115 protein-coding genes and 3 pseudogenes (2 of these 118 cut by a window edge) are annotated in these 112,707 nt (G+C 55.8%); 66 read left to right on the plus strand and 52 right to left on the minus strand.

What is annotated here, in order from left to right; genetic code table 11:
• The 4 genes from ED661_RS08520 to ED661_RS08535 all read left to right on the plus strand — a co-directional run.
• Positions 1-334, plus strand: the 3' portion of a protein-coding gene (locus ED661_RS08520; protein WP_122073503.1) for a glutathione S-transferase family protein. 287 nt of this gene lie to the left of the window's left edge; only the last 334 of its 621 coding nucleotides appear in the window; the start codon falls outside the window, past its left edge; it ends in the stop codon at positions 332-334.
• Between the two features lie 558 nt (positions 335-892).
• Entirely contained in the window at positions 893-2,713 is a 1,821-nt protein-coding gene (locus tag ED661_RS08525) for an ATP-binding protein (RefSeq protein WP_122073504.1), read from the plus strand.
• Positions 2,714-2,825: 112 nt separating this feature from the next.
• Positions 2,826-3,428 carry an acyl-homoserine-lactone synthase gene (locus ED661_RS08530; protein ID WP_122073505.1) on the plus strand — a complete coding sequence of 201 codons (603 nt, stop codon included), beginning with the start codon at positions 2,826-2,828 and terminating at the stop codon, positions 3,426-3,428.
• Positions 3,429-3,452: 24 nt separating this feature from the next.
• On the plus strand, positions 3,453-3,740 hold the full coding sequence (locus ED661_RS08535; protein WP_122073506.1) for a transposase: 288 nt from the start codon (positions 3,453-3,455) through the stop codon (positions 3,738-3,740).
• Positions 3,741-4,051: 311 nt separating this feature from the next.
• On the opposite strand, the gene ED661_RS08540 is transcribed toward ED661_RS08535, so the two are convergent.
• Positions 4,052-4,654, minus strand: coding sequence for a UbiX family flavin prenyltransferase (locus ED661_RS08540; protein WP_122073507.1), 603 nt, complete (start codon positions 4,652-4,654; stop codon positions 4,052-4,054).
• Positions 4,651-6,159: a UbiD family decarboxylase gene (locus tag ED661_RS08545; RefSeq protein ID WP_122073508.1), complete on the minus strand. Its 1,509-nt coding sequence runs from the start codon at positions 6,157-6,159 to the stop codon at positions 4,651-4,653. Before ED661_RS08545 ends, ED661_RS08540 begins: the two co-directional genes overlap by 4 nt.
• Before the next feature lie 141 nt (positions 6,160-6,300).
• On the opposite strand from ED661_RS08545, the gene ED661_RS08550 reads away from it, so the two are divergent.
• From ED661_RS08550 to ED661_RS08570, 5 genes are read left to right on the plus strand one after another with little or no spacing between them, the layout of a single operon-like run.
• Complete coding sequence (locus tag ED661_RS08550) at positions 6,301-6,843, plus strand: SCP2 domain-containing protein (protein WP_254054799.1); 543 nt, start codon at positions 6,301-6,303, stop codon at positions 6,841-6,843.
• Positions 6,843-7,820 carry a peptidase U32 family protein gene (locus ED661_RS08555; RefSeq protein ID WP_122073510.1) on the plus strand — a complete coding sequence of 326 codons (978 nt, stop codon included), beginning with the start codon at positions 6,843-6,845 and terminating at the stop codon, positions 7,818-7,820. The genes ED661_RS08550 and ED661_RS08555 overlap by 1 nt, the downstream gene beginning before the upstream one ends.
• Positions 7,821-7,824: 4 nt before the next feature.
• Complete coding sequence (locus tag ED661_RS08560) at positions 7,825-8,742, plus strand: U32 family peptidase (protein ID WP_122073511.1); 918 nt, start codon at positions 7,825-7,827, stop codon at positions 8,740-8,742.
• A 3-nt stretch (positions 8,743-8,745) separates the two neighbouring features.
• Entirely contained in the window at positions 8,746-9,987 is a 1,242-nt protein-coding gene (locus ED661_RS08565) for an NnrS family protein (RefSeq protein ID WP_122073512.1), read from the plus strand.
• Positions 9,988-10,500, plus strand: a complete 513-nt coding sequence (locus ED661_RS08570; RefSeq protein ID WP_122073513.1) for a DUF2478 domain-containing protein — start codon at positions 9,988-9,990, stop codon at positions 10,498-10,500.
• Positions 10,501-10,586: 86 nt separating this feature from the next.
• Here the strand turns inward: ED661_RS08570 and ED661_RS08575 are convergent, their stop codons facing one another.
• Together ED661_RS08575 and ED661_RS08580 are read right to left on the minus strand one after the other, a co-directional pair.
• A complete protein-coding gene (locus tag ED661_RS08575; RefSeq protein WP_122073514.1) occupies positions 10,587-11,738 on the minus strand; it encodes an alkane 1-monooxygenase in 1,152 nt (383 codons plus the stop codon).
• A complete protein-coding gene (locus ED661_RS08580; protein ID WP_254054800.1) occupies positions 11,735-13,156 on the minus strand; it encodes a cytochrome P450 in 1,422 nt (473 codons plus the stop codon). The genes ED661_RS08575 and ED661_RS08580 overlap by 4 nt, the downstream gene beginning before the upstream one ends.
• Before the next feature lie 124 nt (positions 13,157-13,280).
• Here ED661_RS08580 and ED661_RS08585 point away from each other — a divergent pair, with 124 nt between their 5' ends.
• Positions 13,281-14,084, plus strand: coding sequence for a Crp/Fnr family transcriptional regulator (locus ED661_RS08585; RefSeq protein ID WP_254054801.1), 804 nt, complete (start codon positions 13,281-13,283; stop codon positions 14,082-14,084).
• 119 nt (positions 14,085-14,203) lie between these two features.
• Here ED661_RS08585 and ED661_RS08590 read toward each other — a convergent pair.
• From ED661_RS08590 to ED661_RS08610, 5 genes and pseudogenes are all read right to left on the minus strand, one after another.
• Positions 14,204-14,599 (minus strand): annotated as a pseudogene (locus tag ED661_RS08590) (transposase); the annotation flags it as partial.
• Between the two features lie 182 nt (positions 14,600-14,781).
• Positions 14,782-15,747, minus strand: a complete 966-nt coding sequence (locus ED661_RS08595) for a methylenetetrahydrofolate reductase (protein WP_122073516.1) — start codon at positions 15,745-15,747, stop codon at positions 14,782-14,784.
• Positions 15,744-16,352: a methylenetetrahydrofolate reductase C-terminal domain-containing protein gene (locus tag ED661_RS08600; protein ID WP_122073517.1), complete on the minus strand. Its 609-nt coding sequence runs from the start codon at positions 16,350-16,352 to the stop codon at positions 15,744-15,746. The genes ED661_RS08595 and ED661_RS08600 overlap by 4 nt, the downstream gene beginning before the upstream one ends.
• A 378-nt stretch (positions 16,353-16,730) precedes the next feature.
• A complete protein-coding gene (locus ED661_RS08605) occupies positions 16,731-17,357 on the minus strand; it encodes an FMN-dependent NADH-azoreductase (protein WP_122073518.1) in 627 nt (208 codons plus the stop codon).
• 140 nt (positions 17,358-17,497) lie between these two features.
• Positions 17,498-18,334: a radical SAM protein gene (locus ED661_RS08610; RefSeq protein ID WP_371412435.1), complete on the minus strand. Its 837-nt coding sequence runs from the start codon at positions 18,332-18,334 to the stop codon at positions 17,498-17,500.
• A gap of 46 nt (positions 18,335-18,380) precedes the next feature.
• On the opposite strand from ED661_RS08610, the gene ED661_RS08615 reads away from it, so the two are divergent.
• Positions 18,381-18,857, plus strand: a complete 477-nt coding sequence (locus ED661_RS08615; RefSeq protein WP_216822442.1) for a hypothetical protein — start codon at positions 18,381-18,383, stop codon at positions 18,855-18,857.
• A gap of 616 nt (positions 18,858-19,473) precedes the next feature.
• Positions 19,474-20,694 carry an elongation factor Tu gene (locus tag ED661_RS08620; RefSeq protein ID WP_371412421.1) on the plus strand — a complete coding sequence of 407 codons (1,221 nt, stop codon included), beginning with the start codon at positions 19,474-19,476 and terminating at the stop codon, positions 20,692-20,694.
• Between the two features lie 627 nt (positions 20,695-21,321).
• Here ED661_RS08620 and ED661_RS08625 read toward each other — a convergent pair.
• Positions 21,322-21,804: a MarR family winged helix-turn-helix transcriptional regulator gene (locus ED661_RS08625; protein ID WP_122073522.1), complete on the minus strand. Its 483-nt coding sequence runs from the start codon at positions 21,802-21,804 to the stop codon at positions 21,322-21,324.
• A gap of 218 nt (positions 21,805-22,022) precedes the next feature.
• Between ED661_RS08625 and ectA the strand changes: the two genes are divergently transcribed.
• The 3 genes and pseudogenes from ectA to ED661_RS08640 all read left to right on the plus strand — a co-directional run.
• On the plus strand, positions 22,023-22,553 hold the full coding sequence (gene ectA / locus ED661_RS08630) for a diaminobutyrate acetyltransferase (RefSeq protein ID WP_122073523.1): 531 nt from the start codon (positions 22,023-22,025) through the stop codon (positions 22,551-22,553).
• A gap of 66 nt (positions 22,554-22,619) precedes the next feature.
• Entirely contained in the window at positions 22,620-23,906 is a 1,287-nt protein-coding gene (gene ectB / locus ED661_RS08635) for a diaminobutyrate--2-oxoglutarate transaminase (RefSeq protein ID WP_122073524.1), read from the plus strand.
• Positions 23,907-23,910: 4 nt separating this feature from the next.
• Positions 23,911-24,042 (plus strand): annotated as a pseudogene (locus tag ED661_RS08640) (ectoine synthase); the annotation flags it as partial.
• 273 nt (positions 24,043-24,315) lie between these two features.
• Here the strand turns inward: ED661_RS08640 and ED661_RS08645 are convergent.
• The 3 genes from ED661_RS08645 to ED661_RS08655 form a co-directional block, all read right to left on the minus strand.
• Complete coding sequence (locus ED661_RS08645) at positions 24,316-24,801, minus strand: YHS domain-containing (seleno)protein (RefSeq protein WP_122073525.1); 486 nt, start codon at positions 24,799-24,801, stop codon at positions 24,316-24,318.
• Between the two features lie 267 nt (positions 24,802-25,068).
• Positions 25,069-25,431: a hypothetical protein gene (locus ED661_RS08650; RefSeq protein ID WP_122073526.1), complete on the minus strand. Its 363-nt coding sequence runs from the start codon at positions 25,429-25,431 to the stop codon at positions 25,069-25,071.
• 114 nt (positions 25,432-25,545) lie between these two features.
• The gene (locus ED661_RS08655) at positions 25,546-26,496 is read right to left on the minus strand and encodes an AraC family transcriptional regulator (protein WP_122074075.1); all 951 of its coding nucleotides are present in this window, start codon (positions 26,494-26,496) and stop codon (positions 25,546-25,548) included.
• A 196-nt stretch (positions 26,497-26,692) separates the two neighbouring features.
• Between ED661_RS08655 and ED661_RS08660 the strand changes: the two are divergent.
• A pseudogene (locus ED661_RS08660) lies at positions 26,693-26,992 on the plus strand (transposase); the annotation flags it as partial.
• A gap of 603 nt (positions 26,993-27,595) precedes the next feature.
• Here the strand turns inward: ED661_RS08660 and ED661_RS08665 are convergent.
• Positions 27,596-28,516 (minus strand): LysR family transcriptional regulator, encoded by a 921-nt coding sequence (locus tag ED661_RS08665; protein WP_122073527.1) that lies wholly within the window; start codon positions 28,514-28,516, stop codon positions 27,596-27,598.
• Between the two features lie 85 nt (positions 28,517-28,601).
• Between ED661_RS08665 and ED661_RS08670 the strand changes: the two genes are divergently transcribed.
• Both ED661_RS08670 and ED661_RS08675 read left to right on the plus strand, forming a co-directional pair.
• A complete protein-coding gene (locus ED661_RS08670) occupies positions 28,602-29,249 on the plus strand; it encodes a bifunctional 2-polyprenyl-6-hydroxyphenol methylase/3-demethylubiquinol 3-O-methyltransferase UbiG (protein WP_122073528.1) in 648 nt (215 codons plus the stop codon).
• Between the two features lie 302 nt (positions 29,250-29,551).
• Positions 29,552-30,133, plus strand: a complete 582-nt coding sequence (locus ED661_RS08675; protein ID WP_216822443.1) for a TetR/AcrR family transcriptional regulator — start codon at positions 29,552-29,554, stop codon at positions 30,131-30,133.
• A gap of 7 nt (positions 30,134-30,140) precedes the next feature.
• Here the strand turns inward: ED661_RS08675 and ED661_RS08680 are convergent, their stop codons facing one another.
• Positions 30,141-30,815, minus strand: a complete 675-nt coding sequence (locus ED661_RS08680; RefSeq protein WP_122073530.1) for a glutathione S-transferase family protein — start codon at positions 30,813-30,815, stop codon at positions 30,141-30,143.
• A 50-nt stretch (positions 30,816-30,865) separates the two neighbouring features.
• Positions 30,866-31,750, minus strand: a complete 885-nt coding sequence (locus ED661_RS08685) for a DMT family transporter (RefSeq protein ID WP_122073531.1) — start codon at positions 31,748-31,750, stop codon at positions 30,866-30,868.
• 484 nt (positions 31,751-32,234) lie between these two features.
• Here ED661_RS08685 and ED661_RS08690 point away from each other — a divergent pair, with 484 nt between their 5' ends.
• Positions 32,235-33,242: a GAF domain-containing protein gene (locus ED661_RS08690; RefSeq protein ID WP_162930089.1), complete on the plus strand. Its 1,008-nt coding sequence runs from the start codon at positions 32,235-32,237 to the stop codon at positions 33,240-33,242.
• Positions 33,243-33,267: 25 nt separating this feature from the next.
• Here ED661_RS08690 and ED661_RS08695 read toward each other — a convergent pair whose 3' ends face one another.
• Positions 33,268-33,597, minus strand: a complete 330-nt coding sequence (locus ED661_RS08695) for an arsenate reductase family protein (RefSeq protein WP_122073533.1) — start codon at positions 33,595-33,597, stop codon at positions 33,268-33,270.
• Between the two features lie 107 nt (positions 33,598-33,704).
• On the opposite strand from ED661_RS08695, the gene ED661_RS21905 reads away from it, so the two are divergent.
• The 4 genes from ED661_RS21905 (at position 33,705) to ED661_RS08710 (ending at position 35,901) form a co-directional block, all read left to right on the plus strand.
• Positions 33,705-33,884, plus strand: a complete 180-nt coding sequence (locus ED661_RS21905; protein ID WP_162930090.1) for a hypothetical protein — start codon at positions 33,705-33,707, stop codon at positions 33,882-33,884.
• A 139-nt stretch (positions 33,885-34,023) separates the two neighbouring features.
• Positions 34,024-34,431: a hypothetical protein gene (locus ED661_RS08700; RefSeq protein ID WP_122073534.1), complete on the plus strand. Its 408-nt coding sequence runs from the start codon at positions 34,024-34,026 to the stop codon at positions 34,429-34,431.
• Positions 34,432-34,885: 454 nt separating this feature from the next.
• Positions 34,886-35,353, plus strand: a complete 468-nt coding sequence (locus ED661_RS08705; RefSeq protein WP_162930091.1) for a hypothetical protein — start codon at positions 34,886-34,888, stop codon at positions 35,351-35,353.
• A 50-nt stretch (positions 35,354-35,403) separates the two neighbouring features.
• Positions 35,404-35,901: a hypothetical protein gene (locus ED661_RS08710; RefSeq protein WP_162930092.1), complete on the plus strand. Its 498-nt coding sequence runs from the start codon at positions 35,404-35,406 to the stop codon at positions 35,899-35,901.
• 61 nt (positions 35,902-35,962) lie between these two features.
• Here ED661_RS08710 and ED661_RS08715 read toward each other — a convergent pair whose 3' ends face one another.
• The 6 genes from ED661_RS08715 to ED661_RS08740 all read right to left on the minus strand — a co-directional run bounded on the left by ED661_RS08715 (position 35,963) and on the right by ED661_RS08740 (position 39,766).
• Positions 35,963-36,457 carry a DUF6538 domain-containing protein gene (locus ED661_RS08715; protein ID WP_162930093.1) on the minus strand — a complete coding sequence of 165 codons (495 nt, stop codon included), beginning with the start codon at positions 36,455-36,457 and terminating at the stop codon, positions 35,963-35,965.
• 276 nt (positions 36,458-36,733) lie between these two features.
• Positions 36,734-37,507, minus strand: a complete 774-nt coding sequence (locus ED661_RS08720) for a DUF3800 domain-containing protein (RefSeq protein WP_122073538.1) — start codon at positions 37,505-37,507, stop codon at positions 36,734-36,736.
• Positions 37,508-37,759: 252 nt separating this feature from the next.
• A complete protein-coding gene (locus ED661_RS08725; protein WP_122073539.1) occupies positions 37,760-38,644 on the minus strand; it encodes a hypothetical protein in 885 nt (294 codons plus the stop codon).
• A complete protein-coding gene (locus tag ED661_RS08730) occupies positions 38,644-39,186 on the minus strand; it encodes a ribonuclease H (RefSeq protein ID WP_122073540.1) in 543 nt (180 codons plus the stop codon). Before ED661_RS08730 ends, ED661_RS08725 begins: the two co-directional genes overlap by 1 nt.
• A gap of 125 nt (positions 39,187-39,311) precedes the next feature.
• A complete protein-coding gene (locus ED661_RS22195) occupies positions 39,312-39,410 on the minus strand; it encodes a helix-turn-helix domain-containing protein (protein WP_122073541.1) in 99 nt (32 codons plus the stop codon).
• 59 nt (positions 39,411-39,469) lie between these two features.
• Positions 39,470-39,766 carry a recombinase family protein gene (locus tag ED661_RS08740; RefSeq protein WP_122073542.1) on the minus strand — a complete coding sequence of 99 codons (297 nt, stop codon included), beginning with the start codon at positions 39,764-39,766 and terminating at the stop codon, positions 39,470-39,472.
• A gap of 2 nt (positions 39,767-39,768) precedes the next feature.
• On the opposite strand from ED661_RS08740, the gene ED661_RS08745 reads away from it, so the two are divergent.
• Positions 39,769-40,895 (plus strand): IS3 family transposase gene (locus tag ED661_RS08745; RefSeq protein ID WP_122072972.1). Its coding sequence is split into 2 segments (ribosomal slippage): positions 39,769-40,033 and positions 40,033-40,895, totalling 1,128 coding nucleotides; the frame shifts between segments, so codons are not numbered across the junction.
• A 259-nt stretch (positions 40,896-41,154) separates the two neighbouring features.
• Positions 41,155-41,691: a hypothetical protein gene (locus ED661_RS08750; RefSeq protein WP_162930094.1), complete on the plus strand. Its 537-nt coding sequence runs from the start codon at positions 41,155-41,157 to the stop codon at positions 41,689-41,691.
• Between the two features lie 352 nt (positions 41,692-42,043).
• Here ED661_RS08750 and ssb read toward each other — a convergent pair whose 3' ends face one another.
• On the minus strand, positions 42,044-42,565 hold the full coding sequence (ssb, locus tag ED661_RS08755) for a single-stranded DNA-binding protein (protein ID WP_122073544.1): 522 nt from the start codon (positions 42,563-42,565) through the stop codon (positions 42,044-42,046).
• A 322-nt stretch (positions 42,566-42,887) separates the two neighbouring features.
• Between ssb and ED661_RS08760 the strand changes: the two genes are divergently transcribed.
• The 3 genes from ED661_RS08760 to ED661_RS08770 all read left to right on the plus strand — a co-directional run bounded on the left by ED661_RS08760 (position 42,888) and on the right by ED661_RS08770 (position 45,409).
• Entirely contained in the window at positions 42,888-43,481 is a 594-nt protein-coding gene (locus ED661_RS08760; RefSeq protein ID WP_122073545.1) for a lytic transglycosylase domain-containing protein, read from the plus strand.
• A gap of 234 nt (positions 43,482-43,715) precedes the next feature.
• Positions 43,716-44,093 (plus strand): hypothetical protein, encoded by a 378-nt coding sequence (locus tag ED661_RS08765; RefSeq protein ID WP_122073546.1) that lies wholly within the window; start codon positions 43,716-43,718, stop codon positions 44,091-44,093.
• A gap of 149 nt (positions 44,094-44,242) precedes the next feature.
• Positions 44,243-45,409, plus strand: coding sequence for a cytochrome-c peroxidase (locus ED661_RS08770; RefSeq protein WP_122074076.1), 1,167 nt, complete (start codon positions 44,243-44,245; stop codon positions 45,407-45,409).
• Positions 45,410-45,455: 46 nt separating this feature from the next.
• Here ED661_RS08770 and ED661_RS08775 read toward each other — a convergent pair whose 3' ends face one another.
• From ED661_RS08775 to miaA, 6 genes are all read right to left on the minus strand, one after another.
• Positions 45,456-47,543, minus strand: coding sequence for an ABC transporter ATP-binding protein (locus ED661_RS08775; RefSeq protein WP_122073547.1), 2,088 nt, complete (start codon positions 47,541-47,543; stop codon positions 45,456-45,458).
• A 99-nt stretch (positions 47,544-47,642) separates the two neighbouring features.
• On the minus strand, positions 47,643-49,085 hold the full coding sequence (locus ED661_RS08780) for an ABC transporter permease (RefSeq protein WP_122073548.1): 1,443 nt from the start codon (positions 49,083-49,085) through the stop codon (positions 47,643-47,645).
• 15 nt (positions 49,086-49,100) lie between these two features.
• Positions 49,101-50,147 carry an ABC transporter permease gene (locus tag ED661_RS08785; RefSeq protein ID WP_122073549.1) on the minus strand — a complete coding sequence of 349 codons (1,047 nt, stop codon included), beginning with the start codon at positions 50,145-50,147 and terminating at the stop codon, positions 49,101-49,103.
• A gap of 167 nt (positions 50,148-50,314) precedes the next feature.
• Positions 50,315-51,985: an ABC transporter substrate-binding protein gene (locus ED661_RS08790; RefSeq protein WP_122073550.1), complete on the minus strand. Its 1,671-nt coding sequence runs from the start codon at positions 51,983-51,985 to the stop codon at positions 50,315-50,317.
• A gap of 435 nt (positions 51,986-52,420) precedes the next feature.
• Positions 52,421-53,233 (minus strand): helix-turn-helix domain-containing protein, encoded by an 813-nt coding sequence (locus ED661_RS08795; protein WP_122073551.1) that lies wholly within the window; start codon positions 53,231-53,233, stop codon positions 52,421-52,423.
• A gap of 215 nt (positions 53,234-53,448) precedes the next feature.
• Positions 53,449-54,315 (minus strand): tRNA (adenosine(37)-N6)-dimethylallyltransferase MiaA, encoded by an 867-nt coding sequence (gene miaA / locus ED661_RS08800; protein ID WP_122073552.1) that lies wholly within the window; start codon positions 54,313-54,315, stop codon positions 53,449-53,451.
• Between the two features lie 142 nt (positions 54,316-54,457).
• Here miaA and pyrH point away from each other — a divergent pair, with 142 nt between their 5' ends.
• From pyrH to lpxB, 13 genes are all read left to right on the plus strand, one after another.
• Entirely contained in the window at positions 54,458-55,204 is a 747-nt protein-coding gene (gene pyrH / locus ED661_RS08805; RefSeq protein ID WP_122074077.1) for a UMP kinase, read from the plus strand.
• Between the two features lie 349 nt (positions 55,205-55,553).
• Positions 55,554-56,117, plus strand: a complete 564-nt coding sequence (gene frr, locus ED661_RS08810; RefSeq protein ID WP_122073553.1) for a ribosome recycling factor — start codon at positions 55,554-55,556, stop codon at positions 56,115-56,117.
• 8 nt (positions 56,118-56,125) lie between these two features.
• Positions 56,126-56,884, plus strand: coding sequence for an isoprenyl transferase (locus tag ED661_RS08815; protein WP_122073554.1), 759 nt, complete (start codon positions 56,126-56,128; stop codon positions 56,882-56,884).
• Entirely contained in the window at positions 56,881-57,681 is an 801-nt protein-coding gene (locus ED661_RS08820) for a phosphatidate cytidylyltransferase (protein WP_122073555.1), read from the plus strand. The genes ED661_RS08815 and ED661_RS08820 overlap by 4 nt, the downstream gene beginning before the upstream one ends.
• Positions 57,682-57,696: 15 nt before the next feature.
• The gene (dxr, locus tag ED661_RS08825; protein ID WP_122073556.1) at positions 57,697-58,869 is read left to right on the plus strand and encodes a 1-deoxy-D-xylulose-5-phosphate reductoisomerase; all 1,173 of its coding nucleotides are present in this window, start codon (positions 57,697-57,699) and stop codon (positions 58,867-58,869) included.
• 4 nt (positions 58,870-58,873) lie between these two features.
• Positions 58,874-60,223 (plus strand): RIP metalloprotease RseP, encoded by a 1,350-nt coding sequence (gene rseP, locus ED661_RS08830; RefSeq protein WP_122073557.1) that lies wholly within the window; start codon positions 58,874-58,876, stop codon positions 60,221-60,223.
• A gap of 247 nt (positions 60,224-60,470) precedes the next feature.
• Positions 60,471-60,608 (plus strand): hypothetical protein, encoded by a 138-nt coding sequence (locus tag ED661_RS21910; RefSeq protein ID WP_162930095.1) that lies wholly within the window; start codon positions 60,471-60,473, stop codon positions 60,606-60,608.
• 136 nt (positions 60,609-60,744) lie between these two features.
• Complete coding sequence (gene bamA, locus ED661_RS08835) at positions 60,745-63,180, plus strand: outer membrane protein assembly factor BamA (RefSeq protein ID WP_122073558.1); 2,436 nt, start codon at positions 60,745-60,747, stop codon at positions 63,178-63,180.
• A gap of 79 nt (positions 63,181-63,259) precedes the next feature.
• Positions 63,260-63,829 (plus strand): OmpH family outer membrane protein, encoded by a 570-nt coding sequence (locus tag ED661_RS08840; protein ID WP_122073559.1) that lies wholly within the window; start codon positions 63,260-63,262, stop codon positions 63,827-63,829.
• Between the two features lie 74 nt (positions 63,830-63,903).
• Positions 63,904-64,368 carry a 3-hydroxyacyl-ACP dehydratase FabZ gene (fabZ, locus tag ED661_RS08845; protein WP_122073560.1) on the plus strand — a complete coding sequence of 155 codons (465 nt, stop codon included), beginning with the start codon at positions 63,904-63,906 and terminating at the stop codon, positions 64,366-64,368.
• A 5-nt stretch (positions 64,369-64,373) separates the two neighbouring features.
• Positions 64,374-65,159, plus strand: a complete 786-nt coding sequence (gene lpxA, locus ED661_RS08850; protein ID WP_122073561.1) for an acyl-ACP--UDP-N-acetylglucosamine O-acyltransferase — start codon at positions 64,374-64,376, stop codon at positions 65,157-65,159.
• 5 nt (positions 65,160-65,164) lie between these two features.
• Positions 65,165-65,953 carry an LpxI family protein gene (locus ED661_RS08855; RefSeq protein ID WP_122073562.1) on the plus strand — a complete coding sequence of 263 codons (789 nt, stop codon included), beginning with the start codon at positions 65,165-65,167 and terminating at the stop codon, positions 65,951-65,953.
• Entirely contained in the window at positions 65,950-67,107 is a 1,158-nt protein-coding gene (gene lpxB, locus ED661_RS08860; RefSeq protein WP_122073563.1) for a lipid-A-disaccharide synthase, read from the plus strand. Before ED661_RS08855 ends, lpxB begins: the two co-directional genes overlap by 4 nt.
• 28 nt (positions 67,108-67,135) lie before the next feature.
• Here lpxB and mnmA read toward each other — a convergent pair whose 3' ends face one another.
• A complete protein-coding gene (mnmA, locus tag ED661_RS08865; RefSeq protein ID WP_122073564.1) occupies positions 67,136-68,281 on the minus strand; it encodes a tRNA 2-thiouridine(34) synthase MnmA in 1,146 nt (381 codons plus the stop codon).
• 149 nt (positions 68,282-68,430) lie between these two features.
• On the opposite strand from mnmA, the gene ED661_RS08870 reads away from it, so the two are divergent.
• The 5 genes from ED661_RS08870 to ED661_RS22330 all read left to right on the plus strand — a co-directional run bounded on the left by ED661_RS08870 (position 68,431) and on the right by ED661_RS22330 (position 74,460).
• A complete protein-coding gene (locus ED661_RS08870) occupies positions 68,431-68,709 on the plus strand; it encodes a DUF1153 domain-containing protein (protein WP_122073565.1) in 279 nt (92 codons plus the stop codon).
• Between the two features lie 124 nt (positions 68,710-68,833).
• On the plus strand, positions 68,834-69,553 hold the full coding sequence (gene ctrA / locus ED661_RS08875) for a response regulator transcription factor CtrA (protein WP_122073566.1): 720 nt from the start codon (positions 68,834-68,836) through the stop codon (positions 69,551-69,553).
• 268 nt (positions 69,554-69,821) lie between these two features.
• Positions 69,822-72,080 (plus strand): NAD-dependent DNA ligase LigA, encoded by a 2,259-nt coding sequence (gene ligA, locus ED661_RS08880; RefSeq protein ID WP_122073567.1) that lies wholly within the window; start codon positions 69,822-69,824, stop codon positions 72,078-72,080.
• On the plus strand, positions 72,077-74,167 hold the full coding sequence (gene recG / locus ED661_RS08885) for an ATP-dependent DNA helicase RecG (protein WP_122073568.1): 2,091 nt from the start codon (positions 72,077-72,079) through the stop codon (positions 74,165-74,167). Before ligA ends, recG begins: the two co-directional genes overlap by 4 nt.
• A 170-nt stretch (positions 74,168-74,337) precedes the next feature.
• A complete protein-coding gene (locus ED661_RS22330) occupies positions 74,338-74,460 on the plus strand; it encodes a hypothetical protein (protein ID WP_256385554.1) in 123 nt (40 codons plus the stop codon).
• 255 nt (positions 74,461-74,715) lie between these two features.
• Here the strand turns inward: ED661_RS22330 and ED661_RS08890 are convergent, their stop codons facing one another.
• Together ED661_RS08890 and ED661_RS08895 are read right to left on the minus strand one after the other, a co-directional pair.
• A complete protein-coding gene (locus tag ED661_RS08890) occupies positions 74,716-76,170 on the minus strand; it encodes a methyl-accepting chemotaxis protein (protein WP_122073569.1) in 1,455 nt (484 codons plus the stop codon).
• A gap of 58 nt (positions 76,171-76,228) precedes the next feature.
• Positions 76,229-76,681: an iron-sulfur cluster assembly scaffold protein gene (locus tag ED661_RS08895; RefSeq protein ID WP_122073570.1), complete on the minus strand. Its 453-nt coding sequence runs from the start codon at positions 76,679-76,681 to the stop codon at positions 76,229-76,231.
• A gap of 59 nt (positions 76,682-76,740) precedes the next feature.
• On the opposite strand from ED661_RS08895, the gene hisI reads away from it, so the two are divergent.
• Positions 76,741-77,118, plus strand: a complete 378-nt coding sequence (gene hisI, locus ED661_RS08900) for a phosphoribosyl-AMP cyclohydrolase (RefSeq protein ID WP_122073571.1) — start codon at positions 76,741-76,743, stop codon at positions 77,116-77,118.
• A gap of 110 nt (positions 77,119-77,228) precedes the next feature.
• On the opposite strand, the gene gluQRS is transcribed toward hisI, so the two are convergent.
• The 3 genes from gluQRS to ED661_RS08915 all read right to left on the minus strand — a co-directional run bounded on the left by gluQRS (position 77,229) and on the right by ED661_RS08915 (position 80,774).
• Positions 77,229-78,149 (minus strand): tRNA glutamyl-Q(34) synthetase GluQRS, encoded by a 921-nt coding sequence (gene gluQRS / locus ED661_RS08905; RefSeq protein ID WP_122073572.1) that lies wholly within the window; start codon positions 78,147-78,149, stop codon positions 77,229-77,231.
• A 23-nt stretch (positions 78,150-78,172) separates the two neighbouring features.
• On the minus strand, positions 78,173-79,516 hold the full coding sequence (gene trmFO, locus ED661_RS08910) for a methylenetetrahydrofolate--tRNA-(uracil(54)-C(5))-methyltransferase (FADH(2)-oxidizing) TrmFO (protein ID WP_122073573.1): 1,344 nt from the start codon (positions 79,514-79,516) through the stop codon (positions 78,173-78,175).
• A 475-nt stretch (positions 79,517-79,991) separates the two neighbouring features.
• Positions 79,992-80,774 (minus strand): enoyl-CoA hydratase, encoded by a 783-nt coding sequence (locus ED661_RS08915; protein ID WP_122073574.1) that lies wholly within the window; start codon positions 80,772-80,774, stop codon positions 79,992-79,994.
• A 58-nt stretch (positions 80,775-80,832) separates the two neighbouring features.
• On the opposite strand from ED661_RS08915, the gene ED661_RS08920 reads away from it, so the two are divergent.
• Positions 80,833-81,255, plus strand: a complete 423-nt coding sequence (locus tag ED661_RS08920) for a PaaI family thioesterase (RefSeq protein WP_122073575.1) — start codon at positions 80,833-80,835, stop codon at positions 81,253-81,255.
• On the opposite strand, the gene asd is transcribed toward ED661_RS08920, so the two are convergent.
• On the minus strand, positions 81,252-82,145 hold the full coding sequence (gene asd, locus ED661_RS08925) for an archaetidylserine decarboxylase (protein ID WP_122073576.1): 894 nt from the start codon (positions 82,143-82,145) through the stop codon (positions 81,252-81,254). The genes ED661_RS08920 and asd overlap by 4 nt on opposite strands.
• Before the next feature lie 259 nt (positions 82,146-82,404).
• Here asd and ED661_RS08930 point away from each other — a divergent pair, with 259 nt between their 5' ends.
• From ED661_RS08930 to ED661_RS08945, 4 genes are all read left to right on the plus strand, one after another.
• Complete coding sequence (locus ED661_RS08930) at positions 82,405-83,187, plus strand: transporter substrate-binding domain-containing protein (RefSeq protein WP_122073577.1); 783 nt, start codon at positions 82,405-82,407, stop codon at positions 83,185-83,187.
• A 126-nt stretch (positions 83,188-83,313) separates the two neighbouring features.
• A complete protein-coding gene (locus ED661_RS08935; protein ID WP_122073578.1) occupies positions 83,314-83,961 on the plus strand; it encodes an amino acid ABC transporter permease in 648 nt (215 codons plus the stop codon).
• Positions 83,962-83,979: 18 nt separating this feature from the next.
• Complete coding sequence (locus ED661_RS08940) at positions 83,980-84,636, plus strand: amino acid ABC transporter permease (RefSeq protein WP_122073579.1); 657 nt, start codon at positions 83,980-83,982, stop codon at positions 84,634-84,636.
• A gap of 17 nt (positions 84,637-84,653) precedes the next feature.
• Positions 84,654-85,427: an amino acid ABC transporter ATP-binding protein gene (locus ED661_RS08945; RefSeq protein ID WP_122074078.1), complete on the plus strand. Its 774-nt coding sequence runs from the start codon at positions 84,654-84,656 to the stop codon at positions 85,425-85,427.
• Positions 85,428-85,432: 5 nt separating this feature from the next.
• On the opposite strand, the gene ED661_RS08950 is transcribed toward ED661_RS08945, so the two are convergent.
• A complete protein-coding gene (locus tag ED661_RS08950; RefSeq protein WP_122073580.1) occupies positions 85,433-86,401 on the minus strand; it encodes a LysR family transcriptional regulator in 969 nt (322 codons plus the stop codon).
• Between the two features lie 167 nt (positions 86,402-86,568).
• Here ED661_RS08950 and ED661_RS08955 point away from each other — a divergent pair, with 167 nt between their 5' ends.
• From ED661_RS08955 to alr, 5 genes are read left to right on the plus strand one after another with little or no spacing between them, the layout of a single operon-like run.
• The gene (locus ED661_RS08955; RefSeq protein WP_122073581.1) at positions 86,569-87,906 is read left to right on the plus strand and encodes an aspartate aminotransferase family protein; all 1,338 of its coding nucleotides are present in this window, start codon (positions 86,569-86,571) and stop codon (positions 87,904-87,906) included.
• Between the two features lie 3 nt (positions 87,907-87,909).
• Positions 87,910-88,836 (plus strand): 3-keto-5-aminohexanoate cleavage protein, encoded by a 927-nt coding sequence (locus tag ED661_RS08960; RefSeq protein ID WP_122073582.1) that lies wholly within the window; start codon positions 87,910-87,912, stop codon positions 88,834-88,836.
• A gap of 22 nt (positions 88,837-88,858) precedes the next feature.
• A complete protein-coding gene (locus tag ED661_RS08965; protein WP_122073583.1) occupies positions 88,859-89,884 on the plus strand; it encodes a histone deacetylase family protein in 1,026 nt (341 codons plus the stop codon).
• Between the two features lie 39 nt (positions 89,885-89,923).
• Positions 89,924-91,135 (plus strand): amidohydrolase, encoded by a 1,212-nt coding sequence (locus ED661_RS08970; RefSeq protein WP_122073584.1) that lies wholly within the window; start codon positions 89,924-89,926, stop codon positions 91,133-91,135.
• Positions 91,128-92,285 carry an alanine racemase gene (gene alr, locus ED661_RS08975; protein ID WP_122073585.1) on the plus strand — a complete coding sequence of 386 codons (1,158 nt, stop codon included), beginning with the start codon at positions 91,128-91,130 and terminating at the stop codon, positions 92,283-92,285. The genes ED661_RS08970 and alr overlap by 8 nt, the downstream gene beginning before the upstream one ends.
• On the opposite strand, the gene speD is transcribed toward alr, so the two are convergent.
• Both speD and ED661_RS22335 read right to left on the minus strand, forming a co-directional pair.
• A complete protein-coding gene (gene speD, locus ED661_RS08980) occupies positions 92,282-92,728 on the minus strand; it encodes an adenosylmethionine decarboxylase (RefSeq protein WP_371412436.1) in 447 nt (148 codons plus the stop codon). The genes alr and speD overlap by 4 nt on opposite strands.
• A 343-nt stretch (positions 92,729-93,071) precedes the next feature.
• Positions 93,072-93,305, minus strand: a complete 234-nt coding sequence (locus ED661_RS22335; protein ID WP_122073586.1) for a DUF1127 domain-containing protein — start codon at positions 93,303-93,305, stop codon at positions 93,072-93,074.
• Between the two features lie 94 nt (positions 93,306-93,399).
• Between ED661_RS22335 and ED661_RS08990 the strand changes: the two genes are divergently transcribed.
• Positions 93,400-94,803, plus strand: coding sequence for a PLP-dependent aminotransferase family protein (locus tag ED661_RS08990; RefSeq protein ID WP_122073587.1), 1,404 nt, complete (start codon positions 93,400-93,402; stop codon positions 94,801-94,803).
• 1 nt (position 94,804) lies between these two features.
• On the opposite strand, the gene ED661_RS08995 is transcribed toward ED661_RS08990, so the two are convergent.
• Entirely contained in the window at positions 94,805-95,551 is a 747-nt protein-coding gene (locus ED661_RS08995) for a carboxypeptidase (RefSeq protein WP_122073588.1), read from the minus strand.
• A gap of 263 nt (positions 95,552-95,814) precedes the next feature.
• Here ED661_RS08995 and rplM point away from each other — a divergent pair, with 263 nt between their 5' ends.
• Both rplM and rpsI read left to right on the plus strand, forming a co-directional pair.
• On the plus strand, positions 95,815-96,273 hold the full coding sequence (rplM, locus tag ED661_RS09000; protein ID WP_122073589.1) for a 50S ribosomal protein L13: 459 nt from the start codon (positions 95,815-95,817) through the stop codon (positions 96,271-96,273).
• Between the two features lie 5 nt (positions 96,274-96,278).
• A complete protein-coding gene (gene rpsI / locus ED661_RS09005) occupies positions 96,279-96,764 on the plus strand; it encodes a 30S ribosomal protein S9 (protein ID WP_122073590.1) in 486 nt (161 codons plus the stop codon).
• Between the two features lie 103 nt (positions 96,765-96,867).
• Here rpsI and ED661_RS09010 read toward each other — a convergent pair whose 3' ends face one another.
• From ED661_RS09010 to guaA, 7 genes are all read right to left on the minus strand, one after another.
• Positions 96,868-97,482: a TetR/AcrR family transcriptional regulator gene (locus tag ED661_RS09010; protein WP_122073591.1), complete on the minus strand. Its 615-nt coding sequence runs from the start codon at positions 97,480-97,482 to the stop codon at positions 96,868-96,870.
• Entirely contained in the window at positions 97,475-98,344 is an 870-nt protein-coding gene (gene ppk2, locus ED661_RS09015) for a polyphosphate kinase 2 (RefSeq protein WP_122073592.1), read from the minus strand. Before ppk2 ends, ED661_RS09010 begins: the two co-directional genes overlap by 8 nt.
• Positions 98,345-98,494: 150 nt before the next feature.
• Entirely contained in the window at positions 98,495-99,433 is a 939-nt protein-coding gene (gene metA, locus ED661_RS09020; protein WP_122073593.1) for a homoserine O-succinyltransferase, read from the minus strand.
• 59 nt (positions 99,434-99,492) lie between these two features.
• Positions 99,493-100,350: an ATPase gene (locus ED661_RS09025; RefSeq protein WP_122073594.1), complete on the minus strand. Its 858-nt coding sequence runs from the start codon at positions 100,348-100,350 to the stop codon at positions 99,493-99,495.
• Between the two features lie 183 nt (positions 100,351-100,533).
• On the minus strand, positions 100,534-101,658 hold the full coding sequence (locus ED661_RS09030) for an outer membrane protein transport protein (RefSeq protein WP_122073595.1): 1,125 nt from the start codon (positions 101,656-101,658) through the stop codon (positions 100,534-100,536).
• Between the two features lie 104 nt (positions 101,659-101,762).
• Positions 101,763-102,644 (minus strand): DMT family transporter, encoded by an 882-nt coding sequence (locus ED661_RS09035; RefSeq protein WP_122073596.1) that lies wholly within the window; start codon positions 102,642-102,644, stop codon positions 101,763-101,765.
• A 144-nt stretch (positions 102,645-102,788) separates the two neighbouring features.
• The gene (guaA, locus tag ED661_RS09040) at positions 102,789-104,357 is read right to left on the minus strand and encodes a glutamine-hydrolyzing GMP synthase (RefSeq protein ID WP_122073597.1); all 1,569 of its coding nucleotides are present in this window, start codon (positions 104,355-104,357) and stop codon (positions 102,789-102,791) included.
• A 253-nt stretch (positions 104,358-104,610) separates the two neighbouring features.
• Here guaA and ED661_RS09045 point away from each other — a divergent pair, with 253 nt between their 5' ends.
• Positions 104,611-106,155, plus strand: coding sequence for a trimethylamine methyltransferase family protein (locus ED661_RS09045; protein WP_122073598.1), 1,545 nt, complete (start codon positions 104,611-104,613; stop codon positions 106,153-106,155).
• An 82-nt stretch (positions 106,156-106,237) separates the two neighbouring features.
• Here the strand turns inward: ED661_RS09045 and ED661_RS09050 are convergent, their stop codons facing one another.
• Positions 106,238-106,576 (minus strand): DUF6477 family protein, encoded by a 339-nt coding sequence (locus tag ED661_RS09050; protein WP_122073599.1) that lies wholly within the window; start codon positions 106,574-106,576, stop codon positions 106,238-106,240.
• Positions 106,577-106,814: 238 nt separating this feature from the next.
• Between ED661_RS09050 and ED661_RS09055 the strand changes: the two genes are divergently transcribed.
• Positions 106,815-107,885, plus strand: coding sequence for a DUF6456 domain-containing protein (locus ED661_RS09055; protein ID WP_122073600.1), 1,071 nt, complete (start codon positions 106,815-106,817; stop codon positions 107,883-107,885).
• 85 nt (positions 107,886-107,970) lie between these two features.
• Positions 107,971-108,927 carry a hydrogen peroxide-inducible genes activator gene (locus tag ED661_RS09060; protein WP_122073601.1) on the plus strand — a complete coding sequence of 319 codons (957 nt, stop codon included), beginning with the start codon at positions 107,971-107,973 and terminating at the stop codon, positions 108,925-108,927.
• A gap of 24 nt (positions 108,928-108,951) precedes the next feature.
• Here the strand turns inward: ED661_RS09060 and ED661_RS09065 are convergent, their stop codons facing one another.
• Positions 108,952-109,500 (minus strand): peroxiredoxin, encoded by a 549-nt coding sequence (locus tag ED661_RS09065; RefSeq protein ID WP_122073602.1) that lies wholly within the window; start codon positions 109,498-109,500, stop codon positions 108,952-108,954.
• A 318-nt stretch (positions 109,501-109,818) separates the two neighbouring features.
• On the opposite strand from ED661_RS09065, the gene lipA reads away from it, so the two are divergent.
• Complete coding sequence (gene lipA, locus ED661_RS09070) at positions 109,819-110,772, plus strand: lipoyl synthase (protein WP_122073603.1); 954 nt, start codon at positions 109,819-109,821, stop codon at positions 110,770-110,772.
• 68 nt (positions 110,773-110,840) lie between these two features.
• Here the strand turns inward: lipA and ED661_RS09075 are convergent, their stop codons facing one another.
• Entirely contained in the window at positions 110,841-111,221 is a 381-nt protein-coding gene (locus tag ED661_RS09075; RefSeq protein ID WP_122073604.1) for a GFA family protein, read from the minus strand.
• 41 nt (positions 111,222-111,262) lie between these two features.
• Positions 111,263-111,808, minus strand: a complete 546-nt coding sequence (gene hpt, locus ED661_RS09080; protein WP_122073605.1) for a hypoxanthine phosphoribosyltransferase — start codon at positions 111,806-111,808, stop codon at positions 111,263-111,265.
• 76 nt (positions 111,809-111,884) lie between these two features.
• Here hpt and ED661_RS09085 point away from each other — a divergent pair, with 76 nt between their 5' ends.
• Together ED661_RS09085 and ED661_RS09090 are read left to right on the plus strand one after the other, a co-directional pair.
• A complete protein-coding gene (locus tag ED661_RS09085) occupies positions 111,885-112,331 on the plus strand; it encodes a type II toxin-antitoxin system RatA family toxin (RefSeq protein WP_122074080.1) in 447 nt (148 codons plus the stop codon).
• A gap of 28 nt (positions 112,332-112,359) precedes the next feature.
• Positions 112,360-112,707 carry the 5' portion of an MmgE/PrpD family protein gene (locus tag ED661_RS09090; RefSeq protein ID WP_122073606.1) on the plus strand. The gene runs 945 nt beyond the window's last position, so the window shows 348 of its 1,293 coding nt (coding positions 1-348); the start codon lies at positions 112,360-112,362; the stop codon falls past the right edge of the window.

Genomic DNA, 112,707 nt, shown 5'->3' on the forward strand with positions numbered 1-112,707 from the left:
GATGCATTTTGCCGAGGGCTCTGCCATGACGCCGATCCTGCTGCAGCTCTATGTTGGTAAACTGGGCGCAGCTGGCGCGCCCCTGGCCCCGCGCATTACTCAGCAACTGGAAAGCCACTTTGCCTATATGGAGGGGCTGCTGCGCCCCTCCGGTCATTTTGTTCAGGATGACCTGTCAGCTGCGGATATCATGCTGAGCTTTCCCGCCGAAATCGCCATCGCTCAGGGCAAGGCCGAAATGCTACCAAAGCTGGCGGGGTTTGTAGCCAATATTCAGGCGCGACCAGCCTACCGGCGGGCACTTGAAAAGGGCGGCGACTACACCTTTGCCTAGGTTCAAAACTCGTTAGCCCTGCAGCGAAATTTGAACCCAGACCAAACATCCTCCCTGCCAGTGATCCAGACTGAATGGGGCCTTGACCTCTCGCTGCTACATTTCGCCGCGCGCTGGTCCCATGGAAGATCTGACCGTTGGCGAAGCAGAACGCCGAGACCATATTGTGGCCTCGCACCACATCGACCAGCAGGTCGATGTGGTGCGAGTTCTGTCTTGCAGGTTGGCGTCTCATGACCTTGTTACATCGACTGTCGTAACAGTTTTAGGGGTAAAATCCTTGATTTCGCCGTGAACCGAGGGCTTGGTAGTCATTGATAGGCTTGAACAGCAGGCTCCCAATGGGCAACACTTGCAACAGGACAAGAACGGGATCCATTTTTTCGGTTCTGTGTCTCTACTTCAAAACCGTTGGAGGTTAAGAGAGCACACATCTTTAGGCCGTAAACTCAGCGGAAAAGGAGAATCCGTTCCTGTTCAATAGTTGCAAACTGTTGCTCTCGGCCTTTGTTTGGCCAAACAAGGAACAAGGCGAAGGCCACCGCAAGGACTATGCGAATGTTGAAATTATCACCAGACCTTCAAGCGTCGGTGTCAGCTCAGAACCAACTGGTCCGCAACGACCTGCCCTCCCGCTTTGCTTCCATTACAGTCGTCGCACTTCTGTCTCTTTACTACCTGCCCTTTCAAACTGTCAGTTTCATCTATCTGGGCATCGCCCTGATCGAGCTAGTCGGGATCTATGTCTACAACAAGCTGAAGCGTAAGGTTACTTTCGCTGGAATTGCGTTGTTCACTGGTTCTGCCTTCATAGGCATCCTGTTTTTCAACTCGATCCCGATGCTGCTCTTTTTCCAACCTGAAGCCTTTCCAAAGCTTGCCGGGACGATGCTCTTGGTGATAGCCCTCAATCACAGCGTGGTTGCCAGGTCCGAATGGATGTTCTTTGGCCTGCTGACAGCAGTGCCAATCATTTGTGCGGTCGGCTTTATGATTGTCAGCTTTCTCCACAGCTTTGCCAGCCCGGTTGAGATTGGCATCGCAGTGGTCATTCTGGTGCTCGGAGCCGGGTATATTGCTCATAGCATGCGCTCTCTCAATCAAATGACCGACAAGCTGCGCCATGCGCTGAGCGACGCCGAGGCCGGAAGCCGCGCCAAGAGCAGCTTTCTGGCTGCAATGAGCCATGAAATTCGCACCCCGCTCAATGCCATTTGCGGCATGGCCGAGCTCATCGATGAGGAAGATACCGACCCTGAGACACAGCAGGAGCGCACCCTTTTGTTGCGAAAATCTGCCCAGGCACTCACTGGTATTTTGAACGATGTCCTTGACCATGCCAAAGTGGAATCCGGCCATATTGAGGTTAACCTGACCGCCGCTTCGCCACGGGTTGAGATCGCTAATGCAGTGGAAGTGTTTCGGGCGCCCGCCGAGGCAAAAGGTCTGCACTTTGATCTCAGTTTTGTAGAAGACATTCCAAGCTACGCCCAGTTTGATGCCCAGCGATTGAGACAAGTGATTGGTAACCTGGTCTCGAATGCGGTCAAATTCACAGAGGCCGGGCACATCACGGTCAATGTGACGGCGCAGCAGGTCGAGGATCAGTCTATTCTCACCATCCAGGTTTTGGATACAGGGCGCGGTATCGCCTCCAACCAGATCCCGCATCTGTTTACCGAGTTCTATCGCGCTGTGGACAAGAACGCGCCAACGGTTCCCGGAACCGGTCTTGGGCTTGCGATTGCGCGCCGGTTTGCACGGATGATGGGGGGAGATATTTCAATCAGCTCGGTTCCAAAACAGGGAAGCTGTTTCACCTTCACCTGTCAGATCAAAGTTCTGGAGGAGCCCAAAGCCAGCCAAGATCATTCCAATGTCCAAAGCATCACGAAAGCTACTCAGCGGACGGATCAGGGGGCTGATCAGGATCTTGGCCTGCACACCATTCTGCTGGTTGATGACACCCAGTCCAACCGAATGGTTGTCCGCTCTTTCCTGAAAAAGAGCAATGTCGAGATTATCGAGGCCGAGGATGGCTCCAAGGCCATGAAGTGCCTGGAGCAGCGCCCGGTGGATCTGGTTTTGCTGGACATGAAAATGCCAGTCATGGATGGCGAAGAAACTCTAACGGAGATGACCCGTCGAGGCGGCCGGATTGCCGAAACGCCGGTTGTCATGCTCACAGCAAATGCCGCACCAGAAGATCGCCAGCGGTTTCTCGCGCTTGGCGCTCTGGGCTATATCGCCAAGCCCGTAAAAAAATCGGTATTGCTGTCCGAAATTCGCCGAATTGCCGCGCTCACCCATGAAACAAAGACTGCTGCGCAGCAGGCTGCTCCGACCGCTGCCCCCTGCCCTCATACTGCGCTTAAGTAAACCCGTCAAAATTAATGTAAAATTTACGATTGCCTGTAAAAGTTGATTCAAACTTCAGAAAATCCCTCGACACCGTGTCTTGCGTGATTCAAACAAATGGGTAGGCACCCAAATGCAATCGACAGAAATCTCCTTCGATAACTTGGGGGAAACCGGAACACTGTTCACCGCGCTCTTGCGCGCCAGGTATCACCATTTCATCGAAACGCGCGGCTGGAAACTCCCCAACACCCGCGGGCTGGAATTTGACCAATATGATACTCCGGAAAGCATCTACTGCGCCATTCACGATGGGTTGACTGTCTATGGCGGCCTGCGGGTAACACCCACAACCGCCCATAATATCAACGCCAGTTACATGCTGCGCGATGCCCAGCTTGGTCTGCTACCGGATATGCCGAAGAACCTTCTCGACGATCCCGCCCCCCAGGACCCCAACACATGGGAGGTCAGCAGGGTTTTTGTGACCGACACCCTGAGCAGCCGGGATCGAATGAGGGTTAGAGGTGAAATCGGACTGACCCTGGCCAGACTGGCAAAGGCTTGGAACTTCAGCTCCTATATTTGCCTCACCTCCGTGTCCGCCGGGCTACTCATGCGCCGCACGGGTCTGACAATTTCTCCCGCAGGGCCCCGCCTCGAAGTTGGCGGCGAAACCTGTCAAGCCTATCACCTTAAGGTTGATGCCAAAAACGTTCGCAGCCATGCCGCCTGATGGGGGGTATCCCAGGCCTGTTTCATTGCCCCCTTCGAGCGGCAGGTCTGGAGCGCGGTCATCCCCTTTCTCGATTTTACCCTCGAGGTCCGCAGGCTGATTTACACTACCAATCCCATAGAGACCTTGAACTCGGCAATTTGCCGCGCCATTCGAATCCGTGGTCACGTCCCCAGTGATCAACCCGCCGCCAAGTTGATCTACCTGACACTCCAGGCAACCTCTAAAGAATGGACGCGGTATGCCAGCAATTGGCCAGCTGTGAACAGCCAATTTGCATTCGTGTTCGAAGATCGCTTCCCGATAAGGTAAGAAATCACGGCCAGGTACAGTTTCTGCACAGTCTGCGCAGTTGCAATCCTCCTGCCGCCCTTCAAGCGTTTTGCGGGCGATGCCCAGCGCGCAAAACAAGGTATCGTTCAAGCATTCACCTCTCAGCTTGCCTTTGCGCTTTCTCCAAAGCCGTTCTGCTGAGGTTTGCCCGGTGCGTTGCCGTGCCAATCGATACCAGTACCTTGCCCCCGATTCAGGTTCGCCATGCTGGTGAACTCGGTGCCATTGCCTGAATCGCTCGTTAGCATGAGAGCGTTGGACAAATGCGCAAGGGTGGTCCTGGCGGGGCCCTAATTCTGGTTTATGACAGAATGGTTTTCTTCAGCCGGCTCAGCCCATTGTCTTGCGACGGGCGTTGTGATTGCTAAGAGGTCAATCGCGCGCGCAGCAATTTGGTCGACGATATCTGAAATGCTGTTGGGCTTTAGGTAGAAGGCCGGTACTGGCGGCAGGATGAATGCTCCGAGCTCGGTTGCCGCTGTCATATTTCGAAGATGCGCCAAAGTCAGAGGTGCCTCGCGGGTCAATAACACCAGTCGACGGCGTTCCTTGAGCTGCACACCCGCGGCGCGGGTCAGAAGATTGTCGTCTAGGCCCTGCGCAATCGCGGCCAGAGATCGCATCGAACAAGGGGCTACGATCATACCAGAGACCGGGACTGAACCCGAGGCGATACTGGCCCCCATATTGGACAGAGGGTGACAACGGGTTGCCAGTGTTTGCAGGGTGTTCAGCGCCTCCGGCCCGCATTCCTCAGCCAGTGTCCGTTCTGCGGCAGCGCTGATGACAAGATCAATTTCCGCACCCAAAGCCACCAGCTGCCGGGCAACTGAGAGCCCCAGCGCGGCGCCAGAGGCCCCCGCCACACCCTGCACTACGCGCGGCGCCGTCATGTTGTCACCTCCGGCATCATGCGTGCGACCAGATCGCTGGCAAAATCCGCGTCTTCCTGTGACGTCTTCATGACCTCTCCCCAGTCTCGAGTGGTTTCGCTGTCGATTTTTGTTGTGGCATCAATGCCCATTTTCCCTGCCAGCCCGGGGCGTGGGGAGGCAAAATCAAGGTAGTCCATCGGAGTATCCTCCAGCTGTATCACATCCCGGGACGGGTCCATCCGGGTGGCCAGCGCCCAGGCGATGTCATCCCAGTTTTTGACATCAATGTCGGGGTCTACGATGATGAGCATCTTGGTATAACTGAACTGCGGCAGCATTCCCCAAAGCGCCATCATCACCCGGCGGGCCTGACCGGGATAGCGCTTGTCGATACTTGCAACAGCCATACGGTAGGAACAGGCAGCGGGCGGCAGCCAGAGGTCGCGGATCTCGGGGATTTGCCCCCGAATGGTCGGCAAGGCGAGGCGGTTGAACACCTCGCCAATGATTGCGGGCTCATCCGGTGGGCGACCCGTGTAGGTCGACAAATAGAGCGGCTTGTTTCGATGGGTCACTGCCGTGATCTGCATTACGGGAAAAGGCTCGGCTTTGTTGTAATACCCTGTGTGATCTCCAAAGGGCCCTTCAGGGGCAGTCTCAGAGGGGGAAACCCAGCCTTCAAGAATGATTTCGGCCTCAGCAGGAACCATCAAGGGCACCGTTTTGGCGGCGACCAGTCGTGGGCGCAGCCCGTTGATGGCGCCTGCAAATGTCAGCTCCGACACGGTTTCAGGCAAGGGCAGTGCAGCCGAGAGCAAGGTTGCAGGATCGGCCCCCAGGGCGATGGCGACGGGTGTCTTTTCGCCCTGCTGCGCCCAGGTTCGGTGATGCGCAGCGCCGCCCCGATGCGGCAACCAGCGCATGATTACTTTATCACGCCCGATTACCTGCGCCCGGTAAACCCCTGCATTATAGGCTGCGACGTCCTCCTGTTTCGAGCCAAACGGCCGGGTGATGACCACCGGCCAAGTGATCAGCGGCCCCGCATCCCCCGGCCAATGTGTCTGAACGGGAATGGCTGCCAGATCTACCTCAGCCCCTTCCAGAACGGTTTGCTGGGCAGGCGCCGATTTGATGATCTTTGGCCGCGTTGCCAGGGCCGCTTTCAGCATTGGCCAGCGAGACAGGGTATCGCGCAACCCATCTGGCGGCGTCGGAGCTCTGAGAGCTGCGAGGAAAGCCCCCAAGTCATCGACTTCGTTCAGGGTTTTTCCCAGTCCGGCGGCAACGCGCTCGGTGGTCCCAAACAGGTTGACCACAACTGGTATGTCTGCGGCAGTGCCAGCCTCCAGAACCGGTTGGTCAAACCGCAAAACAGGCCCCTTGCGTTCCAGAATGTTGCGATGAACGGCTGTCATCTTGTGTCGGATCGGTACTGCTTCTGAGACGGGGTAAAGCTGCTCTATTTCAGCGCACCAACTCAGAAAGCTGCGCAGGCTGGGGAACGGTGGCAAGGTTCGCACGGGCGTATCCTGTCAATGAGAGTCCGGGCTGCATATCAGCACAAAAGCGCTGCGAAATTGACGATCGTCAATTTACCGAAACACGCAAACGACTACCAAGGCCGCAGATGATCATTGTTCGCCACTCAGAAGGAATTCTGCTTGCCCCAGTCCCCCGTTCAGATTCCTAGTTTTCCGCAGGCTTTGACCTACCCGTTACGTTTCATGCCCCTGGTTCCGTTGTCCGCATCCTTGACCGCCTATTCGCGCAAGATTGCCAAAAACCATCCTGAGCTGTTTCGACGGCTCGGCGCGCATGATCACACCCGGTTTGTGCTTGATCCCACTGATTTGCCCTTTGTCCTGCTCCTGGATCCAAACGGTGGCACCCCCCGGGTGACCGTGATGCGGGGCCCCGGCGAAGGAGCCGCGCGCATCGCGGGGCCGCTTGCTGCACTATTGGGGCTGGTGCACGGGGCCTATGACGGGGATGCCTTGTTTTTCTCGCGGGATCTGGTGATCGAAGGGGAAACCGCCGCCACGCTTGCCCTGCGCAATGCGGTGGATGATGCCGAACTGGACCTGTCACAAGAGATTTTAAACCTGTCTGGCCCGCTGGCAAATCCCTTGCAGCGCTTGTTGGCCTTTTTGGAACGCCGTACCGGCGTCTGTCTGACGCGTCCGGATGAGGTTGAGATATGGTAATGGAAATCGTCTGCCCCGCAGGCACACCTGCGGCCCTGCGCGCCGCTGTGAAGGCGGGAGCGCATACCATTTACTGCGGTTTTGCGGATGAGACCAATGCCCGCAATTTTCCGGGGCTGAATTTTGATCGAAGTGAAATGCGTGACGGAGTGGCCTTTGCCCATGCACACGGGGCCAAGGTTCTGGTGGCGATCAACACCTTCCCCCGGGCCGGCGATGAGGTCATCTGGCATCGGGCCATTGATGATGCCGCGGCAAGCAGCGCAGATGCTGTGATCCTGGCGGATCTGGGCCTGCTGAACTATGCCGCGCAAAACCACCCGGACCTGCGGCGCCACCTTTCTGTCCAGGCGGCAGCGGCGAATGCCGATGTCATCAATTTTTATGCCGAAGCATTCGGAGTAAAACGTGTTGTTTTGCCACGCGTCCTGTCGGTGCCGGAAATCGCCGCGATCAATGCCGAAACGGAAGTGGAAACAGAGGTCTTTGTTTTTGGCGGGCTTTGCGTTATGGCGGAGGGGCGCTGCTCGCTGTCATCATATGCAACCGGGTTATCGCCCAATATGAACGGGGTCTGCTCTCCGGCCAGCCACGTGGAATACAGCGAGGATCAGGGTGTTCTGGATGCACGCCTTGGGGGCTACACGATTCACCGGGTCGGCAAGGACGAGTCCGCCCCCTACCCGACCCTGTGCAAAGGCTGCTTTAACGCTGGTGGCAAATCCGGGCACCTGTTTGAAGACCCTGTCAGCCTGAACGCTGAACGGCTCATCCCGCAGCTGCAAAAGGCAGGTGTAACGGCTCTTAAAATTGAAGGGCGTCAACGGTCGCGTTCTTACGTGGCGCAGGTGGTCCGCAATTTCCGCGCTGCCGTGGATGCTTTGGAAGCAGGTCATCCCTTGCCCGAGGGCATGCTGGCGCGCCTCTCCGAGGGGCAAGCCATGACAACCGGCGCATATAAGAAAACCTGGAGGTGACGAGATGGAGCTGACTGTTGGACCAAATCAGTTCTTTTGGTCAGCGGACCGCTGGGCCGCGCTATACGAATATCTGGCGGATGCGCCAGTGGACCGGGTTGTTCTGGGGGAGCTTGTCTGTTCAAAACGCCTGCCCTTTTATCAAGATCGCATACCTGATGCCGTCTCAACCTTGCTGGACGCAGGGAAATCCGTCGCCTTGACAAGTCTTGCGCTGGTCACGCTAAAGCGAGAACGCAAGCTGACGACTGAGCTGGCCGAGATGGGGGGTGAGGTCGAGATAAATGACCTGACGGCTTTGCCACATCTCCCCCAGGGAGCGAAGTTTTCGGTCGGTCCATTGGTGAATGTCTACAATGAGGGCACGCTGGCCTGGCTTGCCGCGCGGGGCGCTCAGCGCATTTGCCTGCCACCTGAATTGCCGCTGTCTTCCGTTGAAGTTCTCGCTGCAGCGGCGGCAGACTTGGGCGTCACTATCGAGGTCTGGGGGCACGGTCGGCTGCCCCTCGGGATCTCTGGCCGCTGTAATCATGCCCGTTTGCACGGTCGAACCAAGGACAACTGCCAGTTTGCCTGCGAGGATGATGCAGACGGTCTGGAGGTTCGCACGCTGGATGATCAGCCCTTTCTGGCCATGAACGGGGTGCAAACCCTGTCAGACTCCTACGCCAGCGCAGCCCATCACATTGATGCCTTGGCCAAAGCAGGCGTTTCGGCCTTGCGGCTTTCGCCGCAATCCACCGGTTTCACTGCCCTATGTGTCTTATATCGCGGCTTGCTCGATGGACGATGTAATGGCGATCAGACCGTTGAAGCCATCCGAAAGATCAACAGCAGTGCCCGCCTGTCCAATGGTTTTCTGACCGGTGACTTTGGTGCTGACTGGTCCGGCGGTGCAGCCCAGGCATCAGGCAGGACCTAAACGGTGGCGAACAGGGATGGCATCTTTCATCACTTTTGGGATGCCCCATACAGGCCATTGTTCCTTGCCTCCTACCTATGGGCCTTTGTCGTTGTGGCTGTGTGGCCGCTGGGTGAGACCTGGGGCTTGCCTATGCCTCGGCTGGAGCCAGTGGTGTTTTGGCATATTCATGAGCTCATTTTTGGTTTCACAGCGGCTGCAATTGGCGGCTATCTACTGACCGCGCTGCCAAATTGGGCAAAAACCCCACCAGTGCATGGCCCCGTTTTGAAGATCTTGTTGATGTTCTGGATCGTGGCTCGGGTCAGTATCGCAAGTGCAGATCTGTTGCCATTTCTTTTGTTGGCCATGCTGAATGCGCCATTTTTTCTTGCTCTCGCCGCTCTTATCCTCTCGCAAACCCTCCGGGCAGGCGCCTGGGCCAAAGCGCCCTTTGGCCTGATCGTATTGTGCATCGGGGCAAGTGATATCGCATTCTTGATAGCGCTGAAGAACGGTCATTATCAGGTTGTTTTGGACATTTCCCATCTGGCGCTGGCTCTTGTGTCGTTGCTGGTGTTGACCGTCGGTTCACGCCTTATCCCGGCTTTCACCGACAACTGGCTCAAGCAGAGGGCCGACAATGGTCCCTGCGTTCAGGTCGCGCCGTTTTCACGCGGCCTGGCCATTTGTTTGTTGGTTCTATTCGTTGGCGCCACCCTGACTGGATATCCAGGTGTCGCTGGCGCATTTGTGGCGCTCTCAGGGCTGGTCACCCTCTGGAACATGCGGGGATGGAGGAGCTTCTCCATCCTGCGATCCCGCTTGCTGGCGGGGTTGCATTTTGCCTATTTCTGGCTGCCTATTGGGTTGATTTCCCTTGGCATCGTTTTGATTTTCGAGACGGGTTATCCAGTTTCCGGGTTGCTACATATTTTGACCATCGGGGCCTTGTCTGGTCTGATCATTTCGGTCTCCGGTCGCGCCGCATCGCACAACGGTAAGGGCGGCATGCAGGCCAGTCGTTTTCTCGTTTTGGGAATGGGGTTGATCTGGTTTTCGACCCCGGTTCGCGTCGCCGCTCCAATGTTTCCGGATCAGACAACAAATCTGGAGTTGATATCCGCGCTCATCTGGTGCGCCGGCTGGGCGCATTGCCTGATCGGGTTCAGGCCCGCTTTGATCGGCGAAGCGCGACGCCCGGTGTTGAGCGGCACCAAGCACCAAACCACAGCACTGAAACCTTCAAACCTGAAAGGCACATAAATGAAAATCGCAATTGTTAGCTCATCAGAGCGCGGCAAAACGGATCAATTGCTCTCTGCCGTCGCTGAGGCCCTGGAGGTACAGGGCAAAACGCTGACCGGTATTGTCAGGGTGTCAGATTATGAAAGTCGCTATGCAAATGGCTGCGATATGGCGGTGCGCGTTCTACCCGGCGGTTCTGAAATAAAAATCACCCAAAACCTGGGCGATGGTTCAGACGCTTGCCGCCTTGACCCCGGTGCGATTGCCACTGCAGTTGCTGCAGTAGAAGCCACCCCAAACAATGACGCCGATCTGTTTATCCTCAACAAATTTGGTCCCGAAGAAGCCTCTGGACGGGGGTTTATCTTTGCTATTGGCAAGGCCCTGGAAGCTGGAATTCCAGTTCTCGTGGGCGTAGGCCCTGCCAATCAAACTGCATTTTCCAAGTTCTCTGAGGGGGTTGCTGAAACTCTGCCCGATGACTTGGAGGCAATTCTGAAATGGTGCGACAGCGCAATGCTGGCAGGGTGAAACACGCAACGCCATGATCAGGCGCCCCATGACATTGAAGCCGCATCTTGCCTCCTTTACACATGGGGTAACCCTGAAACCTGTGATCATCCTGCTCCCTTCGGAGAGGGATGGGACATCGTCTTATAGGGGCCCCAATCTGTGATATCGGGGTAGAATTGTTTGCGCCAGGCGCGGACCCGCGGGTTGAAGACACGTCGCCACAGAGGTGGGATCATCGCCATGGCTGTCATCGGGGGGTAGCCTGTGGGCAGCATGGGAACCTTGGCCTCATCATAGACCTGCAGCAGCGGGAAACGCCGCATTGGATGGACGTGGTGGTCCGCATGGCGTTGCAGATTGATCAGCAACAGCCCCGACACCCGATGGGCGGAATCCCAAGAATGATGCGGTTTGACAGGCTCATACTTTCCATCGCCCAAATGCTGGCGGGTAAGGCCATAGTGTTCAACGTAATTGGTCAGCTCCAATTGCCAGATTGCGGCAAAGGCCTGAAACACAAAGAGACCAATCCCCAACCAACCAGCAACTGCATAGGCGAGGCCAAGGAAGGCTGCTTGCAGAGCAAGGTATTTCCAGATCGGGTTGGAGAGGTGAAAGGGCGATCGGCCCCGGCGGGCCAGCATCGCCTTTTCGGCCCGCCAGGCCGACCCAAAGCCGGTAAAGAGCGTGCGGGAAAAGGCCCGGTGAAAGCCTTCGTTGTAGCGCGCCGTGACGGTGTCACGCGGTGTTCCAACATGAGGGTGATGCACCAAAAGATGCTCGGTGCGGAAATGACCATAAAGCACCAAAGCCAGCAGCAGATCGCCCAGATTGCGCTCAAGCCGATTGGGTTTGTGCATCAGTTCATGGGCGTAGACGATGCCCACGGTCCCGGTCGTCACGCCGATGCCAAACATGATCCCGAGTGTCTCTAGCGTGGAATGCTGCCCGATATGAGACAGGTAATAGAGCGTGCCATAGACCAGCAGAAACTGGATGGGAAACCAGATGCAGGTGAGCAGGCGGAACCAGAACAATTCCGTATCTGGTGTCTCAGGATCAGGGTTGCGCAGGTCCTTGCCCAACACCGTATCCAGCAGTGGCATCAACACCCAACCAAAGGCGGGGATCAGCAGGATCGTCCAGCCGCCATAGAGCACCGCGAGAATGACCAGCGGCACAAAGCCAATGGTGATCCAATAGGGCCAGGCCTTGAGGCGCGCGTTGTCATGCGTGGTGGAGGATTTGAGCGTCATGGGGTTGGGTCCTGTTTTTCTGTGCCAAGGCGCGGGGTAATCCGCAGGCGTATGCCATCTTTGGACCGCACAGTGAGATGAGCGACCGGCACCGGGCGATCCCCCTCCACGGCTTCAAATCGATAGGCCCGCACCAGAATCGACAGCAAGAGCGGCCCCTCGGCCATGGCAAAGGCAGACCCTGGGCAAACTCTTGGACCTGCCGAAAACGGAATATAGGCGGATCTGAGGCATTCCTTGCCATTGGCCGTTTCAAATCGGTTGGGATCAAAGGTATCCGGGTTCTCCCAGAGGCGTTCGTGCCGATGCAGATGCCAGGGGCTCAGGATGACCTGCGAGCCGGGTTTGATTTTGCGGTCTCGGAAGGTCTCCGGGCAAGCGGCCTCTCGCACATACATCGGCACCGGCGGATACAGCCGCATGGCCTCTCGAAAAACGGCGCGGGACTGGCGCAGTTTGGACAGGGCGGAAAAGTAGATCTTATCCGGCTCCAGGGCGAGATGGGCTTCTGCTGCCAGTTTCTCCTGCCATTCGGGATGGGTTGCCAAAAGATAGAGCGCCCAAGCCAGGGCCGCCGCCGAAGTCTCGTGCCCAGCCAGAAAGAAGATGGCGACCTGGTCAATCATTTCCTCGGTTTCAAACACCTGGCCGGTTTCCGGGTCCGGCGTTGTCATGATCTTGGTCGACAGATCGTCCGGCGCAGTCCCAGCTGCGATGGCTTGAGCGCGCTGCGCCGTGAGTTTTCTGATCAGCCCCCGTATGGTGCGGGCTGTCTTTAGAGTTTTGCGGGAATGAAACCGAGGGAACCACTTTGGCATAGGCAGGACTGCCGAAATGGTGGCCACAGGTTGGGCAGCCTGATGCTGACAAAACGCCTCATAAGCGGCCTGCGCGATCTCATGCTCAATCGGGACGGAAAACAGGGTGCGAAAAATCACATCCATGGCGACATGGCTGGTTTGGGGCTCTATGTTGACAGGTGATCCATCCGCAAGAGGTCTCAGGCGCTCAACCGCAGCCACACCGCTGTCCCACATCGCTGGAAACACGCTCCGCAGACGGCCCCCTTCAAAGGCCGGGTCAATGATCCGCCGCTGATGGGCCCAGGTTTCTCCGTTTGAGATAAAGATCGACTCCCCAAGCAAGGGCTTCAACCCAACCCGAATGCGTTCGGATTTTGGGAAATCCGAGGCACGTTTCTTGAGGACAAGATCAACGAGTTCCGGATCATTGCACATGTAAGAACGGAAAAACGGCGTCCGCATTTCGGCCATCCAGGCACGATACAGGCGCGCAGGCTGCGCTGACAGAATGTCCTGTCTGAACAGCCGAAAATAGGCCCAGAGCGAGACCTTTCCCTGGCGTGCAGCGGGTTTTGGTGGCAATTCGGATGTCAAATTGCGGGGGTCATCAAACAAATGGGGGCTCCGTTGGCTGCACCTGATCATCATTTATCTGGATAATTTGCGCGCACCATCTTCGCTGTCATTGACGAACGTCAATATTCCCCGGCAGCACTCCTCTATGGTGAGGGGGCCAGTGATGCCAAATGCAGCAGTCGACATGGGGGAACCCTCCAGGGTCGCCTGCTGCGGTATCTTGCGGCATCCCTTGGGCAAAACCACAGAGGCCTTGATGACAAATACCCATGACACGCCACATCCCTGTGGCAAATGTGCCTTCTATGCAGGCAGCATTTGGCAGCCGATCAGTTCTGGGTCGATCTCTGTTCTTACCCAGGGGTTTTCGCGCAAAGAGCTGGATGCCGGGCAGGTTTTGTATGCGCAAGGCACTGAAAATCGCGGTGTCTTTTGTGTTTCTAAAGGCTTGATTGCACTTCGGGCGCTCCATCCCGATGGCAAGTCGACTCTTTTGAAACTGGCCTACCCTGGAGATATCGTGGGGTATCGTTCATTTCTGGAGAATGACTGCCACAAGACCGAAGCCCGCGCCTTGCAGCCGTCAAGGGTTTGCACCGTCGCGCAGCGGGATGCAAATCGGGTTATGCAGGGCAATCCATTGGTTTTGACCAAGCTGACAGGGCGCTGCGTTTCCGAAATCAACAACAGCCGGGAACGGATAATCTCAGCGGCAACACTGCCAAATAGGAAAAGACTCTCTGCCCTTTTGCACCGATTGATGGAAACTCACGGCGTGCGAACCGGAGACATCCTGCGGATGCAACTGCCTCTGTCCCGATCTGACCTCGCTGATCTCATCGGCGTACAGCCAGAAACCATGTCACGCTTGTTCAAACGATTGAGCGACGACGGGGAACTCGTCATTTCCGGACGAGATATCCAAATGCCCGTGCCGTTCTCGAGTCCACAGATTTGTCGTCGATAGTCACCGGCGGTATCAAACGAAATTATTGATCGGGGTCCAGAGAATGGCTTTGTTTTACAAACCGGGTGAGACTCGACCAGTGAGCCACTCCCCATTTATTGGACAGGTTGTGGCGTAATTTAAGCTACTCTTTGCACCTGCTGATCAGGGTTGGTTGTTTCAATTCGCTGCCAGTAGATCACAGCGGGTGGTTTGCCGCCAAGGGCGGAATATGGGCGTTTGTGATTGTAGAAGTCGATCCACTTCCTAACGCCTGCCTTCGCCTCTGATCCGGTTTCCCATGCATGCAGGTAGGGGCATTCATACTTTAGCGACCGCCACAGCCGCTCGACAAAGATGTTGTCGAGGAACAGGCCCTTGCCATCTAAAACCGGAAGGGGGTTTGCAAAATCACCGAGAGGCATCGAGATACGCACACCGGATCGACGCAGTCGGTTGGTCCAGACAAACGACGTGAACTGGCTGCCTTGGTCGGTGTTCATAATCTCTGGTGGGCCGAACTTGTGGATGGCCTCATAGAAATGAGGGCCGATCACGCACCAAATCTCAAACTGGATCACTTAGGGGATGTTGATCATGCGCATAGGAGGATCGGTGAGAACCCAGAACTCAAATCCCTTGACTTAAAGAGCCGTTCTTTCTCGCAGAAAATGGGAATTGAAATCGTATGTAGATGATGAGAAAAGTACAATTTGACCTATTTTACACGCGCCCCCAATACGCCGCTTTCCTGAATGATTTCTGAAACTTGATGTTCTTTCCGGTAGGCCATCACATGTACACCTGACACCCCGGCAATCTCGCGGATCTGCTGGATCAGCTCTATACAGATTTTCTTACCTTCAGCACTAGGTTTTTCCGCGCTTTCCATGCGGTGGATCACCGCATCGGGGATGTGGATGCCCGGCACGTTTGAACGCATCCAGCGCGCCGCACGGGCCGAGGCCAAGGGGCCAACGCCGGGCAGTATGAACACTTTCTTATCCAGCCCCAGGTCACGCACTCTTGCCATGAATTTCTCAAACAACGGGATATCATAGATATAGTTGGTCTGGATAAATTCCGCCCCCGCCGCGACCTTTTTCGCCAGTCGTTCCGGCCGCCAGTCATAGGGTTCGATACAGGGGTTTTCCGCCGCCCCTAGAAACAGTTGCGGCGGATTGCTGATCTTGCGTCCAGACAAAAACAGCTTGTCATCGCGCATGGTGCGAATGGTGCGCAACAGCGACAGGCTGTCGAAGTCAAACACCGGTTTTGCCCCCGGTTGATCGCCCACTCCAACCCCGTCTCCTGTCAGGCACAGCACGTTGCTGACCCCCATCGCCGCTGCGCCCAAAACATCGCCCTGAATGGCAATCCGGTTTCGATCGCGACACGAGATCTGATAGACAGGCGAATACCCCGCACGGGTCAAAAGTGCGGAAATCCCGATGGAGGACATGTGGCAATTGGCGCCCGAGGCATCGGTGGCATTGATCGCATCAACCACCTCGGCCAAGGGCTGTGCGGCCTCGTAAACATCTGCTGGATCGGCGCTGTCCGGCGGGTTCAGCTCTGCTGTGATCGCAAAGCGACCCGAGCGCAAAACCCGTTCCAGACGCGAATGTGAAACATGCCCCTCTGGCGGCGGCGTATAGGCGGGGATGGCGTTGGTGTCGATCATCCTTGCCCGCCTTTCGCGCCCGCTGGCCTGTCAATTGTCGGATCCAAATGCGCGGCCTCGGGCTCTTCGACCAATGGCGCGGTTGAGGGTTCTACTTTACGCGCGCCGGGAAAGGCTTTGGCGATGGTGGTGCGCCGCGCCTCATGGGCTTCGCGCAACTGCGCCGCCTTTTCGCGGCTGACCCGCAGCCATGACGACGAGCCCTCAAGATTGCGTTCCACCGGGGGCAAGACTTCAGCGATCTGCGCCCCGTTTTTCATCCGCGACGCGCCGTCCCAAGCCAGAGACCAAACGCATTTCATCTCCGGCTTCACCTCGCAATAGGCCCCCGATCGCACCCCGCCACAGGGCCCATTGCGCAGCTGTTTCGGGCAATTCATCGGACAGGACATGCCGGTCGAAGACAGCACACATTGCCCGCACATTTTGCAATCAAACAGCACCGATTTTACGACTTTTTCCACCAATGCCACCGGGCGTTCCACGCGCTGATATCCAATGCGCGACAAGACCGGATCCAGTGCCACCAATGCCTGTTCAACGCGGTGGTAGATCCACTCAAACGACCGTGAATGGCGGATGGAAAACAGGCGAACTCGGTACATGTCAGCTTCCTTTTCTCTGACTATAGATGGTAGGATTGGTAATTCGAATTGCCTTTTCCCCATCCTCATTTCCGATAGTAACAACCACCGGCCCAAAGCCCGCTTCACTATGTGATGGCCCTGTTATGGGACATAATAGCGACGGCCATTGGTTTGATATAGTGCCCTTTTCAAGGCGCGCCGCGGCCTTTACGCAGCCTCTTCTACTGGGATCCAAAGCGACATCACCTCAGCTTCTCAGCAGCACCCCACCCAAAACGAATATAGCGTTAAGCAAAGTTTCCAAGACCATACAAACGATCCGCTGAGCTGCAGTAATTTGGCCGCGGACCGCTAGCTTGGCGTTCTGATCAGATGTGGGCACAAATCGAAACCAGCCTAAAAACGTGCTCCCAATTCTCTTGCCTTGCGCATGCTCAATGCCAGTGCGTTTTCCAGTTCTTCCCCTTTCAGCACATCCGCCCATTCCATCAGAACAGTTACAACATCATCAATGCCAAAGAACTTGAACTGGGTGCGTACTCCCAATTCTCCCAGCTCGAACTGCTTCCAGTACCCCTCCGAGTAGCCGCCACCGCGAGAGGCGATAAACGCAACCTTCTTGCCAGCTCCGCCCAACAGGCCCACGGCACCAGCTTCGGTGTACTTGAAGGTAATCCCAGAGATGTTCACATAGTCGAAATAGGCCTTCAGAATTGCCGGCGTGCCCAGGTTCCAGAAGGGGGCAGCGATGATATAGCGGTCGGCCTCCACAAACTGGTCTACATATTTCATGATGTTCAGCTTGTTCTTCTTCACCTTTGGGCGAAGGGGTTCTGGCGCATAAAACTCGCTGATGTCCTCGACGTCCAAAAACTGGATGTTCTCGTCGTAGAGGTTCAGCGTGGTAACAACATCATCAGGGTTTTGCGCCTTGTAGGCGGTGATAAACTCATCTGCCATCTGAAGCGTGATCGACGTGTCTTTGGGCTTGGGTGAGGCGTTGATAAGCAGGACTTTTTTCATGCGTGTTCTCCAGGGATTTGGGCTGGCGGCTTTCTATTGCACACCGAGAGACGCGGATAATGCAGCGGAAGGTTGGAGCCGTCGATGTGCTTCAGCGGCGGAGCAAAGAGGGCCGATGCAAAGCGTTGACCCCCTATTTTTTACAGACGGCGGCGAGAGTCGTCTTTGAGGATGCTGGGGTCGTTGATCCCTTTATCCAGCGTTTCCATAAGCTTATCCCTGCCCCGCGGAATGACTCCCTGCATCGATAGATAGTTGATCGCGTGTTGGGTACTGAAGATACAGTTATCGATCTCCAGGTTCTCCAGGATCAGCTTGGTTTCCTGCAGGATCTGCACCGGCGTCAGTAGCTGAAATTCACCACTTTCGATCTGGGCGTACATTGGGGCGTCCGGGTCCTTGAGCAGGGCACTTAACCCTATGAAATTGGGCTGAACCTGGTTCAGGATCTTCGCCGAATTCAAGGCATGGTCCTGCCATTTTTCTTGCCCACCAATGCCGTTGAGCATTGTGGCCAAAAGAAAGATCGGCGTTTCCTTCACCTTTTGCCCCGCGGCAATCAGGTCCTCCGTCGTTTCATTCTTTTTGATATCCAAAAGGATGTCTTCATCGCCAGTTTCAAACCCCATGTAGATGATGTCCAAACCCAAGGCGTTCAGTTCCATCAGGTCTTCATGAGATTTCCGTGTGATGCCTGTTGCCCTCGCATAGATACCGACCCCCTCAAGATCCGGAAAAAGCTGTGCGATTTCCTCAAAAATGGGGCGCAGCCTATTCATGCTCAGCGCTAAGGCATCACCATCCGCCAGGAAAATTCGTTTGACGCTATGATATCTGGCTTTGGCCGTCTGCAGGTCAGCAAGGATCTCTTCGGTTTTCCGGGTGTGGAACTTCTTCTCTTTGTACATGCTGCAAAACGTACATTTGTTATGTGTACAGCCAACAGTGGCTTGCAGGATGTAGCTAACCGGGGCAATACAGCTGCTCGCAGCAAAGGGTCTTTCCGGATTTACCCACCGGGCGGTGGACCAATTTGCGGACTTGCCCCAGGGTTCTTCGTCTTACTATTTCCCCAAGAAGATCCCTTTTCTGATCGCAGTGAGCGCCTTTTTGGTCGACCAGCTGGATCAGGATTGCGACGGGCTGCAGGTGTCCTTTTCGGAATTGATTGCAGAGCACGGGCTTGACGTCGCAAGAGATTTATATGCTCAAGCGCTCGTCGAATACCTTGAGGCTTCACGACCTCTGTTTCTTGCACGGATCGAACTGACCCTAGCTGCGGCCCGCAACGACGAACTGGCAGACATAGGTGAGAAGCTGACGGTGGCAGCCCGGCGTCCAATTGCGTTTGGACTAAAACTGATCTCAGGCAGAAAGGAAGACAGACAAATCGAAACCTGTGCCGGATTGATCGATGGCATCACATTGATACATGCAACAGGTCAGGGCCAGAAGCCGACGGCACAGCAAGTCTCAGCTGTGTTTCGTTTGATACTTTAACTGTAGCCCTACCCCCTGAATGACGCCGCTCGTACGACTTACAGCTTGGGTGGCGTACCAAACCCAGCCCAACGTCAGTTTAAGCTGAAATTCTGCAAACAAACCCGCATCAATAATTCTTCACCATTGCGATCATCGCAACGGGTCGCAGGGAAGGCCAATGCAGTAAATCGCTTGGCCGCCAAAATGCTGAAGCTGGACGCTAACTGTTGGATTGGGCACGCGACATTGCGCCATCCATGACCTCCGCCAATGTCGGTTTTGGGTCGACCTGATTAAAGATCCCCGCATCTCAGTTCTTGCAATAATATGAACAACGACTAAGTAACCCGTTCAATTCAGAGGATGACCGTCATGAAACCGGTTTATGAAAATCAGAATACGAGTGCCGCTTCAGTCATTGCTGATGCGTCCGCAGTCGATTCATGGGAATTTTAGACCGCCTCTGAGAGTAATTTCCGGAGGCTTCGGCCTCCGTCTGGTTCAGATTTATGACCCCGGATGGCCGCCGCCTCCGGGGTTTTGAATTTCGGATCAAATGCCATTGGCACTGAATCCGACACAGAATTGGCGCGCCAATGCCAATGGCCGTCTCATATGCGCTTGGCCAGCGTGTATGGGCGGCGCTCATGAGCCAAAGGAGAATGAAATGGCTATGAAGATGAACGTGAATGTCGGCACCATTGGTCACGTTGACCACGGTAAAACGACCCTGACATCTGCCTTGACGCAGATCCAGGCCGCGCGCCTGGGCGGAGAGGCCTTGTCTTTCGATCAGATCGACAAGGCGCCCGAGGAAAAAGCCCGGGGTATCACGATCAACACTTCGCATGTCGCGTATGAATCCGAGACACGGACTTATGCACACATCGACTGTCCGGGACACGCCGACTATGTGAAGAACATGATCACCGGCGCTTCGCAAATGGACGGTGCGATCCTGTTGATCGACGGCACCGAGGGCGCGGCCAAGCAAACGATCGAGCACATCCTGCTTGCTCGTCAGGTGAACGTTGCGAACATGGTTGTCTTCGTGAACAAGATGGACATGCTGTCTGATGCTGATCGCGATGAGATGGCCGAGCTGATCGAACTGGAAACCAGTGCGTTGCTGGAGGCGCAGGGGTATAAAAACACCCCCTTTATCTTTGGCTCCGCGCTGCAGGCTCTTGAGGCGGCTTTGCGTGGTGATCTGGATACGCCCCAGGTGGCCTGTGTAAAAGATCTGGTGGCCGCCATGGATCGTCATTTTCCCGACCCTGTGCGGGATTATGACAGCCCGTTCATGATGCCGATCGAAGGCGTACACACCATTCCTGGCCGTGGCACGGTTGTGTCTGGCCGGGTCGAGCGTGGCGTCATCAAGGTGGGGCAACCGATCGAAGTGATCGGCCTGTCCAATGATGGTGCCGAGCTCGTCGTGACCGGCACGCAGGCCTTTCGCAAGGAAGTACCGGAGGCAAGGGCCGGCATGAACGTAGGCCTGCTGCTACGCGGCCTGAAGCGTGATGAGGTCCAACGCGGCCAAATCCTCAGCGCACCTGGTATCATCCAGCCCTTCCAAAAGGGTCGGGCTGAGATCTTTGTACTGACCGCTGAAGAAGGCGGACGTCATACGGCGTTTACGTCGGGCTATAGTCCGCAGTTCTTCTTTGGTGTGACGGATATCACTGGTGTGATTGATGTTGCAGAGGATCTGCCTGTGCTACCTGGCGCACAGGCCGAGGTCGGGTTTGTCCTGCACAAACCTGTCGGCATCGAAAAAGGCATCCGGTTCGCCTTGCGCGAAGGCGGCAAAACCGTTGGCGCCGGGATTGTGATCGAGGTTGCGAACTGAAAGCCTGAAGAAGGCCATGGCCCTGATCCTATTGGGGCCATGTCCGCTCTTTTCCAAGTCAAAGTTCATCAGATCTGAACTGGTACCGAATGTCCGGAATGACGGGCCGCGCCGCAGCATGAACATCATCAGTAGCCAAATATCAGCGGCATCTGCGTTCATTTTTTCCACCTGTGGAAACAGAAAAGGTGTCCGGGTAGTTCTGGTACCAACAGGGATCCACGTTGTCCAAAAACTTACTCCCAACCCTTTCACGACATTCGTGCTAGTTTAAGCTTCGGCTATGCTGCAAGGGCAAAGCTTTTGGCCCAACTTCCCGAGGCTGCCATTCAACGGATGATGCCCGTCCAAACAAATGCTGCACCTTCAACCAATGGCCGCGATGCGCAGAAAGCGGCCTTTGCAAAGTCGTGAAGGTTTGCAGAAAGCCGACATTGGAAAATTCATGACAAGATATTTCGGTGAGGAAGGGTGTCGACGCCGTAATTGGCTTCAGAATTTAGTCCTAATACGCATGCCAGGCAACCAAACAACCATTAACTAACTGATTAAATTTCGAATTTACTGAAGACCTTGGGTGGTGAAGGTTGCGAACCATAAGGCGCTGGGAGCCGCCCGCTTATGATTTCACTGGGTGCCTGCTGGGCGAATTTCACCAGTCGCAAGAACAGGAGACGCGTCCAGGTCTTCAGCGTCCAACATGGTTGCCACCCGTTCCAAATTGGCGACCAGCATCGCCTGTTCCCAATCCTCCATGGCCCGAAATTTGCGTACAAATCGTTGCTGTAGCGGGTCGGGCGCATCAACAAGAGTTTCACGCCCCGCATCGGTCAGCAAAATATGAATTTGTCGCCGATCCTCGCTGGATTTCTGTCGCAAAGCCAGACCATCCCGGACAAGCTTGTCGACCAGAGAGGTTACTGTCCCCTGAGAGACCTGCATGCGCAGTGAAATTGTCTTTGCCGTTACAAAGCCATTCTCAGACATGATCTGGAGAACGCGGAACTGGGCAGGGGTGACGCCAGTAGCTTGACGGATTTCGCGTCCGAATAATTCAGTTGTTCGAATAATGCGGCGCAGCGCGATCAGGCTGCTGTCGATACGGTCCATAAAATCTCCGATAGTTCAGGCATCAAAGCATACAGCGGTAAATAGGTGATTTCAATTCTCAAATAACTTCCACTTTCGAAGCAATTACTGGTCATTTTGCGACTTTATGCGCCAAATTCCGTCGTATAGGCGCGTCATTTAGGTAAATTTGCTTTGACTGTTGAAGTTTTTGTGGCCGTCTGATACTTCGACACCCAAAGCGATAGGAGAAGCCCAACATGCACACCCCCATTGACCCAATGCGCATCGATCTCCCCTCAGTTCGTAAGCCTGTAGCCGAAGACGGTGCCAAGGTTTGGGAGCTGGTGCAGGCTTGCAAGCCGCTTGATGAGAACTCCATGTACTGCAATCTATTGCAGAGCGATCATTTTGCCGACACCTGTTGTCTGGCAGAATTGTCCAAGGAGATGGTCGGGTGGGTCTCCGCTTATGTTTTGCCCAATGATCCTGAAACGCTGTTTGTTTGGCAGGTAGCCGTGGCCGAAAATGCGCGCGGACGCGGGCTGGGCTCCATGATGTTGCAATCCATTCTGCGGCGACCTCAGTGCAAAGACGTAAACCGCCTGCAAACCACTATCACCGCTGACAATAATGCCTCTTGGTCCTTGTTTCGCAGGTTCGCGAGTTTTCAAGACAGCCAGATGGACATCCAACCCTACTACACGCAGGCCTTGCATTTCCAAGAACGGCACAAGACGGAAAACCTCGTCACTATTCCTCTGATAAGGCAGCAGGCGCTCGCAGCCTGAGCGATGCGTATGCCGTTTTTTGCCAGCCAGTTCTTCCTGCCCCCTCTCAAATCTGAAAGAAACCCTATGTCTACACAGCTTGCCAGCAAGGCCATTTTTGGTCGTCGGGAATCCGAAGCCCGCAGCTATTGCCGCGGGTTTGATACAGTCTTCACGTCCGCCACGGGCTCCGAGATGATCGACCAAAGCGGACGGCGATACATTGACTTTCTTGCTGGGTGTTCGTCTTTGAACTACGGGCACAATGATCCGGACATGAAACGCGCCCTAGTAGCGCATTTGGAAGCCGATGGTGTTGCCCATGGCTTGGACATGCACACAGTGGCGAAATCCCGGTTTCTTGAGGTTTTTGAGCAGTTTATCTTGCAGCCGCGCAAGATGGATCACAGGGTGATGTTTACCGGCCCGACGGGAGCAAATGCTGTTGAGGCGGCGATGAAAATCGCCCGCAAGGCCACTGGACGCAGCAATATCATCTCCTTCACCAACGGGTTTCACGGTGTAACCCAGGGCGCCCTGGCAGCAACTGGCAACAGCTATCACCGTGGCGGTGCCGGAGTAACGCTCAACAATGTGACGCGGATGCCCTATGACGGCTATATGGGTCAGTCCTGTGACACGACTGATTTTCTGGAGGCCATGCTTAAGGATCGGTCTTCGGGCATGGACGCGCCTGCCGCAATTTTGCTGGAAACAGTTCAAGGCGAAGGCGGGTTGAATGCCGCCACGGCGGATTGGATGCAGCGCGTTGCAGAGCTGGCGAAGGAGGCCGGTGCTCTATTGATCGTCGATGACATTCAAGCAGGCTGTGGGCGCACGGGTGGGTTCTTTTCCTTTGAAGAGGCTGGCATTCGCCCTGATATCGTGACCCTGGCAAAATCAATATCTGGCTTTGGCCTGCCAATGGGGCTGGTATTGGTTAAGCCAGAACATGATGTCATGGGGCCGGCCGAGCATAACGGGACGTTTCGGGGCAATACGCATGCCTTTGTGACTGCCACCGTTGCCATTGAAAAGTTCTGGTCAGACGACAGCTTGCAGCAGAATGTTTTGCGCCATTCAGAGATCATTGCGCGGGGGCTGCAAGCCCTTGCTGAGATGGTTCCGGATGCGCGCCTGAAGGGGCGCGGCATGATGCGGGGCGTGGACCTGCGATGTGGAGATCTGGCTGGCAAGATCTGCGCGCGGGCCTTTGAACAGGGCCTCATTATTGAGACTTCGGGCTCCGAAGATCAGGTGGTCAAGATCCTTGCGCCCCTTACAACGCCTGACAGCATGCTTGAAGCCGGGCTCACTATTCTCATCAACGCCGCTCAGGATGTGATTGGCACCCAAAAATTTGCTGCGGAGTAAGGCTATGATTGTACGAGACTTCAACGAACTCATCAAAAGCGAGCGTGACCGCGTCGTGTCAGACGCCAAATGGAGCAGCGTGCGGATGCTGCTGGCAGAAGACCAAATGGGGTTTTCTTTCCATCTCACGGACCTCGGCGCTACTCTTGTGGACAGACTGTAACGTCAGCTCTGCGCAGTTTGTGTACTTTGCAAAGCCCGCCTTTCTGCCTGGAAACATCGCCTGTACCCCCTGCGATGCTGCATGAAAAGCGGTCATTTCGAACCGCGTACATCAAGTTCCCTAGTCTGATGGCAGCAATGCGGACGAAGGGTGCCTTCGCTGCGGTTGCACTAATGGTTGCTTTCTAAAGCAGCAGCGAGGCGACACAATGAGCCGCCCCACCTAGTTTGATTATGATTGCAAGACTTACAGATCTTCCACGGCAGTGCTCCGGATGTTTGCCCACTGCTCTTCGGCCTTGGAAATTGTGCCAGCGCGGTCTGTGTTGAATTCGTCAAAGATGGCGCGATTCAAAAAAACGTAGAGAGCGCCGTCGATCACAGCGTGGTAGTCAGGGTCACCGTCAAACTTCTTGCCAACCGACACACCGAACGTGCAGTAGCCGCCGTTTTGGGGCAGGTACATTGCTGGATTGGCTTCGAAGGTTTTCATGTTGTCTTCGGTGGAGAAATAGTAAGCCACGCCTTCATGAACTGTTGTGTAAACAGCCGAACCTTCGACAGGGTTCGCGGTTGCAATGAACTCAACTGGATCTACCCCATGCAAGCCAAGAGGTGCACCGGCAGCGGTGATGCCCCGTGAGATGTTGTATTCATCAGCTGCCATAGCAGCTGTGCTGCTGAGAGCGAGGCCGGTCAAAAGCGCGGAGGTGATTGCGAGTTTCTTGAACATAGAAGGTTCCTTTTTTACTGCGAGAGCTCGACCATCGAACGCTCATATCGTGCAGTCAAAGTATCTATTTGGAGATTTTCAACAATATATGGGCTAATGTTCTGAACAAAAGGTACGGTTTCACGAACGATTGGACTTTTTCGAAAAGAGGCCAAATTTCAGTAAATAATGCAGGACCTATGAGAGAGAGAACCTGCTTCCAGACCCACAGAATCGAACAAGAAAGGGGCCGCATTCTCAAGCGACCCCCATCAACGTCGTTGAGGCTCAAGCACTCAATGCAGCATCTTCTGGTTGATGGAGACCAACGACCAAGAGGACGGTTGCACCGAGCAGCGCGTAGTACCAGAAGTCGAGACCGGCAAATTCAAGAACAAAGGGTGCGACGACGAAGACAACTCCGACCAGCCCGTCAATGGCCAAGTGGAAGCTGTAAGGCAGGACTCGGAAAACTCCGAGATGGTGATCGGTCAGGACCGTCAGACCGAAGGCCGCAACACCGGTGGCCACTGATAGCCAAAATGCCAGGGCGTTGTCAGTGCCAAGCCCGAACAGGAAGGGCATAGAAATGAGGCCAATGGCGACGGGATAGTCTAGGTAAGCGTGGAGGGTTTTGGTAACAAAGCGCATAGTGTTTTTCCTCTAAATCTGAACTGCGACGCAGCATTGATGAGGTCAAACTAGACTTTCAGTCAGGGTCCATACATGTCCAGAAGTTTGCAAAACCTTGCAGATCGTTCAATCTTATGTACGCGCAAGGTTTTGCGACTTTCTAAACTCCGCAGGTGTCATCCCAATTTCTTTCTTGAAGACTCGTGTGAAGGAGGAATCTGAAGAGTAGCCAGCCTTCTCAGCAGCTTCGGCGAGTGACGCTCCTGGCTTTTGTAGAACTTTCTTAGCCAATTCCATCCGCCAGCGCGTAACGTATTCCAACGGCGTCATATCCACCGTTTTTTGAAATTGGACTGCAAAGCTCGTCCGCGACATGCCCGCGGCCTGCGCGAGGCTCTCGACCGTCCAGCTGTCAGTTGGGGACTTGTGAAAGGCATCAAGTGCTCGGCTCAAGTTCTTATCCGAAAATGCTCCTAGCCCCCATTCAATCGCTTCGTCTCCTTCAATGAAGCTGCGGATGGCCTGAGCGAGGATAGCTTCTGACATTTTCAGCGCGATCAGGTCTCCCCCCATCTTGGCTCCACCGGCCTCTTCTCCAATCATGCGGAGGGTGGCTTCCATCCAGCGTCCGGCGCTTTCACCATAGTTCTTGAGGTGGATATACGGAGGCAAGCGATCCAATAGGATATGACGCGAGCTTGGATCAAAAGAGAAGTGCCCGCAGACAAGCTGTGTTTCGCTCTGAGCGTCCTCTCCTCCGTATACAAGAACTCCTGATCCGTCGTAGCCAGATTTCTCCAACACTGCGTCAAGTGGCAGGATCGTCCTCTCCGGCTCATGTCCGCAGTACAGTGAATGTGACGCACCATGCGGAATGATCACGAGATCGCCCTGGGCGAGATCTACGATCGTGTCCGTGCCGTCCACACGCACCAAGCAACCACCGCGATGCGCAAAGTGGAAACGAGCGACGTTTTGATAGTTTGGAACGGCAACACCCCACGGCTTTGAGAATGACGTGCGGAAGTACAAAGTCCCCTGCATCGAAAGGTTGGTCAGGATATGGCTAAGAAGATCAAGCATGGAAGACATGCTACGATTTATCTCTTAAATGTACAGTCCTCTGAACGATCTGCACAGAGACTTGGACGTTTTGAGATGTCTCTGTGCGCCAAATTATGGGTAAGAAAATCGGTGGGAATTGCTTCGCTAGGGGGCTTTGTTGCGCAAATGAGTTTAGAGGATTCACGCTGTGAATCCAGCATGATAGCTGGAGGCCATGAGCAGTTGGACACCTACGAAGTACAAGACCACGAACTGGTCGACCTACAACACGGCATTGAAGCGTCGTGGATCGCGGGCAATCTGGTTTGATCCCGAGATGGTCTGGGTGCCGCCGCCGAACGGCAAACGCGGTCGGCAGCAGAGTTTCAGCGATGCCGCGATCCAGACCTGCCTGACGCTGAAAGTGTTGTTTGGCATACCGCTCCGCCAGACCTCTGGCTTTATCGAAAGCCTGTTACGGCTGGCAGGGTTGGACTGGGCGATGCCGGATTACTGCACGCTGTGCCGCCGACAATAGACGCTGAACATGCGCCCACCGTAGCGCATGACCGCTTCGCTTTGGGTCTTACCCAGTACCTTCAGAAACTCACGTTTCGTGACCAGCTTCTCAAGAGACTTGGTGACCCTGCGCCGATACTCGAAACTACCTGTTCTGTCGTTCTTCCTGAGGTATTTCACAGTCACATTCCGCATAGCCTAAACCCACATTGTGTAGCTAAGCGTGTAGTTGGAATGGATACAATAGAGGTACTTACCCTTATACATCAACAACTTACTGTGAGAAAAATGCCCCCCCCACACGGACTCGAACCGCGGACCTACTGATTACAAATCTGAAAAATTCTGTTTGTTTTCAATGTGAGTTGGAGATCAATATTCTCCAATTTGGAGTCGAAACAGAGGAAGTTGGCGGTTATCATGGTCGCCCACTTCCCGAATTCGACCGACCGTTTGACAACATGTTCAGTCCTTTTCAAGAAGGCCACCTACACTGGCAAATCTAATGCATAAAATCCGCTGACGGGCCCCAAGCAGACGTAATTTTCCGGCAAGTCGGACGAAAACCGGACTCTCTCCATGTCGGCCAAAAACCTTGCACTGTCCGTCAAAGCCGAGCCTACAGATGAGGAACTCGACTTGGAGCGCTCAATTGCTCTGCAAGCTGGTCAAACACCAACCGGATCCTTCGTGCAGTATGCARCTCCGAATGCGTGGCGAGCCAGATCGGAAATTTGAACGGKTCTCGACCGGGAAGCACCCTTTCGACGCCGGGGGTCATCGCAGCGACATCGTCAGACATAACACTCACCCCCAARCCTTGCCGCACCATCTCCCATGAAACGATTCCGGATTTTGACCCTATYCGGAAGTTCTGCGCGGTGACCGGAATGCCAGCAGGATTGAGAAAGCCAATTATCGYATCCACRTCYCCAAAACTAACAAAATCCAGCTTTGCAAGTTCAGCTTCTGTTTTGGGGCGCCCTACCTGGTCGAGGTATGAAGGGGTCGCGTAAAAATGCGCCGTCGCTTCRGCCACCAGTTTCGCTATCAGGTTCGGTTGAGTTGGGCGCACATGCCTGATGGCAATGTCAGCCTCGCGYCKYTGTATGTCGCGAAGATCATTCGTTGCGACGACATCGATCTCCAAGCGTGGAGCCGCCAAACGAATTTGCCTWAGGATGGGGGGAAGYTGATAGGCGGACATAACATCTGATGCGGTAATCTTGACTTGCCCGTCAATGGTATTTGACTGGCTTGTTGCGGTTAGTGAAATTCGGTTCGCAACATCAGCCATCTCYTGCACATGTACCAACAAGTCTGCTCCGGCGCTGGTCAAGGTCAGTGAATTTCCAACCCGCTCAAAAAGAGTTACTCCAAGTGACCGCTCCARTGCCGCAACTTGGCGGCCCACCGTCGGCTGGGTTTGCTCAAGMACACGCGCAGCTGCAGARAACGACCCCTTTTCGGTCGTCGCYAGGAAGGAGCGCACCTGGTTCCAGTCAAAGTTGATAGCTTTCCAGTTCATGCATTTATGCATAGAGCTTCTGCATATAAAGGCAATTCCCTTCAAATCCGTTTGAACTTACAAGCACCAAAATCGTGTGAAAAGAAAGAAACTCTCAATGGCTGCACTATCCAAAGACGCCGCGTTCTGGAGCAAAATTTCTCGCAAGTATGCCACAGATCCAATCCGGGACATGGACGGTTATCTGGTGACCCTTGAGCGCACAAAATCTCATTTGAAATCCGAAGATAAAGTGCTGGAAATTGGCTGCGGCACAGGTTCGACAGCACTGCTGATCGCACCGCATGTAGCCCAGATAACGGCTACCGACCTCTCACCAGGAATGATCGAGATCGCCAACGAAAAACTCGAACGCGAAAATGTTGGAAACGTCACATTCGAAGTGGCTGAAGTTCTTGATCATTCGCCTGAGGGCGCAWCTTACGACGCGGTCCTGGCGCACAACTTACTTCACCTTCTGCCAGAGCTCGATAGCGCGCTTGAATACATATCTTCACTGATAAAAYCGGGTGGCCTTTTCATCTCAAAAACCGTTTGTGCCCCAGAGCATCGARGCTTCAAATACACAATGATTAGTAAAGTTGCGATCCCTGTTATGCAGGCCATTGGAAAGGCCCCGTTTGTTGATTTTATAACTGCGGAAACCCTTGAGCGAAAAATGAACGACGCAGGTTTCGAGATCATTGAGACAACGGACAAAGTTGGGATGTTTACAAGCCGCTATATTGTTGCACGTAAGTCTTAGTCGCGTCGGGTGGCGCCAATCAGTCCCGGTTGCGGACTACTGCAGTCAGCCCAAGGCGTCCAAATGACAAACACAGGGTTCCAAGAAAAAAGACCTCCGTGGTTCCGCTATAGACTTGCCAGGAGATGGGCAAAATTGTGAGATTGGGGTCGCTCCAGCTGTCTCTTTTGGCTGTCATGCTACCTCTGCCCCTGCATAAATCACACCGGAAAGTATGATCTTCTTGTTCTTGATCCATAGCCAGAGTATTCACTCTGCGTAAGAGTGAAAACTTTGAGGCTGGCTGTCTGACCATGGGAACTATGGAAGAAAGAAAAGAGGCAAAGCGTGTCGCCATACTGGATGCTGCGCGAGAAGAATTCTTGTCGGCCGGATTTGAAGCCGCCAACATGGATAGAATTGCTTCCCTTTCAAACGTCACCAAGCAAACAGTCTATCGATATTTCCCATCAAAGACCGACCTGTTCGAAGCGACAGTAAGATGGATTGGGCAAATGAGTGGCGCCGATTTTTCGCGGCATTTGGATCATCCCGATACCAATGAGGCCCTGCTTCGGTTTGCTGAGGGTTTCATCCGTTGGCACCTAGAAGACGAACCTTTAAACATCTTAAGGCTGCTGGTGGCGGAAAGTGGCAAATCTCCAGAAATCGTCACGACCTTTTTCGCAGCAGCCCCGGATGAAACCAATGCCGTACTGACAAAGTTCTTCAGTGAACGATTGGGCGTTGAACACCCTAGTGAATCCATACGCCTATGGATCTCGATGCTTTTGGCCTACAGGGAGGATGTCTTGCTTGGCTTGGGCCGACCGGGCGATCCAGAGATCGCCCAACTGGCAGTTTCCGCGACCCGACTGGTGCTTGCGGATCATCAACGAGAGTGAGCAAGTGCTACTCGGACAGCTGGTTCGCCCACCGTCGAGCGATCGCCGATCCGCTTTGGGCGATTTTGGCAAGCGAGGTTTCTTCATAAGTGTCGAGGATTGAGCCTTGCACCGACGGGCGGCTGAGCACATTTTCAGCCCATTGCTTGACCACAGGCAAGTCAGCCAGAATGCCCGTCGCGAAATGCTGATCAAGCAGCGTGATCGACCTGAAGACTGGCGCATAGGCAGCATCTACCAGGCTGAACTTTTCGCCATTAAAGAACGACCGATCCCCAAGGATCCCTCCCAAAGCCCGCAGTTTGGTGCAAAGCTTCTCTTTTTCGACTTCAACCGAAACGGGATCTAACGCAGTTTTGATTTCATAGATGTGATCCAGAAGATCATAGCTGTGATTGATCCATAGTCGGTTCTGGGCTTTCAGAAAGGCATCCTGCGGATACAGGCTGCCTGGGGTCACCTCATCAATGAAGTCATTCATGATAGCCGATTCAAAGAGCACCTTTCCGTCAGCCAACAGAAAGGGAGTAGCTCCTTGGGGTGAACACTCCCGAACCCATTCGGGCTTATTATGCGGTTCGATATAGGTGACGGTGAATTCAATCTGTTTTTCAAACAGGGATATGATGCAGGGCTGCAGGAATGGGCAAAAGTCATAGCCCACGATTTCCAACTTGGTCATGGATACCTCGCGTGTTTGGGGATGCGGAAAAGGCTTTGCGGTTTGCGCGCTCAGCTGTCTTCTTTGGTTAGATACAGGGTATAGGCCAGGATCGTGATCAGGATGACCGCGCCGCCAAGGATGCTGTTGATCCCTGGAACCTCAGTGAAGAACAAATAGGCCCAGACCGGAGCCAATACGGATTCCAGCATGAGTGTCATCGACACTTCCGTCGCTGTGGCATAGCGCGTCGCAACCATGGACATGACGCGGCCAAAAGGCGCTGTAAACAGGCCCATTGCCCCCATGATCAACCATGTATTGGCGCTGAACGTTGCTGGCTCTGTGAAGAAAAACATCACCACTGCAAGAAGGAACCCGCCAAACCCTACTGCGCCCATGCGGCTAACCTCAGGAAACTTACGCAAGAGGGTCATCATCAGGGCAAGACAGGAGACAGCAAAGACCGCCAGCAGATCTCCCAGCCAGTTGCCTGATCCGGCAGATCCGGACACAACAATCGCGATGCCGATAAACACACCTACAATAGCAAGCAGCGTTTGCCGGGTCACCTTTTCCTTCAGAAACAGCCAGCTGAATGCTGCTGCAATTGCCGGTGTGGCACTGAAGATCAAAAAGGTGTTCGCAATAGAAGTATTCTTGATGGCGAACACGAGGCCGCTGGCACTTCCCAGCATCAAGAAACCCGCGACAAGCAAAGGCCAGCCACTGTCGCGCAGAACTTTGACCAGCCCCCGTCTGTCGTTGAGCTGAATGACTACGGACATTGAAATGGCGGTAAAAAGGCCGAACAAAAATGATGTTTCGAGCTCGCTTACGCCAGAAAATCGGATGAAAACCGGATCTAGGCTCATCAATAGCGCGCCCAAAAGCGCTATTCCTAGCCCCTTGAGCCGGATGTTTCGGGCAGTTTCAACAGGGGTGGTGTCGGTCATGTTCTGGCTCCTTAGTACCGGCAGGGGCGTTTCCTTGCATGGTACAATAAATCATACTTTGGAGTATGACTATTGGTGCACGGTGCCCTCGTCAATACTTATCATACTTTCAAGTATGATTCTTGGAGCGAGCAGCTTGGTTTATATCTTCAAGAGATCTCCCTAAGACAAAGGCTATGGGCATGAAGCGCAAAGTTCTGTTCACACCAATCTCGCAGTTGGGAGATTGAGCCACCCTGGCGTTGGATCTCTAATACTGCACTCGGTTCCGGCGGAAGCTATGCGCTGGCAGCGTCCTTGCCAAAGGCATGGCGATTGTGCAGCGCAGAAAACTAAGGCCAGTCAAGATCCCAAAGCAGCAATAAAACTTGACGAATGAAGGGTGAAAAAGCAGTCTTCAACTTTTAACCAAATTTGCTGTCATACAACTGGCCCTGCATGCATGGAGTGGCACTGTTACCATCAAATAAATCGAGGTTTTGATTTGGACAACCAAGGTGAGATTGATCCAGGTTCGTTGGAGCCCTTCAGCCAAAACAAGTACAGGGATTTGGAAACCCTATCCAGCACCGTTGGTCGGGATTTTCTCAGATCATTTGTTGAAATTTTGCAAGATGCTATTGAAGCTGACATGGTTGCAATCAGCGAGCTACGAGTGATGGAAGAGGACAGAATTCATGTACTAGCGGGTGGTCTTGATGGTGGTTCTTTGGAAGACTTCGAATATGAAGCTTGCGTTACTCCCTGCTTTGAAGTCATCAACTGCGCACATGATGTCATCATCCACCAGGGCGTTCGCACCGCCTACCCGAAAGATGATTTCTTCATCAAGTATGGCATCGAAAGTTACTTAGGGATTCCCCTATTAAGCAGTGAAAGTGAAGTTGTCGGCCTTGTTCAATTGGCTTGGAGGCATAAGATATCGAGTGAAGAAACCAGCCAGATCTCCGACACCATCAAAGACTTCTCTGCGCGATTGGCAAGTGAGCTTGAAAACCTGCAAACCATGCGAATTCTGTCCGCATTAGCTAGGGGCAGCGATGAACTCGAAACATCAGCGGTCTTTCGCCTTATCGCCCAACAAATGCAAATTGCTCTTAATGCCCGCACAGTGTTCCTAGCAGAGTGTGCCGAGGCCAATGAGCAGGATTTTTGCATCCTAGCTTATTGTAATGGGGGCAATCTTATTCCCGACCTAGAGGGTAAGACTGTCCCTTACGAAGGGAGCCCTTGCGCAAATCTGAAAACGGCCCAAGAGTTCAAAGTCTCGTCTGGGCTAGCGGATGCGTTCCCCACTCAGCTCCAATTTAGGACCGAAGGGTTGGATTCATACCTTGGGGTCAGAATTAGCGATCATACTGGCGGCGCTATTGGACACTTTGCCATCCTACATGATCATCCGATCTCCAAGAGAAAACTTGAGACCGAACTTCTTAGGATTTTTTCAGACCGATTTGGATCGGAGTTACGCAGGCGCAAAGCATCTCTGTGACTACCGACTAAACTAAAGAACTGCGTTACTCTGGAAGCAAAGCCGCTTGTACCGCGGCGTCCCAGCCGAGATAATAGGTATCGCCGTCGCAGATCACCGGACGCACCATCAGTTTGGGCTTGGCAGCGAGCTGGTCTTCCGCTTCCGAATGCTTCAACCAATCGCTGAGCCCGCGCCAATCATTTGACTTTCGATCAACCAGACGATCACCAAATTCAGCGATCAATTCAGAAAGCTCTTCCTCGTTCAAAGGCTCTGCTCTGACATCGCGAAAACTGATATTCTTGCCCGCGGCCTCTAACGCCTTGAAGGCTTTCTTGCTTGTAGCACAAGTGTTCAGTCCATAGATCATCATGGCGCAGTCTCCTTTGGCGCTGGTGGTGTAACTTCACGCACTAAACCCCGCTGCGCAAGAAGTCTGTGGGGCAACCCTGTGATATGCCGATGCATTAGTCAGAAAATATGTCCTTTCGAACACTGACATTGACCAGTTTTTGCGGGGCTGACTCGACGGATCCGTCGATCCTGTACGACCGTATTGACGTAGTGTCGCGCAACGCCATGAGAGAAGGTACTCTGTTGCATGTGATGGTCTATCGGATTGGCAACGAATTTCGAGTGCATATCGCCCCTATTGGCTGAGAACCCCTCACATTCTCCCCGAGAGCAAGTGCAACGCGCGATCTGAGCTCAATGGATCCTGTCGCTTGGTACGTCAGTTTGGCGGCGGTATAGTACAGATGACCGATAGAACGCCGATTGGCCGATTGTTATTCTGGGTGTGGCGATTCTGGACGAGACGAAAGCACCGCCAGAAAAACAAAATTGCGGCAACAGCCCTGAAGATCGGAGCATCAGCGTGAAACACCTTAAGACACTCTCCTTGGCAGCAGCCCTAGCATCCTCAGCCACCTTGGCCTTTGGCTTTGAAGTGACAGGGCACCCAGCCATAAGTGATGGAACAAATTCGATTTCGCTGAATCCAAGCGGCGGGGAATTCCGCATCAAGATCTGCAGCACAACCTACTACTTAGCTGACAGCAACAGTTGGAAGATGTTTAACAACATGAAAGCGCGTATGGATTCGAACGGCGGGTATGTTTACGCGAACACCGACGCGCCCGGTAACAAACGCTGGTATTATTGTGCTTGGGGTCGCTATGAACACCTGCACGGCACGCTTTTTTGATCGCTCCGCCTTAACAAAGATTGGCCACGAGGAGGAGTGTTCGCATCGATCTGATCATTCCTCCCTCGCGGCTCGTTTTGTAAGTCCATATCAGTAATAGGATCAGCTGGGACTAAATTTTTATGCCACCGGAGACCTGTACATCACATGAAGGGGGCAAAACCTTCACAGCCCAGGCGGAGGTCAGCCATCACCGCTTCAGCCGTTCGTTTCGATGTCTTTGCGGTGAGCCGCCTTTCAAACAGACGTTTACCCTGATCCTCCCGTCGCCCTTTGAATTGGTATTAGCACTACAAGGACAGCTGAATGAACGGGGCCATGAAAGTTCATTTCATGGCTTTCTTTCAGGCGCTTGCTACCCATTCAGGAACCACTTTTTGTTGAGAGAATTCAGTTTCCTGCCCGTGCCAACGAATTCCAGCGCATCGCCTTCGGTTCAGAGAGGACCCTCGAAATGAAACCAATCCGCACTCTATGCACAGCAGCCCTTCTGTGGCCTATTGCCGGATCGGCGGCTCAACTGGATCGTCTCGAATATGACGATGGAGTGTATTTCAGGGCAAACGCAGCCGGGTATGAGTTTACGATAGGCTGTTCCCTAAAGGATCCTGTGGAGTTTCGTCTCGAAGTTCTAGCAGTGCCCGATACCGCCAAAACCCCAGGAGCATTAACCGTGCTTCGCTTTTTGAATTTTGGTGGTGAACCACAGGACTTTGCTGTTGCGACGACTTATAGCACCTATCAAGGCAAGGACGTTTTGATCGGAGCAATACCTCTGGACGAGGACTTGTCGCTTGCACTTGAAAACGCAATCGGCCTGCGCGCCTCCACGCAATCAGGTGAGGTGATATTCGGCGATTCAATGGACGGTTTTGATGACGTACTTTTTTTATGGAAGAGTATTGTCACTAAGCACAGTTGAATCATCAACAAAAACAATGCCCGCTAGAGCGGGTGTGAGGACGCAGCAAGATGGTCAAAACAAGAATATGTGGATCATGCAAAAAACCGACACTGCTTCCGGTGTCGCGTAAAAGGGATCCCTATAACACTGTAGTCGGGTATCTCTGTCAGAATTGCGGCAGGAAGATCAACATAGTCCCGGCGTTTTCAGTTGGAAATGGTTTGGCGATAGCATGGGCCGTGCTGGGGTTTTGGTATTTCGTTTTCTTTCACAACTCAGTCTACAACAGCACTCTATCCATTTCTCTCTATGCCGGTGCCGTTGTGACCGTAGTTCTGGTCTGGGGGCCGGAGTGCCTTAGACATTGGATGAACCCAGTAGCCAAGGGAGGAGATGCTGTCGAGGTCAAGCTTGAAAAGGAAGGGAGAGGCAGCGTCACCTCAGTGTTGATTTGGTGTGAGCGCTTCGGTTTTCTTGGTGGCCTTATTGCACCTGTGGTGTTTGCATCTGTTTTCCTAAGTGTCGCTGCAATTCTCGGGTTCATCAACTACACCTATTTCCAGTAAGTTCAGTAGTGACTGCAAGAACTCGGATCAGTTTTTGGACTGGATCGATATGTCAGAAGAACTAATCGCTATGGCAAAATTCAGGAAATAGACTCACTGGAGGGCGCTCTATGCCTTTGAGCTGCGCCTCCAAGAGCACGTCAAAACTTGAGGGAGCTGGATTGTTAGCGAACTTTGCTCCCAATTGCTGAGATGACAGTTTCTCGGCTTCCTTGCGGACTGCATCGGTGAAGTCCTGATACTTTCCTTGCTCAAGCTCTAAATCAACGGGCCCAATGCGTTTGTCACGAGGGGTTGCAAGACCATGCTCAATTGCTGCCTTCTGAGCGATCTCCCATCTGATTTGTTCGGTGGAAACCTTTGAGCGTCTACCAGCCATTGCTTCATACTTGGCGTGAGCAATCTTCCAAGCTTCATAGATTTCGGCGGGATCTTTTGTACCAAGAGACCACTCCACAGCATTTTTCCCAAAAACGCCTCGGAGATCTTCAGGGACACGCCTACGATATTTGGCATTTGCTGTTGCTGTAGCGGGTTTGAGATGCGGTAGATCCAAGGCAATCCTCATGTGCGCCACCACAGAATGTGTAGCGTTTGTGTAGTGGTATAGCCACTAACACCATGAAAGTACTGCGATTTCAATGATAAATGGTGCCCCCACACGGCCACCAACCACACGCCTAGTCATTGTTTTCAAATGGTTATTATCAGCAGCTTTCAAAAATGTGTAGGCGAATGTGTAGTTGGCTTATTGAAGTAGAAACAGAACTACAACGCGGGTTAAACTGCATTGTTCCGTATGGCATCAAACAGATCGACTGCTTTGAGCTCATCAATGGATGCAGCCCACATAGTTTTCTCCAAAACGCTCCATTGCAGCGGATGCAACCCGCTCACTGACACTGTCATCGATGAGCAGCCCCCAAGGGTAGACATCGACAGTTGCGAATTCAAAATCATCCTTGGGGTTTGGTTTGTTTTGACTGAGAAAGGCATAACGTATTTCTGCCCACATCTCGAAACCCAGCTCTACCTCGAGGCCATCATACAGACTGTCACCAGGAGTACGGAGCACGACTTTCTTTGAGATGTGCCCAAGAGTCTCCAACAGCATCGTACTGCACGTATGGGCAACAGTGTCGGCCAATTGAATCCCCAAGATGCTTCGGGAATCCTGTTCAAAATGAAACTCGCAGTTACCTAATGAATCGTCCTCTTTGGCCAACGCTTCTGCCCCATTCGTCGAAGGAAACAAACCTTCATCAAAAAAGACCTGATGTTCCTTTCCCTCTAGCCATGGGTGAGTGAGGGAACTCTTTAGAAGTTTCAATGCAGCAGGCCCCAACCGTTTGTCACCTTGGACGACACACACAGAAATTTTGCAGTTCCTATGAATGTAGGTTTTCAGCCTTCTGCGGAGCATCTGAAGATCAGTATTATTTTTCATCTTCGCAGATGACTTGAACTCGAACATAGTCGGGTCGAAGCCATACTTCCGAAAAATCTCTTCCACTTCTTCAGTCGGGTCAGACTCGCAAATAACAAAGGCTGCCAGAGAAAACCCATAGCGATGGTGCTTACTGTCGTCTAAATACAAAAATGCCATACCAAGTATGTAGCGTCTCCTTCCGGTGACGTGAAGCGACCATTTTGGCTCAACCCAAGGGTCTGTGAGAAGCGATCTTGGCCACCTTCTACTGCATGCAGGCTAGACCTTTCCTTGCCCTCTACCAGTCTCTGGCAAGCTCTAGCGCTGGGTCACCCTCCCCATTTGGGTACCCCTATCTTATGGGTAGCTTGCAAGCTTTGCCTAAGGGTCCACAGTAAGGCCCTTAGGCCGAACATCATTGATCATCATCTAGAAATCTTCAACACCTTCAAAACTCAGGCCGCCTTCCTCGACTTCTTCGGCATCGGCTTCCTCCAGTATTGCCCGGCCAGTGACATTCAACGCAGTCCAGAAAGGCTCGCTTTCAAGCAACCTGCTGAGCAACGCAGGGGACATAATCTCCAGCGCTCTAGCAAGAACATCTGGCGACTTGAGAATGCTTGTGACCTTTAACTCCGCGAGTTCCTTCGCAAGACTCTGAGCCATCAGCTCTAGGGCATCAGGCCCATGATCTCGCTGGGACTTCCCCTTCCAGAAAGTACGGCACTGCTCCCATCCGGCGTCGATCATAGAGCTGGGTGTCATACCCCAAGTGGCCAAAAACTCCTTTGCCTGCCGCATATTGCTTATGGTGGACTTTCCAACACCTGAACATTCGCTCTGCTGCTTGATTGATCCCTCCCCCAAGCAGACCATTCGCCAAGCATTGTTGAGCATCTCAGCCTTGCTGATCTTGACCTTTTCTCGGTTGTTTAACCGACCGGCCATCCCAATGGCGTCCCCAAGGGAAATATCAGGGTGAGCCACCACAGGAACCGCCAAGGTCTTCCCTGATTGCTCTTGCTTTAAGGAATACGCAGCATGGCGGTGGTGACCGTCGATCACAATCCAACGCTTGCCTGACCACCAAACGTGCACGGTCTCGTCAAGATTTGACCCGTCAAGGCCTCCCGCGATCTCTTTTACTCGCTCAACGTCGAGCCCGTCAGATCTCACTTGGAAAGCGAGGGGTTCAACATGGATAGCACTCAGAGGTAGCTTTCGGGGGCTCTTTCCAGATTGGAGAGGACTTGCCTCCCTTTCAGCCCTCAGGCGCTCTATGGCGGCACTGGGTGCTTCTGCAGGGCAACTCATCACCCGCGCCCCTTCGGAGCATGATACGCCCTCTTAGCGGCCTTCTCAGCGGCTTCCTTCGCCAGCGCATCAACACGTATTTTGTCCGGGTCATTGGAGTTGGCTGAGATCTTGTAGAACGTTACATGGCGCTCTGCGGCGAGGGAGTGAATTCTCTTCCATAGTTCACAATTTGCTACCTTCTTCCCATTCGATTTACGCCATCCCCGTTGCAGCCAACCTTCGAGGTATAGCTCAAATCCATCCTTGATGTACTCGCTCTCAAGAACGATCAAAACAGATTCACCCTCAGGGGTCATTTCTAGAGCGTCAATGACCGCCGTCATATCTGCAATATGGTTCGTGGTGCTTAGGCTTTTCCTGCTATGTTCAATCGGCTTGCCATTAGGTACGTAGAGCCAAACAGCAGCTCCACCGGGTCCAGGATTGCCCTTGCAGCTTCCATCGGTGAAAGCCACGTATCGTCCTTCGGCCAAGGCCGTTATTTTACATTTTTTCATCAGACTGTTCCTGTTGAGTTTAGAGTTTAGATGCTCTTCCATCTTTAGGTGCAACCTAACTCAGCAGAGGTGGAGCACAGAAAACGGTAGCTACTTCTATAGGTGCAACCTATTTGCCCCTCAAATTCACAACAGCTTGAAAACCTAAAAAAACAGATGCTAGCGGCCTAATTCGCCCTGATGATCCGATACACGCTTGCCCGGCCAATCCCAATGCGCTTGGCAACCTCTGTAGCTCCGGAACCCTCTTTGTGCAGAGCCAGCATTTCACTGCTCTCGGCCTTAGCAGTAGGTTGGCACCCCTGATGCCTCGTTGCTGCTCCTCTCAAACACTGTGGTCTGATCCTAAGTCAAAGTCCGGGCATAGCCGCTTTAGGGTGCGCTGGACTTGCGAGGCCTGCCATTTCCCTCCCCTTGCCGTAACAACACCCGACCTGTTCAAAGCAGCCGCAATACTCCGCAGAGATGCTCCTTGTCTCCGCAGGGGCAAGATGATTCCAGCGACCTTTTCTGCTCGTTCTTTGGCTCTGGCTTGAACTGCTGCATTCCGTTTTCCGGTTGCGTCTCTGAGCCTCCCCCAATGAAGTGGTCCGCCCCTATGTTTAGAAAAGCGGAGGACCATAGATGGCTATTAAGAGACCGAAGCCCGAAGAGATTGTCGTGAAGTTACGGCAGGTTGAAGTGTTGATGGGGCAAGGGATGCCCCGGATTGATGCAATCCGTCAGATCGGCGTGACGGAGCAAACCTATTACCGCTGGAAGAAGAAGTACAGCGGAATGGGCACAGAGCAGCTTAAGGAACTGAAGCGGCTCCAGAAGGAAAACGAGCGCCTGCGCAGGGCGGTAACGGACCTGACGCTGGACAAATTGATCCTGTCCGAGGCCGCAAAGGGAAACTTCTGAGCCCCTCGCGCCGCCGTGCCTGCATCGACCTCATTCGCAGCAAGATGAAGGTTTCCGAGCGTCGCGTTTGCCGTGTCCTGGGCCAACACCGGTCCACACAACGGCGATTGCCACAGGGGCGTGCCGACGAGGAACACCTGGTAGCTGATATGATCGAGCTGACGCGTCAGTACGGGCGATATGGCTATCGCCGGATTGCTGCCTTACTGCGAGACGCTGGCTGGCAGGTGAATGACAAACGTGTCGAACGTTTGTGGAAACGCGAGGGGCTCAAAGTGCCTGTGAAACAGCAAAAGAAAGGACGGCTCTGGCTCAACGACGGTTCGTGTGTCCGGCTTCGTCCCGAATATCGTAATCACGTCTGGTCGTACGATTTCGTGCATCACCGAACAGATGATGGCAGGGCTTTCAGGACATTGAACATTCTGGACGAACACAGCCGGGAATGTCTTGCGATCCGGGTGAAGCGGAAGCTGAACGCGAACGAAGTCATTGATGCTCTGACGGATCTGTTCATTCTGCGAGGCGTGCCCTCTTACATCCGATCAGATAATGGCCCTGAGTTCATTGCTGAGGCCGTCAGAGGCTGGATCAAGGCTGTCGGGGCCAAGGCCGCATACATCGAGCCTGGATCGCCATGGGAGAACGGATACTGCGAAAGCTTCAATGGGCGAATGAGGGATGAATTGCTGAACGGTGAAATCTTCTATTCGTTACGAGAGGCCCAGATCATTATCGAAAGCTGGAGAAAACACTACAACACCAAACGACCCCACAGTGCTCTGGGCTACCGCCCACCTGCGCCAGAGACCATCGTCCCGATGGACCAAAGGCCAACCATGCACTAACTTTCAATTTGGACCACTCAAGTGGGGCTGCTCAACTCAAGTGGGGTGGCTCAATCTCATTGATTTGGGCGCTATCGAATCTGTTTCGGGGAGTGAAGTTTATAAAGTGGGAACCGGTTTCACGAAACTGTGCCCAAACCTCAAACCTGCCATTGTCAATTGGACTAAGCAGCATTGGCCTTCAGCGCCCACCTATGTTCGGTGTGACGCAAACGCCTACTTCACGACTCTGCCGCCTCAAATGCTGATGGAGGCGACAATGGTGCCTGCAAACCCCCGATGGCTAAGCGATTTCAGCTTGCGCAAAAACATGAAAGATTGTGCTGTCTATCAGCTTCTGAAACGTGCACCGAAGGAAGGGGTGAGAGAATATTGGGAGTATAATGTTAAGCACCTTCGTCGCTTGGAAGTTCATGTTCAAAGACGTGATGAAAACTATCTTTCGATGCTCATCGAGGAGTTACCCAGAGAAGACGATCCAAACGGGTTAATGATCGGACGCTGTATTCACCTCGATACGCGTGATCCAGTAGGCACCCCGTTGAGCGAAGTTACCATGCAGCATCTCGATTTGGCAATTAATGTGTACGAAGGAGATGATCGGAGAAAGCGCTTCGAGCAAACGCTTAAGCAAGGAAAGGTTCAAGATGCGACGTACAGAACACACCTTCTCCGAATTGAGGGGACGCCGTTTGTTTCCCTGTTTGGGTTTTGCGAGATGTTTTTCGGGTCGAAGGTCCTCTTCAGCGAATGGATAACCGAGCTTTATTTACCACGAGCGGATATGAAGCTTTGAAAGCTGTCATAGGTTAGTATCTTCCCAAAGCTTCAAGTGTCGCAGGGCGCCTAGTATACTCAAAATGGTATTCTGGGAAAGCTTGGAGCGTAGCTCAACGGTGACAAAGAGTGTCGACCAATAGTCAGGCAAGCGGCTCTCAGCTTCGAGGTAGCTGAACCGTTCGCCACTGGTGAGAATAGAATTCCGCTCTATGAGCACCTGATCCGAAACCAATCAAAAATCTACATAATTGATTGGTTCCGGAATAACGTGATTTTGTCAACCTCAAAAATATACATCTATGATGAGGTTATCATTTTCTTACAGGTAGTTATCGTTCAAAAATCTACGATTTAGAAGTTTGTTACCCTCAAAACGGAATCTCGTCGTCGTCGATGTTGTGCGAGGGGCCGCTGTTGCCGCCACCAAAGCCGCCGCCCTGTTGCGAGCCACTGTCATAGCCCCCACCAGCACCACCGCCGTAGCCACTGTCTTGGCCGCCACCGAAGCCGCCTCCGCCACCAGCGCCGCCGCCTTCACCGCGACCATCGAGCATGGTCAGCGTGGAGCCAAAGCCCTGCAGAACAACTTCGGTGGAATAACGGTCATTGCCGCTTTGATCCTGCCATTTGCGTGTCTGCAGCTGGCCTTCGATATAGACTTTGGAGCCCTTGCGCAGATATTGCTCAGCAACACGGACCAGGCCCTCGCTGAAAATCGCAACCGAATGCCATTCGGTGCGTTCGCGGCGCTCGCCCGAGTTGCGATCTTTCCAGTTTTCCGAGGTCGCAATGCGCAGGTTGCAGACCTTGCCACCGTTTTGAAACGACCGAACTTCCGGGTCGCGTCCCAGGTTGCCGATGAGGATGACTTTGTTGACTGAGCCGGCCATAGGGGTCCGTCCTTATTCTTATCTTTGGTTATGTGAGCGCGGGTCAGGGCGGCTTTAGCCGAATCCCAGCCGCTGGGTTGCGGCTACAGTATAGACCTGCGCGCGGCGAGGAAAGCTCTCCTCTGGTCAGATTGTCTCGGCCTAGCTGTGGCCCTGCCTCTGCACTATGTCGGGTTTGTTAAGAGGGCTGCACAGGGAAACTGGCATAGATTTGCCGGTGGGTGGTTTTGTAATAGCCTGTGTGATCCTGTTTGCTTTCATTTGATGCAAATCTGGCTATAGTCTGGCCAGAATTCAGTCGGGGTACGGGGTGAGGGGCGTTATGCGGTCAGTGACAATTGGGAGTATTGGCGGCTGTCTTGGGCTCGGTCTCATCTGTGCAACATCCGTGCAGGCCGATATGTTCAGCACCAAGAGCAGGCGTGATCTGTTTTCAGCTCATACACGAATACTGGATACCCGGGCTGCGCAGCAATACGAAGACTCGGCACGCCTGCGTCCAGATACTCTTCCCAGTGTTTCCTCCGTCAGTCCGCGCTACACCGGGAAATACCGTGGCGAATATCTCACCATGGCACGCCAAGCAGCACGCAAACATGGGGTGCCCGAAGACCTGTTCCTGCGCCTGGTGCAGCAAGAGAGCAATTGGAACCCAAATGCAGAGTCTCACAAAGGCGCGCTGGGATTGGCGCAATTGATGCCTGCCACGGCACGGCGGCTTGGGGTGGATCCCACCATTCCAAAACAAAACCTGGAAGGCGGCGCGCGTTACTTGTCCAAACAGTTCCGCAAATTCGGATCCTGGCGTCTGGCACTAGCGGCCTATAATGCCGGGCCGCAGGCCGTTCGCAAATATGGCGGTGTGCCCCCCTATGAAGAAACCCAGAACTACGTGGCCAAAATCTGGGGCAGCTGAGTCTGCAAGGGCACAGCTTATGGTTTTTGCGGTCCCTGGACTGTGTTGATTGACCGTGCTGTTTCTCCGCTAAAACTATTAGAAGATTCTGCTGTGGGATGCGATGTGCGGGGTTTTGCTACATCTTGATTAAGGAAACAGTAAGTTTCCTTAATGCCTTGTTAACCACCCTACTTTGCCTTTAATCAGCCTTAATATTTTATGAAGTTGCCTGCGATTTCAGGAGGAATTCACGTGACCAGCAGAAGCTTTGACGACAGGCTCGAACGCATTCAATGGGTACCCGGAGCGGTCCCGTCACAAGAAGTGATTGATAGCGTCCTGGGGGGACAGCATGGCCTGGCAAAGGCCCGCAGTGTCGGAGCAACTCTGTTGGGTGCTATTTCGGGAATTTGCATTGGCTTTGGCCTCAAGGGGATGACACTTGTTGATTCCCCCTGGGGGCCGGATACTGGTATGGTGGGACTGATCGGGGGCGGGTTGTCTCTGTTTGGTCTCACATTTTCGGTTACCCTGGCGATCTATGCTGCGCTGCGCAGCCGTAGACATCCCTGGCTGATGCAATTTGCTCCGATGAACCTCCTGATGATCGTGGTCCTGCTGCTGAGTTGACCACTTTGACCTTGGATTGGGGCTAACGTTCTCATCTGCTGTGGGAGTGGGGGGATATTCTTGATTTTTTTAATCAGGAATTGCGCCAGATCAAGGTTCACATTATGGGTTTCCGGGATTTACAGGCACAGCCGTTTTTCCCGGAGCCCATGATGCAGTTACCTAACCCAACCCGATTGATGCTTTCCAGCCTGTGCGCTGTAGCGGTTTTTACCACTACGGGGCCGACGCAGGCTGGGCCCTTGTCGTTGGAACTCCTGGGTGAGGCACTGTTTCACGACGAAAATCTGTCGATGAACCGCAGCCAGTCCTGCGCCAACTGTCATACACCGGATCTGGGGTTCAGCGATCCACGGCGCTCCGCTGATGGTGCCTTTTCCCTGGGGGACGATGGCGTATCCCTGGGCAATCGCAATGCGCCTACCGCCTCTTATGCGGCCTTTATCCCGCCCTTTCACCAAAACTCAGATGGTATGTGGATTGGTGGGCTGTTCTGGGATGGCAGAGCAAACAGCCTGGAAGATCAAGCGGGTGGCCCGCCGGTAAACCCAATTGAGATGGGTATACCGGACAAGGCGACACTGGTTCAACGCCTGGGTGAGAACCCAGACTATACGGAGGCTTTTGCAAGGCTCTTCTCTCCGACCGTTCTGCAGGATGATGAGGCCGGTTTTATCGCAATGACACAGGCGATTGCCGCCTTTGAACGCGGCGAAGAATTTGCGCCCTTTAGCAGTAAGTATGATCTCTACCTGGCTGGAAAGGCAGAGTTTTCCAAGGAGGAGGAGCTCGGTCGCACGCTGTTCTTTTCAGAGCAGTTCACCAATTGCAATCAATGCCACCAGCTGCGCAGCAGTCCCATAGACGCGCAAGAGACCTTTAGCGATTACAGCTACCACAACATCGGGGTGCCGCGAAATCCTGCGACCATTGCCGAGGCGGGGATGCCGTCTGATTTTGTCGATGATGGCCTATTGGCCAATCCGCAGGTCACAGACCCAGCGCAGCGCGGCAAGTTCCGCACGCCGACCCTGCGCAATGTCGCGGTCACCGGCCCATACATGCACAATGGGGTGTTTCAGGATCTGCGCACCGTGGTGTTGTTCTACAATCGCTACAACAGCAAGGCCGAGGCCGCACAGATCAACCCGGAAACCGGGCAGCCCTGGGGCGCAGCTCCGGTGCCTGGCACCCTGTCAGTTCCGGAACTGACCCATGGGCCTGCGCTGGAAGCACGGCGGGTTGATGCTTTGGTGGCTTTCCTCAAGACCCTGACGGATGAACGCTACGAAGATCTTTTGGAGGAGGTGCAATAGGTAATCGATGGTCCGCTCGATCCACCAAGCGGACCATCGTGATGGCTTATTCTGCTGCGATTTTGATCACCGGCTGCATGCGCTGCAAGACCTCATCGCTGAGATGACATTTGATCTGGTGGCCTGCCTCCAAGGTGCGGGTCGGGGGGACCTCACTGTCACAAAGCCCGCCTGGAACCTCCCCCTTCCAACGACACCGGGTCTGGAAAGGGCAGCCAGAGGGCGGATTCATGGCCGAGGGAATATCGCCTTCCAGAACGATATGTTCCTTCTCGATTGAGGTATCGGCAATTGGCACCGCGCTCAGCAGCGCCTCGGTATAGGGATGGTAGGGCGGCGAGAAGACCTGATCGGTATCGCCCAGCTCAACCACATGGCCAAGATACATCACCATCACCCGATCGCTGAGATAGCGCACGATGGACAGATCATGGCTGATAAACAGCAGGGTGGTTTTTTCAGTGCGCTGAATCTCCATCAGCAGATCGGTGACCGCTGCCTGCACCGACACATCCAGAGCCGAGACAGGCTCATCCGCGACCACAATCCGCGCTCCCCCGGAGAAGGCCCGAGCAATGCCCACCCGCTGCTTTTGCCCACCAGAGAGCTGGCGCGGCATCCGGTCGGCAAAGGCACGTGGCAGTTTCACCAGATCCAGCAGTTCAAGCATCCGCTGCTTGCGGTCTTGGTCACTGTCACCGATGTCAAAGATCTCCAGCGCCCGAATGATCTGACGCCCCACCGTCATTGACGGGTTGAGCGTATCAAAGGGGTTCTGGAACACCATCTGCACATCCGAAACGGTTCTGGTATTGCGGTCCTCAATGGCGGTCTGTTCGATGTTCTGGCCATCCAGCAGGATTTCACCCTCGGTTGCGGTTTCCAGTCCCATCAGAACCTTGGCAAAGGTTGATTTGCCACAGCCGGACTCGCCGACAATGGCCAGGGTCTCGGACTCTCGGGCTTCAAAGCTCAGGGTCTCATTGGCCTTGACCACCTTCTTGGTGCCACCGCCAAACAGCGCATTGGCAGCCACCTCATAGTATTTTTTGAGGTTGTCGATCTTCAGGACCACATCGCCAGGTTCGGTCTTTTCTGTCTGCGCACCAACAGTGATGGGGGCGTTCCAATCGATTTCCTGATAACGTAGGCAGCGGGTTGCATGACGGTCATTGCCCGCCACATCCGCCATGTCGATCTGGCCCTGATCACAGCGCCCCGGTTCAAAATAGTCACAGCGCGGGCCAAAATTGCAACCCTCTGGCCGCTCATGTGGCAGGGGGAAGTTGCCGGGAATAGCCACCAATGGGTGGGCATTCTTATCGGCGCCGGGCAGTGGGATCGAGCGAAACAGCGCCTGCGTATAGGGATGTTGCATCTCATCAAACACATCCGCAATCGAGCCCCGCTCGACTGCCTCACCAGAATACATCACACAGAGCCGGTCACAGGTCTCCAGGATCAGGCCGAGGTTATGGCTGATGAACAGCATCGAGGTGCCGTATTTCTTGCCCAGATCCCTGACCAACTCCACCACCGCCGCCTCAACAGTCACGTCCAGCGCAGTTGTAGGTTCATCCAGGATCAACAGCGAGGGCTTGGACATCAAGGCCATGGCAATGACAATCCGTTGTTGCTGCCCCCCCGACAACTGGTGCGGATAAGAGTTCAGCATCCGTTCAGGGTCGGGCAGACGCACATCCGTCACCACTTCCAGCGCGCGATCATAGGCGAGTTTTTCACTGACGCCTTCATGGATCATCGGCACTTCCATCAGCTGGCGCCCGATTTTCATCGCCGGGTTGAGACTGGCCATCGGTTCTTGATAGATCATTGCAATCTCATTGCCGCGGATGTCCCGCAGCTCTTCGGCGCTCATTTCCGCCAGATCGCGGCCTTTGAACTTGATCGATCCACCTACAATGCGGCCGTTTTTTCCAAGGTCCTGCATTACCCCCAGCGCCACTGTGGATTTACCGCACCCGGATTCCCCCACCAGCCCCACGGCTTCGCCAGGTTGCACCGAGACGGAAAAATCCATCACAGCCGGAATTTCCCGCAGCCGGGTAAAAAACGAAATCGACAGCTTGTCGATCTCCAGCACCGGGCCATCATTCTCAGACAGTTTGTTCATCACTTTGTCTCCCTGTTGAGACCCAGAAAGATCGTGCTTTCATTTGGCCTCAAATATCCCGGGGGTCCGGGGGCTGGCCCCCGGTGCCACAGGTTTGGATTAGTCCTTCAGGCTCTCTTCACGGAGCCCATCTGCCAAAAGATTGAGTCCCAAGACCATGCTCAGCAGCGCAAAGGCAGGCGGCAGGGCAGGGTGCAAATAGATCGACAAAAGCTTGCGCCCTTCATTGATGGTCGATCCCCAATCCGGGCTTTCCGGGGGCAGGCCAAGGCCAAAAAAGCCCAAGGTTCCCAGCAGGATGGTGGTGTAGCCGATGCGCAGACAGAAATCGACGATCAGTGGTCCACGTGCATTGGGCAGCACTTCCCATAGCATGATGTACCAGGGGCGTTCGCCGCGAGTCTGGGCCGCTGCGACATAGTCCCGGGTTCTGATATCCAACGCGAGGCCGCGCACGATACGAAACACTGTGGGCGAGTTCACAAAAACCACCGACACAAAAACCACCAGGATACCGCCTGGAATGTCGATCCAGTCCAGGACAACAGGCAGGATATCCACCTTGGACCCGGGGTCATTTATCACCATCAGGTAAAGGATCAGCAGTGGCAGCAAAACTATGGCCAGCCAAAGGAAGTTCTTCTTAGGCTGGGTGCGGAAACGCGAATTGATCAGCACATAGAAAAAGATCAGCGGAAAGGCAAAAAGCACAATGGCCATATATTGCGGCAGGCCGGTCAGTACGATCTCGGGTGTCACCAGAAGGTAGAACAGCAGGATCACCGGAAAGGCCAGGATCAGGTTGGCCAGGAAGGACAAGAACGTGTCGAGCTTTCCGCCAAAATACCCGGCAGGCAGGCCAAGAGTAATGCCAACCATAAAGGCAAAGAGTGTAGCCAGCGGCGCAATCTTCACCACCTCCCAGGCGCCTTTGACCATACGGCTAAAGACATCGCGGGCCAGGTTGTCACCACCCAAGAGGTACCAGTGAAAATCGCCCTCTTCGGGAGAGCGTAACGGGGTCCCGGGTACTTTGTTTTTGAGGCCTGACAGCTGCGTCAGTGGGTCATGGGTAATGATCATGTCCATTGCGCCAAAGAAGCCGGTAAAGACCCAGAACATCACCAGAGCAAAGCCGATCATGCCAATCGGACTGTCAAACAACTTGCCATAAAGACCAAGGCGTCTTTTGAAGGTGATCGACAGGGTGAAAAGCAGCACCAGGGCGATCCAGACAGATATAAACTGCTGTGCTATTGCGCCGATGATGCCAGCACCTGTGCCCATGATGACACCGAGAACCAGATAGGCGGCAATCACGGCCGTGGTGGCTAAAAAGGCAGCCTTGACTGCCAATGCTGTCAGCTCACGCGGGCCGGAGCTGAGGCTGGCGCTGCCGCCGGCGACATTGATGGCGCGGTTTTCTGGCAGCACAGCACTGAGCACGATCCAGACCAAGACTGAGAGGCCAAGAAGCCCAAGCGCGATGAATAGAATAGGGTCGAGGAAGGCGATTTTGCCGGTCCAGCTGAGGGGATCCATATCTGTCTCCTTCCGTTATGAAATGCGAATGCGGGGGTTCAAGAAGACATAGCCGATGTCGGAAATCAGCTGCGTGATCAGAACCACAAGGACGGACACTACGGAAACGCCCAGCAGCAATTCGATGTCGTTGTTGCCCGCCGCCTGTACCAGCGTCCAGCCAAAGCCCTTGTAGTTGAACAGGGTCTCGACGATCACCACGCCATTTAGCAGCCAGGGAAATTGCAGCATGATCACGGTAAAGGGCGCGATCAGCGCATTGCGCAGGGCATGTTTCAGCACGATATTGGGAAAGCTCACCCCCTTTAGGCGCGCAGTGCGGATATATTGCGCCGTCATTACCTCGGTCATCGAGGCGCGGGTCATGCGGGCGATATAGCCCATGCCGTAGAGGGCAATGGTCACCACCGGCAGCAGGAAATTCTCCAGATTAGGGCTTTCCATCGCACTGGTTGCGGTGCCCTTGAACCATTTTAGCCCCACGGCGGAGGATGAGAAAATGGCGATGAACAAAACACCCGAGACATATTCCGGCGTCGCCGTTGTGGTAATGGCAACGGTCGACAGGGTTCGGTCGGTGGCTGAGCCTTCTTTCATCCCGGCCAGAACCCCCAGGATCAGCGCCGAAGGCACCATCACCAGCATCACCCAGAACATCAAAATCCCCGTCAGTGACAGGCGGGTTGCGATGATGGAGCTCACCTCATCCTTAAAGACGGAGGAGTACCCCCAGTAGCCCTGCAGGATACCACAAAACCGCGGCGCATCCTCAGGCTTCATGCCCGGGGTGATGCAGCGGCCCGTGACGGTTCCGTCCTCGGCCTGATGCTGGTAGGAGGGCGCAAGGCCAACCCATTCCAGATACTTCTTAGGCGTGGATTGCAGGTAACCGCCTTTTTCCAACCAGCTGGCAACGGCTTCGTCCGACATGCGGAAGTTGCCTTGGGTTTTGGCGAGTTTTTCTAGGTTCGGATAGAGATTTGTCATAAAGAACACGACAAATGTCAGACACAGAGCAGTCAGGATCATGATCCCGACGCGTCTGAGGATAAACAGTCCCATGGATGCCCCCGTTGGTGGCTATGCGCTTGGTTCTACACCTGTGCGATGCCCAGGTTGCCGCTGCGCTTTTATCGGGCGCGGATGCGCCCTGTCTTTGGCTGTGGGTTTTGGGTTCAGCAGAAAGCAGGGCCGCGCGATTGATTTCCGCGCGGCCCGGTCAGATCAGCTTAGGCTTTTAGGGCCCATTTGTAGATCTGCGGCAGATCCGCGATATGTTTGTCGACACCGACCAGGTTATCCCGGTGGTGACGCATCGCGGTACGCCAGAAGGGTTGGATAGTGACGCCTTCCTCAATCATGATGGCCTGCAGCTTGCCCATCACTTCGCGGCGCTTGTCCGCATCGGCAATCGAGTTGGCCTCAGCCAGCAGCGAGTCGAACTCGGCATTGGCAAAACCACTTTCGTTCCAGGCCTCACCCGAGCGATAGGCCAGCGCCAGAACCTGAGTGCCCAGCGGGCGGTGGTTCCAGTTGGTCGAGGAGAACGGGTATTTCGCCCAATCATTCCAGAAGGTGGAACCCGGCAGGATTGTCCGCTTGACGTTGATGCCTGCATCCCGCAGCTGCGCCGCCACCGCATCGGTGGTGTTGCGACGCCAATCGTCGTCGATTGACAACAGTTCATGCTCGTAGTCGCCCATGCCTGCTTCGTCCATCAGGGCCTTTGCCTTGGCGGGGTCAAAGGGGAGACGGGTGACGCTGGGGTCATATTCCGGGTGCATCGGGCCAACATGACTGTTGTCTGCGTGAATGCCGTAGCCGGACATGCCCAGTTCCAGACAGATATTGTTGTCCACGGCCATAGCCAGCGCCTGACGGACGCGTTTGTCGGCATAGGGCTTTTTGCCGTCAACTTCGGCCAGCTGGTTCGGGCGGATCACAATGGTAAAGCCAGACGGAATTTCAGACTGGGTCAGACCGATGCCAGCGAAGATGTCCACATACTCACCAACCGACTCCCAGTTCATGTCGATCTCTTCGGCCTCAAAGGCGGCCAGGAAGGCGGCCGGGTCGGTGCCGTAGTCGATGAACTCGATGCGGTCCAGATGGCCACCCATGCCTGCGGCATAGCCCCACCATTCATGGCCTTCGTTGCGTACCAAGACGCCCTTGACGCCGACTTCCATGCTTTCGGGCAGCATGTAACCGGTGCCGATTGGGTTATCGAGCATGGTTGCCGCATCATGGCTGGCATGGGTGATTGCTGCCGGATAGTCGGCCATTCCGGGAATGATGGTGATGTCAGGGGTCTGGGGCTTCAGCATGACAGTGTGGCTGTCGACAACGGTGATCGCGCCCTCGGCGGCCATGCCGGTTTCTTCGTCAATGAGAGACGCCATGCGGCCGGCCATCGAGTTGCCTTCGACGCTCTTGTCACACCAGCCGGTGATGTTGCGGGCTACGTCCTCCGCGGTGAAATCATCACCGTTGTTCCATTTGACACCCTTGCGCACATTCAGCGTGTATTCGGTGGCGTCGTCATTGGCGCTCCAGCTTTCCAGAAGCATCGGGCCAAAGGAGCCGTCGCTGTTGTATTCAACCAGATATTCCAGCCAGCCGGCGGTGAAGGTCGCGATCTGGGTCCAGTCATAGGTCCGTGGATCTTTGAGCGCGCGGACTTCCATCTGCATGCGCAGGGTCCCGCCCTTCTGTTCATGTCCAGCTGCCTGAGCAGGCGCGGACAGGCCGATCAGCCCATAAGCCGCAGCCGCAGTAACGCCCAGACCAGTGGCGCGGGCCAGGAATTCGCGGCGGTCAAGTTTGCCTTCGATCACTTCGCGGGCATGCATTTTTGCGGCCCAGTGTGTTGTCACATCTGTTGTGGAATCGTGGGTCATTCGGGTCTCCCTTTGGTGCACCGCTGGGGATGTGTTCCCCATCTGGGCATTGCCAGATTGTTTCCGGACCCGGGTCCGGAAATGGTGCGGTTGTGGCTTGATGCCTTTTGATACCCACATTCGGCCCTAGTTCCGGGAATAGGTCAATGCATAGAATCGGCTATCAGGGTGTTAAAAGCGACATTTTTGATGTCGGCTTTGAAATATTTCGGCCGACTTTCCAGATTACTGGGCACTAGTGCCCAGTTCCGCACGCCTTAAAGGTGAATCACCTCGCGAGTCGGTCAAAAGGTCGGGTCGGTAGGCAGGGCTTCCTGCGGCGGGAATTTATAAGCAAGGGTGAACCTGTCATCGCGACCTCTCTTGGGTAGGAAGCTTGGTACTTGAAAATTCCAAACACAAAAGAGACCAAGGAACTGGGGTCCTCGGGCGAGCTTACAGGCGCTTGCGGGAGGATTTTCGCAAGCTACTGGGCGTTTGGCCGGTGTGTTGGGTAATGAACCGGGTGAAATAGGCGGGGCTGCCAAAGCCAATTTGCTCTGCGATATCCCGCATGGACATATCGGAGAAGGCCAGCAAGCAACGCGCGGCATAAAGCTGGCGCTCCGTCAGCAAGGCTGCCGCTGTTTTGCCGGTTTCTGCTTTGCAGACACGGGTCAGATGGGTGGGAGTCACATTCAGGGCGGCAGCGTGGTCGGCCATTGTGGCGCGGGCGTCATAATACTCGCTGACGCGTTGGCAATAGGATTGCGACAGACGTCTGGCTGCGGATGGACGTTCTGGCGGTAGCGGGCCGGATGGAGGCAGGCGCCGCAATTGAATGCTGACCAGTTCGCTATAGGACTGCAGCGCCCGACGCCACAGCGCGGGGTGGCCAGACTGTTCCTGCATCATGGCTTCCAGGAGTGCGTTTAGCCGCGCCTGTTCTCGGGCATCAGAGATTTTTAGATGGAGGGGTTTGTCCGGGGTTGCCACCGGAGCGGAGACCGGAATTTTAAGCGCCTGGCCGATGCATTGGCGGCCAAATTCCACAGACCAAAGCGATCTTGCGGGAAAGAACAATGCGCTATGGGTGCTGAAACCGCGTTGATTGCCATCCATCAACATACGCCCCTGGCCGCGCGTCACCCAAATCAACAGATGTTCACCGCGATCATGCGGCAGTTCGGTTTGCCACGCGCCAAACGATACCAGTTGGGAAAGGGGAAGAACCTGGATTTCTTCGTTGGGGTTTGGATCAAAGGGCATGCAGTGGTGATAACTTCATTAACTGGTTCAATTTGAAACAAACAGGACATGAATTTTTGATTCGGGCAAGTTCTGCCGGAAATTGCCTTTACGTAGAGGGTTTTGGCCTGTGCCCTTCAGGTCCATGGTTCAGTTATTGAGCCACCCCTATGTGAATGAAAACGGAGGCAGCCGACGTGGCCTGAAAATTGAGATTTGATTGGGTTTGTCGCAGCTCATAAATCGTCGGAATTTACGACTTCCCAGTGTTTCATGCGGGAGCGAAACCAACTGCGCTGCCGTTTGGCATAGCGCCGCGTGGCAATCGCCGCTTGTTCGCGCGCGGCCTCCAGTGTCAGATCGCCACAGATATAGCCCATCAGCTCAGGCACGCCGATGGCTTTGCACGAGGGCAGGGTAGGATCATAGCGGTCGCGCATCGACTCGGCCTCCTCCAATGCGCCTTGTTCTATCATCAGATCAAAGCGTTGCCGGATGCGGGGCTCCAGCCATTCTTTGGGGCTATGCATGACCAGCGCGTTGCAGTCCTCAATTGGCAAAACGGGAGCGGGTGTGTCGTCCTGCCAATCTGCCAGTGATCGGCCAGTTGCCTGCAAAACCTCCCAGGCGCGCTGGACCCTGGCGCGGTTGTTTACATCTATGCGCTCGGCGGTTTGCGGGTCGAGTTGGTCTAGCAGCGTGTCGAGTGTAAGGGAATCACCAAGGGTGCGAATCTCGTTAGGCGTTGGTGGAATTTCTGCCAGCCCTTCCGTGAGGGTCGAGAAATACAGCCCGGTCCCGCCAACGATAATGGGCCTGTTAGGGCCGGTGAGCAGAGGTTTGACCTCTCGCAGCCAATGACCCGCGGAATATTGCGCATCATATGTGACATGACCATAGAGGTGATGTGGCAGGGCTTCTTCGTCTGCTTTGGAGGGGCGGGCAGTGACCACGCGCCAGCAGTCATAGATTTGACTGGCATCGGCATTGACGATCACACCGCCTTGTTTTTGTGCGATTTCCATCGCCAGCGAAGATTTCCCAGAGGCCGTGGGGCCGGCCAAAAGCACGGGTTTGTCCGGGTCAAGATCGGGCAGCAGCATGAGGGGTCCGTCCAGTGGTTTGCGAATTTGTGCCAGAAGCAGGCCAGAAACAGGCGGGAAAGCGATCTAGCCGCATTGAAACCCTCTGCATTTTGCTCCATTTTGCCGCGCAAACTAACCCCCTCATATGCCGGAGCGCAACATGCCCCTTGATCTCGAAACGCTGGATACCGTTCCAGACGCTACCTATAACCGTGTCATGCTGAAAATCTCCGGTGAGGCGCTGATGGGCGATCAGGGCTTTGGCCTGAACCCGCCCACGGTTCAGCGCATCGCCCGTGAAGTCAAAACCGTGCATGATATGGGCGTCGAAATCTGCATGGTGATTGGTGGCGGCAATATCTTCCGCGGACTTTCTGGGGCTGCCCAGGGGATGGAACGCACCACGGCCGATTACATGGGCATGTTGGCAACCGTCATGAACGCCCTGGCAATGCAAAGCGCGCTTGAAGATCTGGGCGTGTTCTGTCGGGTGATTTCTGCGATCCCAATGGATCAGGTCTGCGAACCCTATATTCGCCGCCGCGCGGTGCGTCACCTGGAGAAAAAACGGGTCTGCATTTTTGCAGCTGGCACCGGAAACCCCTATTTCACCACCGATACCGCCGCCACGCTGCGGGCCAATGAAATGGGCTGTGAGGCGATCTTTAAGGGCACCAAAGTCGACGGTGTTTATGACAAGGACCCGGTCAAATTTGACGATGCTAAACGCTATGAGACCGTCTCTTTTGACGATGTCCTGGCCAAACGTCTTGGCGTGATGGATGCTTCGGCAATTGCCCTGGCGCGGGACAATAACCTGCCTATCATCGTGTTCTCGCTGGACGAACCCGGCGGGTTCCGTGGAATTTTGGCTGGTGAAGGCACTTATACCAAAGTGCAGGGTTAATGCTCTTCAGGCGGGCTGTCTCCGATGTTGTTTTGGGAAACCTCTGCGCTGTCACACTGCTGATACCTTGCCCGCCTAAATCACCTACAGGCACCATTCGCAAAACGAGAAAACCGGAGCAATTGATCTGCTTCGGAGGTGCCAAGGTCCCCCTGGACCCTCTTTTTATCTGCGCGTGATGGCCCCCCATCACGCGCTATTTCGTTTCAGGGGAATGGACGAAAAGCGGCCTGGGTGCTGTGGTTTCAAAGTGCTGCTACGCAGAAATCCCTGTCATGGTCGCTATACATTGACGGACCAATGGCTTATGAGCAGATCAAAGACTGCCTCAAGTCAGGGGAGAGAAGAGATGTCTGACGATTTCGAACTGGATACCGACGATCTGAAACGCCGCATGGATGGCGCGATGGCGAATTTGAAAACCGAATTTGCCTCATTACGCACCGGACGTGCATCAGGTTCCATGCTGGAACCGGTTATGGTCGAGGCCTATGGCTCGATGACGCCGATCAACCAGGTTGGCACCGTGAACGTGCCGGAGCCGCGCATGGTCACGATCAATGTCTGGGATAAGGGCCTGGTGGGCCCGGTGGAAAAAGCCATTCGCAATTCCGGCCTGGGGATCAATCCGCAGCTCAACGGCACCATTATCATGCTGCCAATCCCAGAGCTGAACGAAGAGCGCCGCCGTGAGTTGGGCAAGGTTGCCGGTCAATATGCAGAACACGCGCGGGTCTCCATCCGCAATGTGCGCCGCGACGGGATGGATCAGATCAAGAAGGCCAAATCCGACGGCATGTCTGAAGATGACCAAAAGTTCTGGGAATCCGAGGTGCAGGATCTGACCGATGCAATGATTAAAGCTGTGGATGATGCGCTTGAGAACAAGCAAACAGAAATCATGCAGGTCTGACCCGCTAAATGGCCAGTGTTTCCAATACGAGTATTGATACCGCCGAGCCAGAAGAGCAGGCCTCTTCTGGACCGCGCCATGTTGCGATTATCATGGATGGCAATGGCCGCTGGGCGCAGGCCCGGGGGCGACCACGCTTGTTTGGTCATCACGCTGGCGCCCGGCGCGTGCGCGAGATTGTAGAGTGCTGCCCCCAGTACGGGGTTAAATACCTGACCATATTTGCCTTCTCGACCGAAAACTGGAAGCGGACACAGGTTGAAATCTCTGGATTGATGAGCCTGTTTCGCCGCTATATTTCCAAAGAAATGAAGGCTTTGGCGCTGCGCAATGTGCGGGTGCGGTTTATCGGGGATCGGCTGCGGCTGGATGCCAAGCTGGTACAGCTGATGGACGAGTTGGAGCATGAAACCGAGGCAAACGAAGGTATTCATCTGACCATCGCCTTGAACTATGGCGGCCGGGATGAGGTCGCTCGCGCGACCAAGCGTTTGGCGCAGGATGTGGCCTCAGGGCAGTTGAGCCCAGAGGACGTCAACGAAGAAACATTGCCGCGCTATCTGGACACCCATGTGTTACCTGACCCGGATCTGGTGATCCGCACCAGTGGCGAAGCGCGGATTTCCAATTTCCTGCTTTGGCAGTCCGCCTATGCGGAATATGAATTCACCGATACGCTCTGGCCCGATTTCACCTCTGAGGAACTGGGCCGTTTGTGCCGCAAGTTTGGATCCAGAGAGCGCCGGTTTGGCGCGGTTTCGACATGACGGTGCCGACACCTAACGGAGGCAGCTCCAAGGGGCGCTGGGGGGATCTGATGCCCCGGATCACTTCGGCCCTGGTGATGGTTGCCGTGGCCCTTCTGGCGATCTGGGCCGGAGGGCTGGTCTTTACACTGGTCATTGCGCTGTGCTGCGGTGGTATGATCTGGGAGCTGTCCCAGATGTTGGCGCCGCGCCGTTCCGGCACCGCGCTGCAGCTGGGATTTGCCACTGCCGCGGCAGTGTTTTTTGCCGGAGTGCTGCCAATATGGCTGGGGTTGGTCTTGCTGCTGGTGCCAGTGGTGCAGGGATGGTTGCAGGTCTCTCAACCCGCGAAAACCCGATTTGCGGTTTTTGCACTGTGGATCGTCCTGGCGGGCTATAGCTTTATCTGGATGCGGATCTCTCTGGGGGCCGATTGGCTGATCTGGTTGGCGATAGTGGTGGTTGCCACCGATGTCGCCGGATATTTTGCCGGCAAAACCCTTGGTGGGCCAAAGTTCTGGCCGCGTATCAGCCCCAAAAAGACCTGGTCCGGCACCTCAGCAGGCTGGGTCGCGGCAGCGCTGGTTGGCGTGGTTGCAGCACCATTGTTTAATATGGGCTTTGGCCTGGTCTTGGCCTCGATCCTGGTCTCTATGGCCAGTCAGGCGGGGGATGTGGCCGAAAGTGCCCTGAAACGGCAAACTGGGGTCAAGGATTCCAGCGGCCTTATTCCCGGCCATGGCGGCTTGCTCGATCGCTTTGATGGGATGCTGGGCGCTGCGGCCATGTTCCTGTTTCTCTACAGCTTTCTGGGTTAACCTTTGAGGGGACCTATGCGGAAAATCTCCATCTTTGGAGCCACTGGCTCTATTGGCCAAAGCACCATTGATCTCATTAAACGGGATTGTTCCTCCTATGAGGTGGTAGCGCTGACTGGCGGGCGCAATATTGCCCAACTGGCGCGTGACGCCATTGCCCTGCGCGCTGAATTGGCGGTCACCGCCTTTGAGGATCAGCTTCCGGCATTGCAGGCTGCCCTTGCGGGGAGCGGAGTTGAGGCGGCAGCAGGGCAGGCGGCTTTGATCGAGGCGGCCGCGCGGCCTGCGGATTGGATCATGTCAGCCATTGTTGGGGTTGCTGGCCTTGCGCCGGGGCTCAAGGCGCTGGAGCAGGGCACAACGCTGGCCCTGGCCAATAAGGAATCGCTGGTCTGTGCCGGAGAACTGCTGTTGAAGACCGCCCAAAAGCACGGTGCGCGCCTGTTGCCGGTGGATAGTGAACATTCGGCAGTGTTTCAGGGCCTGGTGGGTGAAGAGATCTCTGCGGTGGAGCGTATTGTCATCACTGCCTCGGGCGGGGCCTTTCGCGATTGGCCGCTGGAAGATCTGCAACAGGCGACACTGGCGCAGGCCTCGTCGCATCCTAATTGGGATATGGGACAGCGGATCACCATTGATAGCGCGTCGATGTTCAACAAGGCGTTGGAAGTCATTGAAACGCGGGAATACTTTGGCGTGGAGCCGGATCAGATCGAGGTGTTGGTACATCCCGAATCCCTGGTGCATGCGCTGGTTGGGTTCAAGGATGGCGCCCTGATGGCTCACCTTGGTGCCCCTGATATGCGCCATGCTATTGGCTATGCGCTGCACTGGCCAGAGCGGCGCGATCTGCCAGTTGCACGGCTAGATCTGGCGGCCATCGGTCAGCTGAATTTTCGCCAGCCTGATCTGGCCCGCTATCCGGCATTGGCGCAGGCACGTGATGTCATGCAGCGCCGCGGCCTGATGGGCGCAGTGTTTAATGCGGCCAAGGAACGCGCATTGGACCATTTTATCGCTGGCGACATTCGGTTTACCGACATGGCCGAGATCACCGCCAGGGTGCTGGAACAAATTGAGACGCAAAGCGGCCTCATTGATTCCGCAATGACCCTTGATAACGTCACTCAGATTGACCACATCGCGCGCAAGGCCGCGGATGTGGTCGCAGCTCAAAGCATAGGGTAAAGTTTTGGACCTACTCTCACTTCTCCCGCAGCTGAGCGGGCTTCTTTATACTGTTGTCAGTTTTGTAGTGGCGCTTTCGATCATCGTGGCGGTGCATGAATACGGCCATTACATCGTCGGCCGCTGGTCTGGCATCCATGCTGAGGTCTTCTCGTTGGGCTTTGGCCCGGTGTTGTGGAGCCGTCATGATAAACGCGGCACCAAATGGCAAATCGCGGCGCTGCCCTTTGGGGGCTATGTGAAGTTTCTGGGCGATGCTGATGCGGCCTCTGGCAAAGACACAGATGTGATCCAGGCAGCCGCGGCAGATCCGGCGCAATTGCGACGCACCATGCATGGCGCCCCGCTCTGGGCGCGCGCTGCTACTGTTGTTGCTGGCCCGATGTTCAATTTTGTCATGTCGGTTGCGGTTTTTGCATCTCTGGCCCTGTATTTCGGCAAGGTACGCGACCCATTGACCATTGGCTCATTGGTTCCCGTTCCTGGGGTGGAAAACACCCTGCGCCCAGGGGATGAGCTGTTGGAGATTGCTGGGATGCCGGTCCCTGCGCTCAGCGATTCAGCGGCCTGGACAGAGTTCCGTGACGCACTACCGGTGACACCCAGCCTAGACTATGTGGTCCGTCGTGATGGTGCCGAGCTCAGCGTCTCGGACACTCATTTTGCGCCGACCTATGTTTCCTCCGTGACGCCGCGCAGTGCTGCTGCTGACGCGGGACTGCAAACGGGTGACTTTATCACTGCAGTTAACGGCGCGCCGGTTTTTGCCTTTGGCCAGTTGGTGGAAAAGGTGACACAGACCAAGGGGGCGGAGCTTTCCCTTGAGATCTGGCGGGATGGAACCACGCTTGAGATGTCGCTGTCGCCGCGCCACATGGATCTGCCAACAGCAGATGGCGGTTTTACCAGTCGCTGGTTGATCGGTGTAAGCGGTGGCAACCTGATCGAATATGAGACTGAGCCAACCACCATTGGTCGCGCGCTTTCCACCGGGACTAGCCAGGTCTGGACCGTGGTCAACTCGTCGATTTCGGGGCTTGGTCATATCATCACCGGCGCGATCAGCACATGTAACCTGTCTGGCCCAATTGGCATTGCTAAGGCCTCTAGTGATACTGCGAGTCAGGGGGCTGCCAGCTTTATCCGCTTTATCGCGGTGCTCTCAACCGCGGTTGGTTTGCTCAACCTGTTTCCCATCCCGGCTCTGGATGGCGGCCATCTGGTGTTTTACGCCTATGAGGCGGTTGTGGGACGCCCTCCCAGTGATCGAGCCATGCAGGTCTTAATGACCGTAGGTATTGCCATGATCCTGTCCTTGATGGTCTTTGCGCTGAGCAACGACATCTTCTGTTAAGTCAAACCCAAAACAATCCAAGCAAAGCCAGCCTCAAATCATCTGGGCTGGCTTTGTCTGTTTTTGAGAGCAGCATGATACTGGGCAGTGCTCAGTGCAGCCCAAATTGTGCCGTGCCAAACTGATGCCACATTCACCCGTTAATGAATTGGTAATCTGCATTAACGCGCAGGGTTTGACCGGTAGTTCTCACATTAGAGGCTGCGGTATTGCTTCAGATCCCGCGCCTCTCCTGGGGGACTAATCCATGCAAAGCCAGATGATAACAGCGGCTGAAACTGAAAACGGATTTGCACTATTGCTGCGCCTGAATTGGGATCGCGCGCTTTCGGCAACCTTCATCCTGCTCTCGCTCTGCTTTGGCAGTTGGCTGGCCTCTTTGTAATCTCATTATAAGTTTGAGTTTTCCCAGACAGTAGACGCGCGGGTTCCTGCTCGCGTGTTTTTTTCTTGGTTTTGACAACTGCTCCCAAACCCGGTACGCACGGTGTTAAGCTGCTATTAATTTCGGGTAAATACTGATGGTCTGGGGCAAGAACGTGGGCATATCCTGCGGTAAGCGCGTTGAGCGTACCAATATTTTGTATCGGGGCGTATCCGTGATCGCCTTAACTGTGACCTTCGGTCTTGGGCTGTCACCCAATTTTGCCGAAGCGCAAAACTACCGGTTCAACAATGTTCAGGTTGAGGGTAACCAACGTATCCAAAGCTCAACTATTGTTGCCTATACAGGCATTGAGCGCGGCAAAACTGTCTCTGCCGGCAAGTTGAACGATGCCTATCAGAACATCATTGATAGTGGTGTCTTTGAGAGCGTTGATCTGGTCCCCAAAGGCAATACCCTGGTCATCAAGGTGACTGAATTCCCGACCATCAATAAAATCAACTTTGAGGGCAACCGCCGGATCAAAGACCAGAATCTGGTTGAGATCATCGAATCGTCCCCGCGCCGGGTGTTTAATCCGGCCGTTGCAGAACGGGATGCTGCTGCCATTGCCGCAGCCTATGGCGTGCAGGGGCGGCTGGCCTCGCGGGTGACACCGCGGATCATTCGGCGCAGCGACAACCGTGTTGATCTGGTGTTTGAAATCTCCGAAGGCGACACAACCGAGGTCGAACGTGTGTCCTTCCTAGGCAACCAGGTCTATTCGGATCGCAGGCTGCGCCGGGTTCTGGAAACCAAACAGGCTGGTTTTCTGCGGGCTTTCGTCAACAAGGATACCCTGATCGAAGATCGGATCGATTTTGACAAGCAGATCCTGCGTGATTTCTACCTCTCGCGTGGCTATGTCGATTTTCGGGTCAATAGTGCCAATGCCGAAGTCACCCGCGAGCGTGACGCCGTGTTTTTGGTCGTCGATGTGTCTGAGGGACAGCAGTTCACCTTTGGCGAAATCACGGTGACCAGTGAGGTCGCTGAGGCTGATGCGGATGAATTCCTGGAAGCGCTTAAATCCAAACCGGGGGTGATCTATTCGCCGACTGTGGTGGAACGCGAAATCGAACGTATGGAAAACCTGGCGTTGCGCCAGGGTATTGATTTCCTGCGCATCGAACCTCGGGTGACGCGCAATGACCGCGATCTGACGCTGGATGTTGAATACGCCTTAACCCGTGGCCCGCGGATCTTTGTTGAGCGTATCGATATCGAGGGTAATACTACGACGCTGGACCGGGTCATTCGTCAGCAGTTCCGCACAGTTGAGGGCGACCCTTTCAACCCTCGTGAAATTCGCCGCACTGCTGAACGTATTCGCGCGCTTGGTTTTTTCTCCGAATCGGATGTTGATGTTCGCGAAGGCAGCTCGCCTGAGCTCGTCGTCGTTGATGTGGATGTTGCAGAACAGCCAACGGGCTCTTTGAGCCTTGGCGGGTCTTATTCGGTGAATAATGGTTTTGGTATTGCGATTGGCCTCACCGAAAACAATTTCTTGGGGCGTGGTCAGCGTCTGTCATTCTCTATCGCCACGGCAACTGAAACAGATGAATATGTCCTAGGATTTGTAGAACCGCATCTGTTGGGGCGGGATCTTCGTTTTAGTTTTGATCTTGGACTTTCTGAATCTGATTCCAGTTTTTCCGAGTATGATACCAAGCGCGTGTTCCTAAACCCGGCTCTGACCTTTAAACTAGGTGAAAGCTCAGCTTTGCAACTGCGCTATCGTTGGGAAAATTCTGAAATGATCGCGCGGTCCGATGCCACGTATACGATCACGCCAGTTCCAGTTCCTCCCGCATCGCCAACAGGAACCTATCCGGTTGCGGCTCCGACGATTGCGAATGAAATCGCACAAGGCGAACGTAGCAGTAGCATCTTTGGTGCAACTTATTCCTATGACACTCGTTTGACTGGCCTGGATCCAAACGCCGGATTTCTGTTTGAATTCGGTGTAGACTATGCCGGGCTGGGTGGGGACAGTGAATACGTCAAAGCCACAACCAAATTTGTTGCGCAAAAACAGATCTTAAACGAGGAAGTCACTCTGCGCGCGACATTTGAAGGCGGTGCGTTGAATTGGCTGGGGAACAACAGCAGCCGATCATTGGATCGTTTTGTGTTGTCGCCCACTATCATGCGCGGCTTTGAACCAGGCGGTATTGGCCCACGGGATCGCAGTGCTCGCGCCGATGGCGGCGCTTACGACGATTTCCTTGGCGGCAACCTCTTTGCTGTGGCGCGATTTGACGCAGAATTCCCGTTGGGACTACCTGAGGAGCTGGGGCTGCGCGGGGCATTGTTCTACGATATTGGCAACCTCTGGGGGTTGAGCAATGTGGATACCTCTGGGAGCAGCGGCATTGTTGGCAGTTCTGGGTCCTTCCGTCATGTCGTCGGCTTCTCGATTTTGTGGACAACGGGTTTGGGTCCGCTGCGGTTCAACTTCTCCAAGGCGCTCCAGAAAGAAGATTTTGACCAGGAGCAGAGCTTCGACCTGACCTTGCAGGCACGGTTCTGATCGGGTGATCTTGCTACGGGCGACATATTTGCCATTTCGAAACCTGCAAGCGTCGGCCATTGGGCTGGCGCTTGTTGCTATGATGGTATCGGCTCTGCCTTTGCAGGCTCAGCAGGCTGCTCCAAGTGGCAGCTTTGCGCTGGGTCGTGATGTTCAGCTTGGAACACCACAAAGCGGATTGCTGACTATCCAGCCTGAGCGGCTGTTTTCAGAAAGCCTGTTTGGCAAAAGAATAGCCCAGGAGATTGAGGCCGAGGGCGCGGTTCTGACTGTTGAAAACCGAAACATCGAAGCCGAGTTGCGGGCTGAAGAGCAGGATTTGACCCAGCGCCGCAACACGATGGAGGCTGAAGCCTTTCGCACTCTTGCCGATGCTTTTGACCGCAAGGTGCAAGAGACTCGCAGCATTCAGGATAAAAAGCTGCGCGAAATCAGTCAGTTGGGAGAGAGTGCCCGGCGTGAGTTTTTTGTTGCCTCTTTGCCGGTGCTGGAGGGCATCATGCGCGAAACCGGGGCCGGGGCTATCCTTGATCATGCGACGGTTTTTCTAAGCGCGGATGTGGTGGATATCACCGAACTTGCCATTGCCCGCATCGACAAGGTTCTTGGCGATGGGCTTGGCCAGCCAGAGGCAACTGACGACCAGTAAGGCGTCGGATGCTTGCTCAAAACGGGCCTAGTTGATAGGGACGTTTCAAACACTTCAAAGACAGGATACTTGCCATGACCGCTGAGTTGCAGAGCGCCGATATTCACCTGATCCAGCGGATCCTGCCGCATCGCTACCCCTTCCTCTTGGTGGATAAGGTCCTAGACATCAATGGCATCAACTCGGCGCGTGGTATCAAGAACGTGACCATGAACGAGCCGCATTTCCAGGGTCATTTCCCCGGAACGCCTATCATGCCTGGGGTCACAATCGTTGAGGCCATGGCGCAGACCGCTGGCGTGATGCTGGGGGTTGCTCTGGATATGGTGGACCGCGATCTGTTGATCTATTTCATGAACATCGACAAATGCAAATTCCGGCGCAAAGTCATCCCCGGTGATGTCCTGGAAATGAATGTTGAGCTTCTGCGTGGCAAGGCCGGCGGTAAAATCTTCAAGTTCAAAGGGATCGCCACAGTTGAGGGTGAAACTGCTGCCGAGGCAGAGTTCACCGCCATGGTGGATATGCAAAAGGATTGACCCAGATGAGCCAAATTCATCCCAGTGCCGTGATTGAAGAGGGCGCCAGGATTGGTGAGGGATGCGAGATTGGTCCCTTTTGCCATATCGGTCCCGAAGTGGTTCTGGGAGAGCGTGTGACCTTGAAGTCCCATGTGGTTGTCACCGGCGATTGCCAAATCGGCGATGACACCGTTGTCTTCTCTTTTGCAGTGCTGGGTGAAATTCCACAGGACCTGAAGTTCCAGGGCGAGAAAAGCCGCACAGTGATTGGCAAACGCAACCGCATTCGCGAACATGTCACGGTCAATGCCGGCACCGAGGGCGGTGGCGGTGTGACCCGTATTGGCGATGATGGGTTGTTTATGGCCGGCTGCCATATTGCCCATGATGCCATTGTTGGCGATCGGGTGATTGTGGTGAATTCTGCGGCTGTTGCCGGTCACTGTGTGCTCGAAGATGACGTAATCATCGGCGGCCTCTCTGGCATCCATCAATGGGTCCGTATTGGCCGTGGCGCCATTATTGGCGCTGTGACCATGGTGACCAATGATGTGATCCCCTATGGGTTGGTGCAGGCGCCTCGCGGTGGTCTGGACGGTCTCAATCTTGTTGGCCTCAAACGCCGGGGTGTTACCCGCTCTGATATCACGGCCCTGCGGGCGGCGTTTCAGATGTTGGCGCAGGGGGAAGGCACGTTCCAGGAACGCGCCCGACGTCTGGGGGATGAGACCGAAAGCTCCTATGTCGAAGAAATTGTTGCCTTTATCACGGGTGAGACGGATCGCTCTTTCCTGACACCCGGAGGATAACCCCCATGCTTGCTGTGATTGCCGGAACCGGGCTGTTGCCCAAAGAAGTGTCCGATCACCAGGTCAAACGGCCTTTGATTTGCGCCATGGAAGGCTCGGAACCGGACTGTGTCGATGCCGAGATCTCGTTTCGCATCGAACATCTGGGGAGTTTTTTGGCGCGGTTGCAAGCGGCTGGCGTCACCGAGGTCTGTCTGGCTGGAGCGGTAAGCCGCCCACCAATTGATCCTACGGCCATTGATGCCGCCACCATGCCCATGGTGCCGGTCATCCAGGCCGCTTTGGGGGCCGGGGATGATGGCGCATTGCGTGCCGTCATGGGTCTTATCGAGCAGGCGGGGTTTACCCTACGGGCGGCGCATGAGGTCGCACCGGAGTTGTTGATGGAAGAGGGCATTGCCAGCCAGGTGCAGCCGGGGGCCTTGGACCGCGCCGATGCAGACCGTGGCGCCGAGGTGGTAGCGGCCATGTCAGCGGCGGATATCGGTCAGTGCTGTGCCATTCGTGCCCGTCAGGCCATTGCGGTCGAAAATGTATTTGGCACCAACTGGATGCTGCAAAGCCTCAGCCAGCGCCCTGATGGGCAGGGCGGGATCCTGTTCAAGGCCCCCAAACCAGGCCAGGATCGCCGGGCCGATCTGCCTGCAATTGGGCCGCTGACGGTAGAGCTGGCCGCCAAGGCCGGATTGTCTGGCATCGTCCTGGAGGCTGGAGGCGTTATCGTGCTGGAACAGGAAGAGGTCATTGCAGCCTGTAATCGCCTGGGCCTGTTCCTCTGGCTGCGTGCCGCGTGAGCCTCAGGGTCTTTATCCTGGCGGGGGAACCCTCGGGGGACAGGCTTGGTGGGGCCTTGATGGCGGGGCTCAGGGCTCTGCATTCAGACGTCAGTTTTGAGGGGGTTGGCGGTGACCTGATGGCGGCGCAGGGGCTGCACTCCCGCTTTCCCATGGAGGAGCTGTCGGTCATGGGGCTGGCGGAAGTGCTACCCAAATACCGTCACCTGAAACGCCGTATCCGTGAGACAGCAGAGGCGGTGATTGCCCAGAAGCCTGATGTTTTGATCACCATCGACAGTCCGGATTTTTCCCTGCGGGTGGCCGCCCTCGTCAAAGCGGGCAGCGATATCCGAACCGTACATTATGTAGCTCCCTCGGTCTGGGCCTGGCGTCCCAAACGGGCGGTGAAGATGGCCAAGAGCATTGATCAGGTGCTGGCTCTGCTGCCCTTTGAGCCGCCTTTGATGCAGGCGGCAGGGATGGAATGCGACTTTGTCGGCCATCCGGTGGTGGCAGAGCCGCTGGCCACAGAGACTGAAATCAGGGCGTTTCGCAACCAGTTTGATCTGGGCGAAACGCCCTTGGTTCTGGCTTTGCCGGGATCCAGGCGCTCCGAAGTCACGCGGCTTGGACCTGTTTTTGGTGAGGCGTTGCAAGCCTTTGCCCATTTCCATCCCCAATATCGAGTGGTTGTACCCTGTGCCGCACCAGTGGCGGATCTGGTGCGGTCGCAGGCTGAGGACTGGCCCGAGGACACACTGTTTTTGGATCCCAATGCCCATAGTGCCGAGGCCTATGCTGCCATCAAACGCGCGGCCTTTGCCGCACCAGATCTGGCGCTGGCGGCTTCGGGGACCGTATCGCTGGAGCTGGCTGCCAATGCTACGCCGATGGTCATTGCCTATCGGTTCCAGTGGCTCACCTGGCAGGTGATGAAGCGCATGGCGCTGGTGGATACGGTGACGCTGGTCAATCTGGTGAGCGAGACCCGCGTGGTGCCGGAATGCCTTGGGCCGGATTGCACCTCAGAGAACATTGCCGCCCAATTGGATGAACTGGCGAAAGCACCTGAACTGCAAAAGGCGGCGATGGCGGTCACCATGCAGCGGCTGGGGCAGGGCGGAGAAGAGCCGGGTCTGCGGGCGGCCAGGGCGGTGTTGAACCGCCTCTAGCCATTGTTCTTTGGCATCCTGAGAGCGCTTAGTAGCCGCGCCAGATCCAGCCACCGCCAAAGATGCGGCTGCTGCAGGAATCGTAGAACACACAGGCTTGTCCCGGCGAAACCCCTTCTTCCGGTGTCAACAGTTCCACTTCGGCAGATGTCGCGCTGAGCGGGCGAATGATGGCTTCACGAGGCGGGCGGGTCGAGCGCACCTTGACCATGACATTCCACTCATCGCGGCTCTCAAAGGGTTCATCCCCCAGCCAATTGATTTCGCGCACCGGAATGGTTCGGGTCGCCAGCAGCTCCTTAGGGCCAACAATCACCTGCTTTTTGTCGACATCCAGCCGCACCACATAGAGCGGCTCTGTCAGACCGCCGATGCCCAGTCCGCGGCGCTGGCCGATGGTATAATGGATGACGCCAGTATGGGTTCCAAGCACGCGGCCATCCGCATGCAGGATTTCGCCAGGCTCAGCCGCGCCTGGACGCAATTTCTCGATAACGGAGGTATAGTTTCCATCCGGGACAAAACAAATATCCTGACTGTCGGGTTTATCCGCCACCGCCAGGCCATATTGCGCCGCCATCTCGCGGGTTGCGTCTTTGGACGGCAAATGACCCAGAGGGAATCGCAGATAGTCCAGCTGCTCCGGCGTGGTGGAGAACAGGAAATAGCTCTGGTCACGATTCGCGTCTTCAGCGCTGTGCAGCTCGGCACCACTCTCGCCCATTTTGCGCTGGATATAGTGGCCAGTGGCCATGCAATCGGCCTCCAGATCACGGGCGGTTTCCAACAGATCCTTGAATTTCACCCGCTCATTGCAGCGAATACAGGGCACAGGCGTCGCCCCCGCCAGATAGCTGTCGGCAAATTCATCAATTACCGCATCTTTGAAGATGTTTTCATAATCAAGCACATAGTGCGGGAAGCCGCGTTCCTCGGCAACCCGGCGGGCATCGTGGATATCAATGCCGGCGCAGCAGGCGCCCTTTTTGGCCAGCGCCGCACCATGGTCATAGAGCTGTAGGGTCACACCGATCACGTCATATCCCTGATCCGCCAAATAGGCGGCGACAACCGAACTGTCGACACCTCCGGACATGGCCACCACCACGCGGGTTTCAGAGGGCGGTTTGGCAAAGCCAAGGGAGTTCAGCGGGGTGTCGGTATCCAGTGCCATCAGGCAAATCCTTAGATCAAGGGGGCAAGCATCGCAGAATATATGAAAATCCTACAGACTCTCAAGGGGTCAGGTTCATGGCTCCTTAAGTAGACTGCGCAAAAACTGTTGCTGACCAGTTTTTTGATGCATTGAATAAGGGAAAAACCATGTTCCTGAAGAAAGTTGAGGGTCCGCGAGCCGTGACACTGCCAGATGGCACGACGATGACGCGCGCGGATTTGCCACCAGAAGATACCAGACGATGGGTCGCCTCGCGCAAGGCCGCTGTGGTGCGCGGCGTGCTCTATGGTTTGCTGCCCCAAACCGAAGCCCTGCGCCGATATGGGCTGAGCGAAGAGGAGTTTCGCAGCTGGATTGCCGCCGTCGCCGACCATGGTGAAGAGGCCCTAAAGACCACCCGACTAAAAGAGTATCGTAAACACTGATGTGATTTTGAAGTGAAGACTTGAGTCAAAGTTGATAATTAACGATTATGGTAACGGGCCATTAACCTTTTTCGATCAGGGTTAACGCAACCTAAGGGAAACAGTTACAGGCGGAGACTTTCACATGCGCATTCTTCTGGTCGAAGACGATCCAACAACAGCAAAAAGCATCGAGTTGATGCTGACCCATGCCAACCTTAACGTCTACTCGACGGACCTCGGTGAGGAAGGGATCGATCTGGCAAAGCTGTATGACTATGACCTGATCCTTTTGGATCTTGGCCTGCCGGATATGAATGGTCATGAAGTGCTGCGTCAGCTGCGTATGGCTCGTATCGAGACACCGATCCTTATCCTCTCTGGCGCGGATGATACTGATAATAAGATCAAAGGCTTCGGCTTTGGCGCAGATGATTACCTCACCAAACCTTTCCACCGCGAAGAGCTGGTGGCCCGGATCCATGCGATCATCCGCCGCTCCAAAGGTCACTCCCAGTCCATCATCAAAACCGGCAAGATTGCGGTTAACCTGGATGCCAAAACCGTTGAGGTCGACAGCAAGGCTGTTCACCTCACAGGTAAAGAGTACCAGATGCTGGAACTCTTGAGCCTGCGTAAGGGGACCACCCTGACCAAGGAGATGTTCCTTAACCATCTTTATGGCGGCATGGACGAACCCGAACTAAAAATCATTGACGTTTTCATCTGCAAGCTGCGCAAAAAGCTCAGCACCGCGACAGGTGGCGACAATTATATCGAAACTGTTTGGGGCCGGGGCTATGTTCTGCGGGACCCGCAGGATGATCAGATGTCCGGTGGTCACCGCATGGCCGTAGGGGCCTGAGGCGACAATCTCTGATCGCGGCGGTTTGAGCCCGGAATAGGCATGCAGGCGAACCCCAGATGGGCTAGCCCGGCCTGATGAATGTCTGGATAATGACATTCAGGTTAACGCAGGCTGTTATCCTGCACTGAAAGAACCCGCCTCGGCGGGTTTTTTGCTGTTTTGGCCTTGGCGCGTCCCGCTCAACCGTTTCTTGCGCTGCGATCACTGGACCTGAGGCGATGCGCGTTTTATCACCTAGGGCAAACCAGAACGACGGGGACCGCGCGTGAAACAGATTGAACCAACAGATCCCTCTGGGCTTTCGCAGGAGCAGGCACAGGCAGAGTTTTTGCAGCTGCAAGCCCAGCTCTCGGCGGCCGATCAAGCCTATCACCAAGAAGATGCGCCCTTCCTGGATGATGCAGAGTATGACGCGATCAAAAGGCGTTATCAGGCCCTGGCCGAGGCTTTTCCCGCGCTCAAAGAGGCCGCGACCCAGCTTGATTCTGTCGGGGCGCCAGTATCCTCCGGCTTTGGCAAGATCCAGCATGTGGTGCCTATGCTGTCCCTGGGCAATGCCTTTGAAGACGGGGATGTGGCGGATTTTGACCGCAGCATTCGCAGTTACCTCGGGCTGAGTGCGTCTCAGCCACTGTCGTTTACCGCCGAACCTAAAATCGACGGGCTCTCCCTGTCGCTGCGCTATGAAAATGGCGTGTTGATACAGGCGGCGACGCGGGGGGATGGCGCCACTGGCGAGAATGTCACTGCCAATGCCCGCACTATTGCCGATATCCCGCAACAGCTGGAGGGGGCGCCGGATGTGCTGGAGATCCGTGGCGAAGTCTATATGAGCCATGAGGATTTTGCCGCTTTGAACGCGCGTCATGCAGAACGCGGTGGCAAGCTTTTTGCAAATCCGCGCAATGCGGCAGCGGGGTCTTTGCGACAGTTGGACGCCGAAATCACCCGTGTCCGGCCTTTGCGTTTCTTTGCCTATAGCTGGGGCGATCTCTCGACCCCGCTGGCGGAAACTCAGGCTGGAGCAATTGGACGGCTGCATCAGCTGGGGTTTCAGACCAACCCGCTGACCAAGACCTGTAATAGCGTAGCGGAAATGATTGCCCATTACCGCCTGATCGAAGCGCAACGCGCCACGCTGGGCTATGACATTGATGGGGTTGTCTACAAGGTGGACGAGCTGGACCTGCAGGCGCGTCTGGGGTTTCGCTCAACCACACCGCGTTGGGCCATTGCGCATAAATTCCCGGCTGAGCTGGCCTGGACCTGGCTGGAGGCGATCGACATCCAGGTGGGGCGCACCGGCGCGCTCAGCCCAGTTGCCCGCCTTACCCCGGTCACTGTGGGTGGGGTGGTTGTCTCGAATGCCACCCTGCACAATGAGGACTACATCCGAGGGCGCGATTCAAAAGGCGCGGTGATCCGCGGCGGCAAGGATATCCGCATTGGCGACTGGGTGCAGATCTACCGGGCCGGGGATGTGATCCCCAAGGTGGCAGATGTCGATCTCACAAAACGCCCAGCTGAGGCCGTTGAGTTTACCTTCCCAGACACCTGCCCGGAATGCGGATCTGACGCGGTGCGGGAAGAAGGAGACGCCGTCAGGCGCTGCACGGGGGGCATTATTTGCCCGGCGCAAGCTATTGAAAAACTGAAACACTTTGTCTCACGCAAGGCCTTTGATATCGAAGGGCTCGGGGCCAAACAGCTGGAGATGTTCTACGGAGATTCTGATCTGCCAATCCGCACGCCTGTTGATATCTATACATTGGCGGATCGGGATGCGGGCCAATTCACCAAGCTAAAGAACCGTCCCGGTTGGGGCGATCAAAGCGCGGCAAATCTCTTTGCTGCGATCAATGAAAAACGCAATATCCCGCTGGGGCGGGTGATTTTTGCGCTTGGCATTCGCCATGTGGGCGAGGTGGCGGCCAAGGACCTGGCGCTGCATTTTGGTTCATGGGAAGAACTGGCAAAGGCGCTTGATCTGGCCCGTCCAGCGGCGCTGGCCCATCGCACTGCCGATCTGGCGGAAGAGCGCGAGCGCGAACAGGCCAGCAGCGAGGGGCGGCGCGCCAAGATCAAGGAAACCCGTGACGGGGCACTGTCTCGTCTGGAACTGCATCTTGCCACGCGGGAGGCCTGGGAGGATTTGATCGGCATTGATGGTATTGGCGCCACTGTTGGTCTGTCGCTGTCGGATGCGCTGGCAAATGCGCAGGAACGGGCGGTGATCAATGATCTGGTGGCTCAGTTGAACATCGCGGCCCCGGCAGCCCAATCGCAAGAGAGCCCGGTGGCGGGGCTAACAGTGGTCTTTACCGGCAAGCTTGAAAAAATGACCCGCGACGAGGCCAAGGCACGTGCTGAATCCTTAGGCGCCAAGGTCTCTGGCTCGGTGTCAAAAAAGACCGACATTCTGGTTGCCGGCCCCGGGGCAGGGTCCAAGGAGAAAAAGGCGCAGGAGCTGGGCATTCGTATCCTGGATGAAGATGGCTGGCTGGCGGAGATTGCCTCCACATGAGCGGGCGCCCGGAAATCCTGTTCCCGCTCTTTGCCGGGGCAGAGACCTTAACCGGTGTTGGGCCCAAAACGGCGCAAAGCCTGGCCCAGATCGGGCTGGAATCCCCGCGTGATCTGGCGTTTTCACTGCCGCATTCCATTCTGGACCGCCGCCGTCGCGACAGTATCAAAGGTATGGATCTGCCCGCCATAGCAACGGTTGAGGTTGAAGTGGGAAGCCACCAGCCTGCGCGCAATCGCGGCGGCGCTTATCGGATTAACGTCACTGATCAAGAAGTTGAATTTCAACTTGTTTTCTTCCATGGGCGCAGCCGCTATCTGGAGGCGCAATGCCCCGAAGGATCACGGCGTCTGGTCTCTGGAAAGGTCGAGCTGTTTGACGGTGTCGCACAGATGGTGCATCCGGATCACATGGTTCCCCTGGCCGAGGCCGGGGATATTCCGGAGTTTGAGCCTGTTTACCCGCTGACCCATGGGGTGACCCAGAAAACCATGACCAAAGCGGCGCTCAGCGCGCTGGAGCGCCTGCCAGAACTTGCGGAATGGATTGATCCTGAGCAAGCAAAACAGGAAGGCTGGCCTGGCTGGAAAGAGGCGCTGATTGCTGCGCATCAGCCGCAGGGGCTGGAGGATTTGTCACCAGAGGCACCGGTACGGGCCCGGCTGGCCTATGATGAGCTATTTGCGCATCAGCTGACCCTTGCTCTGGCACGGCAGGTTGAGCGTAGGTCGCAGGGCATCGTCAGCCAGGCCACAGGGCGCTTGCAGGCACCTGTGCTGTCCTCACTGCCCTATCGTCCGACCAATGCGCAGGCCCGCGCGATCGAGGAAATCTCAGCCGATATGGCCAGTGATCGCCGGATGAACAGATTGCTGCAAGGCGATGTCGGGTCAGGGAAAACTCTTGTCGCCTTTATGGCGCTTCTGGTTGCGGTCGAGGCCGGCGGCCAGGGCGTGATGATGGCACCAACCGGCATCCTGGCGCAGCAGCATTTTGAGGGGTTGCGGCCCTTGGCAGAGCAGGCCGGGGTGGTGCTCGAGCTGCTGACGGGGCGTGACAAAGGCGCGGAACGGCGTGCCAAACTGGCGGCGTTAGAGGCGGGCGATATTCAAATCCTTGTGGGCACCCATGCGGTGTTTCAACAGGATGTGGTGTTCCGCAGGCTGCATCTGGCGATTGTCGATGAACAACACCGCTTTGGGGTCCGCCAGCGGATGGAGCTGGCGGAAAAAGGTAAAGGCGCCGATGTTCTGGTGATGACTGCCACGCCCATCCCCCGCTCGCTGGCCTTGGCGCAATATGGCGATATGGATGTTTCGGTGCTGGATGAAAAGCCGCCTGGGCGCAAACCGGTGAAGACCGCGGTGCTCAGTACCGAGCGCATGGAGGAGGTGGTGAACCACCTGCGCCGCGCAATTGACGAGGGGCGCCAGTGCTACTGGGTCTGCCCGCTGGTTGGGGAATCCGAGGTCATGGACCTGATCGCCGCCGAGGAACGTTTCAAACACCTGCGTGCCATTCTGGGCGAGGGGACTGTGGGGCTGGTGCACGGACAGATGCCGCCCGCCGAGAAAGACGCGGCCATGGCGGCCTTTCAACACGGAGAGACCAAGGTTTTGGTGGCAACGACGGTGATCGAGGTTGGGGTGAACGTGCCCAATGCCTCTATTATGGTGATCGAGCGCGCCGAGATCTTTGGTCTGGCGCAGTTGCACCAGCTGCGCGGGCGGGTCGGACGCGGCAGCGCCGCATCGACCTGTCTTTTGATGTATCAACCGCCACTCTCCGAGGGCGGGCGCCGCCGGTTGGAGGTTCTGCGCGAAAGCGAAGACGGGTTCAAAATTTCCGAGACGGATTTGCAAATGCGCGGGGCGGGCGATGTGATCGGCACCGCACAATCAGGGTTGCCCAGGTTCCACATCGCGGATTTGGAGCGCCAAGCCCCCTTGATGGCGGTGGCCCAGAGCGATGCGCGCGCTTTGCTGGCGATGGATCCCGGGTTAAGCAGTGAACGCGGTCAGGCCGCACGTGTTCTGCTTTGGCTGATGAAACAGGATCAGGCAATTCGTTTGATTTCAGTAGGTTAGGGGGAGTTCTCAACCCGTTACGTCTGCGTGTTTTGAAAAAGTTCGCAAATGTTCTCAAAAAGTTCTTTACAGGGCGGGTGTAAAATGAGAACAAAGAGGCAACAAGAGGCCGGCGAAGAACGGCAAGGTTAGCCCCTGAACCCCGACAGCGAGTAGTGGAGACAATTCTGATGATGACCCAGTTGAAGACAACCCTGCACAATGCCCAATCCACCCTGTTGCAGGATGCTCTTGGCGCTGCTGCCTTGATCGTGATGCTTGTTGTTGCCCTTCATCTGCCGGGCTTTTTGTGATCGCACTCTTGTGATTGCCAGCCTGCTTTTTTCTGCCCTCTGAATACCTATTTCTAGTTTCTGCCTGTCGTCTTTATGTCAGATGCGTTGACATCCATCCCGGTGTCATTGGATCCCCGCCTGAACTTATCCACCCGATTGCGCCTAACAATCGGGACAGGCATCTGAACCCCGCATAAAGACGCATTTCCTGCCGCCACCATCTGCCCGGATGTGTGGCGGTTTTTTTTCGCTTTTTGTGGTTGCAAGGTTTGACTAGGATTTGAATCCCATGCGGATGCCACCCCAATGACGGGCACCGACAAAAACGGGCACAGAGAGATCCTTCATCATCACAAAGTTGCCGCCTCCCATGTCCCGGCGATAAACCTGCATCAAAAAGGCCTCCGAATTGCGACCTGCCTTTAGGCCAACGCGGTCATCAAAAATCCGTCGGTTTCGGCAGTTTGCGGTGTTCCAGTCGGGATCTGCGCCCTGAGGGTGAGAGAATTTCTTATTGTGCGTTGGCAGATAGCCATTGATGTCAATCGCCGCACAAAACACCACCCGCGGATCAAAATCCAGCGCCGCTTCCAGCAAAGGTGGCAGTGCGGCATCCGTGAGTTTCAAAAATCCGGTGGTGTATTGTTCTGGATTGGTTCCGGGGATGAGCCGATAGTTTTTGTCAAACAGCGCATCGGTCGTGATCTTTCCGGCGTTTAAGGCCCCTTCAAAGATGGCCCCGACCTTTTTACTCAACTCGGTCACAAATGAAATGAACTTCTTGTCCGTGGATTGCCCGCCGAGGGCGACGGTGCCCTGCACCAGTTGTTCGGAGGAGGAAATCAGGTTTTCAACACGGAGATGAGTATCATGGATCCCGGTGGTGGTTCCCGCCACGGATTTCCCGATGCGGTTGATATTTGGAGCAAAGCTGCTCACGGCGTTTTTGACTTCGGCGGCCTCGCTGAGGATCTGGGCTGTCTGGGCATTCACAGCCGTGGCTTTTTCTTCGATGCTTTGGAGCGAGTTGTCTGTCTCTCTGGCCTGCCCCAGGATCAACTCGGCGGAGCGCGAAATCTCAACTGTCTCATCGTGCAAAAGCGTGACCCAATTGGACAGGTTTTCGATATTGTTGCCTATCTCACGCGCGGCTGTCTGGGTGCGTTTGGATAGATCATTGATTGCCTCTGCCACAACGGCAAACCCGCGCCCGGCGTCGCCCGCGCGGCTGGCCTCAATCTTGGCGTTGATGGCGAGGATGTTCACCTGTGCGGCGATATTGGTGATCATTTCGTTGTTTTTACGCACCGCATCCACGGTCACCCCGATCTGGTCCGTGCGGTCTTCTAGGTCATTGACCCATTCGGCAACTTCCTGGCTGCGCCCACTGTTGTCGCGGACAAACTTCACCGAGGTCTGAACGGATTGCAGGGTTTCCTCGGTGGCGGTTGAGACCGTTTGAATGGTATCAAGCACCTGACCATTTGACGTCAAAACGCGATCTGCCTCACGGGTGAGGTCCTGAAGTGCAGAGATCTGGCCTTGTGATTGTTGATCCATCTGATCGAGAAAGCCGGCGATATCGACAATCTCATAACCAAGCTGTGAGGAGATCTGGGTCAGGTGATTGAGCTGCAGGTTACGTGCTTCGAGGTCTTGTGCAGTGTCGCACTCGGCAAGCATTGTCGCAGGATTTACCGCTACCATGTCATGGGTGTTTAGCTGCATGTTCAGGTCCCGTTCTAAATCAACGGGACCACTCTATTTGATTAAAATAAAGGTGAGGTTAAGCGCAATTTTTCTGCAAAGCAGCCTTGAAGGCCTCCAGGCTGGCTTCAAGACAGAGCAGGATCGAGGCATGGCGGTTTCTAAATTCGCGTGCCGGAATAAGAACTTCCAAATCCGCGAAGGGGGATTTGGGGGCAGGTTTGTCGTCCTTTAGCATGGCTTTCAGCTCATCTCGTGCGGTTTCCACCTCGGCAAGAGAGCGGCCAATGATGTTTTGTCCAACAACCGAGGCCGAGGCCTGTCCCAGAGCGCAGGCTTTGACGTCCTGGCCAAAGGCTGTGATGCATCCGTCCTGCACGTTGAGATCCACCGTGACGGTTGATCCACACAGCGGCGCACGTTTTTTTGCACTGGCGTCGGGGTTTTCCAATCGGTCAAGAAATGGAATATCGGCAGCCAGGGCCAAAATGCGGGAAGAATAGAGCTTGATGAGATCGGTTTCGCTGGACATCTGAGGCCTTGGGCTTTCCCTTGGGGTTTCTTCCCCATACATAGGCACGCAAATCCAAGATGCAAAAGGTTTTTACCATGTCCTTTGATCCCAATAGCCTGAAATATGATGACGCCGGTCTGATCCCCTGTATTGCCCAAGATGAGGCGAGCGGTGAGGTTCTGATGATGGCCTGGATGAACGCCGAAAGCGTTGCCAAAACCCTTGAGACGGGAAAAGTGACCTATTGGTCCCGGTCGCGCCAGGCCTTTTGGGTCAAGGGCGAGAGCTCGGGCCATGTGCAAAGCCTGGTAGATCTGCGCCTGGATTGCGACCGCGATTGTCTATTGGCCCTGGTGCAGCAGGTTGGCCCTGCCTGTCACACCAACCGGCGCAGTTGTTTTTATACTGCGGTTCGCGACGGCGAGGAGCAGGAGCTGATGGCACCTATGGTTTAAGAGTAGACTGTATCAGGAAAGGGGGCGGCGCTAAGGCGCCGCTACCTCCGGCGGGAATATTTATGGAAAGATGAAGTCGGGCATTGGGCGCGCCGGGACAGGCCCGCTGGCTAATCCAGGCCAACAAGGCTTCGGATGTCAGCGGGGGAGGCGCCGTCTTGTCTGTATTTGGCAATTGCGCGAGCGTCATCGCGTTTGGCGAGGCGTTTGCCTGTCTCATCGCGGACCAGACTGTGGTGGTGGTAGGTTGGATGTGGAAGGTTCAACAGGGCCTGAAGCAATATATGTATCCGCGTTGCTTCAAAGAGATCCTGACCCCGAATGACGTGGTTCACGCCCTGGGCCGCATCGTCCAACACCACAGATAGATGGTAGGAGGTTCCCATGCCGCGCCTGGAAAGAACAACATCGCCGATGGTTTTAACCATGTTATCTTGTGTGAATTCAACGAGACCCCGTTCGCCATTTGGTCCGGTTCCAGTCTCCAGAAAACTGCCAAAGCTAGCAAAAGGTTTTCCGGGCACTATGCGATTCTGAAACAGGCTGGGCACCATGCCGATCGCTTTTTCCATATCGAGCCTAAGGGGAACATTTTGAGGGCGTTGGTGCTGATCAGAAAAGACCTGTTCCCACGGCCCCCGGCATGTTCCGGGGTAGATTACCCCGTCTGGCCCCAGCAGAGGCGAACCTTCCTGCGGGGCGGCAGCTGCGGCGGCGATGTCTTTACGATTGCAGGTGCAGGGGTAGAGGAGACCCAACTGCCACAGACGGTCCAGAGCCTGATCGTAGATTGACTGGCGCTCTGACTGGCGCATTACCGGTTTGGGCCACCACAATCCAAGCCATTCCAGATCTTCATAGATCTGTGCTTCCCACTGAGGGCGTGCACGAGATTGGTCAATGTCTTCGATCCGTAGCAGAAATCCCCCCCCCTCAGCCATGGCCTTGTCATAGGCCAGCAGGGCGGAATAGGCGTGGCCCAGGTGTAAAGGGCCAGTGGGTGAGGGGGCAAAGCGGGTGATGAAAGTCACGGGATCTGCCCCCTTGAAGTCGTTCAGGCGAAGTTTTCCAGCCAGCTGGTCCAGGCCGTTTTTGCTCGATCAGTATAGGCTTTGTAGCGATCCTTGCGGCCGCGACGCCCCCCTTTGAGACCCTCAACCGGTTGGAACAGGCCAAAATTGACATTCATCGGCTGGAAGGTCTTGGCCTCGGCACCGCCGGTGATGTGATGGATCAGCGCCCCCATGGCGCTGTCTTGCGGTACCTGGGGCAGTTCCAACCCGAGGATCTCGGCGGCGGCCAAGCGGCCGGCCAGCAGCCCCATGGCGGCGCTTTCAACATAGCCCTCGACGCCGGTGATCTGACCAGCAAAGCGCAGATGTGGCTGGGATTTCAACCGCATCTGGTGATCGAGCAGGGTGGGCGAGTTGAGGAAGGTATTGCGGTGAATGCCCCCAAGCCGGGCAAAGCTGGCATTTTCCAATCCGGGGATCATCTTGAAGACCTCGGTCTGGGCGCCATATTTCATCTTGGTCTGGAAGCCGACGATATTGAACAGAGTGCCAAGAGCGTTGTCGCGGCGCAGCTGCACCACGGCATAGGCTTTTTCCTCTGGCTTGTGCGGATTGGTCAGGCCCACAGGTTTCATCGGGCCAAAGCGCAGGGTTTCGCGACCGCGCTCAGCCATGACCTCGATTGGCAGGCAGCCGTCGAAATAGCCGGCGGTCTCGCCTTCGTGAAACTCGGTCTTGTCTGCGGTCAGCAGCGCGTCGATGAAAGCCTCATACTGCTCTTTGGTCATCGGGCAGTTGAGGTAGGCGGTGCGCTCTTCTTCGGTTTCACCCTTGTCATAGCGTGACTGCATCCATGCCTGCGACATGTCGATGCTCTCAGCATAGATGATCGGTGCGATGGCATCAAAGAAGGCCAGAGCCTCGGCGCCAGTCTCAGCCTGAATGGCCTGGCCGAGGGTGCTAGAGGTCAAAGGGCCGGTGGCAAAGATCCAGTGGCCCTCTTCGGGCAGGGCGGTGATTTCCTCGTAGGAAACTGTGATATTGGGATGGGCTTTCAGCTTGGCGGTTACCGTTTCAGCAAAGGGATCGCGATCCACAGCCAGGGCGCCGCCGGCGGGCAGACGGTGTTCTTCGGCTGTGGCCATGATCACGCCATTTGCGGCGCGCATTTCCCAGTGCAGCAGGCCGACAGCGTTTTGCTCGTCATCGTCTGAGCGAAAGGAGTTGGAGCAGACCATCTCGCCCAGATTGCCGGTCTGATGGGCAAAGGTTTCCACTTTGGGTCGCATCTCGTGGATCACCACTTTAACGCCCATGTTCGCAGCCTGCCATGCCGCCTCGGACCCGGCCATGCCGCCGCCCACGATATTCAATGTCTCTGTCATGAGGGGCAAATAGGGCAGAGCGCGCCCTTAAGCAATATTGCATGGCGCCAAATGTGGCAGCAAAGGGGCACAATCGGGCAAAGATGGCAGCGGTAGATTGCCAGCCCCAAGCCCGTTTTCCGTCAGAGGACAAACCGCAGGAGTTTAAGGGTGGGCAACAGTCGGGCCCAAATCAGGGCATCGTTTCTGTTTTTTGCGCAATGCAACGGGCGCGCGGGTCATATCGATCCAAAGTCGCGCAATTGATCTGTAGGGGAGGGAATTTGGGGCCGCTGCGCGGGAATGTCACCCGGGGAGAGAGATTCCCGGTTGGAGGGACCTTCCGCTGCAGCGGCCCAAATTGTGTCGGTGTTAGGACCTGTGTCGTAACCCGTGCCCAATCTTTGCCATTATCTTGCCCCGATTAAAAGGCCTGATATAGAAACAATAAATCCGTAATGGTAAACAAAGCCTAAAATTTTCCGAAAAATTTCGATTATTCCCAATCCGGGCTACGTTTTTCGATAAAGGCCTGCATACCTTCAACAGTGTCGGGCTGCATCAGATTGGTGACAATGACCTCGCTGGTATAGGCATAGGCCGCGTCGATTGGCATCTGGAGTTGCTGGTAATAGGCCTCTTTGCCAACCTTCACGGCGGCGCCGAGTTTTGAGGCGATCGTGTCGGCCATGGCGCGGGTCTCGGCTTCCAGTTGTTCTGCGGGGACCGCACGGTTGATTAGCCCCAGTTCCGCAGCGCGCGGCGCGGACATGAACTCTCCGGTGGTGAGCAGTTCAAAGGCATGTTTGCGCGGGATATTGCGCGACAGGGCCACCATGGGGGTAGAACAGAACAACCCGATATTGACCCCATTGACACCAAATCGGCAGTCCTCGCTGGCAATTGCCAGATCACAAGAGGCCACTAGCTGGCAACCAGCGGCAGTGGCAATGCCATGAACCTGGGCAATCACCGGCTGCGGCAGGCGTTGCAATCCCAGCATCACAGAGGTGCAGCGGGCAAAAAGGCCCTCAAAATAGGCGCGCCCCTTGTCCTCGCTATCGCGTCCGGCTGTCATCTGGCGAATGTCATGACCGGCGCAGAAGGCTTTGCCGTTGCCGGACAGGACCACCGCCTTGATGCTGCTGTCATCTTTCAGGGCATCGATCTGCGCCTGCAGGGCCTCCAGCATCTCGTCCGACAGGGCGTTCAGCCGCTCAGGTGCATTCATCTGTAGATGGGCCACCGCATTTTTGTCGTGACGTTCCAGAATTGCCATCTTGCTCTCCTCCTAGGTTATGGGTGAATTCTAGGGCGCAAAGAGGGAGAGGAAAAGCATGGGTTTGGCATTCGATGTCGCAGGGCTAGAGGCCTATATGGGTGAAATATTTCCGCAAGTGGCGGATGATTTTGCCATTGATGCCCTATCGATGGAGGGGATCACCATGCGCCTGAAAGTGGCTGAGCGCCATCTGCGCCCCGGTGGGACGGTTTCTGGCCCGTCGATGTTTGCCCTGGCAGATGTCACCGTCTATGCGCTGGTGCTGTCGCGCCTTGGCACCAAGGCGCTGGCGGTGACCACCAATTGCTCGCTGGATTTTATGCGCAAGCCTGAGTCCGGGCGCGATATTATTGCCAAAGGCCAGCTGCTGAAACTGGGGCGCAGCCTGGCGGTGGGCGATGTGCATATGTTCTCGCAAGGATCGGATAAGCTGGTGGCGCGCTCCACCATGACCTATTCGATCCCACCGGAGCGCTAAGCGATAGCTGTTGCCAAGGGCTGGCCGACCTTCACCAGGGTTTCGCGCCCCTGCGCACTGTTGGCCACAAGATCCTCGCTGAAGCTAATCTGACCGGGCTGAAACACCACCACGACGGTGGAGCCGCCAAATTTGAAATAGCCCTTTTCCTGCATCTTGCTGACGGGGCCCGATGAGGTGGTGTTGATGATGGATCCGACCCCAAAGGCGCCAACTTCCGAAAAGCAGTAGGTGCCGATTTTGTCGTTTTTGATCAGCGTGTTGCAGCGCTTGTTTTCGCCAAAAACATCGGGCCCAGCACCCAGGGCAATGGGGTTGACGGAATGCAGCGCGCCGGGGATGTCTTGCGTCGTTTCAATCTGACCTGAGGCGGGAAAGTGATAGCGGTGGTAATCAGCAGGGCAGAGCCGCACAATCGCCAATGCACCGCCCAGGAATTGCTCCGAGAACCCGGGCAGCATTGAGGTGATCGACATCGGATGACCTTTGACCGGCACAAAGGCGTCCCCGTCTAGCTTGGGAAAGACCAGGACCCGGCCATCCGCCGGGGAAATGATCTCGTTTGGGTCCTCCGAAAAGGGGCGCGCCTCGGGTTTGAGGTGACGGGCAAAGAAATCATTAAACGAACTGTAGTCTGCGGCGGGTCTCTGGGCTTCATCCATATCAATGGAAAGCTCATCAATCACAGCCTTGATCTTGCCGCGCGACAGGGTGCTGTCATACCACAGGCCAAACAACCGGCTCATGAGGGGGGAGCGAAACAGCAGACGTTCCACCAGGCTGGAGCTGGCGTCCTGATAGGCCCAGCGAATCCATTTCTCACCAAGGATGACCTCGTCAAAAAACTGGCCTGTGTCCCGGTTGACCACTTGAATGGGGGTGTTTTGCATGGGATCCGCCTTGCTTTGCCTTACCCCTCGCCGCCTAACAGAGGCAGCGGCTGGGTCTCAAGGGGATTTTGGCGCGCGAGGCCTGCCTAAGGCTGGGAGCTTGGCGGTGAGTATAGATTTTAGCAATAATTATCATTCCCGTTATCTGTTTGTCCAATGGGTGCGTGCTGTGCAAGCGTCTCTTCGTAGATGCCAAGGGGCCAAGGCGGAGGCCGCTACGCCCTGAGAGAGCTAATCAGAACCGACAAAGGAGTGACCCATGACATCGCGTAGAACGCTTTTGAAAACCACATTGGCTGCAGGGCTTGCGCTGGCCACCAGCCTGACAACTGCCAGCTTTGCAATGGCCGAAGAACTGAGCAAGATTAAAGAAGACGGCGTTATCCGCATCGCCATGAGCGGCGCTTACCCTCCCTTCAATTTTGTCAACGACAGCAATGAGGTCGTGGGCTTTGACCCGGCCGTGGGCGCCGAGATCGCCAAGCGTATGGGTGTTGAAGTTGAAATCGTCACCACAGCCTGGGACGGTATCATTGGTGGTCTGTTGGCCAACAAATACGACGCCATCGTCGGCTCCATGTCGATTACTGAGGAACGCCAGCAGGTGGTTGATTTTGTTGGCCCCTATTACACCACCAAACGTGCCATCTTTGCCAAGCCCGGCGGCATCACTTCGGCGGCTGCTTTGGGCGAAGCCAAGGTTGGTCTGACACTGGGTGAAACCCATGAGGCCTGGGCCCGTGAAATGGGCTACGACGTGCGCACCTATAAAGGCCTGCCGGAACTGCTGCTGGAGCTGGAGCACGGTCGTGTTGATGTCATCGTCAACGACTCGATTGCGGCCATCCTAGCGATGAAAGAAACCGGTCAGGACTATGTCATGATCACCGATTTTGAGACCGAAGAATTCGGCGCTGGCATCGCCATCCGCAAAGGCAACCCAGAGCTGGCCGCGGCTATGCAGGGCGCGCTGGACGCGATGATGGAAGATGGCACCTATCTTGAGATTGCCAACAAGTGGGTTGGCGGCGACATTCGCTAAACCAATCAAGACCCGGCCCCGCTCAGGTTTCTCTGCGAGACACCAGGGCGGGGCTGTTTTAAGCGCGGCGGCTTTGCACTATCAGCGGGGCACTAATACAAGCGCGGTTCGAGGAGACAGACGACAGTGGATTATGCCTTGATGCAACGGGTCTTTCCCTTCTTTCTGGAAGCGGCCTGGATAACCATAGTGTTGTCGGTGCTCACCGCCATTCTGGGCCTGACCTGCGCCATGTTGGGCACCGCTGCGCGACTGTCGCGTTTCCGGGGTCTGCGTTTCCTTGGGGCTGCCTATGTCAGTGTGTTCCGGGGCACGCCGGCGCTGATCCAGCTGTTTATTCTCTACTTTGGTGGTCCGCAGATTGGCATCCAATTGGATGCCTTTGAGGCCGGGGTCATCGGATTGGGGGTCAATGTTGGCGCCTACATGACTGAAACCATGCGCGGCGCCATCATTTCCGTCGACAAGGGGCAGGGCGAGGCCGCCCGCACCCTCGGGATGAGCAACTGGCAGGCCATGCGCAATGTGATACTGCCACAGGCCATGCGCCTGATGATCCGCCCATTAGGGGTGAACCTCAATACCCTGATCAAAAGCACAGCACTTGTGGCGGCCATTTCGGTGGTCGAGCTGACCTATACCGCGCAGCGCTACATTGGCTCCACCTATAAACCGTTCGAGATGTTCCTGATTGCCGGGCTTTTGTACATGATCATCATCTATGTTGTCGGACTGGCCGTGGCCTGGGCCGACCGCAAAGCCCGCCTGAATTGATCGGGGAAAGGACACGCCATGGGACTCGATTTTAGCGTCATTCCAAAATACCTCGACATCGTGCTGCTGGGCGCGCTCTGGACCATTGCCATCACGCTGGGGGCGGCCATTGTCAGCTTCTTTGGGGGCATCTTGCTGGCGGTGATCGCGCTTTATGCGCCGCCGGTGGTGCGCTGGCCGTTTCGTGCCTTTTCCTTTCTGTTTCTGGGCACGCCGCTGCTGCTGCAGCTGTTCCTGATCTATTTTGGCCTGGTACAGATTGGCATCGATGTGCCAGCCTTCGTGGCCGGGGTGATCGGGTTGGGGCTGCATTTTGCGGTCTATAATTCAGAGCTGTTCCAGACCAGCATTCTGGCCGTCGACAAGGGCCAGATCGAGGCCGCCCGCACCCTGGGCCTGTCGCGGATGCAGGCGCTGCGCAAGGTGGTGGTGCCGCAGGCGGTGCGCGATGTGATCCCGCCGATTGGCAACAATATGATCGCGCTCTTGAAAGACTCCGCGCTGGTCTCGGTCATTGGCGTCTCCGAGCTGACCTTGTCCGCCCAGCGGGCCATTGGGAGCACCTATCGCCCCTTTGAATTCTACGTCCTGGTGGCGGCGATCTACTACATTATCAACCTTGGCATGGAGGCCGTCTTGCGCCGCGTGGAACGCCGCATTCAGGCTTCAAAATGACCGGGCAGGAGAAAGACATGAGCGAGCAGAAACCCTTTATCGACATCCGCCACGCCAAGAAGAGCTTTGGCACCTTGGAAGTGCTGAAAGACATCAGCCTGCAGGTGGACCGCGGCCAGATCGTGGCCATCATCGGCCCCTCAGGGTCGGGTAAAAGCACCCTGCTGAGGGCGATCAATGATCTGGACCCACTGACGGGGGGCGAGATCTGGCTGGAGGACAAGCAGATCAACATGGATCTGCCGCACCGCCAATATGAGCGTCATATCAATGAGGTGCGCCAGGAAATTGGCATGGTTTTCCAGCACTTCAACCTGTTTCCTCACCTCAAGGTGCGTGAAAACGTGACCCTGGCGCCAAAGATGCTCAAAGGCCTGTCGGAGGCCGAGGCCAATGCCCTGGCAGAGGAGCAGCTGACCAAGGTCGGCATGATAGAGCGGATCGATTATTACCCCTCGCAGCTCTCGGGTGGACAGAAACAGCGGGTTGCCATTGCACGCGCTCTGGCGATGAAACCCAAGGTGATGCTGTTTGACGAGGCCACTTCGGCGCTGGACCCGGAACTGGTTGAAGAGGTCAATCTGGTGATGAAGCAACTCGCCGAAGAACATATGACCATGATCATCGTCACTCATGAGATGGGCTTTGCCGAAAGTGTCTGTGATCGGGTCTTGTTTATGGATCAGGGCGTTGTGGTCGAAGAAGGCCCGCCCGAAGTGATCTTCCGCAACCCAAGGAATGAGCGGACCCAGAATTTCCTACGCAAGCACCTGGCGGGGCAGCAGGCCTAAAAGGCCTAGCTGTAGCTGCGCTGCTCGATCGGGGTTTCATCAATTGCGGCGATCAAGCGGTCGAGCAGGATCTGCTCGGCCCGGTTCTTGGTCGCGCTTTCGCTCCAGACCAGATAGACGTCGATGGGGGGCAGGTCCTCATAGGGGGGCACCTGCCAGAGCTGACCATCCCGGACATCGCGTTCGGCCACGTGGACTGGCAATGGTCCAACGCCCAGGCCAGATACGATCATCCGGCGCACCTCCTCGAGGTGGCTCGAGACCCCGGTGATTTTTTGACCCAGGGCAGCCTGCGCTCGCATAACGGTGATCGGTTTCAAAACATCCTGCAGCCGATCAGTCTCAAAACTGACCGAAGAATGACCCTCCAGATCCGCAGTTGTCAGGTCGTCCCGTCCAAACAGCGGGTGTGGGGGGCCGCAGAACAGGCCAAAATACTCGCGAAATACCCGGCGGTATTCCAGGTTGGGATTGTGATCCCCGACCAGACAGATGGCAAAGGAGGCGCGTTTAGCGGCCACTTCGGCAATGGCCTTGGAGCTGGATAAGATATCAATCTTGAGCGTGGCCAGGGGGTGTTCGTGATGAAAGCCAGTCAGGGCCTGATCGATCAGTGGGCTGACAACATGGCTTGCCATGGCGATATGGACATGTCCACGGACATCATCGGTCATTTCCCGCATCAGGGTCGACAGGCGCAGCACCGAGCCATTGATTTCGACCGCCTCGCGATACAGCAGACGCCCGGCTTCGGTCAGGGCATAATGGCCGGGGGAGCGGTTGATCAGCTTGCGGCCAACCCGATCTTCTAGCCGTTTTAAGGCCGTGGAAACAGAGGGTTGCTTCAGCCTCAGTTGGCTGGCCGCATCGGTGATGGAATGGCTCTCAGCGAGTACCACAAAGGTGCGCAGCAGGTTCCAATCCAGCTCGCGGGCAATCCGTTCCGGCTCATAGTGGGGGTCGTCTTCCCGCATAGCTCATCTCTATATCAAGAATTCCAATTATCTATTTGATCTATACTAGCGGCTCTCGCATGGTTCCTACAAGCCCGCATTCCGGCCACCAGCAGCTTTGCCGCAATCCAATTTGCGCCTGTATGTCTGGCCGGGTCAGCAAGGCGGCGACATATGGAAAGCAAAGAATGAGCAATCTGTTTTATCAGGCACAGGGGCGCAGGCCGGTTCTGGATCAGGCGCGCGGCGTCTATATGTGGGACAAGGATGGCAAGCGCTATTTGGACGGCTCCTCCGGGGCGATGGTTTGCAACATCGGTCACTCCAACACGGAGGTGCTGACCGCCATGCGTCGCCAGATGGAGAAATCCACCTTTGGCTATCGGCTGCATTTTGAAACCGAAGCGTCAGAGCAGCTGGCACAGAAACTGGCAGCTCTGATGCCCGGTGATCTGAACCGGGTGTTCTTTGTCTCAGGCGGCTCTGAGGCCGTTGAGAGCGCCATCAAACTGGCCCGGCAATATGCCCTTGCCACCGATCAGGCCAGCCGTTGGAAGGTCATTTCGCGCAGCCCCAGCTATCATGGCTGCACTCTTGGGGCCCTGGCGGTGACCGGCTATACCCCGCTGACCGCGCCCTTTGCGCCGATGATGCGGGAGATGCCAAAAATTCCCGCACCGCGCGCCTATCTGGACGGTTTGGACGCCAGTGATCCGGTCACTGGCCATCACTATGCCGATATGCTGGAGGCGCAGATCCTTGCCGAGGGCCCCGAGAGCGTTCTGGCCTTTATCCTTGAGCCGGTTGGCGGGGCGTCCACTGGGGCATTGGTACCGCCAAATGGCTATATGGAGCGGATCCGCGAGATTTGCAGTCGACATGGCATTTTGCTGATCATGGATGAGGTCATGACCGGAGCGGGGCGCACCGGCGCCTTTCTGGGGTCAGACCATTGGCAGGCGCAGCCCGATATCGTTGTGATGTCCAAAGGCCTGGGGGCAGGTTATGTGCCGCTCGGGGCCGTTGTTGCCGATGAATGTCTGGTTGCGCCGATACTCGACCAGGGCGGCTTTGCCCATGGATTTACCTATGCGGGCAACCCATTGGCCTGCGCGGCCGGGCTAGCCGTGGTGAACACGATTGAAATGAATGGCCTATGTGCCAATGCCGCCCGGATGGGAGAGACCCTTTTGGCGCGGCTCAATGGCTTGATGCAAAAACATGACCTGATTGGCGATGTGCGGGGCAAGGGGCTGTTGACCGCCTTTGAGTTCATGGCCGATCGCGACAGCAAGGCGCCGCTACCGGCCCGTCTGAACGCCCATCAGCGTTTTGTTGATCTGGCCTATGCCAAGGGGCTGATAGTCTATTCGCGGCGCACACGGGATGGCACCGAGGGGGATCACATCCTTGTTTGCCCGCCGCTGATTGTGAATGCAGACCATATTGACGAAATCATCGAGGGTCTTGATGCCAGTCTGGTTCAGTTCAGTCAGGACATCCATTCCGAATCGAAGGCGGGCTGACCCATGAGCAAGATCCTGATTACCTGCGCCATCACTGGCTCTATCCATACCCCGTCGATGTCGCCCTATCTGCCGATAACGCCGGCAGAAATTTCCGATCAGGCGCAGGGGGCGGCCGAGGCAGGTGCCGCGATCCTGCATCTGCATGCGCGCAATCCGCAAACCGGCCAACCTTCAGCCAGTGAAGAAGATTTTATGAGCTACCTGCCGCAGTTGAAGCAATCCTGCGATGCGGTGCTCAATCTCTCGACTGGTGGCAGCGCGGTGATGACACTAGAGGATCGGCTGGCAGCCCCCAAACGGGTCGCGCCTGAGATGTGTAGCCTCAACATGGGCAGCATGAACTTTGCGCTTTATCCGGCGGCGGCGCGGATTTCCGAGTGGAAACACGACTGGGAGCAACCCTTCCTGGAAAACTCGGATGATCTGGTATTCAAGAATACACCACGCGATATTGCCCGCATCCTGACCGAGCTCGGGGTGGAGCGCGGTGCCCGGTTTGAGTTTGAATGCTACGACATTGGGCATCTCTATATGCTCAAACACTTTGTCGACCGGGGGTTGGTGCAAAAACCCCTGTTCATTCAGTTTGTCTTTGGAGTGCTGGGCGGCATGGGGGCTGACCCGGAAAACCTGATGCATATGAAGGTGATCGCCGACAAGCTCTTTGGTGGCGACTATATGTTTTCAGTTCTGGCTGCCGGGCGTCAACAGATGCCGCTGATCACCATGGCGGCCGCCATGGGCGGACATGTGCGGGTTGGGCTGGAGGATAGCCTGATGATCTCGCGCGGGGTTCTGGCCAAGGACAATGCCGAACAGGTGCGCAAAATTCGCCGCATCGTCGAAGATTTGGGCCGTGAGGTGGCAAGCCCGGAGGAGGCCCGCGAAATGCTGGGGCTCAAGGGCGCCGACCGCACCGCAATTTGAAAAATAAAGGCAGGACAGTGAGATGAAAGCGATCTTTGACGCGCGCCAATGGCACCATGACCCCAAACATTTTATGGCCAACGGCAAGGCGCAGCCAAACCCGGAGCAGCCCAAACGTATCGAGGTGCTTCAGGCTGGTGCCCTGGCGGCTGGGTGCGACTTTGCCGAGCCACGGGACGTGGGGCTTGGTCCGATCGCTGCGGTACATACGGCTGAATACCTGACCTTTCTCAAGAATATCTACCGCCGGTGGCTGTATATCAAAGACGCGGGCGAGGAGGTGATCCCGAATATTCACCCTGCAAATCGCAGCGACAGCTATCCGAAATCCGCAACAGGCCAGTCCGGCTATCACCAAGCGGATACAGCCTGCCCGATTGCCAAAGGCACCTGGGAGGCGGCCTATTGGTCGGCGCAATCAGCCATCGCTGGCGCGGATCACCTGCGCGACGGTGGCCAATCGGCCTATGTCCTGGCCCGTCCTCCGGGGCATCATGCCTTTGCTGATATGGCCGGGGGCTTTTGCTTTCTTAACAACTCCGCCATTGCGGCACAGCGTCTGGCCGCGGCAGGGATGCGCCCGGCGATTGTCGATGTGGATGTGCATCACGGCAATGGCACCCAAGGTATTTTCTACAGCCGTGATGATGTTCTGACAGTCTCGCTGCATGCTGACCCTGATCGATTTTACCCATTCTTCTGGGGCCATGCGCAGGAGCGCGGCGAGGGGGCAGGCCTTGGCTATAATCTAAACCTGCCCCTGGCGCGGGGCACCGATGATGAGGGCTTTCTCAAGGCGCTGGATGTGGCGCTGGAGCGGGTAACACTGTTTGGTGCCGATGTTGTGGTTGTTGCCCTGGGGCTGGATGCCTCGATTGATGATCCGTTTCAGGGGCTTGCCGTAACCAAGGACGGGTTTGCACGAATAGGCGCGGCTTTTGCTCAGCTGGGGCTGCCGGTGCTTATTGTGCAGGAGGGCGGATATCTGAGCGACAGCCTGGGTGAAAACTTGACACGCTGCCTGACAGGCTATCAGACCGCCAGTTGACGACAGGCCCCCTGGGGCCCGCCAAAGAAAGAACCAGACATGACACGCTCCCTCTCCGATACCCAGTTTGAAGACCTCCAGTCCCTGCGCCGGGAGCTGCACCAAATGCCCGAAGTCTCGGGGGAGGAGGTGCAAACCGCCGCGCGCGTTGTGCAAGAGTTGGAGCATGCAGGCGCGGACCGGATCTGGACGGGTCTGGGCGGCCATGGGGTTGCAGCTGAATTTCGGGGCGCTCAGGAGGGTCCGACGGTGATGATCCGCTGTGAACTGGACGCCTTGCCGATTCAGGAGATTTCGCAGGAACCCTATCGGTCGCAGGTCGAAGGGAAGGGTCATCTTTGTGGCCATGACGGCCATATGGTGATGGTGCTAGGGGTCGCACTGGCGCTAAAGAAACGCCCCGCATCCGGGCGGGTGATCCTGCTGTTTCAGCCGGCAGAAGAGACCGGTGCCGGGGCCGCAGGGGTGATCAATGATCCGCGCTGGCCTGAACTCAAACCTGATTTTGCCTTTGCCTATCATAATGTTCCGGGGCGGCCTTTGGGGGAGCTCGGCCTCCGCCGGAGGGTAAGCAACTGCGCCTCTCGCGGCATGAAGATCCGGTTTTCCGGCAAGACCTCCCATGCGGCGGCGCCCGAAGATGGGGTCTCGCCGGCCATGGTGATCTCTGATCTGATGCAGTGCCTGCCTGCGCTGGGACCGGGCGGTAAGATGGGTGCGGATTTTGCCCTCGCCACCCTGACCCATGCGCAGCTTGGTGAGGCCAGCTTTGGAATCGCACCAGGGGCCGGAGAGCTGCGCATGACGCTGCGCAGCCAGACCGATGCGCGCATGGACCAGCTGGTGCAAGAGGCAGAGGCACAGCTGGCAGGGGCGCTGGCAAGGACTGATGAACAGGGTGGGACCGTGAGTGCCAGTGTCACCTGGCATGATGTGTTTTTGGCGACAGTGAATGAGGGCAGCGCGCTTGATCTCGCGGCCCAGGCGGCTGCAAAATTAGGTCTGGCTGTCAATGTCATGGACCAGCCAATGCGCTGGTCAGAAGACTTTGGCCGCTTTGGGCTGGATGGTGCCAAAGCGGCGATGCTGTTTATCGGGTCTGGTGAGGCGCAGCCGCAACTGCACAATCCAAATTTTGATTTCCCCGATGTCCTGACCCCAATCGGGGTGCGGGTGTTGATTGAAATTGTTGCGCAGCTGCTGGATGGGCCGGGGGCTGCTGTTGTACCGACACTTGCACCCGATGCGTAACCATCTGCAAGAAAGCGCCTGGTGTGAAATCTCCCGCGCGCAGATCTCGCAAAACCTGCACCAGACGCTGAAACGGCTGCCGGCTCAGACCCGGCTCTGTGCCGTGATCAAGGCCGATGCCTATGGGCATGGCATACAAAACATGGTGCCACTTCTGATGGCGCAGGGCGTTAGCCATATTGGCATTTCCTCCAATGCAGAAGCGCGGGCGGTGCGTGATGCGGGCTTTGCGGGCGCGGTTCTGCGTCTGCGTACAGCCACCCCCGAGGAGGTGGAGGGGGCTCTGAGCGAGGGGGTCGAGGAGTTGGTGGGCTCGGAGGCCGGGCTGCGGGCGATCCAGGACAGATTGGCAGGGAGGGAGCTACCACCGCTGCATATCTCGTTGAATGCGGGGGGCATGTCGCGCGACGGGCTGGAACTCTCGACGCCAGAGGGGCGGCAGGCCTGTCACAATATTCTGGAACTCGCGGCGGGGCGTATTGTCGGGCTGTGTACTCATTTTCCCTCCAATCACCCCGCTGAGCTGGCGGAGAATGTCGCTCGGTTTCAACAGGATTTGGCCTGGGTCTTTGCCAATAGCCACCTGAGGCGCGAGGATGTTCTGACCCATGCCGGCAGCACATTGACCCTGGCGGCGGGGGGGGATCCTCAGGTGGATATGATGCGTTGCGGTGCCATTCTGTTTGGCATTGCAGGTCCCGGCCCAGAGTTCCATCCGGCCCTGACCTTGAAGTCTCAGGTGATCAGCATTGGAGCGTATCCCAAAGGCAGCTCAATTGGCTATGACCGCACCACCGTTCTGCGCCGGGACAGGCTGCTGGCGAGCATCGCCCTGGGCTACGCCAATGGCTATAGCCGTCAGCTGTCAAAAGGGGCTGAGGTGTTGATCCGCGGGCAAAAATGCTCGGTGATGGGGGCGATTTCGATGAATACCATTGTGGCGGATGTGACCGATGTGCCCGGTGTTGCCATCAGTGACGAAGTTGTTGCTTTTGGTCAGCAGGGCGATCAGGAGATCGACTCGCAAGCGATCGAGCAGCTGAGTGGCACCATCATGGCGGATCTCTTTTCCGATTGGGGGCAACGCAATCCGCGCATCATGTCAGATGCTCCCGAACCGATCGGCGCCAAAGCAGGGCATCGGGATTAGGGCGCTGCGCCCGACAATAGCTCCGCCCCGCGTAGCAATTCCCGCACTGCGATATCTTCGGTGTCAAAGGCCTGTTTGAAGACCTCAACGGCCTTCCAGGGGTCGCAGTCGCCACACATGAACACATCAAAAGCGCCATAGCCGATCTCTGGCCAGGTGTGCACCGTGATATGGCTTTCACCGAGCACCGCAACGCCAGAGACGCCCTGCGGTGAGAACCTATGGGTATGAATGTGAAGCAGGGTTGCACCACAGAGTTCCGCTGCTCGGCAGAAGGCATCCTGAATGCGTTTTTCGCAGTCCAGCCCGCTGCCTTCCATGACTTCGATGATCAGATGGGTGCCTGCAAAGACCCTGTTGTCGCGGCGAATGAAGTGATCGGTGCGATCCGCCTGCGCGAGCGCATCCAGCGTTGCGGCGGTTGCCTGTCGGGGGCGATTCAGCTGCAGGGTTTCTGGCCTTGCTCTCTGTGTGCTGGGAGTTTCTGTGGTGTCACTCACGGTTTTCCCTCGGCTTCCTTGGGGAGCAATCTAGTAAAGGCAACGGACCATTCTGGCCTGACGCGGCCTGGTTGCTGAGCAGGGTGGTCAAATCGTAAATTGGTCCAAAAATCTGTGGTTCTGCCTAGCATGGGCGGCGCGACAGCTGCAAGCCAGCCTGGGTGCAGCTGTCGCAAAACAGGCAACAAGTAAGGATGCCAAAAGGTCAAAAAGCAGGGGCAAAAGGGCGACATAAAAAAGGCCGGGGACAAGCCCCGGCCATCAGTTGGTTCCGTTGCCCAGGGGATCAAGGGCGCCAGAACGGAAGAGTTCCTTGATAATGAGCCTCTTGGCGAGAGATCCCAATGTCTTTTAGCTGCTCTGCGCTAAGATGGCGCAGCTCTTTTCGCGTGTTGTGGCGGGTGGACCATTTGGTGACCAGGACTGCAAAGGCAACCGCCGCCTGGGCCAACACTGGCAGGGCAGGGCGGCTGTTCAGGTAGGAAGTGTGCGATGGGCTGTGAGTTGCAGAGGTTGTCATGAACGTGGTCCTTTATTGTGTTGATACAATCCCAATGTTTTGTTACAGTGTTCTGATACAATGTCTAAGTCTAACTGTCTAAGGATGGATTGTAATGGGTACAATTTGGGCGCCGGATCTCGATGGTAAGTCGGGACCAAAATACCAGCGGGTCGCGGATACCATTCGCTCGGCCGTTGATGATGGGGTATTACAGTGTGGTACAAAGCTGCCGCCGGTGCGCGAATTGGCCTATCAGCTCAAGATCACCCCGGGCACCGTGGCGCGTGCTTATACGGTGCTGACGGATGAGGGGTTGTTGCAGGCAGAAGTTGGCCGCGGCACCTTTGTTGCAGAGCGGCAAAACCGTGTGATGGATGATGTCTGGTCGCGCGAGCTACACCTGCAAGAAGCCAAGGATCCGCATCATGTCAGTCTGTTTAGTCCACGTATGGTGGATGTTGGACAGGTTGCTGCCCTGCGGCAGGCGATGGAACAGGTCTCCAAGGGCGATCCCTTGTTGTTTTTGAATTACCCGACGCGGGATGCCTATCTGCCGGTGCGGCAGGCCGTGGTTCAGTGGCTGGAGGGCCAAGCGCTGGGGCCATTGGGGGAGGCCGATGTGGTGCTGACCCATGGTGGTCAAAACGGGATCCTGACCGTGTTGCAGACTCTGCTACGGGATCCGCAGCCGGTGATCCTGGTGGAGGATCTGTCCTATGCGGGATTCCGCCGTGCCGCGGAGCTGCTGCGAGCCAAAGTTGTCGGAGTGGCCATGGATGAACAGGGGATTGTACCAGGGTCACTGGAACTGGCGATTCGGAAATCCGGTGCGCAGGTGCTTTGTACCAGTCCAGAAGTGCACAATCCGACCGGCCTGTTCACCCCGCTGAAACGCCGCCAAGAGATCGTCGAAGTTGCGCGCCGCCATGGGGTGCAGATCGTCGAGGATGATTGCTACCGCATGGGAGAGGCCAAGGCGCCAAGCTATCGCGCATTAGCACCGGATATGACCTGGCATGTAGTTTCGATCTCCAAAAACCTGACCCCGGCGCTGCGGGTTGGATTTGCCCTGGCACCAACAGGGCGGTCGCAGGATCTGCGCCGGGCAGCGGAATATAGCTACTTTGGGCTGGCGCAGCCGCTGGCGGAGATCACCCGGATCCTGCTGTCAGATCCCCGCACCAAAGCGCTGGCCTTGGAGGTGCGCCGGGAAATGGCCAAATATGTCCGTGTTGCGGTGAACGCCCTGGGTGGGTTTGAGCTGGTCTGGAACGATGAGGTGCCGTTTGTATGGCTGAAGCTGCCCGCAGGCTGGCGTTCTGCCGCCTTTACCCGTGCGGCTGAGGCCAAGGGGGTGCAGATCCGGTCGGCGGATGAATTTGCCCTGCGCGATGGGCGCGCGCCTAATGCCGTGCGCATCTGCGTCAACGGCCATGTCAGCCTCAAACGGTTTGAGGAGGCCATGCTGCGGCTGCGAGCCCTGCTGGATAATCCGCCAGAACAGATCAGCGTTTGAGCTAGAGGTCGCTTTGGTACTGCTCGGCAATGGCGGCGATTTTGCCGGCCTTGTCGAGCCCATTGATGACCTTGCGCGCATTGAAGAAGTCGGTGCCCTTGCGATTGACGTATTGCTCCAGTGTGCGCTGGGTGAATGTGCCGGTCTTCATCCCATGCGCCAGAACAAAAAGCGCCACATCCGGTCGCATGGCAAGATCCGGGTCCCCAAGCAGATCAAGGCTGAGAATGCCGCTGTACATCCTGTAGTTATTCTCCCAGGTCAGCTGTACATAGCCGCGCCCATAATAGGGGTAGTATCGCAGGTTTTTCTTGCGCCAGGATTCTGACAGCCAAAAGGCTTCGCGGACCGGTTCAAAGGTATGCGCCGTTTCCCATTGTGTCGTGGCAAGCCCATAGGCGATCTGCGTTGTCAGGGGTAGGCCTATGAATTTGAACATCGCGGAAATCTGTTCCTTCACATCCTCTTTGGTGGAGCTTGGGCTTGCCAGAATTGTGATCAGCTTTTTGTTGCGTGATTTCAGGTAACTCAGGATCTCTTCCGAAACCAGGGATGTGTGGCCATGTCCGGTATCGGAGACCAGTTCTGCAAATGCATTTCGGGTCTTCGGCCCATGCAGCCCATCCACATCCCCTACCGGGTAACCGCAGATCGCAAGACCGCGTTGTATAGCTGACAGCTTGGTTTTGTTCAGGTCGGAGAGTTGAGTTCCTGGATCAATTTTGTCCAGTGGCTTAAGGTCAAGCATCCTAAAATCCTCGTGTTTACTAATCCCGTATTATCTTTGCGTGCTTAATGGTGTCTTAGTATCGCATAGGTTGACTAATTCTCCAAATGTCCGAGAGAAAACTTTGGGGTATTATGATACCTAATTGATAAGTTATTGTTTTTGCATTATTTAAACTTGGTACTTGGTGTTGACCCAGGGCTTTCAACACCGTAGACCCCTCACATCAAATCGGGCGCTGGACCTTTGTTCTGCGTCGTCACGACAAACAGGATTGACCTGCCATGAAAACCTTCTCTGCTACACCGGCAGATATCGACAAGAAATGGATCATCATCGACGCCGAAGGCGTGGTGCTGGGCCGTCTCGCATCGATCATTGCCATGCGCCTGCGTGGTAAGCACAAAGCCACATTCACTCCGCATATGGACATGGGTGACAACGTCATCGTGATCAATGCTGAAAAAATCCAGATGACCGGCAAGAAGCGCGACGAGCACTTCTACTGGCACACCGGTCACCCCGGTGGCATCAAGTCCCGCACCAAGCAGGAAATCCTGGAAGGCAAGCACCCCGAGCGTGTTGTCTATCAGGCCGTCAAGCGCATGCTGCCAGGCAACCGCCTGTCGCGCCAGCAGATGACCAACCTGCGCATCTATGCTGGCACCGAGCACGGGCATGAAGCCCAGGCGCCCGAAGTTCTGGACGTGAAGTCCATGAACAAGAAAAACACGCGGAGCTGATATCGATGTCTGATCAGATCAACACTCTCGAAGAGCTGAGCGCCGTTGCTGGCGTCGAAGTGATCGCCGAAGAAACCATTTCCCGTGAACCCGTTCGTGACGAACTGGGCCGCTCCTACGCCACAGGTAAGCGTAAAGATGCGGTTGCCCGCGTCTGGATCAAGCCTGGCTCCGGCAAGGTTGTGGTGAACGGTAAAGAAATGAAAGACTACTTTGCCCGTCCGGTGCTGCAGATGATCCTGCGTCAGCCGTTCACGGTTGCAGGTGTCGAAGACCAGTTTGACGTCTACGCGACAGTCAAAGGTGGCGGTCTTTCCGGTCAGGCCGGTGCGGTTAAGCACGGCGTTTCCAAAGCTCTGCAGCTTTATGATCCCGCCCTGCGCGGTGCTCTGAAAGCCGCTGGCTTCCTGACACGCGACAGCCGTGTTGTTGAACGTAAGAAGTTTGGCCGCCGCAAAGCGCGTCGTTCCTTCCAGTTCTCCAAGCGCTAAATTACAAAGATCCTTCTGGATCAAAGGGCTCGCCAGTGGCGGGCCCTTTTCTTATGGGGGGATAGGGTTTCGCAGGAAATGCGGAAGCTGGGGCACAGGGAGCCTAGTCCTGGCCGATCAGCCCCAGTCCGCGCAAATAGATGCCGATGCCGCTTTCCAACAGATCTTCGGGCGGAAAGGGCGAGGTGGCTCCGGGGGTGTTGCGGGCATAGAGCTCCACCACACCATGGCTCATCGCCAGAATATGGGCTGAAAACATCGAGGCAGGCGGGCGCCGATCTTCGGGGATCTGCTGGCTCAGATCATCGGCGGCACGTTCCAGGATATTGCGGGCACGATGTGCTGCATTGGCCAGTTCCGGCGAACGATTGCTGGAAATCCCGCTCTCAAACATGGCGATATAGTGACCGGGATGTTTGCGGGCAAAGGCCAGATAGGCACGGCCTGTGGCCTCAAATGCCGCCAGGGGCGAGGGCTGATACTTGTCATAGGCATGCTGCATCAGATCGGCAAACATCAAAAAGCCCTGGCGCGCGGCCTCGGCAATCAGATCTTCGCGGCCCTCAAAATGACGATAGACCGCGGCTGGGGTGACCCCGGCCTGTTTGGCGGCCTCCGACAGGGTAAAGCCGGTCGGCCCTTTTGCTTCGATCAGGCGCAAAGCCGCCTCGACCAGAGCCTGCCGCAGATTGCCGTGATGATAGCCGCGCTTAGGCATCCCAGTTTTCCGGCCCGATGCAGATATTTTCATTCACGGCACCGATGGCTTTCTCGTCTTTGTTTTTATAGTCAATGGCATGCAGAACAGTGCGAATGGCCGAGAGCCTGGCGCGCCGCTTGTCGTCGGAGCGGATCACTGTCCAGGGCGCATGGGCGCTATGGCTCTTGGTGAGGGTTTCGTTGATGGCGCTGGAATATTCATCCCATTTCTCCAGGCCTTTGACGTCGATGGGGCTCAGTTTCCATTGTTTCAACGGATCCCCCTCGCGGGCCAGAAAGCGACGCAGTTGTTCGGCGCGGCTGACATTCAGCCAGAATTTGAACAGAATGATCCCATCATCAACCAGGGCTTCCTCAAAGCCGCCAACCTGACGAAAGAACCTTTTGCGTTGCTCTGGCGTACAAAAGCCAAAGACATGTTCCACCACGCCGCGATTGTACCAGCTGCGGTCAAAAAAGGTGATCTCCCCACCAGAAGGCAGGTGATCAACGTAGCGCTGGAAATACCACTGGCTTTGCTCTGGTTCGCTGGGTTTGGAAAGAGCGACGACACGGGCGCCGCGCGGGTTGAGGTTCTCCCGAAACCGCTTGATGGTCCCGCCCTTGCCTGCCGCGTCCCGCCCCTCAAAGACAATGGCGATCCGTGCACCGCTGTCTTTGACCCAGGCCTGAAGCTTGACCAGCTCAACCTGCAAAGATTTGATTTCTTTCTCATAATCCTTGCGCCCCATGCGCTCGGCGTAGGGGAAGTTGGGCGCCAGGATGTCACTCTTGTCACTGCCCTTGATGCTTGTTGCCACCTCTTTTGGGGCTTTGCTTTTGAAATAGCTGCTGATGGCGCCGTCAAATGGCAGTGTCATGGTTAAAACCCTTCTGTCCTCAGCCCTTTATAGGACAAAGAGGCAGGAAATGTGAATCGCTTTTACTCCAGCGCTTGCACCCCATCTGAGTAAAGAGACCAGATCAGATGTGGGAGGAGGGGCTAGCGCAGCGGCCTCCTCTTGCGCGGTTCAGGCGCGTAGATCCGTTTTATCGACCCCGATCCGCTCAATCTCGTAGGGGGTGGTCTCATAGATCTCATTGATCCAGTTCCCGTAGAGAAGATGGGCGTGACTGCGCCAACGATTTTGTGGTTCCCGGCTGGGATCATCGTCCGGGTAGTAGTTTTGCGGAACATTTATCTCGGTGCCGGCAGCGACATCTCGGTCATATTCCTGTTTCAGAGTGTCGCTGTCATATTCAAAGTGATTGAAGATATAGAGCGCCCGGTGGGCAGGATCTTCAATCAGGCAGGGACCGGATTCACTGCTGCCCAACAGGGTGCTCAGCCCGGGGCATCCATCTACCTCATCTTGGCGGATTTCAGTCCAGCGGGAGACCGGGATGACACAGTCATCCGAAAAGCCGCGCAGATAGGGAGAGGTCGGGGTTATGTTCTGATGACGGAAGCAGCCAAAGGCCTTGTGATCAAGCATGTGCTTTCTCACGCCGTTGAAATAGTTGATCATCGCCATGCCACCCCAGCAGACGCCAAAGGTGGAATGCACATTGGTCTGGGTCCAGTCAAAGACCTCGCAGAGTTCCTGCCAATAGGTGACGTCTTCAAAGGGCAGATGCTCAATCGGGGCGCCGGTAATCAGCAGCCCGTCAAATTTCTGATCCTTGACCTCCTGGAAGGAGCGATAAAACTCCTCCATATGTTCAGCCGCCGTGTTGCGGGTCTGATGCTCGGTCATGCGGATCAGGGTGAGGTCGATCTGTAGCGGCGTAGCGCCAATCAGCCGGGCAAACTGATTTTCCGTCTGGATTTTTTTTGGCATCAGATTGAGCAAGCCGATGCGCAGGGGGCGAATGTCCTGACGGGCCGCCTGATCCGGCGACATGACCATGACGCCTTCGTTCGTCAGAACGTCATAGGCGGGCAGGTCAGAAGGGATCTTGATAGGCATGTCAGGTCCTCGGTTTTAGGCGCAGAATTGCGGAGTTCTGATAGATAGGCAGGTTTGGCTTAAGGCTCAAGTGTCCGGGCGATCAACTCATTGAAATCACCCTCGGTTTTAACCGCAGAGATTTGATCCGCGGTAACAGTGACGCCCCAGTTTTTTGCCATCGCCGCGTAGCGCGGCTGGCGATGCGCCAGGGCCTGCGAATAGGTCCAGCGAATAAAGGCGTCAGGATCAACATCACCCTCTGATAGGCCCATTTGGTTGAGATAGTCTTCCCATGTCCTCTGCAGGAATTCCGGTTGATAGGACATCGGTTTGGGCGCGCGGTCAAAGCGGCGGATCAGCTCTTCGGTATGGGCGTCATCGCCTTTGATCCAAACCATAAGGCATTGTTTGGACAGCTCTTTCAGGATCTGATCATTGGGATCATTGGCATCAACCCATTCGCAGATCGACCCGCCGGTGTCGCAGATGAAATTGGGGTAGTCATAAAGGCGGCTGGCGCGATCGGCAAAATGGGCCGTGTCGAGCAGCGCGTGCACCTCGGCCATGCGGAACTGGTCCTGACGGCGGCTGTATTCCTGCATCTCAAGCCCGCCCTTGGCAGGATCGCCTGGCTTGCCAAGGTAAGAAGAGACCGGGGTCAGGTTTTCAAAGGTAATATTGGAGCCGATATAGATCGAATCCGACAGCAAGAGGTCGCGCAGAAACGGGTTCTTCATCGCCTCGGCCTTGGCGTTGTCGGCGATGTATTCCCCCATGTAGCGGGTGCCGATGCGGTAATCGATCGAGTAGTGAAACCAGCTGCCCGCACTGCGCAGGATATTGCTGACATAGGTCTTGCCCAGACCAGACATCCCAAAAAACAAAACCCGTTTTTGCGGCGCATCGCGCCAGTCTTGTGCGGAAGAATAGAGCATCGGCGTTCCAGATTATTTTGGTTTCATGCCTTGCTAGTGCTCTGGGCCGGCCTGGTCAATTCAAACTCGGAAAATGCAAGGCTTGCTTTGGTGAAAACGGGCTTGAGATCCAAGTAAACAAGCCCCCGCCACAGGGACGAGAGCTCGTTGGTGTTTCTAGTCCGACACTGACCAAAGTCAGGTTCAGAAATAGTAGCCAACCTTGAAGCCAAAGCTCACGGCATCGCTACCGGTGAAGCCGGCGCGCGCCACATCTGGCGTTCCGGTTTCAGCAAAAGCGCTGCCAAGTTTGGTGTATCGTATTCCACCAGAAATCTTGAGCTTGTCCTGGGTGTATTGCAGGCCAATGGCGACGCTCTGATAGCCGTTGGTTGGCGCGAGCGGGGAGACAAGATTGTCATCACTGGCTTCTTCAAGTTCAAATAAGATTGAACCGGACCAATTCTCGTTGAACCGACGCGCCACTCCAAGGCTGAAGGTTGTGGAATCTTCCAGATCAATAAGATCAACTCCCGCAAGGGAAGGCCTCAATTTGGTCTCGCTATGATCTGCCCAGCGGATTCCACCCATCAACAGGGTATTGGGGGCGATACCGGTTTGGAAATCCAGGTTCACCGATTGGGGCGTCTTGGTTGTGGTTGTTGTATTGATCGCAGGATTGAGACTCTCAGTTGTTCTGAATTCATGTTCAATTTCAGAGTTATAGGTAAGAGCTACCCGCAGAGCGATATCCGGAATCTCATAGGCAGCACCTGCTACCCAGCCCAGAGCGCGGTCTCGCTCGATTTTGACAGAATAGCCAGACAACGCACCATAGGCGGCGCCGTTCAGGGTAATGTTGCCCTCGACCTGTTGCCAGCGCAAACCACCATGCAGGCTGAAGCGGTCATTGAACTTGTAGCGCAGCAGGCCAGTGATGGCATCGGATTCCGCAAAGGCCTGGGTGCCGCCCAACAGGGCTGATCCTGGTGTCAGTGGGTTGGCATTTGCCGGTGCATAGCTGATGTCCGACCCCCAGGGTTGATCATAGATCATGGCAAAGGAAAGCCGGTCATTGATATCGAGCTTGAACCCGGCACCCGCCTGGTTAAAGGCCTGCGCCACATTCCCGCTGGGCGAGCGTGCTGGATTGAACAGGACCTCATCGCGACCGTTAAGGCTGGGGTCCGCGCGGCCAATTGAAAACTCGGCGTAATTTCCATTCTCAAAAAGTATGTCGATGGACTGGCCGGTTCGATCCAGCCCTCCCGCCTGGGCAGCACTAGAGAGTGCTGCCAATGCCAAAGGCACAGCAACGTAATGTTTCATGTATTCCTCCCGATGAAAGGCTTTATGGCCTCTTTTCGAGAGGTTAGAAGTAAGGTGTATTTTGAATCAATGTTAACCAGACGGCAACTTTGTGCGTATTCAGCTCACGTTTTGGCGACTTTTCGTGAGTCAACAGCTCTCAAATTGAGCAGATTCGCGGCGCAAATGATGACAGCACCTACAAAAACCCACAGATCGAGTTGCTCACCATATATAAGCATTCCCAAAACTGCGATCAGGGGCAGACGGGCAAAATCGATCGGCACAACAGCCGTGGCAGGCGCGAGGGTGAGTGCGGTGGTGAGGCAGAAATGGGCTGTCAGCCCTGCAAGGCCAATCAGAATGATCCACGGCATAGTCCGACCATCCGGCAGGGTGATGTCTCCGTCCCAGCCGGCCATAATCAGCCCCATCAGCAATTGCATCAGCGTAAGCCAGAACAGGATCGAGGCAATACCTTCGTGTCTGGTCAAGCGTTTGGTGAACATGGCCGTGAGGGCAAAAAAGATCGCACAGCTTGCAGCTGCCAAGACTCCGGCATTTAGGCTTTCTGGGGCCGGGCGGGCGACGATGAGAATGCCGATGAACCCCATCATGGCTGACAAGGCCCGCAGCTTTGTCAGTTTTTCTCCCAGGATCAGGGGTGCCAGAACAATGACCCAAAGCGGTGAGGTGAATTCCAATGCAAAAACCTGGGCCAGAGGGATCAGGGTGACGGCGTAAAACCAGAGGTTCTGGCCAGTGAAATGGGCCAGGTTTCGGACCAGGTGAAACCCCATTCGGTCGGTTTTCACACCGTTCCAGCTCCGGGTTGCGGTGATCAGTATTGTCACGATGATGACGCCAACCAGGCTGCGATAGGTCATGATCTCAAAGGTATCGAGGTCAAGACTGGCCTCGCGTCCCGCAATGGCCATGGCGGAAAACGAGCCAATCGCACCGAGCATCCACAGTGCTGCGCGCAAAACATTGTTATCGCTGGGCATCTGGAAGTCCTTTACTGGCCTGGGCTCTGGTCGCAACAGGAACGCCATTTGGGGCTTTGGGTCAATGGGCGAAGCGGGGTGATGGCGCAAAACAAAGCCCCGGCACTTGGCCGGGGCGAATGAGAGCTTCAGGGAGAGTGGAGGTTATTCCCACTCGATAGTACCCGGAGGCTTGGAGGTGATGTCATAGGTGCAGCGGTTGATACCCTTTACCTCGTTGATGATCCGGGTGGCGGTTTCGCCCAGGAATTCATGGGTGAAGGGGTAGTAATCTGCCGTCATGCCATCCACCGAGGTCACCGCGCGCAGAGCGCAGGCAAAATCATAGGTGCGGCCGTCGCCCATCACCCCAACAGTACGCACTGGAAGGATGGCGACAAAGGCCTGCCAGATCTCATCATAAAGACCATGTTTGCGGATCTGATCGATATAAACGGCATCCGCCTCGCGCAGGATATCCAGTTTCTCGCGGGTGATCTCGCCGGGGCAACGGATTGCCAGGCCAGGCCCGGGGAAAGGATGACGACCAATGAAGCTGGCCGGCAGGCCGAGCTCACGGCCCAGAGCCCGGACCTCATCCTTGAACAGTTCGCGCAGCGGCTCAACCAGTTTCAGACCCATTTTTTCGGGCAGTCCACCAACATTATGATGGCTTTTGATGGTGACAGATGGTCCGCCAGAGAAGCTCACCGATTCAATCACATCCGGGTAAAGCGTGCCCTGCGCCAGGAATTCTGCGCCCTCAATAGAGTTGGCATGTTTCTGGAACACATCAATGAACAGCTTGCCGATGATCTTGCGCTTGGTCTCGGGGTCGGATTGACCCTCCAGCTCGCCCAGGAACAGATCCTGCTCATCGGCGTGGATGAATTGCATATTGTAGTTGTCACGGAACATGGTGACGACCTCTTCGGCCTCACCTTTGCGCAGCAAGCCGTGGTCAACAAAGACACAAGTGAGCTGATCGCCAATGGCTTCGTGCAGCAAGACTGCGGTGACCGAGCTATCGACGCCGCCCGAAAGGCCGCAGATGACCTTTTTGTCGCCGACCTGTTCGCGGATGGCTTCAATGGCCTGTTCGCGGTACAGACCCATGGTCCAGTCGCCGCTGAAACCAGCCAGGCGCACAAAATTCTCATAGAGCTTGGCGCCATTGGGGGTGTGGTGCACCTCGGGGTGGAACTGCACGGCGTAGAAATTGCGCGCAGCATCTGCGGTGATGGCATAGGGCGCATTGGGGGAGGTGCCGTAGACCTCAAAACCCGGAGCGATCTTGCTGACGTGGTCGCCGTGCGACATCCAGACCTGTTCGCGGTCTTCGTCATCCTGGAACCAGCCCTCCAGCAGTGGCAGGGAAGCGACAGCTGGTTTTACATAGGCGCGACCAAACTCGGCGGTGCCATGGCCGCTTTCGACCATACCGCCCAGCTGGTGCATCATCACCTGCTGACCGTAGCATATGCCAAGAATTGGCACGCCGTAGTCAAAAATCTCTTGCGGCACGCGGGGGCTGCCCTCGCGGGTCACGCTGTCTGGGCCACCGGAAAAGATCACGGCCTTGGGCGCCATCTGGCGCACAAAATCCATCGTGACGTTCTGGTAGGGGTGAATTTCGCAATAGACATTCAGCTCACGCAGGCGGCGCGCAATCAGCTGCGTCACCTGGCTGCCAAAGTCTATGATAAGAAGGCGGTCATGGGATGTCTGGCTCATGTTTGGCTCATAGGCCCTGCGCTGCGCTCTGGCAAGAGGACAGTTGTGCCACAGGGGGGACTGGGCGCAAAACTTTGCCAATCTTGTGCTTATGGGGGGCAAGGCCTGGGCCTTGGCCGGAAGAAGCTCCGGTTTGCGTCAAAAATACAGTGAGGATGTCGCTTTCCAACCGGATAGGCCGTTATCCTTCGGCGAAGGCCTCAGGCGGCGGGCTAAATATCGTCCAACGAAATTCCTTCAAAGAGGGCTGACCATGGCTGAAGAAGCACCACGTCGTCGGAGCCGAGGTGGCGGCGGCGCCGCCCGTCGCGCAGAACGTACCAGCATCAAGATCGAGACCGCAAAGTACATTCAGCGCAACATCCCCAACTTCGAGGTCCTGTCCGATGAGGCATTGGAGACCATCGAAAATAACGCTGACATCATCCTCGAAGAGGTCGGCGTCAATTTTGTGGACAACCCGGCGGCCCTGCAGCGCTGGCGTGATGCGGGTGCAGATGTTCAGGGCGAACGTGTCCGTATCCCACGTGGTCTGGCGCGCGAGCTGTGCAAGACGGCCCCTTCTGAATTCACTCAGCATGCCCGCAACCCGGAAAAATCGGTGGTTGTTGGTGGCAAGAACATGGTGCTGGCACCTGTTTACGGCCCTCCCTTTGTGCGGGATGCCAAAGGTGGCCGCCGTTATGCCACCATGGAAGATTTCAACAAGTTCGTAAAACTGGCCTATATGTCCAAATGGCTGCACCACTCAGGCGGGACAGTCTGCGAGCCTACGGATATTCCGGTAAACAAACGTCACCTGGATATGCTGCTGGCCCATATGACCCTGTCGGACAAGCCCTTCATGGGCTCGGTGACAGAGCCAAGCCGGGCACAGGATTCGATTGAGATGTGCGAAATCCTGTTTGGTAAGGAGTTCGTACAGAACAACACCGTGATGACATCGCTGACCAATATCAACTCGCCAATGACTTTTGACGATGTGATGATGGGGTCCTTGGAGATCTATGCGGCCAACAACCAGGCCTGCATCATCTCGCCCTTTATTGTGGGCGGTGCCATGGCGCCTGTTTCGGTTGCTGGTACCCTGACCCAGGTTCTGGCCGAGGTCATGGCGGGTGTTGCCTATAGCCAGTTGGTGCGCCCTGGCGCCCCTGCGATCTTTGGGGCAATGGTGACCTCCATCGACATGAATTCTGGCGCGCCGACCTTTGGTACTCCGGAAGCCTCGCTTATCACCTATGGCGCGGGCCAGTTGGCGCGGCGCATGAACCTGCCGTTCCGCTCATCCGGGTCTTTTTGTGGCTCCAAGATCCCGGATGCGCAGGCGGCCTATGAAACCGCAAACTCGCTGAACATGGGGCTGATGTCCGGCGTGAACTTCATGCTGCACTCCTGTGGCTGGCTCGAAGGTGGTCTGGTGGCTGACTTTGAAAAATTCGTCATGGACGCCGATCAGCTGGGCGTGCTGCACGGATTGGCCAAGGGTGTCGATATGGATGAAGAGGCACAGGCGCTGGATGCGATCCGCGAAGTTGGTCCTGGCGGTCATTACCTTGGCTGCGCCCATACACAGGCAAACTTTAAGACGGCCTTTTGGAAATCCGAATTGCTCGACTACAAACCTTTTGAAACCTGGGAAGAAGAGGGCGCACGCGATACCTATACGCTGGCGACCAACCGGGTGGACTATCTGTTGTCGAACTATCAGGCACCTGCGCTGGATCCGGCAATCAGGGAGGCCCTGGAAGCCTATGTCGCTGAGAAAAAGGCGGCGTCGCCAGATACTTTCATGTAGTTTTAATGCTGTCTTGATTGGGTGATTTACTCCCGTTTAAGGCGAGAATGACGGGCGGTGGCTGTGAGAGCTACCGCCCGTTTTAGTTGGGAAATGAATTGCCACTTTGCGCTGGTGTTTCTTGGGATATCTCGTGCCGGGTTGGGGCGGCCAAGTATTCCGCTTCCCCGACCAGGGCAATCAGGATGTCGACATGGCGCGTGATGACATAGCCTGCATCACCGTTGAGGCGCTGTTGGTTCACCTCATGTTCATAGTCCAATAGTCGCAAGATGGCGGCGGCGGGTCTTGGTGGTTTTCCATACCCGAGAATTCTGCACAGATCCCGGTCACGGCTATAGGAGCTGGCGCCAATTCGAGCGGTTCTCACCAGAAGTCTGGGCCGGTGAAGGTTCTTTAGACGGCTTAGGAGATCCTGCATTGAACTGTCCCTTCTGCTGTACGTGTGGTTTTTGCCATAACACAACTCTAGCGGGTGTTGCCGAGACGGCATGTTCGCCGCACGGTCTATTGTTTGTTGATTGATCTATTTTTGGAAACAATGATGGATAATTCAAAGTTCTGTTCAAAATCAGGTGGGTAAACTCTCTGTCCTTGTGGGAAACCTTGGGGGCGGAATGTGGACTGTTTGCCTGGCTGACGACGGGAGATCAGCATTCATGCAAAGACAATCGGCACAAACACTCCCGGAATGGGTTCCTCCAGAGGTGCAGAGATATCTGGATCACACCGAAGGCGGTTGCTCGATCCGGCAATTGGCAAGAGATTTGAAATGCCATCCTTCGACAGTCTTGCGACAAATACGGCGTGTCGAAAATCGCCGAGATGATCCCCTGGTCGACTGCGCCATATGCGAATTGGCGGTGGCGCATTTTGACGGGCAGACCGCGCCCAAATACCGTCAGTTCACCGATGCGGTAATGCTAAAAGCCGCCGCGCTGGAGGTCCTGGCCCGGCTTTGTCAAAGTGGGGCAGTTCTGGCTGTTGTGGAGGGGATGGAAAAGGCGGTTGTCGTCAGAGAAGGCGAGGCCATGATGAGTAAATTTGCGGTCGAACAGGGCTTGGCCGGCAATTTGGCGCTTTTGGGCTGGATCGGCTGTACCAGGCCAGGCCGCCTGCGGCGCTATCACATCACGCCAATGGGGCGAACATTTTATAGTCGTTTGATGGCGGAGCGAGAGAACCAAGCCCGCGCTAAGCTGGAGCAGGGATTCAGCGAGGCTCAGAGCGGGTTTCTTCCCAAGCAGGGCGACAAGGTCAAGGACCGCCGCACACGCTACGGTCTGGGGGAAACCCCGTTGGATATGCTGGCGCGATTGCATGACAAAAGCGGCGAGCCCTTTCTGGCGCGGGCCTTGGTGGATGCGGGAAAGCGTCTGCGTGAGGGTTTTGAACTGGCCCAGATCGGTGATCACCTGGCGCAGGGCAGGGCTTACTTTGCGACGTCGGAGAGCTGTGGGCGTGCCCTGCCACCAAAGCAGAGCGCAGCCTCGGCCGCTGCGAAGAAGCGGGCAGCAGAGGCGATGGCGGCCCTGGGGCCTGGCCTCAACGATATTGCCCTTCGGTGTTGCTGCCATCTCGAAGGCCTGGAGGTCGCCGAACGTCAGCTCGGGTGGTCAGCGCGCTCGGGCAAAATTGTTCTGCGGATCGCGCTAGGTCAGTTGAAAGCCTTTTATGATGAGATGGATGAGCGCCTTGGGGAGGCGCGCAGTAACCAGCTGATCGGCTAGCCTGCCAGCAAAAAGAAAACCCTCCATCCGCTTCCATGCTATAGTCGGATCTTGTGGCTACTGGTGGATTTGATAAGTATCAGCTATGAACTTTACACTGCGACAGCTTGGATATTTTAAGGCGCTTTGCGAGCATCGCAATTTTGGTCGTGCAGCTCAGGCCTGTCATGTCTCGCAGCCGGCGCTTTCAGTGCAGATCAAGGCACTGGAAGACCTGATGGGGGGCATTCTGGTGGAGCGGCGGGCGCGGGATGTGATCTTGACCCCCTTTGGACGCGAAGTATTGGCCCAAGCAGAAGAAATCCTATTGGCCGCAGGGCGGTTGGGCCGTTTGGCGCGGGATCAAAGCAGCGGACAGCGCAGCCTGTCATTGGGGGTTATCCCGACAATCGCGCCCTATTTGTTACCGGGATTGCTGGCGGATCTGCGATCGCATGATCTGCAACTCAATATCCAGGTGCGCGAAGCCAGAACCGAACGCCTGTTGGAGGCACTGCAAAGTGGCGCTCTGGATGTGGCCATTATGGCGCTGCCCAGCGGTGGGCCTGGGCTGGTGGAAGAAGAGCTGTTTGAAGATCACTTTTTGCTGGCAGGGTCGGCCAATCGACTGGCGCAGGTCAATGCCGGCCATCCTAAGGTTGAACCCTCGGATCTGGAGGCAAATCAGCTGATGCTGTTGGAGGACGGCCATTGTCTGACAGATCAGGCGCTGGAGGTCTGTGGTGTGGCGCGCACGGCTTCGGGGATCAACATGGGGGCAGGGTCGCTGGCGACGCTGTCGCGGCTGGTCGCGGCTGGCTTTGGCCTCACCCTGATGCCTGAGCTGGCCCTGGCAGCAGAATGCACCGCGGCGCAGGGACTTTGTGTGCAACGCTTTGCTGCCCCACAGCCAAGGCGCCGGATTGGTTTGATACGGCGCGCCAGCACTGCTGAGGCCGATTGGTTCCAGGAACTGGCCAAGGTGGCACGGCAAACCGGACAGGGTATTCTTGCCGAGGCCCAAAAAGACTACGGGCCCGCCGATGACGAGCCCGTGTCCTAAGAGTATTCTGCAAAACTGCTGGGCTTAGGCCGCTTCAGTTTCTTTTGCCGCCTGCAGGTGCTTCATCACATTCTCTGGGGAGGACACGCCATAGGGGTCTTCACCGTGGTTGTCGCACAGGCCAGGTTCTTCGAACCAGGCCTCAACAACACCATCCTTGACGATGGCAGCATAGCGCCAGGAGCGCGCGCCAAAGCCCAGGTTGTCCTTGGCGACCAGCATGCCCATTTTGCGGGTGAACTCGCCGGAACCATCAGGGATTACGCTAACGTTTTCCAGGTTCTGCGATTCGGCCCATTTGTTCATCACAAAGCTGTCGTTCACGGACATGCAGTAGATGCCATCGATGCCTTCGGCCTGGAAATCGGCAAAGCCTTTTTCAAAGCCGGGCAGCTGGTAGGTGGAGCAGGTGGGGGTGAAGGCGCCGGGCAGCGAGAACAGCACAACGCGCTTGCCTGCAAAGTAATCTGCAGTGGTTTTGTCTTCCCAGCGGAACGGATTGGGGCCGCCCACAGCTTCGTCGCGTACGCGGGTTTTAAAGGTCACGTCGGGCAGTTTTACGCCAGCTTTCATCTTACAACTCCATGGATGATGAACCAGTTTGGCAGCCGTTTATAATAGTTCTAAATCATGCGCAACCTCCGCAAGGGCCAGTTATAAAACTGTCGTGAAATGGGGGGAGAAAGAATTGAAAATACGTACAAATTTTCCCATCTTGCGTCTGAATTAGGAGCAAATAGAGGCGCTCAAAGAAGCAATGATTTCTGAACCAAATGCGGCTAGAACCGAGTGCTATGCGTCACCTGCATTGCCGGTATCTCAATGTCGCGGTGACGCCAAGGAATGAACGTGCTAAGTCAGCAATGAACACAGGCCAGAAGCGGACCCACCATGCGTGATCTCAAGATTCCCGAGCAACGGCACCCCGAAAAGGCAAATCGCCCGGACAATGCCCAGCCAAAGAAACCCAGCTGGATTCGGGTGAAGGCCCCCGGCGGCAAGGGCTATGCGGAAACCCACAAGATCATGCGCGACAACAAGTTGACGACGGTCTGCGAGGAAGCGGGATGTCCCAATGTTGGCGAATGTTGGAGCCAGGGACACGCCACCATGATGATCATGGGGGAGGTCTGCACCCGAGCCTGCACCTTCTGCAACATTGCCACCGGCAAACCACCAGAGGATCTGGACGCATTTGAACCGGGCCGCGTTGCCCATGCGGTTCAGAAGCTGGGGTTGAACCACGTTGTGATTACCTCGGTCGACCGTGATGATATTTCAGATGGCGGCGCCGAGCATTTTGCCCAGACCATTCGCGCCGTGCGCCATCGCAGCCCCTCAACCACCATTGAGATCCTGACGCCGGATTTTATCAAATGTGACATGGCAGTAATCGAACAGATCATCGAGGCCCGCCCTGATGTGTTTAACCACAATCTGGAAACTGTGCCGGGTCTGTACCCCGAGGTGCGCCCCGGTGCGCGCTATTTCCACTCCCTGCGTCTTTTGCAGCGGGTGAAAGAGCTGGATCCGTCGATGTTCACCAAATCCGGCATCATGGTTGGTCTGGGCGAGGACGAGCAAGCCGTGCGTCAGGTGATGGACGATATGCGCGCTGCGGATATCGATTTCCTCACCATTGGTCAGTACCTGCAGCCGACGCCAAAACACCACGCTGTTGACCGCTTTGTGACGCCCGATGAATTCAAATCTTACGAGAAGGCCGCCTATGGCAAGGGTTTCCATATGGTTTCCGCCACGCCGCTGACGCGCTCTTCTTACCATGCTGGCGATGATTTTGCCCGCCTGCGCGAAGCCCGCAATGCCAAGCTGGGCCTTGCCTAACATTTCTAGACCTGCGACGGGCACCCTGTTTTGTGGAGTATCTCCAAGGTAGGGGGCCCTGTCGTTTTCTAACCCGCATTGTCCCGGTCGCGTGTAAATTGCCGCAGGCCCGCGAATGCGGGCAGCCAGGCTTCGCGACGACTGCACCAGAGCTCATAGCTGGGGATCAGCCGGTCGGGTTGCTCCAATATGCCCAGATGCAGCTCGACCTCGCCCGGGCTGCAGGAAAAGACGGATGAGCCGCACCGGGGGCAGAAGTGACGCCCCTTATAACTGTGGGTGTCACCCTGCACAGTCACCGCCTGCTCGGGGAAGATGGCAGAGGCATGAAACAGCGCACCATGGTGTTTGCGACAGTCTCGACAGTGGCACAGACCAACACGAAGTGGCTCTCCCTGTGCCGAGAGGGTGACAGCACCACAAAGGCAGCTTCCTGAATGATCTGTCATCGGGCTTTCTCCGGTTCTGGTGCGGGCCGATGCGGCAGGCCTTAGCCCTCGTCGGTAAAGCGCACTTTGCCGATGTGGGGCAGGTTGCGGTTCCGCTGGGCAAAATCGATACCATAGCCCACAACAAATTCATCCGGGATCTCAAACCCGATCCAGTCAGAGCGGAAATCCACCTCGCGCCGCGAAGGTTTGTCCAGCAGGGCGATGGATTTGAGCCGTGCTGGGTTACGGCTCTCCAGCAGTTTTGTCACATGGTTCAAGGTGTGGCCGGTATCAACGATATCTTCCACCACCAGCACATCACGCCCTTCAATTGCGCCGCGCAAGTCTTTGAGAATGCGGACTTCGCGGCTGCTTTCCATGCCGTCACCATAAGAGGAAGCCTCGAGGAAATCGACCTCGATCGGCAGGTCCAATTCGCGCACTAGATCGGCAATAAAGACAAAACTGCCCCGCAGCAGGCCGACAACAACCAGCTTGTCCGTGTCGCCAAATTCCTGTGCGATTTCGTCGCAAAGCTCTTCGATACGCGCTGCAATGGTCTTGGCTGAAATCATCACATCGATGACATATGGACGCTGTGGCATGGCTGACCCCTTGAATTTCCCGCGCGTTCATAGGACATGACGCGGCACGATCATAGCAAGAAAATTGATGCCGCCCATGCCAGTTCATTCAGAAAACCGCCAGATGCCCTATACCGCGCAGCAGATGTACGGGCTTGTGGCCGATGTGGCGCAGTATCCCAAGTTCCTGCCCTGGTGCGCCGCCGCGCGTATTCGCAGCCGCAGCCAGCAGGGCACGGCCGAGGTGATGGAGGCGGATCTGGTGATTTCCTTCAAGGTGTTTCGCGAACGTTTTGGCAGCCGGGTGACGCTTTATGCGGATGAGATGAAGATCGATACGGAATATCTGGACGGCCCTTTTCGCCACATGAAATCGAACTGGAGCTTTTCCCCGCGCGCGGATGGCACCTGTGACGTCAAATTCCATGTGGATTTTGAGTTCAAAAATGCGGTGTTGCAGGGCATCATCGGGGTTGTCTTCAACGAGGCGATGCAGCGTATTGTAAAAGCATTCGAGCGCCGCGCAGCTGAGCTTTATGGCTAGGCTGCCCTGAACACAGGAAGCCTGAACGATGAGCACTACTTTCACGGGCCAGCTGGCCGCTTTTGCCACATCTGAGATCGAGCCCAGCAGCTTGGCCCGGCAAATGGCACGATTATCGGCCCTGGATTGGCTGGCTTGTGGCATTGCCGGGGGCGAGGAATCTGTCGCTCAGATCCTGCGGGGGCAAGCGCTGTCGGAGGCCGGTGCGGCGCAAGCAACGCTGTTTGGCGGCACCGCTGTTCCGGCGCGTATGGCGGCGCTGGCCAATGGCACCATCTCGCATGCGCTGGACTATGACGACACTCATTTTGCCCATATCGGCCATCCTTCTGTGGCGGTGTTTTCTGCGGCTTTTGCCATCGGCGAGGCCCGTCAC

The sequence above is a fragment of the Pseudophaeobacter sp. EL27 genome, assembly GCF_900313025.1.
Lineage (GTDB): Bacteria > Pseudomonadota > Alphaproteobacteria > Rhodobacterales > Rhodobacteraceae > Pseudophaeobacter.

Bases quoted from the DNA above. Each gene is read 5' to 3' on its own strand.
- ED661_RS08795 (WP_122073551.1), bottom strand. From the start codon at position 53,233: ATGCCCTTTGATCCAAACCCCAACGAAGAAATCCAGGTTCTTCCCCTT.
- rpsI (WP_122073590.1), top strand. From the start codon at position 96,279: ATGTCTGATCAGATCAACACTCTCGAAGAGCTGAGCGCCGTTGCTGGC.
- ED661_RS09060 (WP_122073601.1), top strand. From the start codon at position 107,971: ATGAACTTTACACTGCGACAGCTTGGATATTTTAAGGCGCTTTGCGAG.
- pyrH (WP_122074077.1), top strand. From the start codon at position 54,458: ATGCCCCTTGATCTCGAAACGCTGGATACCGTTCCAGACGCTACCTAT.
- ED661_RS08870 (WP_122073565.1), top strand. From the start codon at position 68,431: ATGTTCCTGAAGAAAGTTGAGGGTCCGCGAGCCGTGACACTGCCAGAT.
- ssb (WP_122073544.1), bottom strand. From the start codon at position 42,565: ATGGCCGGCTCAGTCAACAAAGTCATCCTCATCGGCAACCTGGGACGC.
- ED661_RS09035 (WP_122073596.1), bottom strand. From the start codon at position 102,644: ATGCCCAGCGATAACAATGTTTTGCGCGCAGCACTGTGGATGCTCGGT.
- ED661_RS08650 (WP_122073526.1), bottom strand. From the start codon at position 25,431: ATGCGCTTTGTTACCAAAACCCTCCACGCTTACCTAGACTATCCCGTC.
- ED661_RS08705 (WP_162930091.1), top strand. From the start codon at position 34,886: ATGAAACCAATCCGCACTCTATGCACAGCAGCCCTTCTGTGGCCTATT.
- ED661_RS08890 (WP_122073569.1), bottom strand. From the start codon at position 76,170: ATGCAGCTAAACACCCATGACATGGTAGCGGTAAATCCTGCGACAATG.
- ctrA (WP_122073566.1), top strand. From the start codon at position 68,834: ATGCGCATTCTTCTGGTCGAAGACGATCCAACAACAGCAAAAAGCATC.
- ED661_RS08560 (WP_122073511.1), top strand. From the start codon at position 7,825: ATGGAGCTGACTGTTGGACCAAATCAGTTCTTTTGGTCAGCGGACCGC.
- ED661_RS08785 (WP_122073549.1), bottom strand. From the start codon at position 50,147: ATGGGACTGTTTATCCTCAGACGCGTCGGGATCATGATCCTGACTGCT.
- ED661_RS08525 (WP_122073504.1), top strand. From the start codon at position 893: ATGTTGAAATTATCACCAGACCTTCAAGCGTCGGTGTCAGCTCAGAAC.
- alr (WP_122073585.1), top strand. From the start codon at position 91,128: ATGCGTAACCATCTGCAAGAAAGCGCCTGGTGTGAAATCTCCCGCGCG.
- fabZ (WP_122073560.1), top strand. From the start codon at position 63,904: ATGACCGCTGAGTTGCAGAGCGCCGATATTCACCTGATCCAGCGGATC.
- ED661_RS08620 (WP_371412421.1), top strand. From the start codon at position 19,474: ATGGGCGGCGCTCATGAGCCAAAGGAGAATGAAATGGCTATGAAGATG.
- ED661_RS08815 (WP_122073554.1), top strand. From the start codon at position 56,126: ATGGCCAGTGTTTCCAATACGAGTATTGATACCGCCGAGCCAGAAGAG.
- ED661_RS08740 (WP_122073542.1), bottom strand. From the start codon at position 39,766: ATGGTCCTCCGCTTTTCTAAACATAGGGGCGGACCACTTCATTGGGGG.
- ED661_RS08570 (WP_122073513.1), top strand. From the start codon at position 9,988: ATGAAAATCGCAATTGTTAGCTCATCAGAGCGCGGCAAAACGGATCAA.
- ED661_RS09055 (WP_122073600.1), top strand. From the start codon at position 106,815: ATGCAAAGACAATCGGCACAAACACTCCCGGAATGGGTTCCTCCAGAG.
- ED661_RS09050 (WP_122073599.1), bottom strand. From the start codon at position 106,576: ATGCAGGATCTCCTAAGCCGTCTAAAGAACCTTCACCGGCCCAGACTT.
- hisI (WP_122073571.1), top strand. From the start codon at position 76,741: ATGCAAAAGGTTTTTACCATGTCCTTTGATCCCAATAGCCTGAAATAT.
- ED661_RS08575 (WP_122073514.1), bottom strand. From the start codon at position 11,738: ATGACGCTCAAATCCTCCACCACGCATGACAACGCGCGCCTCAAGGCC.
- ED661_RS08555 (WP_122073510.1), top strand. From the start codon at position 6,843: ATGGAAATCGTCTGCCCCGCAGGCACACCTGCGGCCCTGCGCGCCGCT.
- ED661_RS22330 (WP_256385554.1), top strand. From the start codon at position 74,338: ATGATGACCCAGTTGAAGACAACCCTGCACAATGCCCAATCCACCCTG.
- ED661_RS22335 (WP_122073586.1), bottom strand. From the start codon at position 93,305: ATGACAACCTCTGCAACTCACAGCCCATCGCACACTTCCTACCTGAAC.
- guaA (WP_122073597.1), bottom strand. From the start codon at position 104,357: ATGAGCCAGACATCCCATGACCGCCTTCTTATCATAGACTTTGGCAGC.
- ED661_RS09075 (WP_122073604.1), bottom strand. From the start codon at position 111,221: ATGACAGATCATTCAGGAAGCTGCCTTTGTGGTGCTGTCACCCTCTCG.
- ED661_RS08530 (WP_122073505.1), top strand. From the start codon at position 2,826: ATGCAATCGACAGAAATCTCCTTCGATAACTTGGGGGAAACCGGAACA.
- trmFO (WP_122073573.1), bottom strand. From the start codon at position 79,516: ATGACAGAGACATTGAATATCGTGGGCGGCGGCATGGCCGGGTCCGAG.
- hpt (WP_122073605.1), bottom strand. From the start codon at position 111,808: ATGCCACAGCGTCCATATGTCATCGATGTGATGATTTCAGCCAAGACC.
- ED661_RS08625 (WP_122073522.1), bottom strand. From the start codon at position 21,804: ATGGACCGTATCGACAGCAGCCTGATCGCGCTGCGCCGCATTATTCGA.
- metA (WP_122073593.1), bottom strand. From the start codon at position 99,433: ATGCCTATCAAGATCCCTTCTGACCTGCCCGCCTATGACGTTCTGACG.
- ED661_RS08695 (WP_122073533.1), bottom strand. From the start codon at position 33,597: ATGATGATCTATGGACTGAACACTTGTGCTACAAGCAAGAAAGCCTTC.
- ED661_RS08770 (WP_122074076.1), top strand. From the start codon at position 44,243: ATGATGCAGTTACCTAACCCAACCCGATTGATGCTTTCCAGCCTGTGC.
- asd (WP_122073576.1), bottom strand. From the start codon at position 82,145: ATGCAAAACACCCCCATTCAAGTGGTCAACCGGGACACAGGCCAGTTT.
- ED661_RS08595 (WP_122073516.1), bottom strand. From the start codon at position 15,747: ATGATCGACACCAACGCCATCCCCGCCTATACGCCGCCGCCAGAGGGG.
- ED661_RS08680 (WP_122073530.1), bottom strand. From the start codon at position 30,815: ATGACCAAGTTGGAAATCGTGGGCTATGACTTTTGCCCATTCCTGCAG.
- recG (WP_122073568.1), top strand. From the start codon at position 72,077: ATGAGCGGGCGCCCGGAAATCCTGTTCCCGCTCTTTGCCGGGGCAGAG.
- ED661_RS08730 (WP_122073540.1), bottom strand. From the start codon at position 39,186: ATGGAAGAGCATCTAAACTCTAAACTCAACAGGAACAGTCTGATGAAA.
- ED661_RS08720 (WP_122073538.1), bottom strand. From the start codon at position 37,507: ATGGCATTTTTGTATTTAGACGACAGTAAGCACCATCGCTATGGGTTT.
- ED661_RS09025 (WP_122073594.1), bottom strand. From the start codon at position 100,350: ATGCTCTATTCTTCCGCACAAGACTGGCGCGATGCGCCGCAAAAACGG.
- ED661_RS08675 (WP_216822443.1), top strand. From the start codon at position 29,552: ATGGAAGAAAGAAAAGAGGCAAAGCGTGTCGCCATACTGGATGCTGCG.
- ectB (WP_122073524.1), top strand. From the start codon at position 22,620: ATGTCTACACAGCTTGCCAGCAAGGCCATTTTTGGTCGTCGGGAATCC.
- ED661_RS08600 (WP_122073517.1), bottom strand. From the start codon at position 16,352: ATGTACCGAGTTCGCCTGTTTTCCATCCGCCATTCACGGTCGTTTGAG.
- ED661_RS08820 (WP_122073555.1), top strand. From the start codon at position 56,881: ATGACGGTGCCGACACCTAACGGAGGCAGCTCCAAGGGGCGCTGGGGG.
- miaA (WP_122073552.1), bottom strand. From the start codon at position 54,315: ATGCTGCTGCCCGATCTTGACCCGGACAAACCCGTGCTTTTGGCCGGC.
- ED661_RS08750 (WP_162930094.1), top strand. From the start codon at position 41,155: ATGGTGCCTGCAAACCCCCGATGGCTAAGCGATTTCAGCTTGCGCAAA.
- ED661_RS08605 (WP_122073518.1), bottom strand. From the start codon at position 17,357: ATGAAAAAAGTCCTGCTTATCAACGCCTCACCCAAGCCCAAAGACACG.
- ED661_RS08960 (WP_122073582.1), top strand. From the start codon at position 87,910: ATGAGCAAGATCCTGATTACCTGCGCCATCACTGGCTCTATCCATACC.
- ED661_RS22195 (WP_122073541.1), bottom strand. From the start codon at position 39,410: ATGCTGGCTCTGCACAAAGAGGGTTCCGGAGCTACAGAGGTTGCCAAG.
- ED661_RS08950 (WP_122073580.1), bottom strand. From the start codon at position 86,401: ATGCGGGAAGACGACCCCCACTATGAGCCGGAACGGATTGCCCGCGAG.
- bamA (WP_122073558.1), top strand. From the start codon at position 60,745: ATGGTCTGGGGCAAGAACGTGGGCATATCCTGCGGTAAGCGCGTTGAG.
- ED661_RS08990 (WP_122073587.1), top strand. From the start codon at position 93,400: ATGGGTACAATTTGGGCGCCGGATCTCGATGGTAAGTCGGGACCAAAA.
- ED661_RS08915 (WP_122073574.1), bottom strand. From the start codon at position 80,774: ATGGCAATTCTGGAACGTCACGACAAAAATGCGGTGGCCCATCTACAG.
- lipA (WP_122073603.1), top strand. From the start codon at position 109,819: ATGCGTGATCTCAAGATTCCCGAGCAACGGCACCCCGAAAAGGCAAAT.
- ED661_RS08585 (WP_254054801.1), top strand. From the start codon at position 13,281: ATGCCAAATGCAGCAGTCGACATGGGGGAACCCTCCAGGGTCGCCTGC.
- ED661_RS08840 (WP_122073559.1), top strand. From the start codon at position 63,260: ATGATGGTATCGGCTCTGCCTTTGCAGGCTCAGCAGGCTGCTCCAAGT.
- ED661_RS08685 (WP_122073531.1), bottom strand. From the start codon at position 31,750: ATGACCGACACCACCCCTGTTGAAACTGCCCGAAACATCCGGCTCAAG.
- ED661_RS08970 (WP_122073584.1), top strand. From the start codon at position 89,924: ATGACACGCTCCCTCTCCGATACCCAGTTTGAAGACCTCCAGTCCCTG.
- mnmA (WP_122073564.1), bottom strand. From the start codon at position 68,281: ATGGCACTGGATACCGACACCCCGCTGAACTCCCTTGGCTTTGCCAAA.
- ED661_RS08995 (WP_122073588.1), bottom strand. From the start codon at position 95,551: ATGCTTGACCTTAAGCCACTGGACAAAATTGATCCAGGAACTCAACTC.
- ppk2 (WP_122073592.1), bottom strand. From the start codon at position 98,344: ATGACACTGCCATTTGACGGCGCCATCAGCAGCTATTTCAAAAGCAAA.
- ED661_RS08945 (WP_122074078.1), top strand. From the start codon at position 84,654: ATGAGCGAGCAGAAACCCTTTATCGACATCCGCCACGCCAAGAAGAGC.
- ED661_RS08760 (WP_122073545.1), top strand. From the start codon at position 42,888: ATGCGGTCAGTGACAATTGGGAGTATTGGCGGCTGTCTTGGGCTCGGT.
- ED661_RS08725 (WP_122073539.1), bottom strand. From the start codon at position 38,644: ATGAGTTGCCCTGCAGAAGCACCCAGTGCCGCCATAGAGCGCCTGAGG.
- ED661_RS08710 (WP_162930092.1), top strand. From the start codon at position 35,404: ATGGTCAAAACAAGAATATGTGGATCATGCAAAAAACCGACACTGCTT.
- ectA (WP_122073523.1), top strand. From the start codon at position 22,023: ATGCACACCCCCATTGACCCAATGCGCATCGATCTCCCCTCAGTTCGT.
- ED661_RS08940 (WP_122073579.1), top strand. From the start codon at position 83,980: ATGGGACTCGATTTTAGCGTCATTCCAAAATACCTCGACATCGTGCTG.
- dxr (WP_122073556.1), top strand. From the start codon at position 57,697: ATGCGGAAAATCTCCATCTTTGGAGCCACTGGCTCTATTGGCCAAAGC.
- ED661_RS08855 (WP_122073562.1), top strand. From the start codon at position 65,165: ATGCTTGCTGTGATTGCCGGAACCGGGCTGTTGCCCAAAGAAGTGTCC.
- ED661_RS09065 (WP_122073602.1), bottom strand. From the start codon at position 109,500: ATGAAAGCTGGCGTAAAACTGCCCGACGTGACCTTTAAAACCCGCGTA.
- ED661_RS08965 (WP_122073583.1), top strand. From the start codon at position 88,859: ATGAAAGCGATCTTTGACGCGCGCCAATGGCACCATGACCCCAAACAT.
- ED661_RS08775 (WP_122073547.1), bottom strand. From the start codon at position 47,543: ATGAACAAACTGTCTGAGAATGATGGCCCGGTGCTGGAGATCGACAAG.
- ED661_RS08920 (WP_122073575.1), top strand. From the start codon at position 80,833: ATGGGTTTGGCATTCGATGTCGCAGGGCTAGAGGCCTATATGGGTGAA.
- ED661_RS08645 (WP_122073525.1), bottom strand. From the start codon at position 24,801: ATGTTCAAGAAACTCGCAATCACCTCCGCGCTTTTGACCGGCCTCGCT.
- ED661_RS09045 (WP_122073598.1), top strand. From the start codon at position 104,611: ATGGCTGAAGAAGCACCACGTCGTCGGAGCCGAGGTGGCGGCGGCGCC.
- ED661_RS08780 (WP_122073548.1), bottom strand. From the start codon at position 49,085: ATGGATCCCCTCAGCTGGACCGGCAAAATCGCCTTCCTCGACCCTATT.
- ED661_RS08955 (WP_122073581.1), top strand. From the start codon at position 86,569: ATGAGCAATCTGTTTTATCAGGCACAGGGGCGCAGGCCGGTTCTGGAT.
- ED661_RS09030 (WP_122073595.1), bottom strand. From the start codon at position 101,658: ATGAAACATTACGTTGCTGTGCCTTTGGCATTGGCAGCACTCTCTAGT.
- ED661_RS08655 (WP_122074075.1), bottom strand. From the start codon at position 26,496: ATGCTTGATCTTCTTAGCCATATCCTGACCAACCTTTCGATGCAGGGG.
- rplM (WP_122073589.1), top strand. From the start codon at position 95,815: ATGAAAACCTTCTCTGCTACACCGGCAGATATCGACAAGAAATGGATC.
- ED661_RS09085 (WP_122074080.1), top strand. From the start codon at position 111,885: ATGCCAGTTCATTCAGAAAACCGCCAGATGCCCTATACCGCGCAGCAG.
- ED661_RS08895 (WP_122073570.1), bottom strand. From the start codon at position 76,681: ATGTCCAGCGAAACCGATCTCATCAAGCTCTATTCTTCCCGCATTTTG.
- ED661_RS21905 (WP_162930090.1), top strand. From the start codon at position 33,705: ATGTCCTTTCGAACACTGACATTGACCAGTTTTTGCGGGGCTGACTCG.
- lpxA (WP_122073561.1), top strand. From the start codon at position 64,374: ATGAGCCAAATTCATCCCAGTGCCGTGATTGAAGAGGGCGCCAGGATT.
- ED661_RS08930 (WP_122073577.1), top strand. From the start codon at position 82,405: ATGACATCGCGTAGAACGCTTTTGAAAACCACATTGGCTGCAGGGCTT.
- ED661_RS08540 (WP_122073507.1), bottom strand. From the start codon at position 4,654: ATGACGGCGCCGCGCGTAGTGCAGGGTGTGGCGGGGGCCTCTGGCGCC.
- ED661_RS08790 (WP_122073550.1), bottom strand. From the start codon at position 51,985: ATGACCCACGATTCCACAACAGATGTGACAACACACTGGGCCGCAAAA.
- ED661_RS09010 (WP_122073591.1), bottom strand. From the start codon at position 97,482: ATGCCTAAGCGCGGCTATCATCACGGCAATCTGCGGCAGGCTCTGGTC.
- ED661_RS21910 (WP_162930095.1), top strand. From the start codon at position 60,471: ATGCAAAGCCAGATGATAACAGCGGCTGAAACTGAAAACGGATTTGCA.
- frr (WP_122073553.1), top strand. From the start codon at position 55,554: ATGTCTGACGATTTCGAACTGGATACCGACGATCTGAAACGCCGCATG.